General features: G+C 72.2%; 106 protein-coding genes and 1 pseudogene (2 of these 107 only partly in view). 55 read left to right on the top strand and 52 right to left on the bottom strand.

Annotated features, from left to right (window positions below):
- From O7542_RS30285 to mshB, 3 genes are all read right to left on the bottom strand, one after another.
- Positions 1–70, bottom strand: the 5' end (the start) of a protein-coding gene (locus tag O7542_RS30285) for a hypothetical protein (protein WP_104115157.1). Its footprint begins 395 nt before the window's first position; 70 of the gene's 465 nt are visible here — the first part of the coding sequence; it begins with the start codon at positions 68–70; its stop codon lies off the left edge, out of view.
- An 85-nt stretch (positions 71–155) separates the two neighbouring features.
- The gene (locus tag O7542_RS30280; protein WP_166457217.1) at positions 156–650 is read right to left on the bottom strand and encodes a hypothetical protein; all 495 of its coding nucleotides are present in this window, start codon (positions 648–650) and stop codon (positions 156–158) included.
- Positions 647–1,570 carry an N-acetyl-1-D-myo-inositol-2-amino-2-deoxy-alpha-D-glucopyranoside deacetylase gene (gene mshB / locus O7542_RS30275; RefSeq protein ID WP_281605528.1) on the bottom strand — a complete coding sequence of 308 codons (924 nt, stop codon included), beginning with the start codon at positions 1,568–1,570 and terminating at the stop codon, positions 647–649. The genes O7542_RS30280 and mshB overlap by 4 nt, the downstream gene beginning before the upstream one ends.
- Before the next feature lie 85 nt (positions 1,571–1,655).
- Between mshB and O7542_RS30270 the strand changes: the two genes are divergently transcribed.
- Positions 1,656–3,800, top strand: a complete 2,145-nt coding sequence (locus O7542_RS30270; protein WP_043328429.1) for a prolyl oligopeptidase family serine peptidase — start codon at positions 1,656–1,658, stop codon at positions 3,798–3,800.
- Positions 3,801–3,884: 84 nt separating this feature from the next.
- Here O7542_RS30270 and O7542_RS30265 read toward each other — a convergent pair whose 3' ends face one another.
- The 5 genes from O7542_RS30265 to O7542_RS30245 form a co-directional block, all read right to left on the bottom strand.
- Positions 3,885–5,630: an ABC transporter substrate-binding protein gene (locus tag O7542_RS30265; protein ID WP_166457219.1), complete on the bottom strand. Its 1,746-nt coding sequence runs from the start codon at positions 5,628–5,630 to the stop codon at positions 3,885–3,887.
- 107 nt (positions 5,631–5,737) lie between these two features.
- On the bottom strand, positions 5,738–6,724 hold the full coding sequence (locus tag O7542_RS30260) for an ABC transporter permease (RefSeq protein WP_043328426.1): 987 nt from the start codon (positions 6,722–6,724) through the stop codon (positions 5,738–5,740).
- Positions 6,725–6,737: 13 nt separating this feature from the next.
- Complete coding sequence (locus O7542_RS30255; protein WP_064447917.1) at positions 6,738–7,742, bottom strand: ABC transporter permease; 1,005 nt, start codon at positions 7,740–7,742, stop codon at positions 6,738–6,740.
- Complete coding sequence (locus O7542_RS30250; RefSeq protein ID WP_166457220.1) at positions 7,739–8,761, bottom strand: dipeptide ABC transporter ATP-binding protein; 1,023 nt, start codon at positions 8,759–8,761, stop codon at positions 7,739–7,741. Before O7542_RS30250 ends, O7542_RS30255 begins: the two co-directional genes overlap by 4 nt.
- The gene (locus O7542_RS30245; protein WP_281605527.1) at positions 8,758–9,861 is read right to left on the bottom strand and encodes an ABC transporter ATP-binding protein; all 1,104 of its coding nucleotides are present in this window, start codon (positions 9,859–9,861) and stop codon (positions 8,758–8,760) included. The genes O7542_RS30250 and O7542_RS30245 overlap by 4 nt, the downstream gene beginning before the upstream one ends.
- A 240-nt stretch (positions 9,862–10,101) precedes the next feature.
- Here O7542_RS30245 and O7542_RS30240 point away from each other — a divergent pair, with 240 nt between their 5' ends.
- The 6 genes from O7542_RS30240 (at position 10,102) to O7542_RS30215 (ending at position 17,802) form a co-directional block, all read left to right on the top strand.
- Positions 10,102–10,650 (top strand): Uma2 family endonuclease, encoded by a 549-nt coding sequence (locus tag O7542_RS30240; protein WP_043330945.1) that lies wholly within the window; start codon positions 10,102–10,104, stop codon positions 10,648–10,650.
- 147 nt (positions 10,651–10,797) lie between these two features.
- A complete protein-coding gene (locus tag O7542_RS30235) occupies positions 10,798–12,234 on the top strand; it encodes a TldD/PmbA family protein (protein WP_043328418.1) in 1,437 nt (478 codons plus the stop codon).
- Positions 12,235–12,310: 76 nt separating this feature from the next.
- A complete protein-coding gene (locus O7542_RS30230; protein ID WP_281605526.1) occupies positions 12,311–13,720 on the top strand; it encodes a metallopeptidase TldD-related protein in 1,410 nt (469 codons plus the stop codon).
- 228 nt (positions 13,721–13,948) lie between these two features.
- Positions 13,949–14,770, top strand: a complete 822-nt coding sequence (locus O7542_RS30225) for a hypothetical protein (RefSeq protein WP_043328416.1) — start codon at positions 13,949–13,951, stop codon at positions 14,768–14,770.
- A gap of 10 nt (positions 14,771–14,780) precedes the next feature.
- The gene (locus O7542_RS30220) at positions 14,781–16,703 is read left to right on the top strand and encodes a fumarate reductase/succinate dehydrogenase flavoprotein subunit (RefSeq protein WP_043328415.1); all 1,923 of its coding nucleotides are present in this window, start codon (positions 14,781–14,783) and stop codon (positions 16,701–16,703) included.
- On the top strand, positions 16,693–17,802 hold the full coding sequence (locus tag O7542_RS30215; protein WP_043328414.1) for a succinate dehydrogenase/fumarate reductase iron-sulfur subunit: 1,110 nt from the start codon (positions 16,693–16,695) through the stop codon (positions 17,800–17,802). Before O7542_RS30220 ends, O7542_RS30215 begins: the two co-directional genes overlap by 11 nt.
- 80 nt (positions 17,803–17,882) lie before the next feature.
- Here the strand turns inward: O7542_RS30215 and O7542_RS30210 are convergent, their stop codons facing one another.
- Positions 17,883–18,326 (bottom strand): (deoxy)nucleoside triphosphate pyrophosphohydrolase, encoded by a 444-nt coding sequence (locus tag O7542_RS30210; protein ID WP_197494946.1) that lies wholly within the window; start codon positions 18,324–18,326, stop codon positions 17,883–17,885.
- A gap of 184 nt (positions 18,327–18,510) precedes the next feature.
- Between O7542_RS30210 and O7542_RS30205 the strand changes: the two genes are divergently transcribed.
- The 10 genes from O7542_RS30205 (at position 18,511) to O7542_RS30160 (ending at position 25,209) form a co-directional block, all read left to right on the top strand.
- Positions 18,511–18,819 (top strand): 4a-hydroxytetrahydrobiopterin dehydratase, encoded by a 309-nt coding sequence (locus O7542_RS30205; protein WP_018784696.1) that lies wholly within the window; start codon positions 18,511–18,513, stop codon positions 18,817–18,819.
- A 31-nt stretch (positions 18,820–18,850) separates the two neighbouring features.
- On the top strand, positions 18,851–19,213 hold the full coding sequence (locus O7542_RS30200) for a PH domain-containing protein (protein WP_018784695.1): 363 nt from the start codon (positions 18,851–18,853) through the stop codon (positions 19,211–19,213).
- A 23-nt stretch (positions 19,214–19,236) separates the two neighbouring features.
- A complete protein-coding gene (locus O7542_RS30195) occupies positions 19,237–19,950 on the top strand; it encodes an ElyC/SanA/YdcF family protein (RefSeq protein WP_281605525.1) in 714 nt (237 codons plus the stop codon).
- 206 nt (positions 19,951–20,156) lie between these two features.
- Positions 20,157–20,888 (top strand): class I SAM-dependent methyltransferase, encoded by a 732-nt coding sequence (locus O7542_RS30190; protein WP_104115168.1) that lies wholly within the window; start codon positions 20,157–20,159, stop codon positions 20,886–20,888.
- Positions 20,889–20,972: 84 nt separating this feature from the next.
- Complete coding sequence (locus O7542_RS30185) at positions 20,973–21,467, top strand: GNAT family N-acetyltransferase (RefSeq protein WP_281605524.1); 495 nt, start codon at positions 20,973–20,975, stop codon at positions 21,465–21,467.
- Between the two features lie 496 nt (positions 21,468–21,963).
- Positions 21,964–22,323: a GntR family transcriptional regulator gene (locus O7542_RS30180; protein ID WP_043328406.1), complete on the top strand. Its 360-nt coding sequence runs from the start codon at positions 21,964–21,966 to the stop codon at positions 22,321–22,323.
- Positions 22,320–23,198, top strand: coding sequence for an ABC transporter ATP-binding protein (locus O7542_RS30175; RefSeq protein ID WP_043328404.1), 879 nt, complete (start codon positions 22,320–22,322; stop codon positions 23,196–23,198). Before O7542_RS30180 ends, O7542_RS30175 begins: the two co-directional genes overlap by 4 nt.
- Positions 23,195–23,890, top strand: a complete 696-nt coding sequence (locus O7542_RS30170) for a hypothetical protein (RefSeq protein ID WP_064447924.1) — start codon at positions 23,195–23,197, stop codon at positions 23,888–23,890. Before O7542_RS30175 ends, O7542_RS30170 begins: the two co-directional genes overlap by 4 nt.
- 143 nt (positions 23,891–24,033) lie before the next feature.
- The gene (locus tag O7542_RS30165; protein WP_281605523.1) at positions 24,034–24,753 is read left to right on the top strand and encodes a DinB family protein; all 720 of its coding nucleotides are present in this window, start codon (positions 24,034–24,036) and stop codon (positions 24,751–24,753) included.
- Positions 24,754–24,759: 6 nt separating this feature from the next.
- Positions 24,760–25,209, top strand: a complete 450-nt coding sequence (locus tag O7542_RS30160; RefSeq protein ID WP_281605522.1) for an NUDIX domain-containing protein — start codon at positions 24,760–24,762, stop codon at positions 25,207–25,209.
- Positions 25,210–25,234: 25 nt separating this feature from the next.
- Here O7542_RS30160 and O7542_RS30155 read toward each other — a convergent pair whose 3' ends face one another.
- A complete protein-coding gene (locus O7542_RS30155) occupies positions 25,235–25,570 on the bottom strand; it encodes a hypothetical protein (RefSeq protein ID WP_210883697.1) in 336 nt (111 codons plus the stop codon).
- Positions 25,560–25,805, bottom strand: a complete 246-nt coding sequence (locus tag O7542_RS30150; RefSeq protein WP_210883699.1) for a hypothetical protein — start codon at positions 25,803–25,805, stop codon at positions 25,560–25,562. The genes O7542_RS30155 and O7542_RS30150 overlap by 11 nt, the downstream gene beginning before the upstream one ends.
- 189 nt (positions 25,806–25,994) lie before the next feature.
- On the opposite strand from O7542_RS30150, the gene O7542_RS30145 reads away from it, so the two are divergent.
- Positions 25,995–26,522, top strand: a complete 528-nt coding sequence (locus O7542_RS30145; RefSeq protein ID WP_210883701.1) for a hypothetical protein — start codon at positions 25,995–25,997, stop codon at positions 26,520–26,522.
- Between the two features lie 193 nt (positions 26,523–26,715).
- On the opposite strand, the gene O7542_RS30140 is transcribed toward O7542_RS30145, so the two are convergent.
- Positions 26,716–27,039, bottom strand: a complete 324-nt coding sequence (locus tag O7542_RS30140) for a hypothetical protein (RefSeq protein ID WP_247677212.1) — start codon at positions 27,037–27,039, stop codon at positions 26,716–26,718.
- Between the two features lie 187 nt (positions 27,040–27,226).
- On the opposite strand from O7542_RS30140, the gene O7542_RS30135 reads away from it, so the two are divergent.
- The gene (locus tag O7542_RS30135) at positions 27,227–27,583 is read left to right on the top strand and encodes a helix-turn-helix transcriptional regulator (protein ID WP_210883703.1); all 357 of its coding nucleotides are present in this window, start codon (positions 27,227–27,229) and stop codon (positions 27,581–27,583) included.
- Positions 27,580–28,581: a hypothetical protein gene (locus O7542_RS30130; protein WP_210883710.1), complete on the top strand. Its 1,002-nt coding sequence runs from the start codon at positions 27,580–27,582 to the stop codon at positions 28,579–28,581. Before O7542_RS30135 ends, O7542_RS30130 begins: the two co-directional genes overlap by 4 nt.
- Positions 28,582–28,684: 103 nt before the next feature.
- On the opposite strand, the gene ychF is transcribed toward O7542_RS30130, so the two are convergent.
- Genes ychF through O7542_RS30115 form a run of 3 tightly spaced genes read right to left on the bottom strand, consistent with a single transcriptional unit; the run spans position 28,685 to position 31,103 of the window.
- The gene (gene ychF / locus O7542_RS30125; protein WP_281605521.1) at positions 28,685–29,770 is read right to left on the bottom strand and encodes a redox-regulated ATPase YchF; all 1,086 of its coding nucleotides are present in this window, start codon (positions 29,768–29,770) and stop codon (positions 28,685–28,687) included.
- A 58-nt stretch (positions 29,771–29,828) separates the two neighbouring features.
- A complete protein-coding gene (locus O7542_RS30120; protein WP_187693375.1) occupies positions 29,829–30,566 on the bottom strand; it encodes a peptidase E in 738 nt (245 codons plus the stop codon).
- A 30-nt stretch (positions 30,567–30,596) separates the two neighbouring features.
- Positions 30,597–31,103 carry a MarR family transcriptional regulator gene (locus O7542_RS30115; protein WP_166456919.1) on the bottom strand — a complete coding sequence of 169 codons (507 nt, stop codon included), beginning with the start codon at positions 31,101–31,103 and terminating at the stop codon, positions 30,597–30,599.
- An 89-nt stretch (positions 31,104–31,192) separates the two neighbouring features.
- Between O7542_RS30115 and O7542_RS30110 the strand changes: the two are divergent.
- Positions 31,193–32,014 (top strand): annotated as a pseudogene (locus tag O7542_RS30110) (EamA family transporter); the annotation flags it as partial.
- 128 nt (positions 32,015–32,142) lie between these two features.
- Here the strand turns inward: O7542_RS30110 and O7542_RS30105 are convergent.
- A complete protein-coding gene (locus tag O7542_RS30105) occupies positions 32,143–32,607 on the bottom strand; it encodes a hypothetical protein (RefSeq protein WP_240925835.1) in 465 nt (154 codons plus the stop codon).
- 243 nt (positions 32,608–32,850) lie between these two features.
- On the opposite strand from O7542_RS30105, the gene O7542_RS30100 reads away from it, so the two are divergent.
- From O7542_RS30100 to valS, 5 genes are all read left to right on the top strand, one after another.
- Entirely contained in the window at positions 32,851–34,302 is a 1,452-nt protein-coding gene (locus O7542_RS30100; RefSeq protein WP_166456921.1) for an AlkA N-terminal domain-containing protein, read from the top strand.
- Complete coding sequence (locus O7542_RS30095) at positions 34,299–34,811, top strand: methylated-DNA--[protein]-cysteine S-methyltransferase (protein WP_166456922.1); 513 nt, start codon at positions 34,299–34,301, stop codon at positions 34,809–34,811. The genes O7542_RS30100 and O7542_RS30095 overlap by 4 nt, the downstream gene beginning before the upstream one ends.
- Positions 34,812–34,848: 37 nt before the next feature.
- Complete coding sequence (locus tag O7542_RS30090) at positions 34,849–36,669, top strand: ABC transporter ATP-binding protein (protein WP_166456923.1); 1,821 nt, start codon at positions 34,849–34,851, stop codon at positions 36,667–36,669.
- Positions 36,670–36,806: 137 nt separating this feature from the next.
- Positions 36,807–38,639 carry an ABC transporter ATP-binding protein gene (locus O7542_RS30085; protein ID WP_205797832.1) on the top strand — a complete coding sequence of 611 codons (1,833 nt, stop codon included), beginning with the start codon at positions 36,807–36,809 and terminating at the stop codon, positions 38,637–38,639.
- 152 nt (positions 38,640–38,791) lie between these two features.
- Positions 38,792–41,356 (top strand): valine--tRNA ligase, encoded by a 2,565-nt coding sequence (gene valS, locus O7542_RS30080; RefSeq protein ID WP_281605520.1) that lies wholly within the window; start codon positions 38,792–38,794, stop codon positions 41,354–41,356.
- A 109-nt stretch (positions 41,357–41,465) separates the two neighbouring features.
- On the opposite strand, the gene O7542_RS30075 is transcribed toward valS, so the two are convergent.
- The 5 genes from O7542_RS30075 to O7542_RS30055 form a co-directional block, all read right to left on the bottom strand.
- The gene (locus O7542_RS30075) at positions 41,466–41,903 is read right to left on the bottom strand and encodes a hypothetical protein (RefSeq protein ID WP_176722806.1); all 438 of its coding nucleotides are present in this window, start codon (positions 41,901–41,903) and stop codon (positions 41,466–41,468) included.
- Between the two features lie 152 nt (positions 41,904–42,055).
- Complete coding sequence (locus O7542_RS30070) at positions 42,056–42,766, bottom strand: ABC transporter permease (RefSeq protein ID WP_064448849.1); 711 nt, start codon at positions 42,764–42,766, stop codon at positions 42,056–42,058.
- Positions 42,766–43,725, bottom strand: a complete 960-nt coding sequence (locus tag O7542_RS30065) for an ABC transporter ATP-binding protein (RefSeq protein WP_069088263.1) — start codon at positions 43,723–43,725, stop codon at positions 42,766–42,768. Before O7542_RS30065 ends, O7542_RS30070 begins: the two co-directional genes overlap by 1 nt.
- Positions 43,722–44,600: an ABC transporter permease subunit gene (locus O7542_RS30060; protein WP_043328381.1), complete on the bottom strand. Its 879-nt coding sequence runs from the start codon at positions 44,598–44,600 to the stop codon at positions 43,722–43,724. Before O7542_RS30060 ends, O7542_RS30065 begins: the two co-directional genes overlap by 4 nt.
- Positions 44,593–45,507, bottom strand: coding sequence for an ABC transporter ATP-binding protein (locus tag O7542_RS30055; protein WP_064448851.1), 915 nt, complete (start codon positions 45,505–45,507; stop codon positions 44,593–44,595). The genes O7542_RS30060 and O7542_RS30055 overlap by 8 nt, the downstream gene beginning before the upstream one ends.
- A 152-nt stretch (positions 45,508–45,659) precedes the next feature.
- Between O7542_RS30055 and O7542_RS30050 the strand changes: the two genes are divergently transcribed.
- The 4 genes from O7542_RS30050 to galT all read left to right on the top strand — a co-directional run bounded on the left by O7542_RS30050 (position 45,660) and on the right by galT (position 50,896).
- Positions 45,660–47,207, top strand: a complete 1,548-nt coding sequence (locus O7542_RS30050; protein ID WP_069088265.1) for a glycosyltransferase family 2 protein — start codon at positions 45,660–45,662, stop codon at positions 47,205–47,207.
- A gap of 130 nt (positions 47,208–47,337) precedes the next feature.
- Positions 47,338–48,867, top strand: coding sequence for an adenylyl-sulfate kinase (cysC, locus tag O7542_RS30045; protein WP_281605519.1), 1,530 nt, complete (start codon positions 47,338–47,340; stop codon positions 48,865–48,867).
- A gap of 170 nt (positions 48,868–49,037) precedes the next feature.
- A complete protein-coding gene (locus O7542_RS30040) occupies positions 49,038–49,826 on the top strand; it encodes a DeoR/GlpR family DNA-binding transcription regulator (RefSeq protein ID WP_043328376.1) in 789 nt (262 codons plus the stop codon).
- On the top strand, positions 49,823–50,896 hold the full coding sequence (galT, locus tag O7542_RS30035) for a galactose-1-phosphate uridylyltransferase (protein ID WP_043328374.1): 1,074 nt from the start codon (positions 49,823–49,825) through the stop codon (positions 50,894–50,896). Before O7542_RS30040 ends, galT begins: the two co-directional genes overlap by 4 nt.
- Before the next feature lie 313 nt (positions 50,897–51,209).
- Here galT and O7542_RS30030 read toward each other — a convergent pair whose 3' ends face one another.
- Positions 51,210–52,427, bottom strand: coding sequence for an NADP-dependent isocitrate dehydrogenase (locus O7542_RS30030; protein WP_043328372.1), 1,218 nt, complete (start codon positions 52,425–52,427; stop codon positions 51,210–51,212).
- A 139-nt stretch (positions 52,428–52,566) separates the two neighbouring features.
- Between O7542_RS30030 and O7542_RS30025 the strand changes: the two genes are divergently transcribed.
- Positions 52,567–53,364, top strand: a complete 798-nt coding sequence (locus O7542_RS30025) for an MBL fold metallo-hydrolase (RefSeq protein WP_064446554.1) — start codon at positions 52,567–52,569, stop codon at positions 53,362–53,364.
- 133 nt (positions 53,365–53,497) lie between these two features.
- On the opposite strand, the gene O7542_RS30020 is transcribed toward O7542_RS30025, so the two are convergent.
- Together O7542_RS30020 and O7542_RS30015 are read right to left on the bottom strand one after the other, a co-directional pair.
- On the bottom strand, positions 53,498–54,448 hold the full coding sequence (locus tag O7542_RS30020) for a malate dehydrogenase (protein ID WP_043328370.1): 951 nt from the start codon (positions 54,446–54,448) through the stop codon (positions 53,498–53,500).
- 98 nt (positions 54,449–54,546) lie between these two features.
- Complete coding sequence (locus O7542_RS30015) at positions 54,547–55,410, bottom strand: bifunctional methylenetetrahydrofolate dehydrogenase/methenyltetrahydrofolate cyclohydrolase (RefSeq protein ID WP_043328369.1); 864 nt, start codon at positions 55,408–55,410, stop codon at positions 54,547–54,549.
- Between the two features lie 390 nt (positions 55,411–55,800).
- On the opposite strand from O7542_RS30015, the gene O7542_RS30010 reads away from it, so the two are divergent.
- The 5 genes from O7542_RS30010 to O7542_RS29990 all read left to right on the top strand — a co-directional run bounded on the left by O7542_RS30010 (position 55,801) and on the right by O7542_RS29990 (position 61,432).
- On the top strand, positions 55,801–57,399 hold the full coding sequence (locus O7542_RS30010) for an ABC transporter substrate-binding protein (protein ID WP_064446556.1): 1,599 nt from the start codon (positions 55,801–55,803) through the stop codon (positions 57,397–57,399).
- Positions 57,400–57,488: 89 nt separating this feature from the next.
- Positions 57,489–58,427 carry an ABC transporter permease gene (locus O7542_RS30005; RefSeq protein WP_043328367.1) on the top strand — a complete coding sequence of 313 codons (939 nt, stop codon included), beginning with the start codon at positions 57,489–57,491 and terminating at the stop codon, positions 58,425–58,427.
- Positions 58,420–59,376 (top strand): ABC transporter permease, encoded by a 957-nt coding sequence (locus O7542_RS30000; protein WP_030501500.1) that lies wholly within the window; start codon positions 58,420–58,422, stop codon positions 59,374–59,376. The genes O7542_RS30005 and O7542_RS30000 overlap by 8 nt, the downstream gene beginning before the upstream one ends.
- A gap of 6 nt (positions 59,377–59,382) precedes the next feature.
- Positions 59,383–60,420, top strand: coding sequence for an ABC transporter ATP-binding protein (locus tag O7542_RS29995; protein WP_064446559.1), 1,038 nt, complete (start codon positions 59,383–59,385; stop codon positions 60,418–60,420).
- Entirely contained in the window at positions 60,404–61,432 is a 1,029-nt protein-coding gene (locus tag O7542_RS29990; protein WP_104114344.1) for a dipeptide ABC transporter ATP-binding protein, read from the top strand. The genes O7542_RS29995 and O7542_RS29990 overlap by 17 nt, the downstream gene beginning before the upstream one ends.
- 207 nt (positions 61,433–61,639) lie before the next feature.
- Here the strand turns inward: O7542_RS29990 and O7542_RS29985 are convergent, their stop codons facing one another.
- The 3 genes from O7542_RS29985 to purN all read right to left on the bottom strand — a co-directional run bounded on the left by O7542_RS29985 (position 61,640) and on the right by purN (position 64,419).
- Positions 61,640–62,080, bottom strand: a complete 441-nt coding sequence (locus O7542_RS29985) for a hypothetical protein (protein ID WP_281605518.1) — start codon at positions 62,078–62,080, stop codon at positions 61,640–61,642.
- A gap of 147 nt (positions 62,081–62,227) precedes the next feature.
- The gene (purH, locus tag O7542_RS29980; RefSeq protein WP_281605517.1) at positions 62,228–63,802 is read right to left on the bottom strand and encodes a bifunctional phosphoribosylaminoimidazolecarboxamide formyltransferase/IMP cyclohydrolase; all 1,575 of its coding nucleotides are present in this window, start codon (positions 63,800–63,802) and stop codon (positions 62,228–62,230) included.
- Positions 63,799–64,419, bottom strand: coding sequence for a phosphoribosylglycinamide formyltransferase (gene purN / locus O7542_RS29975; protein WP_069088272.1), 621 nt, complete (start codon positions 64,417–64,419; stop codon positions 63,799–63,801). Before purN ends, purH begins: the two co-directional genes overlap by 4 nt.
- Before the next feature lie 180 nt (positions 64,420–64,599).
- Here purN and O7542_RS29970 point away from each other — a divergent pair, with 180 nt between their 5' ends.
- Together O7542_RS29970 and O7542_RS29965 are read left to right on the top strand one after the other, a co-directional pair.
- Positions 64,600–64,896: a CD225/dispanin family protein gene (locus O7542_RS29970; protein WP_043328361.1), complete on the top strand. Its 297-nt coding sequence runs from the start codon at positions 64,600–64,602 to the stop codon at positions 64,894–64,896.
- Between the two features lie 35 nt (positions 64,897–64,931).
- Positions 64,932–65,477: a hypothetical protein gene (locus tag O7542_RS29965; RefSeq protein ID WP_281605516.1), complete on the top strand. Its 546-nt coding sequence runs from the start codon at positions 64,932–64,934 to the stop codon at positions 65,475–65,477.
- A gap of 78 nt (positions 65,478–65,555) precedes the next feature.
- Here the strand turns inward: O7542_RS29965 and O7542_RS29960 are convergent, their stop codons facing one another.
- Entirely contained in the window at positions 65,556–66,881 is a 1,326-nt protein-coding gene (locus O7542_RS29960; RefSeq protein ID WP_043328359.1) for a DUF6350 family protein, read from the bottom strand.
- A 159-nt stretch (positions 66,882–67,040) separates the two neighbouring features.
- Between O7542_RS29960 and O7542_RS29955 the strand changes: the two genes are divergently transcribed.
- A complete protein-coding gene (locus O7542_RS29955) occupies positions 67,041–67,310 on the top strand; it encodes a hypothetical protein (RefSeq protein ID WP_043328358.1) in 270 nt (89 codons plus the stop codon).
- Between the two features lie 56 nt (positions 67,311–67,366).
- Here the strand turns inward: O7542_RS29955 and sucD are convergent, their stop codons facing one another.
- The 3 genes from sucD to O7542_RS29940 form a co-directional block, all read right to left on the bottom strand.
- Positions 67,367–68,254 carry a succinate--CoA ligase subunit alpha gene (gene sucD, locus O7542_RS29950; protein WP_030501510.1) on the bottom strand — a complete coding sequence of 296 codons (888 nt, stop codon included), beginning with the start codon at positions 68,252–68,254 and terminating at the stop codon, positions 67,367–67,369.
- Between the two features lie 2 nt (positions 68,255–68,256).
- Positions 68,257–69,435 carry an ADP-forming succinate--CoA ligase subunit beta gene (gene sucC, locus O7542_RS29945; protein ID WP_043328357.1) on the bottom strand — a complete coding sequence of 393 codons (1,179 nt, stop codon included), beginning with the start codon at positions 69,433–69,435 and terminating at the stop codon, positions 68,257–68,259.
- Positions 69,436–69,869: 434 nt separating this feature from the next.
- Positions 69,870–70,274 carry a cobalamin B12-binding domain-containing protein gene (locus O7542_RS29940; protein ID WP_030501512.1) on the bottom strand — a complete coding sequence of 135 codons (405 nt, stop codon included), beginning with the start codon at positions 70,272–70,274 and terminating at the stop codon, positions 69,870–69,872.
- Between the two features lie 402 nt (positions 70,275–70,676).
- On the opposite strand from O7542_RS29940, the gene O7542_RS29935 reads away from it, so the two are divergent.
- Both O7542_RS29935 and O7542_RS29930 read left to right on the top strand, forming a co-directional pair.
- Positions 70,677–71,387 (top strand): M23 family metallopeptidase, encoded by a 711-nt coding sequence (locus O7542_RS29935; protein WP_043328356.1) that lies wholly within the window; start codon positions 70,677–70,679, stop codon positions 71,385–71,387.
- A 259-nt stretch (positions 71,388–71,646) separates the two neighbouring features.
- The gene (locus O7542_RS29930; RefSeq protein ID WP_176722804.1) at positions 71,647–72,408 is read left to right on the top strand and encodes a M23 family metallopeptidase; all 762 of its coding nucleotides are present in this window, start codon (positions 71,647–71,649) and stop codon (positions 72,406–72,408) included.
- 60 nt (positions 72,409–72,468) lie between these two features.
- Here O7542_RS29930 and pcrA read toward each other — a convergent pair whose 3' ends face one another.
- Complete coding sequence (pcrA, locus tag O7542_RS29925) at positions 72,469–74,862, bottom strand: DNA helicase PcrA (protein ID WP_281605515.1); 2,394 nt, start codon at positions 74,860–74,862, stop codon at positions 72,469–72,471.
- Positions 74,863–75,150: 288 nt separating this feature from the next.
- Here pcrA and O7542_RS29920 point away from each other — a divergent pair, with 288 nt between their 5' ends.
- A complete protein-coding gene (locus tag O7542_RS29920) occupies positions 75,151–75,504 on the top strand; it encodes a chorismate mutase (RefSeq protein WP_043328352.1) in 354 nt (117 codons plus the stop codon).
- Between the two features lie 73 nt (positions 75,505–75,577).
- On the opposite strand, the gene O7542_RS29915 is transcribed toward O7542_RS29920, so the two are convergent.
- The 7 genes from O7542_RS29915 to O7542_RS29885 form a co-directional block, all read right to left on the bottom strand.
- Positions 75,578–76,594, bottom strand: coding sequence for a dipeptide ABC transporter ATP-binding protein (locus O7542_RS29915; protein ID WP_043328351.1), 1,017 nt, complete (start codon positions 76,592–76,594; stop codon positions 75,578–75,580).
- Positions 76,587–77,615 carry an ABC transporter ATP-binding protein gene (locus O7542_RS29910; protein WP_043328350.1) on the bottom strand — a complete coding sequence of 343 codons (1,029 nt, stop codon included), beginning with the start codon at positions 77,613–77,615 and terminating at the stop codon, positions 76,587–76,589. Before O7542_RS29910 ends, O7542_RS29915 begins: the two co-directional genes overlap by 8 nt.
- A gap of 25 nt (positions 77,616–77,640) precedes the next feature.
- Positions 77,641–78,624: an ABC transporter permease gene (locus O7542_RS29905; RefSeq protein ID WP_043328349.1), complete on the bottom strand. Its 984-nt coding sequence runs from the start codon at positions 78,622–78,624 to the stop codon at positions 77,641–77,643.
- 75 nt (positions 78,625–78,699) lie between these two features.
- Positions 78,700–79,626, bottom strand: a complete 927-nt coding sequence (locus O7542_RS29900; RefSeq protein WP_013288523.1) for an ABC transporter permease — start codon at positions 79,624–79,626, stop codon at positions 78,700–78,702.
- A gap of 146 nt (positions 79,627–79,772) precedes the next feature.
- Complete coding sequence (locus O7542_RS29895; protein WP_043328348.1) at positions 79,773–81,416, bottom strand: ABC transporter substrate-binding protein; 1,644 nt, start codon at positions 81,414–81,416, stop codon at positions 79,773–79,775.
- A gap of 584 nt (positions 81,417–82,000) precedes the next feature.
- Positions 82,001–82,678: a response regulator transcription factor gene (locus tag O7542_RS29890; protein ID WP_030501521.1), complete on the bottom strand. Its 678-nt coding sequence runs from the start codon at positions 82,676–82,678 to the stop codon at positions 82,001–82,003.
- Between the two features lies 1 nt (position 82,679).
- Positions 82,680–83,861, bottom strand: coding sequence for an ATP-binding protein (locus O7542_RS29885; RefSeq protein WP_043328347.1), 1,182 nt, complete (start codon positions 83,859–83,861; stop codon positions 82,680–82,682).
- Between the two features lie 245 nt (positions 83,862–84,106).
- On the opposite strand from O7542_RS29885, the gene O7542_RS29880 reads away from it, so the two are divergent.
- The 3 genes from O7542_RS29880 (at position 84,107) to O7542_RS29870 (ending at position 87,759) form a co-directional block, all read left to right on the top strand.
- Positions 84,107–85,954, top strand: coding sequence for a PspC domain-containing protein (locus tag O7542_RS29880; RefSeq protein ID WP_069087930.1), 1,848 nt, complete (start codon positions 84,107–84,109; stop codon positions 85,952–85,954).
- Entirely contained in the window at positions 85,951–86,352 is a 402-nt protein-coding gene (locus tag O7542_RS29875) for a hypothetical protein (protein ID WP_043328346.1), read from the top strand. The genes O7542_RS29880 and O7542_RS29875 overlap by 4 nt, the downstream gene beginning before the upstream one ends.
- A gap of 159 nt (positions 86,353–86,511) precedes the next feature.
- Positions 86,512–87,759, top strand: a complete 1,248-nt coding sequence (locus O7542_RS29870; RefSeq protein WP_069087963.1) for a phosphatidylserine decarboxylase — start codon at positions 86,512–86,514, stop codon at positions 87,757–87,759.
- A gap of 57 nt (positions 87,760–87,816) precedes the next feature.
- Here the strand turns inward: O7542_RS29870 and O7542_RS29865 are convergent, their stop codons facing one another.
- The 3 genes from O7542_RS29865 to O7542_RS29855 form a co-directional block, all read right to left on the bottom strand.
- Entirely contained in the window at positions 87,817–88,731 is a 915-nt protein-coding gene (locus O7542_RS29865; protein ID WP_113974759.1) for a CDP-alcohol phosphatidyltransferase family protein, read from the bottom strand.
- Positions 88,732–89,077: 346 nt separating this feature from the next.
- Positions 89,078–89,989: an NUDIX domain-containing protein gene (locus O7542_RS29860; RefSeq protein ID WP_281605514.1), complete on the bottom strand. Its 912-nt coding sequence runs from the start codon at positions 89,987–89,989 to the stop codon at positions 89,078–89,080.
- Positions 89,990–90,120: 131 nt separating this feature from the next.
- Positions 90,121–91,068, bottom strand: a complete 948-nt coding sequence (locus O7542_RS29855; RefSeq protein WP_043328344.1) for an NUDIX domain-containing protein — start codon at positions 91,066–91,068, stop codon at positions 90,121–90,123.
- A gap of 144 nt (positions 91,069–91,212) precedes the next feature.
- Here O7542_RS29855 and O7542_RS29850 point away from each other — a divergent pair, with 144 nt between their 5' ends.
- A complete protein-coding gene (locus O7542_RS29850; protein ID WP_043328343.1) occupies positions 91,213–91,524 on the top strand; it encodes a PspC domain-containing protein in 312 nt (103 codons plus the stop codon).
- Positions 91,525–91,530: 6 nt separating this feature from the next.
- On the opposite strand, the gene guaA is transcribed toward O7542_RS29850, so the two are convergent.
- Positions 91,531–93,087, bottom strand: coding sequence for a glutamine-hydrolyzing GMP synthase (gene guaA / locus O7542_RS29845; RefSeq protein WP_043328342.1), 1,557 nt, complete (start codon positions 93,085–93,087; stop codon positions 91,531–91,533).
- A gap of 119 nt (positions 93,088–93,206) precedes the next feature.
- A complete protein-coding gene (locus O7542_RS29840; RefSeq protein WP_064446571.1) occupies positions 93,207–94,889 on the bottom strand; it encodes a GMC family oxidoreductase in 1,683 nt (560 codons plus the stop codon).
- A 140-nt stretch (positions 94,890–95,029) separates the two neighbouring features.
- Here O7542_RS29840 and O7542_RS29835 point away from each other — a divergent pair, with 140 nt between their 5' ends.
- Positions 95,030–96,130, top strand: a complete 1,101-nt coding sequence (locus O7542_RS29835) for an LCP family protein (protein ID WP_281605513.1) — start codon at positions 95,030–95,032, stop codon at positions 96,128–96,130.
- 4 nt (positions 96,131–96,134) lie between these two features.
- Here O7542_RS29835 and O7542_RS29830 read toward each other — a convergent pair whose 3' ends face one another.
- The 4 genes from O7542_RS29830 to guaB form a co-directional block, all read right to left on the bottom strand.
- Positions 96,135–97,592 (bottom strand): M1 family metallopeptidase, encoded by a 1,458-nt coding sequence (locus tag O7542_RS29830; protein ID WP_210869196.1) that lies wholly within the window; start codon positions 97,590–97,592, stop codon positions 96,135–96,137.
- An 89-nt stretch (positions 97,593–97,681) separates the two neighbouring features.
- Positions 97,682–99,073, bottom strand: a complete 1,392-nt coding sequence (locus O7542_RS29825) for a M1 family metallopeptidase (protein WP_281605512.1) — start codon at positions 99,071–99,073, stop codon at positions 97,682–97,684.
- 98 nt (positions 99,074–99,171) lie between these two features.
- Complete coding sequence (locus tag O7542_RS29820; RefSeq protein WP_043328337.1) at positions 99,172–100,290, bottom strand: GuaB3 family IMP dehydrogenase-related protein; 1,119 nt, start codon at positions 100,288–100,290, stop codon at positions 99,172–99,174.
- 30 nt (positions 100,291–100,320) lie between these two features.
- On the bottom strand, positions 100,321–101,883 hold the full coding sequence (gene guaB / locus O7542_RS29815; RefSeq protein ID WP_064446576.1) for an IMP dehydrogenase: 1,563 nt from the start codon (positions 101,881–101,883) through the stop codon (positions 100,321–100,323).
- Between the two features lie 197 nt (positions 101,884–102,080).
- Here guaB and O7542_RS29810 point away from each other — a divergent pair, with 197 nt between their 5' ends.
- Positions 102,081–102,485, top strand: a complete 405-nt coding sequence (locus tag O7542_RS29810; protein WP_043328334.1) for a DUF5319 domain-containing protein — start codon at positions 102,081–102,083, stop codon at positions 102,483–102,485.
- A 12-nt stretch (positions 102,486–102,497) separates the two neighbouring features.
- On the opposite strand, the gene O7542_RS29805 is transcribed toward O7542_RS29810, so the two are convergent.
- Complete coding sequence (locus O7542_RS29805) at positions 102,498–103,310, bottom strand: response regulator transcription factor (protein WP_166456937.1); 813 nt, start codon at positions 103,308–103,310, stop codon at positions 102,498–102,500.
- 252 nt (positions 103,311–103,562) lie between these two features.
- On the opposite strand from O7542_RS29805, the gene O7542_RS29800 reads away from it, so the two are divergent.
- On the top strand, positions 103,563–103,946 hold the full coding sequence (locus tag O7542_RS29800; RefSeq protein WP_013288543.1) for a WhiB family transcriptional regulator: 384 nt from the start codon (positions 103,563–103,565) through the stop codon (positions 103,944–103,946).
- Positions 103,947–104,293: 347 nt separating this feature from the next.
- Here O7542_RS29800 and O7542_RS29795 read toward each other — a convergent pair whose 3' ends face one another.
- From O7542_RS29795 to groES, 3 genes are all read right to left on the bottom strand, one after another.
- Positions 104,294–106,012 (bottom strand): molybdopterin-dependent oxidoreductase, encoded by a 1,719-nt coding sequence (locus O7542_RS29795; RefSeq protein WP_281605511.1) that lies wholly within the window; start codon positions 106,010–106,012, stop codon positions 104,294–104,296.
- Positions 106,013–106,135: 123 nt separating this feature from the next.
- The gene (gene groL / locus O7542_RS29790; protein WP_281605510.1) at positions 106,136–107,779 is read right to left on the bottom strand and encodes a chaperonin GroEL; all 1,644 of its coding nucleotides are present in this window, start codon (positions 107,777–107,779) and stop codon (positions 106,136–106,138) included.
- Positions 107,780–107,849: 70 nt separating this feature from the next.
- A complete protein-coding gene (gene groES, locus O7542_RS29785; RefSeq protein ID WP_018222648.1) occupies positions 107,850–108,164 on the bottom strand; it encodes a co-chaperone GroES in 315 nt (104 codons plus the stop codon).
- A 256-nt stretch (positions 108,165–108,420) separates the two neighbouring features.
- Between groES and O7542_RS29780 the strand changes: the two genes are divergently transcribed.
- From O7542_RS29780 to O7542_RS29755, 6 genes are all read left to right on the top strand, one after another.
- The gene (locus tag O7542_RS29780; RefSeq protein WP_281605509.1) at positions 108,421–109,653 is read left to right on the top strand and encodes a methyltransferase domain-containing protein; all 1,233 of its coding nucleotides are present in this window, start codon (positions 108,421–108,423) and stop codon (positions 109,651–109,653) included.
- 54 nt (positions 109,654–109,707) lie between these two features.
- A complete protein-coding gene (gene ybaK, locus O7542_RS29775; RefSeq protein WP_281605508.1) occupies positions 109,708–110,187 on the top strand; it encodes a Cys-tRNA(Pro) deacylase in 480 nt (159 codons plus the stop codon).
- 204 nt (positions 110,188–110,391) lie between these two features.
- Positions 110,392–111,495 carry a substrate-binding domain-containing protein gene (locus tag O7542_RS29770; protein ID WP_043328325.1) on the top strand — a complete coding sequence of 368 codons (1,104 nt, stop codon included), beginning with the start codon at positions 110,392–110,394 and terminating at the stop codon, positions 111,493–111,495.
- A gap of 103 nt (positions 111,496–111,598) precedes the next feature.
- Positions 111,599–112,411, top strand: coding sequence for an ATP-binding cassette domain-containing protein (locus tag O7542_RS29765; RefSeq protein WP_043328323.1), 813 nt, complete (start codon positions 111,599–111,601; stop codon positions 112,409–112,411).
- Positions 112,408–113,667 carry an ABC transporter permease gene (locus tag O7542_RS29760; protein ID WP_043328321.1) on the top strand — a complete coding sequence of 420 codons (1,260 nt, stop codon included), beginning with the start codon at positions 112,408–112,410 and terminating at the stop codon, positions 113,665–113,667. Before O7542_RS29765 ends, O7542_RS29760 begins: the two co-directional genes overlap by 4 nt.
- Before the next feature lie 31 nt (positions 113,668–113,698).
- On the top strand, positions 113,699–113,843 hold the beginning of the coding sequence (locus O7542_RS29755; RefSeq protein WP_030501547.1) for an ROK family protein. 1,031 nt of this gene lie beyond the right edge of the window; only the first 145 of its 1,176 coding nucleotides appear in the window; the start codon lies at positions 113,699–113,701; its stop codon lies off the right edge, out of view.

Raw genomic sequence — 113,843 nt, 5'->3', positions numbered from 1 at the left:
GCCGGGCCACCACGTTCACCGCGAACAACGCGGCCGCCAGCACTCCGACCGCACGCCACCGCTGACCCATCGCACGCCTCCCGCCGTACCGCCCGCTCCCTCGGCGGGCCTCTGGCAGGAATGTCTACCACCGTCGCCTGTGTGGCGTCAGCACCTCACCGGACAGGGGGCGGCGTCACCAGGTGCCGGAAACCGACCACCGCGAACGTGACCGCGCCGGCCACGATCAGCGCCAGGCCGAGCACGTTGTCGCCGACCAGCGCGAGATCACCCTCGACGGTCCGGACACCGCCCGCCACGATCACCACGAACCACGGCAGCGCGGCCAGCACGACCGCCCAGCGGCCCCCCGTCGACCGGTGCCCGAACGAGCCCAGCAGCACCGTCGCCGCCACCACCACCGGCACGCCGACGACCACCGCGCCCACCCCGACCAGCGCCTGCGCCGCGCCGGAACGGCCCTGCACCAGCTCCCAGGCCCAGGTCGAGAAGATCAGTTCGAGCAGCGCGAGCAGCACGCCGCCCCAGACCGTCAGCACGCCGCCGGTCACCCGCAGCGCGCGGTCGAGCGTCCGCTCCGCCCGGCTCGGCGGCGCGCCCTCCGGTGGCGGCTCGGCAACTGTCGACACGGGTACGGCCGGCAGCGTCACCGGACACCGGCCGCCGCGACCGGGGACCGATCCGCGGCGTCCGGGGCGATCCCGGCGAAGAGGTCGTCCTCCCAGCCGTACGGGCCATGGCCCGGCCCCTTCTCGCCCACCGCGAGCGTGAAGTACTCGACGCCCATGAACTCGCCGCCGAAGTTGCCGGCGATCGAGTAGAGCCACGAGTTGGCCGGGATCTGGGTGGCGTGGGCCCGCATCGCCGCCTCCTTGGCGGCGTGCTGCTCGGTGCCGTCGATCCGGGCGGCGATCTCCGCGTCCGGCGTGCCGAACGGCAGCTCGTCGGCGCTCTCGATGCCGGCGAACGGGTTGTCCGAGGACTCGGTGAACGTCTCCAGCCCGGCGTCGAGCACGCTGCGCGGCATGGCCGTCCAGTAGACCTTCGCCGGGGCGATCCCCTCGGCCGCGGCCAGCTCCACGCCGCGCATCGCCACCCGGTGCGCCTGGATGTGGTCCGGGTGGCCGTAGAAGCCGTTCGGGTCGTACGTGACGAGCACCTGGGGACGGACCTCGCGGATGACCTCCAGCAGGTGCCCGGCGGCGACGTCCAGGTCGGCCTGCCAGAACGCCCGCGGGTGCTCGTTGGTGGCCATGCCCATCATGCCCGAGTCGCGGTAGCGGCCCGCCCCGCCGAGGAACCGGTGATCGGTGACGCCGAGCGCGGCGCAGGCGTCGGCCAGCTCGCCGATCCGGTAGCCGCCGAGCTGGTCCGCCTCGGCCGCGCAGAGCTGGGCCAGCGCCGGGACGTGGATCTCGCCCTCCTCGCCCAGCGTGCAGGTGACGAGCGTGACGTGGGCGCCGGTGGCGGTGTAGTGCGCCATCGTCGCGCCGGTGCCGATCGACTCGTCGTCGGGATGCGCGTGGACCAGCAGAAGGCGTCGGTCGGGCAGCGTCGTCACGCCCGTCACTCTAACCGGCGGTCCTGCCCGCTCGACGGTGATGCGTCCGCTCAGGTCGGCCACATCACCTCCGGCGCGCGCCTACGCTGCAGGCGTGGACTTTCCCGAGCTGGCCGCCCGTACCCGTCGGTTCAGCCACGGGGCGCCGCGCGCCGTCACCGTCTCCGGCGACGGCGCCCGGGTCGTCTTCCTGCGCTCCGCGGGACCGGAGGACCCGGCCGACGCGCTCTGGCTGCTCGACATCGACAGCGGCGAGGAACGCCTGGTCGCCGATCCGGCGGTGCTGCTGGGCGCGGACGCCGATCCGGCCCGCCTGTCCCCGGGTGAGCGGGCGCTGCGCGAGCGGCTGCGGCTCAGCTCCGGCGGCATCGGCTCGTACGCCCTGGACGCGGCCGGCCGGGTGGCCGCGTTCGCGCTGGCCGGGCGGCTGTTCCGGGCCGACCTGGTGCACGGCGACGTGGTCGAGGTGGCTACCGGCGGGCCGGTGATCGACCCCCGGCCCGACCCGACCGGCGAGCGGCTGGCCTACGTCACCGACGCCGCCGAGGGCGTACGCCGGGGCCAGCTGCGGGTGGTGGAGCCGGACGGTACCGACAACCTGCTCGCCGGTGAGGACAGCGGCGTGACCTGGGGGCTGGCCGAGCACATCGCCGCCGAGGAGTTCGACCGCTACCGCGGCTACTGGTGGGCGCCGGACGGGCGCAGCGTGCTGGCCGCCCGGGTCGACGAGTCCCGGCTGGAACGCTGGTACCTGCACGACCCGGCCGACCCGGCGAGCCCGCCGACGTCGCTGGCGTACCCCGTAGCGGGTGGCCCGAACGCGGAGGTCAGCCTGCACCTGCTCGACCTCGACGGCGGCTGGGTCGACGTGCACTGGGACCGGGAGACCTACCCCTACCTGAGCTCGGCGGACTGGTCCGACGGCGGGCCGCTGATCACCGTGCTGCGCCGCTCGCAGCAGCACGGCCTGGTGCTGGCGGTGGACCCGCGCACCGGGGAGACACAGGTGCACGCCGAGCTGGCCGACCCGCGCTGGGTGGAACCGATCCCCGGCACCCCCGCCCACCTGCCCGACGGGCGGGTGCTGGTCGGCGGCGAGCTGGCCCACGACGGGTACGACGCACGCTGCCTGTTCGCCGACGGCACGCTGCTCACCCCGCCCTCGCTGTACGTGCGGCGGGTGGTCGGGCGGCTGCCGAACGGCCCGGGCACGACCGCGGACCTGCTGGTCGAGGCGAGTGAGGGTGAGCCGAGCCAGCGCCACCTCTACCGGGTGCGGACCACCATCGGCGGCGGCATGGACGCCCGCCGGATGGGCAGCGACCCCGGCTGGCACACCGCCTCGATCGGCGGCTCCACGCTGGCGGTGGGCATCGCGTCGCTGGAGCACCCCGGCGTGCGCTGGCGGGTCTGGCACGGCGACCGCGAGGTGGGTGAGCTGCGCTCGCTGGCCGCCACCTGCTCGTACGCGCCGCGGCCGACGATGGTCCGGGTCACCGACCGGCGGCTACCAAGCGCGGTGCTCTACCCGGCCGAGCACGTCAAAGGCACCCGGCTGCCGGTGCTGCTGGACATCTACGGCGGCCCCGGCCACCAGGAGGTGGTGGCGGCCCGCAGCGTCTGGCTGGAGCGGCAGTGGTGGGCCGAGCAGGGCTTCGCGGTGGTCACCATCGACAACCGGGGCACCCCCGGCATCGCGCCTTCGTTCGAGAAGGCGATCCACCGCCGGGTCGCCGACGTGATCCTCACCGACCAGGTGGACGCGCTCACCGCGCTCGCCGACAAGCACCCCGACCTGGACCTGGAACGGGTGGCGGTGCGCGGCTGGTCGTTCGGCGGCTGGCTGGCCGGGCTGGCGGTGCTGCGCCATCCGGAGTTGTTCAAGTGCGCGATCGTCGGCGCGCCGGTCACCGACTGGGCGCTGTACGACACCGCGTACAGCGAGCGCTACCTCGGCATGCCCGACGACGGCATGGACGTCTACGCCCACCACTCGCTGGTCGAGCTGGCCGCCGAGCCGCTCGGCGACCCGGCGCAGGCCCGGCCGATGCTGCTGGTGCACGGCCTGGCCGACGACAACGTGCTGGCCGCGCACACGCTGCGGCTGTCCGCGGCGCTGCTGGCGACGGGCCGCCCGCACGCGGTGCTGCCGCTGACCGGGGCGAGCCACCTGGCCGCGGGCGGGGTGTCCGAGCGCCTGCTCCGGCTGGAGCTGGACTTCCTCCGCCGCTACTTGTAAGGAAGGGCCCCCTTTTAACGCCTGCGGTAGAGGAAGGGCCCCTTCTTAACGCCAGGCGTTAAGAAGGGGCCCTTCCTTGCAGAGCTACTGCTTGACGTACGCGTTGACGAAGCTGGGCCAGCCGAAGATGCTGCCGATGAAGATGCCGCCGGCCTTCTCGCCGTGCGCCACGGAGACCACCTCGTTGTAGAGCGGCACCGCCGGCGCGGACTCCTTCATCAGCTTCTCGTCCAGCTTGCTCCACTCCTCGGCCTGCTTGGCCGGGTCGAGGGCCAGCACCCGGTCGAACTCGGCGTTGATCGCCTCGTTGTTGAGCTGGGACGTGTTGCTGTTGCCCTCGGCCTTGAGGCTGCGGCCGTCGAAGAGCACCGGCAGGATCGAGGCGCCGCTGGGCCAGTCGGCCGCCCACGAGTCGACCCACAGGTCCCAGGGGTTGCTCTTCTTCTTCACGAAGTCGAGGTAGCCGTCCTCGGGGATCGGCTTGACGGTGACCGTGAAGCCGGCCTTCTCCAGCGCGTTCTTGACCTGGGTGGCGGTCTCCTGCGAGGCGGTGTCGTCGGAGGTGCCGAGCACCAGGTTCACCGACTTGCCGCCCAGCGTCTCCTTCGCCTTCGCCGGGTCGCCGCTCTCACCGGCCGGGTACGCGTCGTACTTCTTGTACCCGAGCGTGGTCGGGGGCAGCAGCGTGGTCAGCGGCACCGCGCCGTACGGGCCGCCGAGGTTCTTGGTGATGCTGCTGCGGTCGATCGCGTAGTTGATCGCCTGCCGCACGGACAGGTCGGTGACCCGGGTGGTGTTGATGCTCAGCCGGTAGGCGTTGGGCGTCGCCGCGACGATCATCCGCGCCTTGAGCGCCGGGTCGCCGGTCACCTTCGCGATCAGCTCGGGCGGCACGCCGCCGGTGGCGACCGCCGCTGCGTCGTTGCCGGTGCCGGCGAGGACGCGGTTGGTCTGGGTGGTGTTGTCCGAGCCGAGCGACCAGACGAACTTGTCCGGGTACGCGTGCCGCACCGGGTCGGTGGCCGGATCCCAGTTCGTGTTGCGCTCCAGCACCATCTCCACGCCGGGCTGGATCTTGGTGAACCGGTACGGCCCGGACGAGAACGGCATGTTGTCCAGGTTGACGCCGGTGTCCTTGTCCGGCGGCAGCGGCGCGGTGGCCGGCAGCGACACCGCGAACGGCAGGTCGCAGCGGGGCTTGTTGAACTCGAAGCGCAGCGTGCGCGGGTCCGGCGTGGTCAGGCCGGGCGGCAGCGAGGTCTTGTTCTTCTTGAAGTCCCACTTGGTGTCGTACTGCGGGCTGTCGGCCAGCCACTCCTGCAGGTAGGTGGGGCCGCCGGTCAGGTCCGGGTCGAACGAGCGGGCGATGCCGTACGCGATCTCCTTGGAGGTGATCGGGCGGCCGTCCTCGAACTTGACGCCCTCCTTGATCGTGAACTCCCAGACCTTGCAGTCGTTGTTCACGTTCTTGCCGGGCGTCTCGGCGAGGTCGCCGACCAGCGTGACGTTGCCCTTGCCGTCGTCCTTGAAGGTGGTGAGGAACCGGGCGTAGAGCTGGCTGCCCATCAGGCCGGCGAACGAGTAGACCCGCTGCGGGTCCAGGTGGGAGATCTTGCTCTCGCGCAGGATGTAGAAGGTTCCGCCCTTGGCCGCGCCGGGCACCTCGGCCGCCGGGCCGAGCGAGTCCTTCGGGTCGGTCGCGATGGCGCCGCTGCGGGGCTTGTTCGTGTCCGCGGTGTCGCCGTTGTCGCCGGTGTTCTTGCTGCACGCACTGAGGGCGACCACCAGTGCCATCGCACCGCCCACGGCGGTGGCGAGTCTTGCTCGCATACTCAACTCCTCGGGTCCGATGAAGGAAAGCTTCGCCTAGCTTTCACTCGCGGTAAATTTCGAGCAGATAACGGGGGCACAACGATCGACCACCGGCGACGCCCGGATCAGCCCAGACGCACCCGTGGATCGATGAACGCGTACAGCAGGTCGACCACGATGTTCGCCACCACCACGAACAGCGCCGACACCAGGACGGTGGCCATGATGGTCGGCAGGTCGCCCTGGCGTACCGCCTCCACCGCCGTACGCCCCAGCCCCTGGATGCCGAACGTCGTCTCGGTGATGACGGTGCCGCCCAGTGCCGCGCCCACGTCGAGCCCGGCGATCGTCACGATCGGCGTGATCGCGGCGCGCAGCGCGTGCCGTCCGTACACATTGCGTTTCGCCACGCCCTTGGCCCGCGCGGTCCGCACGAAGTCCTCGGAGAGCGTCTCCAGCATCTGCGCCCGGGACAGCCGCGCGTAGATCGCGGAGAAGAGCAGCGCGAGCGTCACCCACGCCAGCACCAGGCCGCGCGCCCATTCGATCGGGTTCTCCAGGAACGGCACGTAGCGGGGTGTCGGCAGGATCTTCAGCGAGTACACGAAGACCAGCAGCAGCACGGCGCCGACGAAGTAGAGCTGCAGCGAGGCGAACGTCAGCGTCAACCCGATCGAGATGCGGTCGAGCAGCGACCCCCGCCGCAGCGCGGAGATCATCCCGAGCCCCACGCCGAGCGCCAGCCAGAGCACCGCCGCCGGGAGCACGATGTTCAGCGTCACCGGCAGCACCCGGGCGAACGTGTCGGTCACCGCCTCGCTGTTGACGTACGAGTAGCCGAGGCAGGGCGCCTCGCACTTGCCGCCCTGCGCGCTGCCCAGGTCACGGCCGACGAAGATGCCCTTCATGTAGTTGACGTACTGCGTCGGCTTCGGGTCGTTGAGCCCCAGCTCCGTGCGTACCCGCTCCAGCCGCTCGGCGTTGCAGTTCTTCGGGCACATGCCGGTCACCGGGTCGCGGGGCAGCGCGAAGAACATGAGGAAACTGACGATGCTCACCGCGAGCAGCACCGAGACCGCGAGCAGCAGCCGCTTCAGCAGAAACCGCACCATGTCGTCGAACCCCCTACCGTGACGACTTCGGGTCGAGCGCGTCGCGCAGCGCGTCGCCGAAGAGGTTGAACGCCAGCACGAGCGCGAAGATGGTGATGCCGGGGAAGAAGACGTACGCCGGGTCGGTCTGCAGGTAGTCGATGCTGCGGTAGATCATCCGGCCGAAGCTCGGCACCGACTCGGGCAGCCCGACGCCGAGGAAGGACAGCGCCGCCTCGCCCGTGACGTACGACGGCACGGCGAGCGAGAACGCCACCAGGATCGGGGCCCAGATGTTCGGCAGCAACTGCCGGAACAGCATGTGCCCGAGCCCGGCGCCGCTGGCCCGCGCCGCCTCCACGAACTCCCGTTCGCGCAGCGACACCACCTGGCCCCGGACGAGCCGGGCCGTGCCGGTCCAGCCGAACGCGGCGAAGACCACGATCAGCGTGGTCACCGCGAACCACGTCGGCACCGCGTCCCGGGGGCCGTAGAAGCGCAGCGAGAACGTCGGCACCACGGCCAGCGCGAAGATGAGGAACGGCAACGCCAGCGCGACGTCGGTGATCCAGCTGATCACCGAGTCGACCACGCCGCCCAGGAAGCCGGCGACGATCCCGAGCACCACGCCGATGGTCGTGGTGACCAGCGCGGCGCCGAGCGCGATCAGCAGCGACGTCCGGATGCCGTAGATCATCCGGATGAAGATGTCCCGGCCCAGGCCCGGTTCCAGCCCGAACCAGTGGTCACCGCTGACGCCGCCCACGTAGCCCAGCGGCATGCCGGTGGCGTCCAGCAGGTCACCGAACTGCTGGTTCGGCGACACGCCGTACAGCCGCTGGATCAGCGGCGCGGCCACCGCCGCCAGGATGAACAGGGCCAGCACGACACCGCTGACCATTGCGGTACGGTCGCGCCGCAGCCGGGCCCAGACGAGCTGGCCCGGTGAGCGGCCGACCAGCCGCTTCTTCTCGTCCGGCTCCTGATCGGAGGACTCGATCTCGGCGAGCGCCGCGCCCTCGACCGGCGACAGGCTCATTTCGACACCTCCACGGGTTCGCCGGTCGGCATGCCGACCGGTCCGCTCTCCGGGTAGTGGCAGGCGGTGAGCTGCCTGCCGCCGTCCCGGGTGGTCAGCGCCGGTTCTTCGGTGGCGCAGTGGTCGGTGGCTTTCCAGCAGCGGGTACGGAAGCGGCAGCCCGATGGCGGGTTCAACGGGGTGGGGACGTCGCCGGTGAGGCGGATCCGGCCGGCGGGCCCGAGCGTGGAGACGTCCGGAATCGCCGACAGCAGGGCTCGGGTGTAGGGGTGCTGGGGCCGGGTGTAGATGTCGTCGCGATCGCCGATCTCGACGATCTTGCCGAGATACATGACAGCGACGCGGTGGCAGAAGTGGCGGATGACGGCGAGGTCGTGGGCGATGAACACGAACGCCAGGTCCAGGTCGCGTTGCAGGTCGCGCAGCAGGTTGATGACCTGCGCCTGGATCGACACGTCCAGCGCCGAGACGGGTTCGTCGGCGACGATCAGCTTCGGTTTCAACGCCAGGGCGCGGGCGATGCCGATGCGCTGGCGCTGCCCGCCGGAGAACTCGTGCGGGTACCTGTTGTAGTGCTCCGGATTCAACCCGACGAGTTCCAGCAGCTCCTGGACGCGCTTCTTGACGCCGCCCGGTGGGGTGATCCGGTTGACCTGCAACGGCATCGCCACGATCCGCCCGACCGTGTGACGGGGGTTCAGCGAGGCGTACGGGTCCTGAAAGATGATCTGCAGGTCCTGCCGCAACGCGCGCAGCTCACGCCGCCCGCCGTGGGTGATGTCCCGTCCCGCGAACTCGATCGTCCCGGCCGTGGGTTCCAGCAGACGCACCAGCATCCGCCCGGTCGTGGTCTTCCCACACCCGGACTCCCCCACCAGGCCGAGCGTCTCGCCCGGCCGCACATCGAAGTCCAACCCGTCGACAGCACGCACCGCACCCCGCGCGCGCAGCCCCTGCCGCACCGGGAAGTGCTTGGTCAGTCCTCGCACCGACAGCAGCGGTTCGGTCTCGGCGCTCATCGGGCCACCCCCACCTGCGCGACCTCGTTGCGGTAGATCCGCTCCCGGTCACCCGCCGGCAGGTGACAGGCGACCAGGTGACCCGGCACGCCGGCCTCCCGCAGCTCGGGCACCTCGGTGCGGGACCGGTCGCCGTTCACGCCGGCCCACCGGCACCGCGGATGGAACGCGCACCCCGACGGCAGATTGATCAAGCTGGGTGGGTTGCCGGGGATCGGCACCAGGTCCGCGTCCGCGTCACCGTGCAACGACGGCACACTCGACAACAACCCCCACGTGTACGGATGCTGCGGCGCCCGCAACACCCGCTCCACACTCCCGTGCTCCACCGCCCGACCCGCGTACATCACCAACACGTCATCAGCCACCTGACTGACCACACCCAGGTCATGCGTGATCAGGATGATCGCCGACCGGAACTCCTCCTGCAGATCGGCCAGGAGGTCCAGGATCTGCGCCTGCACCGTCACATCCAACGCCGTCGTCGGCTCATCGGCGATCAACAGATCCGGATCGTTCACCAGCGCCATCGCGATCATCGCCCGCTGCCGCATCCCACCCGAGAACTCGTGCGGAAACTGATCGAACCGCTTCCCCGGCTGCGGAATCCCCACCCGGCCCAGCATGTCCACCGCCCGCGTCCGGGCCTCCCGTTTTCCGGCCCTCGGGTGGTGCACCCGGTACGCCTCCGCGATCTGCCTGCCCACCGAGTAGTACGGATGCAACGCCGACAACGGATCCTGAAAGATCATCGCCATGTCCCGGCCCCGCAACCGGCGGATCTCCTCCTCACGCAGACCCACCAACTGACGCCCACCGACCGAGATCTCCCCCGAGATGGTCGTCCGCTTCGCGTTGTGCAAACCGAGAATCGCCAGCGACGTCACGCTCTTGCCGGACCCGGACTCCCCCACGATCCCCAGCGTGCGACCCCGCTCGACGGCGAACGACACCCCGTCCACGGCCCGCACCACACCGTCCTCGGTGTCGAACCGCACCCGCAGATCCCGGACCTGGAGATAGGGCCCGTCGCCGGAGCGCTGCTCCGGCACCTCCGGGCGGTCCGGCTCCCCGGACGGCACCGCCTCCGACCTGCCCATTGACCGCCTCCCCTTCGGTGATGAAGAGAACCTACAGGAAAACCCAGGAGGCGAAAATAAGCTACATCGAGCGGTCTGTCAGCGGCCTGAGCGTAACGACTGGGTTTCCGTCTCGCACGCCCGTCACCTGGGACATCCACACTCGCGACTGGCCGTCGCGGCCTCATCGCCGCACCCGGAGTGCGACGATGGTGCCGGCGACGAAGGGACGATTCCCGTCGGCACGAGGTGGAGGCGACCATGACCGCGGCGGTGTTCGGCCACGACGGCCCGTGGACCGAAGAGGAGTACCTCGCCCTCGGCGAGACGCGGCAACGCGTCGAACTCTTCGACGGGAGCCTGCACGTGACACCGGCACCGACTCCACGGCACCAGCGAATCCAGCGGAACCTCGGCAACCTGCTGGAGGCCGCGGCCCGGCACGTCGGCCTGGAACTGCTGGAGACGGTGAACGTCCGGCTCCGGCCAGGCCGCATACCGATTCCCGACCTGGTCGTCACCGAGCCGATCGACTTCGACCAGCCGATGATCGAGGCGCGGGACGTTCGGCTCGTGTGCGAGGTCATCTCACCTGGTAACGCGGCAACCGACAAGGTGCTCAAGATGCACTACTACGCCGCCGCGGGCATCGAGTGGTACCTGCTGGTGGAGCAGGAGACAGGCACGCTGCACCTCCACCGGCGGCAGGGTCGGCACTACCGGGAGGTGTCGGTGACAAAGCCCGGTTCCCTGCTGGAGCTGACCGAGCCCGTCCGCGCCACGATCCGGCCGGAGGATCTCGTCCCCTGACGGATGTCGGTGGGCTCGCCTAGGGTCGGCGCATGAGCGAGCGTCAGCGAGCGAATCATCGGGGCAGCGCAAAGGTGCCTCATGCCGGCACGCAGCGCAGCGGAGTGCCGGCATGAGCGAGCGTCAGCAGGGCAACGGAGTGCCAGCATGAGCGAGTTCGACGCGGCGACCGCCGCCGTCCAAGCCGCCCTCGACGCGGGCGCCCGCTACGCCGACGCCCGGGTCATGCACCGCCGCTACGAGTCGATGTCTGCGCGCAACGGCGACATCGAGGAGCTGAGCCAGGACGAGAGCATCGGGCTGGGCGTACGCGCGCTCGTCGGATCGGGGTGGGGCTTCCACGCCGTACCCGATCTGTCCGACGCGGCGGCCCGCGACGCCGGCCGGCGCGCCGCGGCGATCGCCACCGCGAGCGCGCGGGTTCCCGGCCCGCCGATCGACCTGGTGCCTTCCGAGGCGGCGGTGGCGAGCTGGGCCTCGGAGTGCGCCGTCGACCCGCTCGGGGTGCCGCTGTCGGACAAGGGCGACCTGCTGGTCCGCGCCACCGCGACGATGCGCGAGCACGGCGCCGACCTGGCCGAGGGGCTCTACCAGATCTGGGACACCACGAAATGGTTCGTCTCCAGCGAGGGCCACCGGATCGACCAGCACATCCGGGAGTGCGGCGGCGGCATCTCGGCCACGTCGATCGGCGACGGCGAGACGCAGCGCCGGTCCTACCCGAGCTACCGCGGGCAGTACGGCACGACCGGCTGGGAGCTGGTCACCTCGCTGGACCTGGCCGCGCACGCCGCCCGGATCGCCGAGGAGTCCCGCGAGCTGCTGACCGCGCCGCTCTGCCCGGCCGGCGAGACCGACCTGATCCTCGGCGGCGAGCAGCTCGCGCTGCAGATCCACGAGTCGGTCGGGCACGCCATCGAGCTGGACCGCATCCTCGGCTGGGAGGCGGCTTTCGCCGGCACGTCCTGGCTCGACCTGGCCCGCCTCGGCTCGCTGCGCTACGGCTCCGAGCTGATGAACGTGACCATCGACCCGACCATCCCCGGGGCGCTGGGCAGCTTCGGCTACGACGACGAGGGCTCCCCGGCCGTGGCCCGGGACGCGGTCCGCGAGGGGCGGTGGGTCGGGGTGCTCGCCGGCCGGGACTCGGCCGCCGTCGCCGGCCTGGACTACGGCGGCAGCGTACGGGCCGACGGCTGGGCCCGGCTGCCGATGGTGCGGATGACGAACGTGGGCCTGGAGCCCGGCCCGCACACGCTGGACGAGATCATCGCGGCCACCGACGACGGGGTGCTGATGGACATCAACAGGTCCTGGTCGATCGACGACAAGCGGCTCAACTTCCAGTTCGGCTGCGAGGTCGGCTGGGAGGTCAAGAACGGCCGCCGGGGGCGGATGCTGCGCAACCCGACGTACACCGGCATCGGGCCGGTCTTCTGGCGCTCGATGGACATGCTCTCCTCGGAGACGGTCGCCTGGGGCACGCCCAACTGCGGGAAGGGGCAGCCCGGCCAGGTCGGGCACACCGGCCATCCGGCCGCGCCGGCCCGGTTCCGCGGCGTCCGGGTGGGGGTGCGGGCATGAGCGAGCGCAGCGAGCGAATCAGCAGGCTCAGGGCGACAGTGCCTCATGACGGCACGGAGCGAAGCGGAGTGCCGGCATGAGCGCCGAACTGGGGATCGCGGCGGGAGTGGTGGACCTGGTCCGGCGTACGGCCGGTCCCGGTGCCGAGGCCGAGGTACTGGTGACCCGCACCGACCTGGCCCTGACCCGGTTCGCCAACTCCTTCATCCATCAGAACGTGTCCGAGACCGGTGTCTCCGTACACCTGCGGTTGCACGTGGACGGGCGGACCGCGACCGGCAGCGGCAGCCGGGTCGACGCCAACGGGCTGGCCGCCCTGGTCGAGCGGACCCGGGCCGCGGCCCGGCTCGCGCCGCCCGACCCGGCCTGGCCGGGACTGACCGCGCCGACGCCCGTGCCGTCCGGCCCGGCCACCGACGAGGCCACCGCGTTCGCCTCGCCCGGCGAGCGGGCCGAGCGGGTACGCGCGTTCGTGGACGCGGTCGACGGGCTGGAGGCGGCCGGCTACTGCCGCACCGCGTACCGGTCGGGGGCGTTCGCCAACTCGGCCGGGCACACGGCGGCCGGAAGCGCGGCCGAGGCGGCCATGGACGGCATCGCCCGCGCCGGCGCCGCGGACGGGGTGGCGCGGCTCTGCGCCGACCGGCTCGCCGACCTCGACGGCGCGGCGCTCGGCGCGCACGCGGCGGCGAAGGCACGGGCCGCGGCCGACCCGGTCGAGCTGCCGCCCGGGCACTACGAGGTGGTGCTCGAACCGGCTGCCGTCGCCGACCTGCTGCAGAACCTCGCCTGGTTCGGCTTCAACGGCAAGCGGTACGCCGAACGGCAGTCGTTCGCCGAGCCGGGCACCGCCCAGTTCGACCCGCTGGTGACGCTGGTGGACGACCCGCTGCACGCCGGTACTCTGCCGTTCGACCTGGAGGGCACGCCGCGGCGGGCGTTGCCGCTGGTCGAGGGCGGCATCACCGGGGCGGTGGCGTACGACAGGCGCGGCGGCGCGGAGGCGGGCAGCGGGTCGACCGGCCACGGCATGCCGGGTAGCGCGACGTTCGGGCCGATCCCGCACAACATCCGCCTGCTGGCGGATCCGGGCGTCGCCGATGCGGGCACGACAGTCGCGGCCGGGCCGGTGAGCGCGGGCGTCACCGGAGCGGTGGGCGACCCGGACACCGCCGCGCTGGTGGCCGGGATGCGGCGCGGGCTGCTGGTGAGCGACTTCTGGTACACGCGGGTGCTGGACCCGAAGCAGCTGGTGGTCACCGGGCTGACGCGCAACGGGGTGTGGCTGGTCGAGGACGGCGTGCCGACCCGGGCGGTGCGCGACTTCCGGTTCACCGAGTCGTACCCGCGGGCGCTGGGGCCAGGGCGGGTGCTGGGCCTGGGCCGGGCGCCGGTCCGGCAGCCGGGCCGGGTCGACGGGTCCTGGTACGAGGCGCCGACGCTGCGGCTGTCCTCCTGGCACTTCACCGGCGGCGCGTCCGGGTGATCCGGCGCGTCGCCGGGCGCACCCGCGGCGCCGGTCGGCGCACCGTTCGACCGACCCGCCACATTGATCATGAACTGACTCTTTCCAAGCTGCGGGACACACGGGACACTGCGTTGCGCGGCCGGGCCGTGAAGATCGGCGTAACGTGTGTCACTTAGCCGCACCGGTTCGCCGGTGTGGCCTCGTGCGTGCGCAAGACGTGACAGTGACGTCAGGGAGATGACTCGAATGACAACTACGTCGGCCAAGACGCCGAGATCGCAGCCGCGGGGAGGGCGGGCGCGCGCCGCCATCGCGGCGAAGACGTTGCGGACCGACCGGTGGTGGTTCGCTCCGCTGATCACCGTGGTCGGGCTCAGCGCGTGGGTCATCTACGCGACGGTCCGGGTCTTCATGCACAAGTGGTACTGGGTGGAGCAGTACCACTACCTGACACCGTTCTACTCCCCCTGCGTCACCGACCGCTGCGTCGAGGGCTCCTCGCACTTCGGCCAGTTCCTGCCCGGCTGGTGGATCATCCCGGACGCGGCGCTCACCCTGCCGTTCCTGCTGCTGTTCCGGCTGACCTGCTACTACTACCGCAAGGCGTACTACCGGTCGTTCTGGCTGTCGCCGCCGGCCTGCGCGGTGCCGGACGGTCACCAGTCGTACAGCGGTGAGACGCGGTTCCCGCTGCTCGGGCAGAACCTGCACCGCTACTTCTTCTACGCCGCCGCGATCATCTCGCTGATCAACACCTGGGACGCGATCCTGGCCTTCCACTCCCCCGACGGCTTCGGCTTCGGCCTGGGCAACATCATCCTGGTCGGCAACGTGGTGATGCTGTGGGCGTACACGATCTCCTGCCACTCCTGCCGCCACATCATCGGCGGGCGGCTCAAGCACTTCTCCAAGCACCCGATGCGCTACAAGGCGTGGACCGGGGTGTCCTGGTTGAACGTCCGGCACATGCAGCTCGCCTGGATCACCCTGGGCACCCTGGCGCTCACCGACTTCTACGTGATGGCGGTCGCCGCCGGCTGGATCAACGACCTGCGGTTCATCAACTGAGAGCCTGGACATGACTGAGACGCGAATCGAACGACACCACTACGACGTCGTCGTGATCGGGGCCGGCGGCGCCGGCCTGCGCGCGGCGATCGAGGCCCGGCTGGCCGGCAAGAAGACCGCGATCATCTCGAAGTCGCTGTTCGGCAAGGCGCACACGGTGATGGCCGAGGGTGGCGCCGCCGCCGCGATGGGCAACGTGAACTCGCGGGACAACTGGCAGGTGCACTTCCGGGACACCATGCGCGGCGGCAAGTTCCTGAACAACTTCCGGATGGCCGAGCTGCACGCCAAGGAGGCGCCGCAGCGGATCTGGGAGCTGGAGACGTACGGCGCGCTGTTCGACCGCACCAAGGACGGGAAGATCTCGCAGCGCAACTTCGGCGGCCACGAGTACCCGCGCCTGGCGCACGTCGGCGACCGGACCGGCCTGGAGCTGATCCGTACGCTCCAGCAGAAGATCGTCTCGCTACAGCAGGAGGACAAGCAGGAGTTCGGCAGCTACGACGCGCGGATCCGGGTCTTCTCCGAGACCACGATCACCGAGTTGCTGCTCGACGGCGACCGCGTCGCCGGCGCGTTCGGCTACTACCGCGAGTCCGGCGAGTTCATCCTCTTCGAGGCGCCCGCCGTGGTGCTCGCCACCGGCGGCGTCGGACGGTCCTACAAGGTCACCTCGAACTCCTGGGAGTACACCGGGGACGGCCACGCGCTGGCGCTGCGCGCCGGGGCGACGCTGATCAACATGGAGTTCCTCCAGTTCCACCCGACCGGCATGGTCTGGCCGCCCTCGGTGAAGGGCATCCTGGTCACCGAGTCGGTGCGCGGCGACGGCGGGGTGCTGAAGAACTCCGAGGGCAAGCGGTTCATGTTCGACTACGTCCCGGACGTGTTCCGCAAGCAGTACGCGGAGACCGAGGAGGAGGCGGACCGCTGGTACACCGACCCGGACAACAACCGGCGTCCGCCGGAGCTGCTGCCCCGTGACGAGGTCGCCCGCGCGATCAACAGCGAGGTCAAGGAGGGCCGGGGTACGCCGGCCGGCGGCGTCTACCTGGACATCGCCTCCCGCAAGTCGGCCGAGGAGATCCGCCGCCGCCTCCCGTCGATGTACCACCAGTTCAAGGAGCTGGCCGACGTCGACATCACCAAGGAGCCGATGGAGGTCGGCCCGACCTGTCACTACGTGATGGGCGGCGTCGAGGTCGACCCGGACTCCGGCGCGGCGTACGGCACGGTGCGCGGGCTCTACGCCGCCGGTGAGGTGTCCGGCGGCATGCACGGCTCCAACCGGCTCGGCGGCAACTCCCTGTCCGACCTGCTGGTCTTCGGCAAGCGCGCGGGCGGGCACGCGGCCACGTACACCGATCAGCTCACCAGCCGCCCGGCGGTGTCGGTGGCGGCGGTGGAGGCCGCCGTGGAGACGGCGCTGGCGCCGTTGCAGCGCGACACCGGCGAGAGCCCGTACCAGCTCCAGCAGGACCTCCAAGCGGTGATGGGCGACCTGGTCGGCATCATCCGGCGCGAGGGCGAGCTCGCGGACGCCATGCGCCGGCTGGCCGAGCTGCGGGAGCGGGTGGCGAAGGTGAGCGCGGTCGGCGGCCGGCGCTACAACCCGGGCTGGCACCTGGCGCTGGACCTGCGCAACATGCTCGTGGTCTCGGAGTGCACCGCGATGGCGGCGCTGGAGCGGCAGGAGTCGCGCGGCGGGCACACCCGGGAGGACTACCCGGCGATGGACCCGAAGTGGCGGCGGGTCAACCTGGTCTGCTCGCTGGACGGGGACGCGGTCCGGCTGACCCACAAGCCGCTGCCGAAGATGCGGCCGGAGCTGATCGGGCTGTTCGACCGGGCCGAGCTGGCCAAGTACCTGACCGACGAGGAACTCGCCGAGTTCGACGCCCTCACCGAGGAGGCGAACACTGATGGGAAGTAAGCGCCAGTTCCGCATCTGGCGGGGCGACGAGACCGGCGGCGACCTGAAGGACTACACGGTCGAGGTGAACGAGGGCGAGGTGGTCCTCGACGTGATCCACCGGCTGCAGGCCACCGAAGCGCCGGACCTGGCGTGCCGGTGGAACTGCAAGGCCGGCAAGTGCGGCTCCTGCTCCATGGAGATCAACGGCAAGCCGCGGCTGGGCTGCATGACCCGGATGTCGACGTTCGAGGAGTCCGAGACCGTCACGGTCACCCCGCTGCGCACGTTCCCGGTGATCCGGGACCTGGTCACCGACGTCTCGTTCAACTACGAGAAGGCCCGGGAGACCCCGGCGTTCGCGCCGCCGGCCGACGTGGCGCCCGGCGACTACCGGATGCAGCAGGTCGACGTGGAGCGCTCGCAGGAGTTCCGCAAGTGCATCGAGTGCTTCCTGTGCCAGAACGTCTGCCACGTGATCCGGGACCACGAGGAGAACAAGCCGGCGTTCTCCGGCCCCCGGTTCTTCATCCGGGCGGCCGAGCTGGACATGCACCCGCTGGACGCGCGTACCGACCGCCGGGAGTACGCGCAGTCCGACATGGGACTCGGCTTCTGCAACATCACCAAGTGCTGCACCGAGGTCTGCCCCGAGCACATCAAGATCACCGACAACGGGATCATCCCCATGAAGGAACGGGTCGTCGACCGCAGGTACGATCCCCTTGTGTGGCTCGGTAACAAGATCTTCCGGAGGGGTCAGGTGCCTCAGACCAGCGCGACCAGCGGGCATTCCAGCGGTGCCGTCACGTCCGGAGGGGCGCACGGCGGGGCGCACGCGCACTCCGGCGGAACGCACTCGCACGGCGGGGTGCACTCGCACGCGGGCGGCTCGCACGACAGCGCCGCCGAGCGTCAGGCCCAGCAGGGCGTCAACTGGCACCGCGAGGTGCCGCACCCGACCGCCCCGGCGGTGGACGCCAACGGCAAGCTGCCGCTGACCGAACTGACGTTCAACCGGGCCGCCGCGCCGTCGCCGTTCGGCGACGACGTGACGTTCCCGCTGCCCCCGGAGCACCTCAACTTCGCCCACCCGCAGCAGGACGAGCCGAAGCACTGAACGACAGCACGACGACGGGGGCCAGCGGCACACGCCGCCGGCCCCCGTCCCGTTCCGGCCCGGTTGTCCGGTCCGGAGCCTCAGTCGGACGTGGCGAGCAGCGGGCGCAGCGCGGCCACGATCGGCACGTCGGCCGGAAGCCAGTCGACGCTGTCCAGCTCGGCGGCGGAGAGCCAGCGCAGCTCCGCGTGCTCCAGGGCCTTCGGCTGGTCGCCGTGCAGCAGGCGGGCGGCGTAGACGCGCAGCACGGACCGGCCGTGCGCCATCCGTACGTCACGGCCGACGCGGGCGCCGACAGCCACCCGTACGCCCAGCTCCTCGGCGCACTCGCGGGCCAGCGCGTCGGTCTCGGCCTCACCCGGCTCGACCTTCCCGCCGGGGAACTCCCACCGGCCCGCCACCTCGGGGGGCGCGGAGCGCTCGCACGCCAGCACCCGGCCGCCCTCGATGATCGCGGCCCCGACGACCACCCTCGGCTCCCGCCGGTCGGCGTGTCCGCCCCCGCTAATCCGTTCGGTCCGCACGGGCCACCAGCGTGCCAGATCAATCGGCGGTTTGGGTAGCTGCGTCGGCCGTCAGGTCAGCAGAACACGGAAGTGTGGGCGTGGACACACCATCTGAGTGGCGAGAGACTAGAGAGCGTCGACTGGGACACGGGATGGCGACGATTTGGCCACAAGCCGGCAACGACGCCTGGGAGGTGCGGTGATGCGCGTGCTGTTCAGCGGCCGTGCGAAGCACGACTACCTCAGCGACGCACTGGCCCTGCTGTCGGGATGGACGCGCGAGGGCGAACAGATCCGCCGCACGATCGTCCTCGACGACACCCAGCACGCCGCGCTCACCGAACGGGTGGCGGTGGTCGCCGACGCGCTGCGGCTGCGCCCGGAGATCAGCCGCCGGGCCGATCGTACCCAGATCCGGCTGGGCCACGGCGACGGCGAGCCACTCACCGAGGGTGAGGTGCTGCTCGCGGCGCGCATCGAGGACGCGGTCCGCGCGGTCACCGAGCCCTGAGCGCTGGCGCGCCCCGCCTACCCTCAGATGCATGTCTGGCCCCACGTACGACCGCAAGGAACAGTTCCAGCAGATCCAGAGCGGGCTGCTGCCCGGTGAGCAGATCATCGCCGTCTACGACGCGGTGGGCACCGGCACCGGCTTCATCGGCCTGACCGACCGGCGGGTGATCATCCAGGACCGCTCCTTCGTCGGCAAGCGGTACGCCATCACCAGCATCCCGTACTCGAAGATCACCAGCGTGAGCGTGGTGAGCAACAAGTCCTGGGGTGGCTCGTTCTTCTCCACCGGGTCGATCGCCGTGCACGTCGGCACGCACACCTACGAGGTCGAGTTCCGGGGCGCGGAGAAGAGCCACCACGTGCACAACGTGATCCTGCACCACATCTCCTGACCCGCACTGGCACAATCGCCGCCATGCGAGGGCTGACGGCACGCTGGCGGGCCTGGCGGGGCGACCACCGCCGGGCCGTACGCCTGGTCAGCCGGCTCCTGGTGCTCGCCACGGCCGCCGTGGTGCTGCTGGGCGCCGCCACGATCGCCAGCGTGACCTGGGTCCGCGGCGCCGCCGAGGGTCGCCTGTTCGGCGCCGCGGACGTGCCCGAGACGCCGGTCGCGCTGGTGCTGGGCACCAAGGTGGACCCGGACGGCACCCCGGCGCCGTTCCTCGCCGGCCGGCTGGAGATCGCCCGCCAGTTGTACGCCGCCGGCAAGGTCAAGGTGCTTCTGCTCTCCGGCGACCACATGGACTGGGACTACGACGAGCCGGACGCGATGCGGCGCTGGCTCGTCGAGCGGGGCGTCCCGGCGGAGAAGACGGTGCTGGACCATGCCGGCTTCGACACGTACGACTCGTGCGTGCGCGCGCATCGCGTCTTCGGGGTCCGGCGGGCCACTGTGGTCACCCAGTCGTTCCACCTGCCGCGCGCGGTGGCGCTCTGCCGGGACGCCGGCATCGACACCGTCGGCGTCGGCGACGACACCGCCCGCCGGTACGCCGGCCAGTGGCGGATCAGCTCCACCCGGGAGCACGCCGCCTGCGTCAAGGCCGCCGCGGACGTGCTCAGCGGGCGCGACCCGGTGCACCTCGGCCGCCGGGAGACCGCTGTGGACGACGCGCTGCGGGCGTAATCCGGTTGTCGCCCCGGTCGGCTGCTGGTCTGCTGGACCCCTCGAAGCCGACCGGAGGGAGCACCGCCATGCCACACGCTGCGAAGCCCAACCGACCCGTCGTCACCCTTGCCGAAACGAGGCTTCGTGTTTCCGTACCCCATTCCGGCGGAGGTCGCTGACCTCGCGCCGCGTCCTGTCCCTTCCGCCCGGCGGGAGGGCGTGTGATGTCCGTCTTCGACGATCCCGGCTTGTTCGGCCGGCTCTGGGCCGACACCTACGACGGCCCCGGCAATCCCGACCCGGCCCCGGCCGTCGACTTCCTCGCACCGCTGGCCGAGGGCGGCCCGGTGCTCGAACTGGCGGTCGGCACCGGCCGGGTGGCCCTGCCGCTGGCCGCCCGCGGTCTGACCGTGGAGGGCGTCGAGGCGTCCCCGGAGATGGTCGCGCACCTGCGCGCCAAGCCGGGCGGCGCGGACCTGCCCGTGACCATCGGCGACATGGCGGACGTCCCGGTCGCCGGGCCGTACCGTCTGGTCTTCCTGGTGTTCAACACGCTGTTCAACCTGGTCTCCGAGGAACGCCAGGCGGCGTGCTTCCGCAACGTCGCCCGGGTGCTCGCGCCCGGCGGGGCGTTCGTCATCGAGACGTTCGTGCCCGACCCGGCGGACTTCGACCGGGACGAGCAGGTCCAGGTGCGGGAGGTGACCGAGGACTCGGCCACCATCCGCGTGCACCGGTACGACCGCGCGGCGCAGACGTTCGTGCGGCAGACCGTCACGTTCGACGCCTCCGGCGTGCACCTGAAGCCGTTCGCCATGCGCTACGCCTGGCCGGAGCAGGTCGACGAGCTGGCGGAGCGGGCCGGGCTGCGGCTCACCGAGCGGTACGCCGACTGGGACCGGTCGCCGTTCGACGCGGACAGCCGCTCGCACATCTCCGTCTACCGGCGGCGGTAGCGCTCACGTCGAGGGGCCGGGCGTCGTACCGGCCCCTCGACGCGCGACTACGCTGACGACCGCCGGTCCGGACAGGGGGAACCGATGACTGTCACCGTCGTCGCGATGGACGACTCGCACGCCGACGCCGTACTGGAGATCTACCGTCTGGGCATCGCCGAGGGCAACGCCACGTTCGAGACCGAGCCGCCGGACTGGACGAGGTTCACCGCCACCCGGCTGCCCGGCCACCGCTGGGTGGCGCTCGACGAGGCAGGCGACGTGCTCGGCTGGGTGGCCTGCTCCGCTGTCTCCGACCGCTGCGTCTACGCCGGCGTGGTCGAGCACTCCGTCTACGTGCACCCGCGGGGGCGCGGGCGCGGGGTCGGCCGGGCGCTGCTGGAGGCGCTGATCGCCTCGACCGAGGCGGCCGGGATCTGGACCATCCAGTCCGGCGTGTTCCCGGAGAACACGGCGAGTCTCGCGCTGCACGCGACGTGCGGCTTCCGCGTCGTCGGCACCCGCGAGCGGGTGGGCCGCCACTACGGCACCTGGCGCGACGTGACCCTGATCGAACGCCGCAGCCCGCACGTCACCTGACGCTCCCCCGCCCCGCCCGCCCCGCCCCGGTCCCGCCCCGGCCCGCCCGGTGATCAAGGAGTTTGTGTCCGGTCGGCGCGGTCCGGGAGACGTAAACCCCTTGATCACCGGGTGAGGTCGCGGCAGGACACGCTCCAGGATCAGGTCAACCATCTGCCGGAACTCGGGGAGCTTGCGGCCGAAGATCGGGCTGTCCCCCGCGACCTCACCGCCGTTGACGAGCGTCGCGGCCGGCCCCGGCGAGCCGGCCACCGGCCCGACCCGGCAGCCGAAGGTGACGCGTCGTCGGCATGGATGTCGGCCCAGGTCCGCTCCGCGGCGGTGTCGCAACAGCCGCAGACGGACTGCCGTACCTGGCGGGTGCTCTCGTCGATCGTCAGTGTCACGGCGCGAACTCGATCGAGCCGTAATCGGCCACGCGTACCCGAAGAAGACTTGACGCCCCGGCCCGCGAGCGCCAAGGTTAGTTACATGAGTAATGAACCAAAGAACCAGGATGGATGACGGCCGGCCGATCTTCGTCCAGATCGCGGAGATGATCGAAAACTCGATCATCGACGGGACGTACGCGGAGGAGACCCAGGTGCCGTCGACGAACGAGCTTGCGGCGTTCCACCGGATCAACCCGGCGACCGCCGCCAAGGGGATCAACCGCCTGGTCGATGACGGGCTTCTCTACAAGCGCAGGGGGATCGGAATGTTCGTGGCAACGGGCGCCGTCGAAACACTCCGGGAACGCCGCCGGCGCGAGTTCTCCGACCAGTACGTGCGGCCCCTCATCGAGGAGGCACGCAAGTTGGGCATCGGCACCGAGGAGCTGAAGAAGCTCATCGACACAGGGGAGGAACAGCGATGAGCGTCGTGGCGGCAGCCGGGCTCACGAAGCGGTTCGGCGAGGTGACCGCTCTCGATGACGTCACCTTCACGTTGACGGGCGACAAGATCTATGGGCTTCTCGGCCGCAACGGCGCCGGCAAGACGACGCTGATGCAGCTGATCACCGGCCAGAACAGCGGCACCAGCGGCGACCTCATGCTCTTCGGTGAGCGGCCGTACGAGAACGAGCGGGTGCTGTCGCGGGTGGTCTTCATCAAGGAGAGTCAGACGTACCCGACCGCGTACCAGGTCCGGCACGTGCTGAGCCTGGCCAAGCGGCTGTTCCCCAACTGGGACGAGGACTTCGCGCAGTCCCTGGTGGACGACTTCGACCTGCCGCGCAAGCGCAAGGTACGCAAACTGTCCCGCGGCATGCTGTCCGCGCTGGGCGTGACGATCGGCCTGGCCGCACGCGCGCCGCTGACCTTCTTCGACGAGCCGTACCTCGGTCTCGACGCGGTCGCCCGGCAACTCTTCTACGACCGGCTGCTCGCCGACTACGCCGAGAATCCGCGCACCGTCGTGCTCTCCACACACCTCATCGACGAGGTGGCCGACCTGATCGAGCACGTACTGCTGCTCGACCGCGGAAAGCTGCTGCTCGACGCGCCCAGCGACGAGCTGCGCGGCGAGGTGGTGGAGGCGTCCGGCCCGGCCGCTGCGGTGGACGAGTTCGCCGCCGCGCACCAGGCGCTGCATCGTGAGCAACTCGGCGGCGCGGTCCGCGCGTCGCTGCGCGGGTCGTTCGACGACGCCGAACGGACGCGCGCCAAGAAGCTCGGCATCGACCTGGCACCGGTGTCGCTCCAACAGGCCGTGGTGCGCCTGACGACGGAAAGGACGAACGCGCGATGACTCGTATCCTCGACGTCGCCCGGATGCACACCATCGCCTGGGTCAGCCAGTTGGCCTGGCCATGGGGCATCATGGCCATCTCGCTCGGCGTCAACCTGCTGATCTTCGCCTCGATCGACGAGGCCGCGCCGGGCAAGAACACCACGGGCGGTCTGGTCAGTATCTACATCGTCTGCTCGATCGTCGCCGCCACCTCGATCAGCCAGGTGTTCCCGTTCGCGCTCGGCATGGGCGTCACCCGGCGCACCTTCTACCTCGCCACGGTGCTCGTCAACGTGGTGCAGGCGGTCGTCTACGGCGTCCTGCTCTACCTGCTCAACCTGATCGAGGGCGCCACCGGCGGCTTCGGGATCCAGCTGCGGTTCTTCCGAATCCCGTACGTCGACGTCGACAACGGGCTGTTGCAGATCGCCGTCTACGCGGTGCCGTTCCTGTTCCTGAACTTCGTCTCCGTCTTCGTCGCCGTCTGGTACGTCCGGTTCGGCATGAACGGCCTGTTCGGGGCCGGCGCGGCCCTGATCCTGGTGACCGGCCTGCTCGTCGCGTTGATCACCTGGCAGGGATGGTTCGGTGACATCTGGCAGTGGCTGAGCAGCCAGCACCAGGTCAGCCTGCTGGTGGGGTGGCCCGCCCTGATCGCCGCGGTGGCCGCCCTCGGGGGGATGGCGGCCATCCGCCGGGCCAACGCCTGACGGCGGGCACGGATGGTCGGCCGACGATCCGCGCGATGCGGGTCGTCGGCCGCCACCCGCAGCTCCCCGGTTCGGTCGCATCGACAGCTGTTGTCGGACCCGCTCGCTAGCATTGCCGCGATCGCCGACGAGAGGGGTGCGCCGTGGACCAGAGCGACCTCACGACGTTCGTGGACCGGGACCTGCAAGGCGCGCGCTTCACCAGGTCGACGCTGGCCGGCGCGGTGATGCGCGGCGTCGACGTGCGCGGGCTCGACATCGACGCGCCGTGGCTCACCGACGGCGCGCTGCTGGTCAACGGTGTCGACGTCGTGCCGCTCGTCGAGGCCGAACTCAACCGGCGGTTCCCCGGGCGCGAGCTGAGGCGTGCCGAGGATCCCGACGGCCTGCGCGCGGCGTGGGCGGCGCTCGAACGAGCCTGGGCGGCCGCGGTCGACCGGGTCGTGTCCATGCCCGACGGCGCCGCCGACATCTCGATCGACGGCGAGTGGTCGTTCGCGCAGACCCTGCGCCACCTCGCGTTCGCCACCGACGCCTGGCTCGGCAAGGCGATCCTGCGCCTGCCGCAGCCCTTCCATCCGCTCGGGCAGCCGCACGCCGAGTACGAGACGGACGGACTCGACATGTCGATCTTCCCCGCGGCGCGGCCGAGTCTCGCCCAGGTGCTCGATCTGCGCGCCGAGCGGCAGGCCATGGTGCGGGACTTCCTCACGGGCGTCACTCCGGAGCTGCTCGCCGAGCCTCGGCCGTCAGCCTGGTCACCCGAACACGAGGAGCCGGTCCTGCACTGCCTTCACGTCATCTTCGACGAGGAGTGGGAACACCTCCGCTTCGCAGTGCGCGACCTGGACGCGCAGGCGTAGCGTCCGGTGTCCACGTGGACCGGCCCCGCATCGGAGGCCTCGGCGGACGGATCTCCCAAGGCGCGCATCGTCACCGGGTTGCTGTGCGACGGCAACCGGATACTCCTGTGCCACCGCTCTCCCCTGCGTCGTGTGCTGCCCGACGTCTGGGACCTGCCCGGCGGGCACGTCGAGCCCGGGGAACCGCCCCGTGTCGCACTTGCCCGTGAGCTTCGAGAGGAACTGGGCGTCGACGTGGCGGTGCCGTCGGGTCCGCCCGTGCACGAGATTCACGCCGACACGTTCTCCATGCGGATCTGGCTGGTCGAAGCGTGGACGGGGTATCCGGCCAACCTCGCGCCGGAGGAACACGAAGCCATCGGCTGGTTCACCGAAGACGCGCTCGGAGCGCTACCGCTGGCTCATGCCGACTACCCCGCCCTGTTCCGCAGGGTCCTTGCCGAGCGTCGCGCCTGACCACCAGGGAGAACGGCGGCGGTGGTCAGTGACGTCGTAGCCAGTCCGGCGTCGGCGGCGACGAGACCCGCATCGGTCCGCGACGATCGCGGATGTACGTCGCGTAGTCCGCGATGTGGCGGCGGCTCAGGTAGTGCGGGTAGTGGTCGAAGTGCCACCGGCAGTCCTCGATGAACCCGGTGTGGTCGTCGAGCCCGAGGCGGGCACAGGTGCGAGCGAACTCGTCCAGACCGTCCAGCATCTCGGCGCACTGTGCGGGTGTCGCGCCGTCGGCGCCCCACAGCACCCCGGCCGGAAGCTCGTGCACCGCGTGTTCGAGCCACCGGCGGTCATGCCGGTAACGGTCCTGGTCAGCGCTCACGCCGCTCCTCGCGCCACAACTCGTGGCCGCGCATCAGCCAGCCGACCCAGAACACCGCGAACATGATCAGGAAGCACGCGAACAGCACCACGGCGAGCACTGCCGCGATCGGCTGGAACCGCCCTGCGTCGCCGTTCCATCCGCTCGCCGCAAGGGTCCCGAGGCCGCCACAGACGATCATGGAGATGAGCAGGACCGGCCGGTCAACCGGGTGGGGCTCACGGGGCAGACGCACATCGACTCCTCGGTCGGTGAGACACGAGACGTCCGCACACGGCCGCCTCCGACGGCCTGCATCGTCGCAGTGCCGGCCAAGAGATCAAAGACCCGGAATCCGGCGTACGGGCGTACGACAGGTCGGATGGTCGTCCCGCTCCCAGCGCTCCTGGTCAGATCTGGTTCACGGTGGCAGTGTCCTGCCGTGATGCAACGAGACCTGGTGACCTGGCGGGAGGATCTGCGGAAGGCGGTCGCTTCCGCGGTGCTCGACTTCGAGGACCGCTACGGATACCCGCCCGGCGAGAATGCCGTCAGTGAGCCCACGACGACCTCTGCCGCGCTGATCGCCGCCGCCCGTCCCGCCGTCCCCGCTGTCCTTGCCGACCTGTACGCGGTAGTGGACGCCGTCGACCTGGCCGACATCGACAACGGGTTCTTCCTGCACAGCGCCTCCCACGTGGTCCACGTCCACGAGGCACGGGACCTCTGGCGCGTACGTGGCCGCCACGACGCCGATGTAATCGTGTTCGCCAGCGACGGCGGCGGCACGCAGTACGCGCTGGCGACGCCGGACGGGTGGCCCGTCTACCGGCTCCCTCCGGACCTCGTCCTCGACGGCATCTACACCTCGGAGGATCCGCGCTTCGACGTGGCCGCCCCGGACCTGGCCACCTTCCTGGACCTCCTGCTTCAGGACGTGAAGACGTTCGCTGCGTCGAGCTCTCGTCGGTAGCCTCGCGCAGTGACCGCACGGGTCCCGGCCTTGTGCACAGGAACGCCTGCACGACCGGGTCCTGGCGACTGCGGCGGGACCAGTGCGCGAGGAGCTGCTCGACGCTCTGCGCCGAGGTGCCCAGATCAAGCTGTGGATCAACGGCCCTAATCGTCGGCACGCTTGACCTGCGGCAACGGCCGACTTGAGGGCGTCACCCGGCTGGTCGCTCGGCGCCGCCTTCGACGTCGGCCGACCGTAGCCTCACCTGCCAATTGTGAACGGTATGGTCGGCCACGACCGCCTCGAAGCAGACGCCGAGAGCGGGCAGCTCGCCGCCGCGGGATAGCGCGGTTGTCTCCAGCAGACCGAGCGCATCCGGCTGGCCCTCTATCTCGACGAATACGCCGAACGGCATCGCCGCGAGCACTCGTACCCGGACTTGTTCACCAACAGGCAGTGCCGCCCTGGTCGCCGACCACGAGCGCCTCGCCCGCTCGGCTCTGCCGTCGATCAAGCTCCAGGCGTCGGCGTTCATCGCCGCTGATCTTCGCACGGCCAGCTTGGGAGTCGGTCTGATCGTCGTCGTCACTCCCCGACCAGCCATCTGCTGATCGGCGGCACGGCCCCTGCCACACCTTGCCGGCGACGCCCTTCCCCTTGTGCTTCAGGCGAACCCTTATATCGCCCCCCGATATATGCTCGCGTCCGATATATTGCTGCTCATGGACACACCGCTGCGCGAACCCACCTTCTTGATCCTGACCGCGCTGGCCAAGGAGCCGATGCACGGCTACGGGTTGATCGGCGACGTCGCCGCTCTCTCCGACGGCAGAGTCACCCTTCGCCCGGGCACGCTTTACGGCGCGCTCGACCGGCTGGTCGACGCCGGCCTGGTCGAGGTCGACAGGGAAGAGATCGTCAACGGTCGAGCGCGCCGCTACTACCGCCTCTCACCCGCCGGTGACGCCACGTTGACCGAGGAGACGGAACGGCTGCGACGCAACGTCGAGGTGGCCACGATCCGGCTCCGCGCACGAGGCCGCACCTTCCGCCCGCGTACCGCTGGAGGACTCGCGTGACGACCCTGGAACGCCGCTACCTGCGCCTGCTGAGCGCGTACCCCTCGGACTATCGCCGCTCGCGTGGCGCGGAGATCGTCGGGACGTATCTTGACCTGGCCAAGCCCGGCCAGCGCTGGCCCTCACCCGGAGATGTCGCGGATCTGATGCGCGGGGGCCTTCGTCAGCGGCTGCGCGCCGCCGGCCTCCTCGACCTGATTCACGGGGTGCGTCTCGCCTCGGTCGTGGCACTACTGGTCGCCACCACGCTTGCGGCCATCTGGTGGGTGGCCGAACTGCGCCCTGCCCCGCCTGAGTGGAACATCCCGCATGTCGGCCCGCTCGCCTCACCGGGGTTCATCGCGTGGACCGCCTGGCTCGTCGCCGCAATCGCCGTGGCTCTCTCACCGGGACGGGCAACCCGGGCCGCAGTAGGCGTCGCTCTTGTGCTCACGATCGCGACTGTGCCGGCGGGCGCGATGACCGGCCTGCCCAGGCCACCACTGTTCATCCTGCTGCCCCAGGCCACTCTCGGCGCGCTGGCGCTCCTGCTACCGGAGCGGCTGTCCCCCAGCATCCGGATTGGAACACCACTCGCGGCGGTAGGCGCCGGCGGGACAACCGCATACCTGGCCGCACACCATGCGCTTGACGGGTACTACGCCGCCAGTACCGCCCGGTTCCTACCGACCGCCGCCGGGCTCCTGATGGCTGTCGCTCTGCTGCTGGCCCTCGGGCTCGCCCTCCACCGCGACAACCGCGGCATCTGGGCCCTACTCGTGCTGCTCGCACCGGTCGGGCAACTCGCGCTGCACAAGCTCGCTGGAACCGTGAGCCCGTATCGGGGCTCCCCAAGCGTGGAGTTCGGCACCCTGGCTGCCTACGCGATCCTCGTGAGCCTGCTCGGCCCGGCGCTGCTCATGCTGGGAATCGCCGGCCGCCGACGGGCGATCACTAACGGGAGGGGCGAACGACGTCCAACTCGCCGAAGCCTCCGCAGGCACATGTTCCGGCTGTAGCCCACCACTGTGAGCCGCCCGATCGCGTCGTCACAACGGGGGTGAGCGAAGCGACCGGGCGGCCGGCCACATTAAGCCTGAGGCGCGGGGGATGCGCCCGATTTCAGACGTTGAAGCGGAACTCCACCACGTCGCCGTCCTGCATGACGTACTCCTTGCCTTCGATCCGGACCTTGCCGGCGGCCTTGGCCGCCGCCATCGATCCGGCCTCGACCAGGTCGGCGTAGGAGACCACCTCGGCCTTGATGAAGCCGCGCTGGAAGTCGCTGTGGATCACCCCGGCGGCCTCCGGCGCGGTCGCGCCGACCGGGACGGTCCAGGCCCGCGCCTCCTTGGGGCCGGCCGTCAGGTACGTCTGGAGCCCGAGCGTGCGGAAGCCGACCCGGACGAGCTGGTTCAGGCCGGGCTCGGACTGCCCGATCGACTCCAGCAGCTCGCGGGCCTCGTCCTCGGGCAGGTCGACCAGCTCGGACTCGATCTTGGCGTCCATGAAGATCGCCTCGGCGGGCGCGACCAGGCCGCGCAGCTCGTCGAGGAACTCGGCGTTGCCCAGCTCGGCCTCGTCGACGTTGAAGACGTAGAGGAACGGCTTGGTGGTGAGCAGGTGCAGCTCACGCAGGTGCTCCAGCTCGACCTTCGCGGCGGCGGCGCCCGCGTACAGGGTCACACCGTTGTCGAGGACCTCGACCGCCTTCTTTGCGGCCTCGACGGCGGCGGCCCGGTCCTTGCGGAGCTTGGCCTCCTTCTCCAGCCGGGGCAGCGCCTTCTCCAGCGTCTGGATGTCGGCCAGGATCAGCTCGGTGTTGATCGTCTCGATGTCGTCGGCCGGGGAGACCTTGCCGTCGACGTGCACCACGTTCGGGTCGGAGAAGGCGCGCACCACCTGGCAGATCGCCGAGGCGTCGCGGATGTTGGCGAGGAACGCATTGCCCCGGCCCTGCCCCTTGGACGCGCCGCGGACCAGGCCGGCGATGTCGACGAAGGAGACGGGCGCCGGCAGCACCTTCTGCGAGGAGAAGATCTCGGCCAGCTTGGCCAGCCGCTCGTCGGGCAGCCCGACCACGCCGACGTTCGGCTCGATGGTGGCGAACGGGTAGTTCGCGGCGAGCACGTCGTTCTTGGTCAGCGCGTTGAACAGGGTGCTCTTGCCCACGTTGGGCAGGCCGACGATGCCGATGGTGAGACTCACGACGAACCAGCTTACGCGGTTCGCCGCCCGCGCCGGGCAGGCAGGTCCGCGAAGCCTGTCACTCCGACAGCAGGCGCGGCTCGATCCGGGTCTCCCGGGCGGTGCCGTCCTCGGCGCGGACCAGCTCGTACGCGGCCACGCCCGGCCGGTCGGCCACCGCCTCGGCCAGCCGGGTGCCCCGGTAGATCAACCCGACGCCGTCGTCGGTGCAGTGGCTGGCCGGGAGCGTGCCGTCGGCGACCAGCTGGTGCATCAGCGGTCGCCGCTGTTCCTCGCTGTCGTAGTGCACACCGTTGCCGTACGGGAGCCAGCCCAGCCCTTCGGTGAAGGGCCGCAGCGTCGGACCGTAGCTGTCGGTGGCGCCGCCGGTGTGCCAGCAGATCGAGCCGGCGGAGACACCGCCGAGCACCACGCCTGCCTGCCAGCACTCGTGCAGGATCTCCGGCAGGCCGTGCACCCGCCAGACCGCGCAGAGGTTGGCCACGCTGCCGCCGCCGACCCAGATGACGTCCTGCGCGAGCAGGTGGGCGCGGATGTCCTCGACGTTCGGCATCGGGTAGAGCGCCAGGTGGGAGGCTCGGAACCGGGTGCCGGCGAAGGCGCCGTAGAAGACGGTGAACCCGGTCGGCTGGTCCCCGGTGGCCTGGCCGAGGTAGCAGACGCGCGGCGCGTCACCGGCCCCGGCCAGGTCGGCCATCAGGTCGAACAGGGCGCTGGGCCGGGCGTCCCAGGGGCCACGACGACGGCTGGCGAAACCCATGCTGGTGGCGACGATCGTCGGTTCAGTGGCGGGCACGGGCGTCCTTCCGGCCGATGACAGTGACGATCATTGTGCCGGACCGGAGGTGTCGGCCGCGGCGAGCAGCGTACGCAGCAGGTCGGCCAGCCGCTCCTGGTCGGCCGGGGGCAGCGCGTCGAGGATCCGCCGCTGCACCGCGAGCCCGGCCTCGGCGGACTCCTCGACCACCCGGCGACCGGTGTCGGTGAGTATGACCCGCAGCGCCCGCCGGTCGGCCGGGTCCGGCGAGCGCCGTACCAGGCCGGCCCGTTCGAGGCGGTCGAGCCGCCCGGTCATGCCGCCCGAGGTGAGCATCAGCGAGGCGGCGAGCGCCTTCGGCGCCAGCGTGTACGGCTCACCGGAGCGGCGCAGCGCGGCGAGCACGTCGAACTCACCTCGGCCGATGCCCCAGGCCGCGTACACCTTCTCCTGGCCGTCGCCGACCAGCCGGGCGAGCCGGTAGATGCGGCCGAACACGGCCATCGGCTCGGGCCGCATGCCGGGTCGTTCCCGCCGCCACTGCTCGACGATCGCGTCCACCTCGTCGCCTGTCACGGCTGCCGATTGTGCCCCACGTCCCACTTCCCTTTTCGCTCGGGCCTGAGTAGCTTAGCCCTAAGATACTTAGAGCTGAGGAAGCTGCTGTGAACTCTCGCTGGACCGACGTCGCGCTCACCGCCGCCGCCCCCGTCACCTGGGGCACCACCTACCTGGTCACCGCCGAACTCCTGCCCCCGGACCGGCCGCTCTGGGCCGGCGCGATCCGCGCCCTCCCGGCCGGTCTGCTGCTGCTCGCGCTGACCCGAAGGCGACCACACGGCCGCTGGTGGGGGCGGGCCGCCGCGCTCGGCGCGCTCAACATCGGGGTGTTCTTCCCGCTGCTCTTCCTCGCCGCGTACCGGCTGCCCGGTGGCACCGCCGCCGTGCTCGGCGCCGCCCAGCCGCTGCTGGTGGCGGTGCTGACGGTCGCGCTGCTCCGCGACCGCCCCACCCGGCCGGCGCTGGTCGCCGCCGTGGCCGCCCCGCTCGGCGTCGCCCTCGTGGTGCTGCGCCCCGGCGCCGGCCTCGACCCGCTCGGCGTCGCCGCCGGGCTCGCCGGGGCCGTGGCGATGGCCACCGGGCTGGTGCTCACCCGCCACTGGGGCCGGCCACCCGGAGTGGGCGTCCTGGCCGCGACGAGCTGGCAACTCGTCGCCGGTGGCCTGATGATCGTGCCGGTCGCCGCCGCCGTCGAGGGCGCGCCGCCCGTGCCCGACGGGCCGGCCCTCCTCGGGTACGCGTGGCTCGGGCTGGCCGGCACCGCGCTGGCGTACGTGCTGTGGTTCCGGGGCGCGGCGCGACTGCCGGTGTCCCGCGTGTCGGTGCTCGGCGCGTTGAGCCCGCTGACTGCGGCGACGCTCGGCTGGGCGGTGCTCGGTGAGGCGCTGGACCCGGTCCAGCTCGCCGGTTTCGCGGTGGCCGTGGCGGCGATGGTGCTCGCCCAGATGCCGGACCGGCCTCCTCGCCCGCGGCTGGGTGGCGACGCGGACCACCCGGCGATGGCGCTGGTCGGCGTTCGGGCGGGCGGCGGAGCGGTGGGCTGGTGGCGGCGCCGTCAGCCGGCCCGCAGCCGGCGCCAGTCGTCCGGCCACGCCTCGGCGGCGACACCCTCGGGCAGCGCACCGGCCGGCAGTTGCGCCGCGGCGGCCAGCGGCAGCGTGAACCGGTGCGCGGCGGCGGGCCCGGCCTCGTACGACCGGTCGAGCAGCCACCGCACCTCGTCGGCGGTCCAGCCCAGGCCGGACCGGGCGGCGATCTCCCGGACCAGCCGCAGGCCGACGCGGGTGTCGTCGTCGTAGAAGCGCATGCACCAGTGGTGCGCCCACATGCCGAGCGCGCGCAGCCCGTCCGGGTCGAGCGAGCCGACCAGCCGGCCGCAGGCGGTGTCGGGGAAGGGGCGCCCGGGGTCACCGGCCCGGTCGCGCTCGATCGCGCCGTAGGCGGCCGGCGCCACCAACCTCATCCGCTCGTAGAAGCCCTGCACCACCGCGGCGTCCAACGGTGCCCGCCCCGATCGCATCAGCGGACACCCCGCCCGGCCACGCTCGCCATGCCCCGCACCTTTTCTTGAGTTGGTGGCGGGACCGTACCGACCACTTACGACACTTTCTCGGGTCCGCCGGGCATGATCCACACCATTCCGCCGAGGTGGCGGCATCCGGGAACCGGCGATACCGCCACCTCCCCGAGCTGGCGCGACTGCCACACGTCATGTCCGAATACCGCCAGCCACGGCCGGGGACGGCGAGGCAGGATCGGGGGCATGGAGCTGGACTTTGAGCGGTGTTACCGGGCCGTCGACAGCCGCGATCCGCGGTTCGACGGCTGGTTCTACACCGGCGTGACGTCGACCGGGATCTACTGCCGGCCGTCCTGTCCGGCGATGACACCCAAGCGGCAGAATGTCCGCTTCTTCCCGTCGGCCGCCGCCGCGCAGGGGGCCGGGCTGCGGGCGTGCCGCCGGTGCCGGCCGGACGCGGCGCCGGGCTCCCCGCAGTGGGACGTCCGGGCCGACCTGGTCGGCCGCGCCATGCGGCTGATCGCCGACGGCGTGGTCGACCGCGACGGGGTGCCCGGGCTGGCCGGCCGGCTGGGCTACACCGAGCGGCACCTGCACCGGATGCTCCAGGCCGAGCTGGGCGCCGGCCCGCTGGCGCTGGCCCGGGCACAGCGCGCGCAGACCGCCCGGATCCTGATCGAGACCACCGGCCTCGGCCTGGCCGAGGTGGCCTTCGCCGCCGGGTTCGGCAGCGTCCGGCAGTTCAACGAGACGGTCCGTGAGGTCTACGGCGGCACCCCGTCCGAGCTGCGCGCCGGGCGACGCGGTCCGGCCTCGGCCACCGGCGCGGGCACGCTCTCGCTGCGGCTGGCATACCGGCCACCGCTGCACGCGGGCGCGCTGCTGGACTTCCTCGCGCTGCGCGCGCTGCCCGGCGTCGAGGTGGTCCGCGACGGCACCTACCACCGGGGGCTGCGCCTGCCGCACGGTCCCGGCACGGTGGCGCTGACCCCGTCCGACGGCCACATCGACGCCACGTTGCGGCTGGCCGACATGCGTGACCTGGCTCCCGCGGTGGCCCGCTGCCGCCGCCTGCTCGACCTGGACGCCGACCCGGTCGCGGTGGACGCCACCCTGGCCGCCGACCCGGCGCTGGCCCCGGCGGTCGTCGCCGAGCCGGGCGTCCGGCTTCCGCACGCGGTCGACGGCTTCGAGCTGGCCGTCCGCGCCGTCGTGACCCAGCAGGTCTCGCTGACCTCGGCGCGGACCACGCTCACCCGCCTGCTCTCCGCCGTCCCGTCGGCGAGCGGTTCGGGCACCGACGACCCGGCCGACGGCCTGGTGGCGTTCCCGGGTCCCGCCGACGTGCTCGCGGCGCCGGACCCGGCGTTCCGGATGCCGGCCGCCCGCCGGGAGACGATCCGGGCGCTGGCCCGCGCCGTCACCGACGGGACGCTGGACCTGGAACCCGGGGGCGACCGGGAGGAGACGGTCCGGCTCCTGGCCGCGGTGCCCGGCGTCGGCCCGTGGACCACCGGCTACCTGGCCATGCGCGCACTCGGCGACCCCGATGTCGCCCTCACCACCGACCTGGGCGTACGCCGCGGCGCAACCGCGCTCGGCCTGCCCGACACCCCCAAGACCCTGCTCGCGTACGCCGAACGCTGGCGCCCCTGGCGGTCCTACGCGACGATCCGACTCTGGAGAGCAGCATGAGCACTGTGGACAGCACCGTCATCGACACACCGGTCGGCCCGTTGAGCGTGCTCGCCGGCCCCGACGGCGCGGTACGTGCGGCCGGATTCACGCCCGACCCGGCGGCCCTGGCGCCGTTGACCCACCCGAGCCTGCGTGGTGACCTGCGGGAGCGGGCCGACCTCGGTCCGGTCACTGCCGCCGTCCGGGCCTACCTGGACGGAGACCTCGCCGCGATCGACGCGGTCCCGGTGGAGCAGCACAGCGGCGGGCTCTTCCTGACGCATGCCTGGCAGGTGCTGCGCGACGTCAAGCCCGGCGACCCGGTCACCTACACCGGGTTCGCCGCGCTGGCCGGACGCCCCGCCGCGGTCCGCGCCGCCGCGGCGGCATGCGCGCGCAACGCGGCAGCGCTCTTCGTGCCCTGTCACCGCGTGCTGCGCACCGACGGCACGCTCGGCGGCTACCGCTGGGGCCTGCCCGTGAAGAAGTGGCTTCTCGGGCATGAGGGACGGGTGACGGCTAGCTGACAGCGGAAACGTCACCCCCGGCGGCTACCGTCGGGTAGTGCCCGCGCCCAGCGACGGCAACCCCGCGGCGCAGAACGACGCCCGGTCCAAGCCGCTGCGCAACCTCTGGCGGCTGCGGCCCTACCTGCGCCCGTACGCGACGGAGTTCGCCTGGCTGCTGGTGGCGGCGCTCGCGGCCACCGCGGCGAGCCTCGCCGTTCCGCTCGTGGTGCAGCGGGTGGTCGACGGGCCGGTGGCCCGGCACGACGAGGCCGGGCTGCTGCGGCTCGGCGCCCTGGCGCTGCTGCTCGGGCTGGCCGAGGCGGTTCTCATCTTCATCCGCCGCTGGACCCAGTCGTCGTCCTCGGTGGGCATGGAGGCGGCCATCCGCGCCGACATCTACGCCCACCTGCAACGGCTCCCGGCCGGCTTCCACGACCGCTGGCAGTCCGGCCAGCTGCTGTCCCGGATCACCAGCGACCTCTCGGTGATCCGGCGGTTCCTCTCCTTCGGGCTGCTGTTCCTGGTCCTCAACCTGATCACCTACGTCGCCGTGGTGGTGCTGCTGATCCGGCTGCACCCCTGGCTGGGTTCGCTGGTCGCGGCCAGCGCCGTACCGCTGTTCCTGATCAGCCGCCGCTTCGCCCGGCACTACCACGCGGCGTCGCGCCGGATGCAGGACCAGCAGGGCGACGTGGCCACGCTCGTCGAGGAGACCGCGCAGGGGCTGCGCACCATGCGGGCGTACGGGCGGGGGCCGGAACTGGCCGCACGGTTCGCCGTCGGCGCGCGCCGGTTGCACGACACCGGGATCGGCAAGGCGCGGCTGCTGGCCCGCACCTCGGCGCTGTTCGACCTGGTGCCCAACCTGACCCTCGGCGCGGTCCTGGTGACCGGCGCGGCGGCCGTCGCCGAGGGCGCGCTGTCCATCGGGGAGCTGGTCGCGTTCGTCAGCCTCCAGCTCATGCTGATCTGGCCGGTGCAGTCGCTCGGCTGGATCATCGCCAACGGCCAGGAGGCCGCCACCGCCGCCGACCGGATCCAGGAGGTCCTCGACACCCGCCCGACGATCGTGGACGCGCCGCACGCCCGGTCGCTGGAGCGCGCCGACGTACGCGGCCGGCTCCGCTTCGAGGGGGTCACCTTTCGCTACCCGGGCACCTCGGCGCCGGTGCTGCACGACCTGGACCTGACCGTCGAGCCGGGCGAGACGATGGCGCTCGTCGGCGTCACCGGCTGCGGCAAGAGCACGCTGCTGTCGCTCGTCCCCCGGCTGCACGAGGTGACCGGCGGCCGGATCACCGTCGACGGGCGCGACGTGCGTGACCTGCGGCTCGGCTCGCTGCGACGGCTGGTCGGGGTGGCGTTCGAGGAGCCGACCCTGTTCTCCATGTCGGTCTGGGAGAACCTGACGCTGGGGCGGCCGGAGGCGGGCGAGGAGGAGGTCCGGGCGGCGCTGGCGCTGGCGCAGGCGGACTTCGCGTACGAGCTGCCCTGGGGGCTGGCCACCCGGGTCGGTGAACAGGGGCTGTCGCTGTCCGGCGGGCAGCGGCAGCGCCTCGCGCTGGCCCGCGCGGTGCTCGGGCGGCCCGCACTGCTGGTGCTCGACGATCCGCTCTCCGCGCTCGACGTGCACACCGAGGCGCTCGTGGAGGCGGCGCTGCGCCGGGTGCTGCGGGAGAGCCGCACCACGGCCCTGCTGGTGGCGCACCGCCCCTCGACAGTGGCGCTGGCGGACCGGGTGGCGCTGCTGGACGGCGGCCGGATCGTCGCCGTCGGCACCCACTCGGAGCTGCTGGCCCGGGTGCCGGCGTACCGGGCGGTGCTCTCCGCCGAGCCGGAGCGCCGTTCCGGCGGCGTCGGTCTGGTGCGCTCGTGACCGGCGGCGCGCCGCGGGTGCCCCGGCCCCGCGACGCGCCGCGCGACACCGGCGCGCGCACCGCCGGGCACGGGCAGGCGCACGGCGCAGCCGGCCCACGCCACGACGACGCGAACCGCACCGGCGGACGCGACGACCTGTCCCGCTGGCGCGGCCGGGCCACCGACCCGGACGCCGACCGCAGCCGCGCCGAGGACTCCTCCCCGGCGGCGGTGGCCCGGCTCCGCGCCCGCAGCCGGCTCCTGCTGCGGCAACTGCTGCGCCCGCACCGGCGTGCGCTCGGGCTGGCGGTGGCGCTTCTGCTGGCCCAGAACGCCGCCGCGATGTCCGGCCCGTACCTGGTCATGCTCGGCATCGACCGGGGCATCGGGCCACTGCGGGCCGGTGATCCCGGCCCGCTGATCGCTGTCGCCGCCGCGTTCGTGGTGGCGACAGCCGTCGAGTACGCGGCCCGGCGCGCGTTCCTCACCCTCGCCGCCCGGATCGGCCAGGCCGTCCTGCTGGACCTGCGCCGACGGGTGTACGGGCACTTCCTCCGCCTCGACGTCGGTTTCCACGAGCGCTACACCTCCGGGCGGATGGTGTCCCGGCTGACGAGCGACCTGGAGTCGATCGCCGAACTGGTCGACGGCGGCATCGACAAGCTGGTGATGGCCGGGCTGTCGGTGCTGTCGGTGGCGGGCATCCTGCTCTGGCTGGACCTGCCGCTGGCGGCGGTGACGCTGCTCGCGTTCCCGTTCCTGTTCCTGCTGTCACGCTGGTTCGCGCGCGCGTCGGCGGGCGCGTACCGGCGTACCCGGGAGGCGGTGGCGCTGGTCATCGTGCACTTCGTGGAGTCGCTGCGCGGGATCCGGGCGGTGCAGGCGTACCGGCGGGAGGAGCGCAACGAGCGCATCTTCGCCGCCGTGAACGACGACTACCGGCGCTCCAGCCTGCGCGCGTTCCGGCTGATCGCGATCTACTCGCCGGGCATCCGGCTGATCGGCAACCTGACCACGGCGGTGGTGCTCGGGTACGGCGGCTGGCGGGTGCTGGGCGGCGGCGTGGAGGTGGGCGTGCTCGCCGCGTTCCTGCTCTACCTGCGCCGGTTCTTCGAGCCGATGGAGGAGCTGAGCCAGTTCTACAACGCGCTCCAGTCGGCGACCGCCGCGTTGGAGAAGCTGGCCGGGGTGCTGGACGAGCGTCCGGCGGTGGCCGAACCGGCGGATCCGGTCCCGCTGCCGGCCGGGCCGCCGCGCGGGGCGGTGACGTTCCGCGCCGTCGACTTCGGCTACCGACGGCAGACGCCGATCCTGTCCGGCCTGGACCTGACCGTGCCGCCCGGGCAGACAGTGGCGCTGATCGGGCCGACCGGCGCCGGCAAGTCCACAGTCGCGAAGCTGCTGGCCCGGTTCCACGACCCGGACGCGGGCGCTGTCGACCTGGACGGGGTGAACCTGCGTGACCTGGCCGACGCCGAACTGCGCCGGGCGGTGGTGCTGGTGACCCAGGAGACCCACCTGTTCAGCGGCTCCGTGGCCGACAACATCAGGTTCGGGCGGCCGGACGCGGACGACGAGGCGGTGGTCGCGGCGGCGCGGGCGATCGGCGCGCACGACTTCATCGCCGCGCTGCCCGACGGGTACGCCACGGACGTACACCGGCGCGGCGGCCGGCTCTCCGCCGGGCAGCGGCAGCTCGTCGCGTTCGCCCGGGCGTTCCTCGCCGACCCGCGGGTGCTGATCCTGGACGAGGCGACCTCGTCGCTGGACGTGCCGACCGAGCGGTTGGTGCAGCGGGCCCTGCACAACGTGCTGCGCGACCGCACCGCCTTGGTGATCGCCCATCGTCTCTCCACCGTGGAGACGGCGGACCGGGTGCTGGTGCTCGACGACGGCCGGATCGTGGAGGACGGCCCACCGGCCGAGCTGATCGCCGCCGACGGCCGCTACGCCGCCCTGCACCGCCAGTGGCGCGACTCGCTCCTCTAGCTCGCTCCTCCGACCCTCGTTGATCTTGCACTTGCGGCCCGAGGGATGCCCGAAAAGCGGCTTGTGCCGGGGCGGCAAGCGCAAGATCGGCGAGGACGCGCGGGGTGGGGAAAGTCGTGGAGTGCGGCAACCGGGCTGCCTACCATCGGCTGATGACCGACACGACGATCAGCGCCCGCGGCGGCGTCCCCGAGCGTCCGAGCCTGGACGGCCTCGAGGAGACCTGGGCCCGCCGCTGGCAGTCCGACGGCACGTACGCGTTCGACCGTACGAAGGAGCGGTCGGACGTATACGCGATCGACACTCCCCCGCCGACCGTGTCGGGCGAACTGCACATGGGGCACGTCTTCTCGTACACGCACACCGACACGGTGGCCCGGTTCCAGCGGATGCGCGGGCGCACGGTCTTCTACCCGATGGGCTGGGACGACAACGGGCTGCCCACCGAACGCCGGGTGCAGAACGTGTACGGCGTGCGTCCCGACCCGGCGCTGCCGTACGACAGCAACTGGCGGCCGCCGTCCGCGCCGGTGGACGACGCGGCCCGGAAGAACCCGACGGCGATCTCCCGGCGTAACTTCATCGAGCTGTGCGAACTGCTCACCGTGGAGGACGAGAAGGCGTTCGAGGCGCTGTGGCGGCGGCTCGGGCTGTCCGTGGACTGGTCGCTGACGTACACCACGATCGGGTCGGCGGCCCGCGCCGCGAGCCAGCGTGCGTTCCTGCGGAACCTGGCTCGGGGTGAGGCGTACCAGGCGGAGGCGCCGACGCTGTGGGACGTCGGGTACGGCACCGCCGTGGCGCAGGCGGAGCTGGAGGACCGGGAGCGGCCCGGCGCGTACCACCGGCTGCGGTTCACCGGCCCGGACGGCCGCGAGGTGCTGATCGACACCACCCGGCCGGAGCTGCTGCCGGCGTGCGTGGCGCTGGTCTGCCACCCCGACGACGAGCGGTACGCGGACCTGGTCGGCGCGTCCGCGCGTACCCCGGTGTTCGGGGTCGAGGTGCCGGTGCGCGCGCATCCGCTGGCGGACCCGGCCAAGGGCACGGGCATCGCGATGGTCTGCACGTTCGGTGACCTGACCGACGTGACCTGGTGGCGTGAGCTGCGGCTGGACACCCGCGTGGTGATCGGCCGGGACGGGCGGCTGCTGCCGGAGCCGCCGGCCGGCGTGCCGGCGGCGCCCTACGCGGCGCTGGCCGGGCAGACGGTGAACGGCGCCCGGCGGACGCTGGTGGAGCTGCTGGCCGACGCGGGTGATCTGGTCGGCGAGCCGCGCCCGATCACGCACCCGGTGAAGTTCTACGAGCGCGGCGACCGGCCGCTGGAGATCGTCTCGACCCGGCAGTGGTATCTGCGCAACGGCGGCCGGGACGCCGGCCTGCGCGAGGAGCTGCTGGCCCGGGGTCGGGAGCTGCGCTGGGTGCCGGAGCACATGCGGCACCGCTACGAACACTGGGTGGGCGGCCTCACCGGTGACTGGCTGGTCAGCCGGCAGCGGTTCTTCGGCGTGCCGGTGCCGGTGTGGTACCGGCTCGACGACACTGGCGAGCCGGACTGGACCCACCCTCTCACACCGGACGAGGCGACGCTCCCGATCGACCCGAGCAGCGAACCGCCGCCCGGATACGAGGAGTCGCAGCGCGGCGTGCCGGGCGGTTTCACCGGCGACCCGGACGTGCTGGACACCTGGGCCACCTCGTCGCTGACCCCGCAGATCGTCGGCGGCTGGGAGACCGACCCGGACCTGTTCGCCAGGGTCTTCCCGATGGACCTGCGCCCGCAGGGGCACGACATCATCCGGACCTGGCTGTTCGCCACCGTCGCCCGGTCCCACCTGGAGCACGGTGCGCTGCCCTGGCACACCGCTGTGCTCTCCGGCTGGATCCTCGACCCGGACCGCAAGAAGATGTCGAAGTCCAAGGGCAACGTGGTCACGCCGATGGCGCTGCTGGAACAGAACGGCTCCGACGCGGTCCGCTACTGGGCCGCCAACGGCAAGCCGGGCATGGACCTCGCCTTCGACCCGGCCCAGGTCAAGGTGGGCCGGCGGCTGGCCACCAAGCTGCTCAACGCGTCGCGGTTCGCGCTCGGGCTGGGCGCCGCCGACGCGCTGCGGGCCGCGGCGACCCAACCGCTGGACACCGCGATGCTCGCCGAACTGTCCGGCGTGGTCGCGACCGCGACCACCGCCTTCGACGGGTACGACCACACGGCCGCCCTGATGGCCACGGAGGCGTTCTTCTGGCGGTTCTGCGACGACTACATCGAGTTGGTGAAGGAGCGCGCCTACGGCACCGGGCCGGCGGCCGACTCGGCCCGGGCGGCGCTGGCGACCGCGTTGTCGGTGCAGTTGCGGCTGTTCGCGCCGGTGCTGCCGTTCGTCACCGAGGAGGTCTGGTCATGGTGGCGGTACGGGTCGGTGCACCGCGCGCCCTGGCCGACCACGTACGAGGTGGGCCGCGCGACGCAGGCGCCGGGCGACCCGGAGCTGCTGCGGCTGGCCGCGGACGCGCTGGGTCAGGTGCGCCGCGCCAAGTCGGAACGCAAGCTGTCGATGAAGGCGGACGTGCCGCTGGCCGAGGCGCTCGGACCGGCGGCGGTGCTGGACCAGCTCGGCACGGTCGCCGACGACCTGCGCGCGGCGGGCCGGATCGCGAAGCTGGACCTGCTGCCGGATCGCACCACCGAACTGGTCATCGCCTGCGCGTTCTGAGCGCCGCCGGCGATGTAAGGAAGGGCCCCTTCTTAACGCCTGGCGTTGTAGAAGCGGCCCTTCTTAACACCCGAAGGGCCGGCCGGACCGGCCCGCGGCGGTGCATGCCTCAGTCGGCCGCGCAGGCCGCCTTGAGCTTGTCCCGGGCGGCGGTGAGATCCGCCCTGCTCGGCGCCTTGCCCGGCGCCTTGGCCCAGGCGTCGGCGAGGTCGCTCATCTCGGTCGCGACGCCCTTCACCGCGCTGTTCACCTCGTCGCTGTTGGTGAAGGCGTGCGTGTAGAGCGTGGCCGCGCCCGCCGAGTACTGCGCGCTGACCGCCGAGTGACCGGCCGGCGGGCCGATCTTCTCCGCCTCGGCCACCTCCTTCAGGGCGGCCGTGATGTCCTTCTCCGCCGTCGTGCAGGTCTTCCGGGTGGCCTCGTCGAGGCCCACCGGGGCCGGCGTCACCGGCGGCACGGACGTGGCGGCCGGGGCGGAGGGCGCCGCCGACCCGGCCGAGGGGGTGTCCTCGTCGTCGCCGCAGCCGGACATGACGATCATCGCCACCGCGGCCGGAGCGAGCAGGGCGAAGCGAGCTGAACGCACAGTGTTCTCCCCGTGTCGGTGTTCGTAGCCGCCGCAAACTAGCAGACCGGACACGGCAGGGCGGAACCCGTTTTCCGTCGCGAACGCCGGAAAACGGGTCCCGCCCTGCGGGCTCAGCTCGTCTCGCCGGCCACGCTGAACGAGCGCAGGCGGTCGATCGCCAGCACGGTGAACCCGACCGCCACCAGCGCGGTGAGCACCGCCGCGACCGGCACCGAGACACTGGTGCCGAGCAGCGGCGTCGGCGCCATCCGGTCGGCCAGGGCGATCACCCACTGCTGGATCGACAGCACCCGGGTGCCGCTGACGAACCGGCCCAGCAGGCCTTCCCAGATCAGCACGTAGACCAGGCCGAGCAGCACCGGCCGCCGGGTCACCAGGCTCAGCGCCAGGAACAGCGCCGAGTACGCCAGCGCGCCCGCCGCCGAGGCGGCGACCAGGGCGAGTCCGAGGCGTACCGAATCGGCGAGCACGCCCGCGACGTAGATCGGGACACCGACGGTGACCGCCGTGACGCCGGCCGCGACCGCCAGCTTCGGCAGCACGATCTGCCAGCGCGGCAGCGGCTTGGTGAGGATGTGCACGACGGTGCCGTCGTCGATCTCCGCGCCGAGCACGCCGGTGCCCACGATCAGCGCCACCACCGGCAGCACCACCGCCAGGCCGAGGCCGACGAGCACCGGCGGGCCCCACTGGCCGGGGTCGACGCCGAGCGACCGGCAGAGCACCGCCAGGCCGATCAGGATCAGCGGCAACGGCAGCAGCATGAGGAACCGGCTCCGGCCGAACAGGCCGCGCGCGGTGATCCAGGTGACTGTCGACATCATGCCTCCACCAGATACGAGAAGACGCTCTCCAGCGACTCGTCCTCCGGCAGGAGCTGCCGGACCCGGATGCCGTGCCGGAGCGCGATCCGGGGCAGGGCCCGGGTGAACGCGCCATAGTCGCCGGCCTTGACGGTCAGGCCGGTGCGGCCCAGCTCGACGCCGGAGACCGACGCCTCGGCCATCAGCGCCACCGCCAGGGCGCGGTCGTCGGTCGAGCGGACCGCGAACACGTGCGGCCGGTTGGTCATCAGGCGGCGGATGGTCCGGTAGTCGCCGGAGGCGGCCAGCCGGCCGGCGACCATCACCTGGACGGTGCCGGAGACCTGCTCGACCTCCTCCAGGATGTGCGAGCTGAACAGGATGGTCCGTCCCGCGTCGCCGAGCCGGTGCAGCAGCGCCATCATGTGCAGCCGCTGGCGCGGGTCCATCCCGTTGAACGGCTCGTCGAGCAGCAGCACCTGCGGGTCGTGCACCAGCGCGGCGGCGACCCGGGTGCGCTGCCGCATGCCCTTGGAGTAGGTGCCGATCCGGCGGGTCTGCGCGTCCTCCATCTCGACCAGCTCGATCGCCCGCTTCGTGGCGGCCTCCGGGTCGGGCAGCCGGTGCAGCTTCGCGCTGGCCAGCACGAACTCGTACGCGCTGAGGAACGTGTGCACCGCCTCGCGCTCGCTGACCAGGCCGAGCCGCCGGTAGACGCCGGGGTTGCGCCAGGTCGGCTCCCCGTCCAGCGTCACGGTGCCGCGCGACGGCGACAGGAAGCCCGCCATCATGTGCAGCAGCGTGGTCTTGCCGGCGCCGTTGGGGCCGAGCAGGCCGGTCACGCCGGGGCCGAGCCGCATGGTGACGTCGTTGACCGCCACCACGTTGCCGTACCAGCGGGAGACACCGGCCAGGTCGAGCGTGCTCGTCGCGGTGGCGGGCGCGCCGGCCGTCGACTGGGTGCTGATCGCCGTCATCGGGCGGCCACCTTCCGGTATCGCAGGAGCAGCAGGCTGACGCAGGCGGCGACCAGCAGCACGGCGACCGCGGCGTAGACCGGCCCGAAGTCGCCGATCGGCATGCCGCCCCGTCCCTGGGTCAGCCGGTCGCCGAGCGCCCAGTTGCCCACGCCGCCGACGAGCGTCGGCGGGGAGGCGACGAAGGCCAGCTCGTTGATCGTCCGCGAGGGCAGGATGGACAGCACGCCGACGACCGGCGTGGTCATCAGGAAGACCGCCACGATGCCGCCGGCCGCGAACGCGCGCTTGCCGGTCAGCGAGGCGACGAGCAGCGCGATCGAGGCGAACACCACCGCCCAGAGCCCGGCGTAGAGCAGCCCGGGCAGCAGGTCGAGCAGTTCGTCCCACACCCCGCGTACGCCCCGGTTCGTGGTGAACGCGGCGCCGAGGAACATCACCAGCTGCGGGCCGCCGAGCAGCAGCCACAGCGCGGTGACAAGCGCCAGCAGCTTGGACAGCGCGTAGTCGCCGCGCGGCAGCGGCCGGGAGAAGTACAGCGGCAGCACGCCGCTGCGCAGGTCGCGGGAGACCAGCTCGGGCGCGGCCACCGCGGCGAAGAAGATGACCAGCCAGCTCATCGCGTCGGCGAACTGGGCGTACGTCATCACCACCTCGCCGATCTGGCTGCGCACCGCGGTGACCCCGGCGGCCACCACGGTCACCACGGAGACGACCAGCCACGGGAAGATCTTGGCCTTGGCGCTGCGGCCCAGCCCGAAGACGGTACGCACGCCGTGCAGGTAGAGCGCGCCGAAGACCTGCCGGCGGCCGAGCCGCGGGCCGGTGTAGCGCTGGTAGCCGATGTCGTGGATGACCCCGGTCGCGTCAGACATGGCTGGGCTCCCTCGCGGCGAAGAGTTCGGCCACCCGGTGCCGCCGCTGGTCCAGCCGGTGCAGCGGCAGGTCCAGCTCGGCGACCGCGCCGAGGATCTGGTCGTAGGTGGCGTCGTCGGCGAGCGGGACGAGCAGCAGCCGCCCGTCGCGGGTCACCGGCAGGTCGAGCGCGGCGAGCCGGGCGGCCAGGTCGTCGGTGCCCTCGCTCACCTCGACGGCGAGCACGTCGGTGGCGGTGGTCATGGCGGACACCCGGTCGGCGCGCAGCAGCCGGCCGCCGTCGATGGCGACGAGCGTGTCGCAGATCCGCTCCACCTCGCCGAGCAGGTGCGAGCAGACCACCACCGAGATGCCGAACTCGGTGCCGATCCGGTGGATCAGCGCGAGCATGGCGTCCCGGCCGGCCGGGTCGAGGCCGTTCGTCGGCTCGTCGAGCAGCAGCAGATCGGGATCGTGTACGAGCGCCTGGGCGAGCTTGACCCGCTGCTTCATACCGGTGGAGTAGCCACCGACGGCCCGGTGCCGCTCCTCGTGCAGACCGACGTGGCGCAGCGCCTCGGAGGCCCGTTCCCGGGCGACGGTGCGCGGCAGTCCGCTGATCCGGCCCAGGTGGGTGACCAGCTCGGCGGCGGACAGGTCGGGCGGGAGGGCGTCGTGCTCGGGCATGTATCCGACCCGGGCGCGGACCGCGGCCGGGTCGGTGGTCGGGTCGAGGCCGAGCACCTGTACCCGGCCGCTGGTCGGCGGGAGCAGACCCAGCAGGATCTTGATCAGAGTGGACTTGCCGGCGCCGTTCGCGCCCACCAGCCCGATGATCCCCGGCTCGACCGATACGGTGAGGTCGGTCAACGCGGTGACCCGGCCTCCGTACGTCTTGGTCAGCGACTCGGTCGCGAGCAGTGTCACGCCGTTCAGCGTAGAACTCCGGGGCCGCGCCGGAGCCCGTCCTGACCCGGGCGATCCCCTGATCCCTCGGCTCCGGGCCCCCTAGGTGACCGACGGGGTAGCGGCGTCGCGGGGAAGCTGCCACCGTGTGAGGCGACTCGACGGGGGGCGTCATGAGCGACGGTACGGACCGGCCGGCGGTGAGCGTGGTGGTGCCCACGTACAACTGCGGTGCCCACCTCGATCCGCTCGTCGCGTCGCTGTCGCGGCAGGGGCTGCCGCCCGGCGGATACGAGGTGATCTTCGCCGACGACGGGTCGACCGACGGGACGCCGCAGCGCCTGGACGAGCTGGCCGCTGCCGACCCGCACGTGCGGGTGCTGCGCCTGCCGCACTCGGGCTGGCCGTCGCGCCCGCGCAACCAGGGGCTGGAGCAGGCACGCGGCGAGTACGTCTTCTTCGCCGACGACGACGACTGGTTCGGCGACGAGGCGCTGGCCCGCCTGCACTCCTGCGCCCGGGCACACGACGCGGACATCGTCGTCGGACGGATGATCGGGCACCGGCGGGGCGTACCGCGGGAGCTGTTCCGGGAGAACCGGTTCGACGCCACCCTGGCGAACGCGCCGCTGGCCGACAGCATGACCTGTCACAAGCTGTTCCGGCGGTCCTTCCTCGACCGGCACGGGCTGCGCTTCCCGGAGGGCCACCCGCGACGCCTGGAGGACCACCGGCTGATGGCGGCGGCCTACCTGCTCGCCGAGCGGATCTGCGTGCTGGCCGACCACCCCTGCTACCACCACGCCCGCCGCGAGGACGCGGGCAACGTCACCGCCACCCGGATGGACCCGGCGGAGTACTACGCGGCGCTGCGGGCCGCGATGGACATCGTGGACGCCCACCGCCCACCGGCCGCGGCCCGCCTGCGGCTGCACCGGCGCTGGCTGCGCAAGGAGATGCTGAACCGGCTGCGCGGGCAGGCGCTGCTGAGCGCGCCGGAGCCCTGGGCCGGGCAGGTGGCGGACGAGGTGGGACAGCTCGTGAAGGAGCGTGTCGCACCCGAGGCGATCGCCGGGGTGCCGCCGATGTACCAGGTGATCGCGCATCTCGCCGCGCAGGGGCGGATGGCCGACCTGCGCCGGCTGGCGGAGTGGGACGTGAGCGTCCGGGCGCACGCCGCCGTCGACCGGTGGCAGGTGGAGGGACGGACGCTGACCGTCGCCGTCTCCGCCCACCTGCGCGCCGGGGACGAGCCGCTGCGCTTCGACGACCGAGGGCTGCCGGTGCTCCCGGTGGCCGGGGCCGCGCCGGACGGTGTCGTGATGCGGGCCGGCGGGGCGAGGACCGACGTGGTGATCCGCCGCCGGGAGACCCGGGAGGAGTTCTTCCTGCCGGTCGACGCCACCACCGAGCCGGCCGCCGACGGCCGGGTCTGTCACCGCAGCACCGCCACCGTCGACTTCGCGGCGCTCGACGGCGGCCGGACCCGGGGCACCTGGGAGGTCCGGGCCCGGGTGATTCAGGCCGGGTGGGCGCTGGACGCGAACCTGCCGCTCGTGGTGCGCTGCGCGGCCGACGGCGGGCCGCCCCGGGTGGAGGATCCGCGCCGGCTCCGCGCCCGGATCCGGCGGGCGGTCCGGCGGATCCGGGATCGCGCGCTCGGCCGGACGGCGCGCGCCGGCAGCCGTTCGCACGATCGACCGGCGGCGGCCCGGCGGTAAGGATTCGAAGACCCCGGTTCGTCCTCGGCACGATCGCCGGAACGCGCGATTACCGGGAGGCCGGGTGGCGCTCTCGACCGATCGCCGGTGGGCTGCGAAACTGTGTGCCGGCCGGTGAGTTGGGGGTTCGATGAGCAACGGGTGGCTGCTGCCCGAGGACGTTCTGCGGGATGCGCCGTCGTACGCGCCCAGACCCGCTGAGCTGGCCGATCTCCAGTTGTTGCTGAGCGGGGCGTACGCGCCGCTCACCGGTTTCATGAGCCGGGCCGACCTGACCTCGCTGAGCCGGCGCGGCCGGCTGGCCGACGGCACCCCGTGGCCGGTGCCGGTGACGCTCCAGGTGCCGGCCGCGCTGGCCGACGGGCTCGACCCGGCGGACCCGGCCCACCGGGCGGTGGTGCTCACCGACGGCGAGGGCGCGCCGGTCGCGGCGATGGACGTGACGGACGTCTGGCCGGGCCGCGAGGGCCTGGTGGGCGTCGGTGGCACGGTGCGCCGCCTGGGCGACGGCGGCCACGGACCGTTCCAGCGCCTGCGGCGCGGCCCCGACGAGGTACGCGGCCTGCTGCCGCCGGGCCGGGTGCTCGGGGTCTTCGCCGACCGTCCGCTGCACCGCCCGCAACTGGCGCAGATCGCGCACGCGGCCCGCACGCTCGGCGCGCACCTGCTGGTGCTGATCCCGGTGGGCGAGGGGTCGACCGGTGGCCTGCCGTCCGAGGCGCTGGTGCGTACCGTGTTCGCCGCCCGCGACCGGATGCCCCCGGCGACGCTGGTGGCGGTGCCGCTGGCCCGCCGGCGTGACGAGATCAGCGACGCGCTGCTGCGGGCCCGGGTCGCCGCCGCGTACGGCGTGACCCACCTGCTCTCCACCGAGGGCATGCTCTCCGGCGCCGGCCTGCGTGTGCTGGTGCCCCGCGAGCTGGCCTACGACAACCGGGACGGGCAGTGGCGCTGGCGGGAGGACATCCCGCCGCGCAACCGCCGGCTGGCGCTGAGCGTGGAGGAGATCGACGACCTGCTGGACCGGGGCTTCCCGCTGCCCGAGTGGCACACCCCGCCGGCGGTGGCGAAGGAACTGGTCCGGGCCCGCCCGCCGCGGCGGTACCGGGGACTGGTGATCTTCCTGACCGGGCTGTCCGGCTCGGGCAAGTCGACGATCGCCCGGGGCCTGGCCGACGTGCTCCGTGAGCAGGGCGACCGCACGATCACGCTGCTCGACGGCGACGTGGTGCGGCGGGAGCTGTCCGCCGGGCTCGGGTTCAGCAAGTCCGACCGCGATCTCAACGTGCGCCGGATCGGCTGGGTGGCCGCCGAGATCGCCCGGCACCGCGGGGTCGGCATCTGCTGCCCGATCGCGCCGTACGCGGCGGCCCGCGCCACCGCGCGGGAGATGGCCGAGGCGGCCGGCGCGGGCTTCCTGCTGGTCCACGTGGCGACGCCGCTTGAGGTCTGTGAGCAGCGCGACCGCAAGGGCCTGTACGCCCGCGCCCGGGCCGGCCTGCTCACCGGGATGACCGGCATCGACGACCCGTACGAGGAGCCCACCGACGCCGATCTCGTGGTGGACACCTCGGACATCAGCGTCGAGGAGGCCATCGGGAAGGTGATGGAACACCTCACCGAGACCGGCTGGGTGGAGCCCCGCCTCCAGCCCGCCTGACCTTTCGGCCGCCGGACGCGTCCGGCCTGCGAGCACCTCGCCGCCGTCGTCCGGCCTTACGGACGACGGCGGTTTCGCATCGCCCCTCGCTGCGCGGTAGTGTTCGCCTTTGTTGGAACACGTTCGACCGCGTGAGCATCGCGGTCGGTGACGCTCGGAGGTGGGCCGGGATGCTGGCGCGGCAGCGGCAGACGGCGATCCTGGAACGACTGCGTCTCGCCGGCGGCGTCCGGGTCACCGAACTGGCCGCCGAGTTCGGCGTGTCCGACATGACCATCCGCCGCGACCTGGACACGCTGCACGAGCAGGGCCTGCTCGCCAAGGTGCACGGCGGCGCGACGCCCGCCGGTCCCGGCTCGACCGACGAGCCCGGCTTCCGCGCCAAGGCCGACCGCCAGTCCGCCGAGAAGGCGGCGATCGCCGACCACGCCGCAGGGCTGGTCCGGCCCGGCGCCGCCATCGCGCTCTCCGCCGGCACCACCACCGCCGAGCTGGCCCGGCGACTTGTCGACGTGCCCGGCCTCACGGTGGTCACCAACTCGCTGCCGGTGGCGGAGGCGCTGCACGTCGGCGGCCGGCCCGACCAGACAGTGGTGCTCACCGGCGGGGTACGCACGCCGTCGGACGCGCTCGTCGGGCCGCTCGCCGTGGCCGCGATCGCCGCGCTCCACCTGGACGTGCTCTTTCTCGGCGTGCACGGCATCAGCGAACGGGCCGGGTTCACCACGCCCAATCTGATGGAGGCGGACACGAACCGGGCGCTCGTGGCCGCCGCGGACCGGCTCGTGGTGCTGGCCGACCACACCAAGTGGGGCACCGTCGGCATCTCGTCGATAGTGCCGCTGGACGCGGCGGACGTGCTGGTCACCGACGACCGGTTGGCGCCCGAGGCACGACGGGTACTCGACGACAGGGTGGGCGAGCTGGTGACGGTGCCCGCGCAGAGGGGGGCGCAGTGAAGCGTACGCAGATCGCGCTGGCCGACGGCCGCGAGCTGATCTACTTCGACGAGCGGGACGACGCGGTCCGGGACCAGCCGGACCGGCGGGACCTGCCCCCTCCCCCGCCCGCCTCGCAGCTGCGGTACGACCCGCTGACCGACGAGTGGGTGGCGGTCGCGGTGCACCGGCAGACCCGCACGTTCCTGCCCCCGGCCGACCAGTGCCCGCTGTGCCCGTCCCGGGGCGACCGGCACAGCGAGATCCCGGCGCCCGACTACGACGTCGTCGTGTTCGAGAACCGGTTCCCGTCACTGAGCCAGCGGGTCGCCGACGAACCGGCCGAGATCACGCCGTTCACCCCGGTACGGCCCGGCCTCGGCAGGTGCGAGGTGGTCTGCTTCACCGACGACCACAACGCCTCGTTCGCCCGGCTCCCCCCGCACCGGGTGCGGACCGTGCTGGACGCGCTCGCCGACCGCACCGAAGCGCTGAGCGCGCTGCCCGGCGTGGAGCAGGTCTTCCCGTTCGAGAACCGGGGCGTGGAGATCGGGGTGACGCTGCACCACCCGCACGGGCAGATCTACGCGTACCCGTTCGTCACGCCGCGCACCCGCGACATGCTGGCCGCCGCCCGGCGGCACGCCGAGCGCACCGGCGGCAACCTGTACGCCGACGTGCTGGCCGCCGAACGCGCCTCCGGGGAACGGGTGGTGACGAGCAACGAGCACTGGACCGCGTACGTCCCGGCGGCGGCGCGCTGGCCGTTCGAGGTGCACGTGGCGCCGCACCGGCCGGTGCCGGACATCCCGGCGCTCGACGACGCCGAGCGGGACGCGTTCGGGCCGCTATACCTGGACCTGCTGCGTCGCTTCGACGGGCTGTTCGACCTGCCGATGCCGTACATCGCGGCCTGGCACCAGGCGCCGGTACGGATCGACAGGGAGCTGGGCCACCTGCACCTGCAGCTGTTCAGCATCCGGCGGGCCAAGGACAAGCTGAAGTACCTGGCCGGGTCGGAGTCCGGCATGGGGGTGTTCATCAACGACATCGCCCCCGAGCGAGCCGCCGAGCTGCTGCGCGCCGCATGAAAGGAAGGGCCCCTTGTTAACGCCTGCGGTAGAGAAAGGGCCCCTTCTTAACAACCGCGGCCCGGGCGCGGGGGCGCGGGGGGCCCGGGACAGGACCCCCCGCAGGGAAGGGACGGCTGGCTGCGCTCAGCAGCCTCGAAGGTCGGCCGGCCGGCGCGCGGCGACGGCCCACCTTCACGGACGCGACTGGCATCTCGTCCACCCTGTCAACGAGAACGCACCGAGCGAGGTCACGCCGCCCCGACAGCCCTGAGGTGTTAAAAAGGGCCCCTTCTACAACGCGAGGCGTTAAGAAGGGGCCCTTCCTTACACGTCAGGCGGCGAGCCGGCGCGCCAGGTTCTCGTCGAGCGCGTTCATGAACTCGTCGGTGGTCAGCCACGGGGCGTCCCGCGAGATGAGCAGCGCGAGGTCCTTGGTCATCTGGCCGCCCTCGACGGTGTCCACGATGACCTTCTCCAGCGTGTTCGCGAACTCGGTGACCGCCGGGGTGCCGTCCAGCTTGCCCCGGTGGGCCAGGCCCCGGGTCCAGGCGTAGATCGAGGCGATCGGGTTGGTCGAGGTCTTCTCGCCCTTCTGGTACTGCCGGTAGTGCCGGGTGACGGTGCCGTGGGCGGCCTCGGCCTCGACGGTGCGGCCGTCCGGGGAGAGCAGCACCGAGGTCATCAGGCCGAGCGAGCCGAAGCCCTGCGCGACGGTGTCGGACTGCACGTCACCGTCGTAGTTCTTGCAGGCCCAGACGTACCCGCCCTCCCACTTGAGCGCGGCGGCGACCATGTCGTCGATCAGCCGGTGCTCGTAGGTGAGGCCGGCGGCCTCGAACTCGGCCTTGAACTCGTTCTCGAACACCTCGGCGAAGATGTCCTTGAACCGGCCGTCGTACGCCTTGAGGATGGTGTTCTTGGTGGACATGTAGACCGGGTAGTTGCGGTCCAGGCCGTACCGGAACGAGGCGCGGGCGAAGTCCCGGATCGACTCGTCGTAGTTGTACATGCCCATGGCGATGCCGCCGCCGGGGAAGTTGGCGACCTCCATCTCCATCGGGGTGCCGCCGTCGGCCGGGGTGTAGGTGATGGTCACCGTGCCCGGGCCGGGGACGACGAAGTCGGTGGCCTTGTACTGGTCGCCGTGCGCGTGCCGGCCGATGATGATCGGCTTGGTCCAGCCCGGGACGAGCCGCGGCACGTTCGACATGATGATCGGCTCGCGGAAGACCACGCCGCCGAGGATGTTGCGGATGGTGCCGTTCGGCGACCGCCACATCTTCTTCAGGCCGAACTCCTCCACCCGGGCCTCGTCCGGGGTGATGGTGGCGCACTTGACGCCGACGCCGTGCTCCTTGATGGCGTTGGCGGCGTCGACGGTGACCTGGTCGTCGGTGGCGTCACGGTGCTGGATCGACAGGTCGTAGTAGTGCAGGTCGACGTCGAGGTAGGGCAGGATCAGCTGCTCCCGGATCTGCTTCCAGATGATCCGGGTCATCTCGTCGCCGTCGATCTCCACGACCGGGTTGTTTACCTTGATCTTCGCCATCGGCCGGCGCTCCTCTCGGGGGACACGTGCTCAAGCAGTACGAGCGTACTGGAAACTGGCCGGCAGTCCCCAGGCGGCCCGGGTGGGCCGCCGGAAAAGCGGGCTGCGCCGTACCGCGACCCGCTGGCATCATCGTGCGATGCCGCGCAGCCGCACCCTCGGGTCTATCACGGTCACCGCGCTGTCCGACGGCGAGGGGCCCTTCTTCCAGCCCCGCGGCGAGGCGTTTCCCGGCGCCACCCAGGCGCACTGGGCGGCTGCCGACCGGCTCGACCCGGGCGCCGTCACCGCCGACGGCCGGTGGTGGCTGCGGTTCCGCGCGTTCGCGGTGCGGACCGGCGACGGGCCGGTCACGCTCGTCGACGCCGGCATCGGCCCGGCCGACTCGCTCGCCGCGAGCTGGGCGCCGGTCCCCGGCCGGCTGCCGGCCGAGCTGGCCGCCGCCGGGATCGATCCGGCCGACGTCCGCACCGTGGTCCTCACCCACCTGCACACCGACCACGTGGGCTGGGCCGGCGCGCTGTTCCCGAACGCGGACCACCTGGTACAGCGCGCCGAGCTGGACGCGCTGGAGCTGTTCCACCCGGAACTGCCGGCCCGGCTCCTGGGGCCGTTGCGCGCCGCCGGCCGCCTGCGGGTGGTCGACGGCGAGACGCCCCTCACCCCGGGGGTACGGCTGCTGCACACCCCAGGCCACACGCCGGGTCACCAGTCGGTGCTCATCGAGGCGGACGACGAGCGCCTCCTGATCACCGGCGACCTGCTCGTGCACGCGATCCAGTTGGTCGCCCCGGAGCTGGCGTACGCCCACGAGGTGGACCCGGACGAAGCCCGCCACTCCCGCACGACCCTGCTGGCAACCCTCTCCCCCGCCACCCTGGCCACCCCCCACCTGACCGCTCCCTTCACCCCCCACCCCCGACCGGCTCGATCATGAGGTTGGCGGCGGAATTGGAGATCGAATACGCCGTCAACTTCATGATCGACGGGGAGGGCGGGAAGAGACGCGGGCGGGACAGCGGAAGGCCCGCCGGCGGAAGCCGGCGGGCCTTCTGCGCGGTTGGTCGGGCTCACATGCTGGCGACGTCGCCCTGCTTGGCGCGGACGGCCTCGGCGGCCTCCTTCAGGGCGGCCAGCTCGTCGGCGTCCAGGTCGGTCTCGACGACCCGCTTCACGCCCTCGGCGCCGATCTCGGCCTCGACGCCCAGGTAGACGCCGGAGATGCCGTACTCGCCGTCGACCCAGGCGCAGACCGGCATGACCTCGCCGGAGTCCTCGGCCACTGCCTTCGCCATCCGGGCCGCGGCGGCGGACGGGGCGTAGTACGCCGAACCGGTCTTGAGCAGCGCGACGACCTCGGCGCCACCGTTGCGGGTCTTGACGACCAGCTCCTCGATCTGCTCGGCCGGCATGACGTCACGCAGCGGCTTGCCGTTCACGGTGCTCTTGGACGGCACCGGGACCATCGTGTCGCCGTGCGAGCCGAGCGTCAGGGTCCGTACCGACTTCACCGGTACGCTCAGCGCCTCGGCGACGAAGTTGGTGAAGCGGGCGGTGTCCAGCATGCCGGCCTGGCCGAGCACCCGGTTGCGCGGGAACTGGGTGGCGAGCTGGGCCAGCGCGGTCATCTCGTCGAGCGGGTTGGACACCACGATGACGACGGCGTTCGGCGCGTACTTGGCGACGTTCTCGGAGACCTGCCGGACGATCTTGGCGTTGGTCTCCAGCAGGTCCATCCGGCTCATGCCGGGCTTGCGCGGCAGGCCGGCGGTGATGACGACCACGTCCGAGCCCTCGATGGCGTCGTAGCCCTCGCCGTTCGGGCCGGTGGTGACGCCGACAACCTTGGTCTCGAAGCCCTCGACCGCGCGGGACTGGTTGAGGTCGAGCGCGAGACCCGCCGGCTTGCCCTCCACGATGTCGGTGATCACGACGGTGTCGAAGACGTCGTACTCGGCCAGGCGCTGTGCGGTGGTCGAGCCGTAGAAGCCGGCGCCGACGACAGTGACCTTCTTACCCATGGTCGTCCCACTCCCTGATCCCAGTCGGTTTTCCGGACCGTATCAGCCATCCTGGCACCGATCGGGCCAGGGGCGGACGGTTATGACCTGGGTGGGTGTCAGCCCGCCCGCTCGGCCCGTTCGACCACGTTGGTGAGCAGCATCGCCCGGGTCATCGGACCGACGCCGCCGGGCATCGGCACGAGCTTGCCGGCGACCTCGGCGACCTCCGGGTCGACGTCGCCGGTGTAGCGGCCCTTGCCGTCGTCGCCGATCACGCGCGTGATGCCGACGTCGACCACTGTCGCGCCCGGGTTGACCATGTCGGCGGTGAGCAAACCCGGTACGCCGGCGGCGACGATGACGACGTCGGCGGCGCGGGTGTGCGCGGCGAGGTCGAGCGTGCCGGTGTGGCAGAGCGTCACCGTGGCGTTCTCGCTGCGCCGGGTCAGCAGCAGGCCCAGCGGACGGCCGACCGTGTTGCCCCGGCCGACGACGGCCACGTTCGCGCCGCGCAGCGGCACGTCGTGGCGGCGCAGCAGCTCCACGATGCCGCGCGGGGTGCAGGGCAGCGGAGCGTCGTACCCGAGGACGAGCCGGCCCAGGTTGACCGGGTGCAGCCCGTCGGCGTCCTTGTCCGGGTCGATCGACTCCAGCGCGCGCTGGGTGTCGAGGTGCCCGGGGAGCGGGAGCTGGACGATGTAGCCGTGGCAGGCCGGGTCGGCGTTCAGCTCGGCCAGAGCCGCGTCGAGCTGCTCCTGGGTGGCGTCCGCGGGCAGCGTGACCCGCAGCGAGGCGATGCCGACCTCGGCGCAGTCGCGGTGCTTGCCGTTGACGTACGCCTGGGAGCCGGGGTCCTCCCCGACCAGCACCGTGCCGAGGCCGGGGGTGATGCCGCGTTCCGCGAGCGCCTTGACCCGGGCCCGTAGCTCGTCCTTGATCTCCGCCGCGGTGGCCTTGCCGTCCAGGATCGTCGCCGTCACGTCGTGATCGTCTCACGCCCGCTGGCGGGCCCGGACGACGACGGCCGACGATCACGCTGCGCAACGTGCGCTAAGTCACGGAGAGTCACCAATCACGGTGACGCCGCAGCCCGGTCACACCCGGACGGGCAGGGACCGGACAGCGGGAACAGCCGTCGCAGACCGCCCGGCCACGCGCGGACCGGAACAGAGGCAACCAGGAAAGAACCAGGCAGGAGCGAGGTTTAGCACGCGCGAGCGGCAACGACAAGACAGGGCGAACACGATCCGTCATCGATCAACCACGCGCCAGTTGTCGATGGGCCGAACCGCGACCTACCGTTACCGCTCGTTGCGCAGAGTCACCCAACGTCGGGACGACCGCGCAGCGTGAGGAGATGAGGAGACCCCATGCGTGTTCGTAGGCTCGCGGCCTGGGCCGCGCTCCCGCTCGCGGTGACGCTCGGCCTGACGGCCTGCGGCTCGGGCGGCGGCAGCGGCGGTGCCGGCAACCCCGACGCGGCCGTGCGGATCGAGATCGCCGAGCCGCAGCACCTGGTGCCCACAAACACCAACGAGACGAGCGGCTCCCAGGTCCTGTCGGCCCTGTTCAGCCCGCTCGTCGACTACGACGAGGCGAACAAGCCGCACGAGGTGGCGGCGGACTCGGTGACGACGTCGGACAACAAGGTCTGGACGATCAAGCTGAAGCCCGGCTACACGTTCCACAACGGCGAGAAGGTCACCGCCGACAACTACATCGACGCCTGGAACTACGGCGCGTACGCCCCGAACGGCCAGAACTCCAGCTACTTCTTCGAGAAGGTGGCCGGCTACGACGACCTCCAGGGCGAGACGCCGAAGGCGAAGACGCTCAGCGGCCTGCAGAAGGTCGACGACCTGACCTTCACCGTGACGCTCAACGAGCCGTACGTGGACTTCAAGTCGATGCTCGGCTACACCGCCTTCTACCCGCTGCCCAAGGCGGCCTTCTCCGCGCCGGGCGTACTGGCCGAGGGCTACGAGCAGGCCCCGATCGGTCAGGGCCCGTTCAAGATGAAGGGCAGCTGGCAGCACGACGCCAAGGTCGAGGTGGAGCGCTACGACGCCTTCCCGGGCCAGCAGCCCAAGGTCGCCGGTGTCGAGTTCCGCATCTACCAGCAGCCGACCGCCGCGTACGCGGACGTGCTGTCGGACAACCTCGACGTGATCAAGACGATCCCGACCGAGAACCTGTCCACCGCCGCGACCGACCTGGGCGACCGCTACCAGGAGAGCCCGGCCTCGTCGCTGCAGGTGCTGGCCTTCCCGACGTTCCAGGAGGAGTTCAGCAAGCCCGAGGTGCGCAAGGCCATCTCGATGGCGATCGACCGGGACGAGATCACCAAGTCGATCTTCAAGGACTCGCAGCGGCCGGCCCGCTCGTTCGTCTCGCCGGTGGTCGCCGGCTACCGGGAGAACACCATCGGCACCGCGGGCGCGTTCGACCCGGTCAAGGCCAAGGCCATGTACGAGGCCGCGGGCGGCCCGAAGAAGATCGAGCTGTCCTACAACGGCGACGGCGGCCACAAGGACTGGATCGACGCCACCTGCAACCAGCTCAAGGCCAACCTGGGCGTGGACTGCGTCGGCACCGCCGAGCCGAAGTTCGCGGACCTGCTGACCAAGGTCAAGAAGAAGCAGCCGGTCGGCCTGTTCCGGATGGGCTGGGTCATGGACTACCCGTCCATGGAGAACTACCTCGGCCCGCTGTACAGCAGCACCGGCTCGTCGAACTACTACGGCTACAGCAACCCGGAGTTCGACAAGCTGCTCGCCGAGGGCGCCCGCGCGGCGACCGAGGACGAGGCGATCAAGAAGTACCAGGCGGCTGAGGACCTGCTCGCGCAGGACATGCCGGTGATCCCGCTGCGGTACGGGCAGAACAACTTCGGCCACTCGACCAAGGTCAAGAACGTGCACGTGGACCTCTTCGACCGGGTGGACCTGCTGAAGATCGAACTCGCCTGACACCCTGCTGACGGGCCGGGCCACCCCCACCGGGTGGCCCGGCCTTGGCATTGGCCCGCATTTGCGCCGTTTTCGGCAGACTTGCCAGCATGCTCCGCTTCATCCTGCGGCGACTCCTGCAGATGGTCCTCGCCTTCTTCGGGACCACTCTGATCGTCTACGCGCTGATGTTCGCCGGGCAGGGCGACCCGATCCAGGCCCTCGCCGGGGAGCGGCCGGTGACCCCCGCGCAGCGGGCCTACCTGACCGAGAAGTACCACCTGGACGCGACAGGGGTCGGCGGCTTCTTCTACCGCTACTTCAACTACCTCGGCGGCCTGGTCCAGGGTGACCTCGGGCAGTCGCTGACCGGGCGGCAGATCAGCGACATCCTCGCCGCCGCCTGGCCGGTCACCCTCAAGCTGGCGGTGATCGCGATGGCGGTCACGGTGATCTTCGGAGTCACCGCCGGCGTGATCGCGGCCATCCGCCGCTCCGGCGTGTTCGACCACGCCACGCTCGTGCTCACGCTGCTGGTGCTCGGCATACCCACCATCGTGCTCGCGCCGCTGGCGCAGTACTTCCTCGGCGTACGCTGGCCGATCTTCCCGCCCACCGCCGGAGCGCAACCCTCCTTCTACGCGCTGCTGCTGCCCGGCATCGTGCTCGGCTCGCTGTCCCTGGCCACCGCGCTGCGGCTGACCCGTACCTCGGTGACCGAGAACCTGCGCGCCGACTACGTCCGCACCGCCCGCTCGAAGGGCCTGCGGCGACGCCGCATCGTCGGCGTGCACGTGCTGCGCAACTCGCTCATCCCGGTGATCACCTTCCTCGGCGTCGAGCTGGGCAACCTGATGGGCGGCGCGATCATCACCGAGGGCGTGTTCAACGTGCCCGGCGTCGGCTTCAACCTGTTCCGCGGCATCCGCACCGAGGACGGCCCCCTGGTGGTCGGCATCGTCAGCGTGCTCGTCGTGGTCTACCTGCTCTCCAACCTGGTGGTGGACGTGCTCTACGCCGTCCTCGACCCGAGGATCCGCTATGAGTGACTTCGAGACGGTGGCGGCCACCGAGAACCAGGCGGCGCGGCGCGGCGTCTCCGGCGAACCGGGCACGCCCGGCCGGGCCGGGCGCCCCGACCGGGCCCGCAGCCTGGCCGGGGACGCGTGGCGGGACCTGCGCCGCAACCCGGTCTTCTGGATCAGCCTGCTCCTGGTGGTGCTCGTCGCCGCGATGGCGGTGGCCCCCGGGCTGTTCGCCGCGAACGACCCGCGCGACTGCGTGCTCTCCCGCCAGCACGCCGGGCCGTCCGGCGGGGCCATCTTCGGGTACGACTTCCAGGGCTGCGACACGTTCGCCCGCGCGGTCTACGGCGCCCGCGCCTCACTGCTGGTGGGGGCGCTCTCCGCGCTGATCACCGGCGTGATCGCGCTCGTCGTCGGGATGCTCGCCGGCTACTTCGGCGGCTGGGTCGACGCGGTGCTCTCCCGGGTGATCGACATCGTGCTCGGCATCCCGCTGCTGCTCGCCGCGATCGTGCTGCTCAAGCGGGTCAGCACCAGCGGCGACACGGTACGGCTGTTCGCGGTGATCTTCGTGCTGGCGCTGCTCGGGTGGACCACAGCGGCCCGGGTGGTCCGCTCCTCGGTGATCACCGCCCGGGAGCAGGACTACGTTGCCGCAGCCCGGATGCTGGGGGCCGGCAACGGTCGGATCATGTGGCGGCACATCCTGCCGAACGCGCTCGCCCCGGCCATCGTGGTGCTCACCATCGCGCTCGGCTCGTTCATCGCGGCCGAGGCGACGCTGAGCTTCCTCGGCATCGGCCTGAAGGCGCCGACCATCTCCTGGGGCATCGACATCGACGCCGGGCGGGTGCACATGCGCGAGTCGGCGACGCCGCTGATCGTACCGTCGGCCTTCCTCGCCCTGACCGTGCTCGCCTTCATCATGCTCGGCGACGCGATCCGCGACGCCTTCGACCCGAAGCTGCGGTGACAACCCATGACCCAGTCGTCGGCCCGGCCCACGCCGGCCTCGCCCACCCCGCCGGGCGGGCACCTGCTGGAGGTACGGGACCTGCACGTCGAGTTCCGCACCCGCGAGGGCGTGGCCCGGGTCATCAACGGGGTGACGTACCACCTGGACGCCGGGGAGACGCTCGCGGTGCTCGGCGAGTCCGGCTCCGGCAAGTCCGTCACCGCCCAGGCGATCATGGGCATCCTGGACACCCCGCCCGCGTACGTGCGCGGCGGGCAGATCCTCTACCAGGGGCGGGACCTGCTGACCCGGCCGGAGGAGGAACGCCGTCAGATCCGGGGCACCGAGATCGCGATGATCTTCCAGGACGCGCTGTCGGCGTTGAACCCGGTCTTCCCGGTCGGCTGGCAGATCGGCGAGTCGCTGCGCGAACGGGCCGGGATGTCCCGGGCCGACGCGCGCAGGCGCACGATCGAGCTGATGGACCTGGTCCGGATCCCGGCCGCGGCGAAGCGGCTCGGCGACTACCCGCACCAGTTCTCCGGCGGCATGCGCCAGCGGGTCATGATCGCCATGGCGCTGGCTCTCGACCCGAAGGTGCTGATCGCCGACGAGCCGACCACCGCGCTGGACGTGACGGTGCAGGCGCAGATCATGGACCTCCTGGCCGACCTGCGCCGCGACCTCGGCACGGCGCTCATCCTGATCACCCACGACCTGGGCGTGGTCGCCGGTGTCGCGGACCGGATCGCGGTCATGTACGCGGGCCGCATCGTCGAGCACGCCGACGTGCACGCGCTGTACCGGGCGCCGGCCCACCCGTACACGAAGGGGTTGCTGGAGTCGATCCCGCGCCTGGACGTGCGCGGCCAGGAGCTGTCGAGCATCCGCGGCCTGCCGCCGAACCTGATGGCGATCCCCTCCGGCTGCCCGTTCCACCCCCGGTGCCCGTACGTCCAGCAGGTCTGTGTGGACGAGGTGCCGCACGACCTGGTGCTCGGCGACGGGCGGACCAGCGCGTGCCACTTCGCGCAGGAGGTGCACGATGACAGCGCCGGCTGACGCCACGAAGGTGCGCGGCGAGACCATCCTCTCCGTCGACCACCTGGTCAAGCACTTCCCGATCAGCCAGGGCGTGCTGTTCAAGAAGACCATCGGCCAGGTCAAGGCGGTCGACGGCGTCTCCTTCGAGCTGCGGCGCGGTGAGACGCTCGGCGTGGTCGGCGAGTCCGGCTGCGGCAAGTCCACGCTGGCCCGGCTGCTGATGCGCCTGGAGACGCCCACCGCCGGGCGGGTCACGCTGGAGGGCCGCGACCTGCTCCGGGCCGGCGGGGCGGACCTGCGCCGGCTGCGCCGCAACATGCAGATGGTGATGCAGGACCCGTACACCTCGCTCAACCCGCGGATGACTGTCGGCGACATCGTCGGCGAGCCGTTCGAGATCCACCCGGAGGTGGCGCCGAAGCGCAGCCGGCGGCAGCGGGTGCAGGAGCTGCTGGACGTGGTCGGGCTCAACCCGGAACACGTCAACCGGTACCCGCACCAGTTCTCCGGCGGCCAGCGGCAACGCATCGGCATCGCCCGGGCGCTCGCGCTGCGGCCCGAGATCATCGTCTGCGACGAGCCGGTGTCGGCGCTCGACGTCTCCATCCAGGCCCAGGTGATCAACCTGTTGGAGCAGCTCCAGGACGAGTTCGGGCTGTCGTACATCTTCATCGCCCACGACCTGTCGGTGGTGCGGCACATCTCCGACCGGGTCGCGGTGATGTACCTGGGCCGGATCGTCGAGATCGGCACCGAGGAGCAGATCTACCAGCGGGCCACCCACCCGTACACCCAGGCGCTGCTGTCGGCGGTCCCGGTGCCCGATCCGGAGGCCCGCGACCGGCAGACCATCATCCGGCTCAGCGGCGACGTGCCCAGCCCGGCCGACCCGCCGTCCGGCTGCCACTTCCGGACCCGCTGCTGGAAGGCCGAGGAGGTCTGCGCGGTCCAGGACCCGCAGACCGTGCCCCGGGCGGCGGACCCGCACCCCAGCGCCTGCCACTTCGCCGAGGTCCGCACCGACGTGTGAGCGCGACGAAGGCCCCGTCCCCCGGAGGAAGAGGGGGCGGGGCCTCCGCTGCGGCGGGTTGGGCGTGGACCCGGGGCGATCCCGGCGGCGTTGAGGCGCGCCGCCGTACGTGATCGGTGTCCCGCGACGGAACCGCCGGGTCGACGCGGCGGTCCGGTGCGGCTCGGGTGAGGTGTCCCGGCGTGCGGGTCCCGGGTCCGGCGTGGCTCAGGCGGCCGGCGGGGCGCGCGCGGCGAGCGGGCCGCGCGGCGGCAGCGGCACGACCGGCGGCCGGGGCGCGGGCACGACGGGTTCCGGCACGGCCGGACCGGCCACGCGCGGGAGCGCGGCCGGGGCCAGGTCGTCCGGTCCGTCGGCGTAGCCGAGGCCGCCGCCGTGGTCGTGCCACGGCCCGGCGGCAAGCTCCGACCAGGAGATTCCGGGGTACGCGGTACGCAGCGCGACCGGGCTCGTTCCGGCGGCCGGCGCGGCGGCGAGCGTTCCGGCAGGTGGCGCGGCGGCGGGCGTATCGGCGGGCGGCGCGGCGGCGAGCGCGGCAACGATCGGGGCGGGGGCCGGTGCGACGGCGGGCGCGGCGGCCGATCCCAGTCCGGCCAGGACGAAGGCCAGCGTGACGACGACGGCGGTCAACCGGTCGCGAACGCGCATGGCACACCTGCCGGTCTCACGGGCGGCGGAGACGGTCGATCGTCGCCGCGCACACGCTAGCAACCGGTTCCGGCGGCGGGCAACGGCCCGGCGTCCGGGTGCGTCCGTCGGGTGGACGACCGACGCACCCGGGCGATTACGGCCTGGTCAGTGGAAGAAGTGCCGCGTCCCGGTCAGGTACATGGTGACGCCGGCCGCCTTGCAGGCCGCGATGGTCTCCTCGTCCCGGATCGAGCCGCCCGGCTGGACGATCGCCCGTACCCCGGCGTCGATGAGGATCTGCGGGCCGTCGGCGAACGGGAAGAACGCGTCGGAGGCGCAGACCGAGCCGCGGGCCCGCTCGTCGCCGGCGCGGCTGACCGCCAGCCGCGCCGAGTCCACCCGGTTGACCTGACCCATGCCGACGCCGACGGTGGCGCCGTCGCGGGCCAGCAGGATCGCGTTGCTCTTGACCGCGCGGACCGCCCGCCAGGCGAACGCCAGGTCGCGCAGCGTCGCGGAGTCGGCCGGGTCGCCGGTGGCCAGCGTCCAGCCGGACGGGTCGTCGCCGGGCGCGTCGACGGCGTCCCGCGACTGCACCAGCACGCCGCCGCTGACCTGCCGCCACTCGGCGGGCCGCACGGCGAACTCGGGCGCCCGCAGCAGGCGGAGGTTCTTCTTGGCCCGCAGCAGCTCCAGCGCGTCCTCGTCGAAGCCGGGCGCCACCAGCACCTCGGTGAAGATCTCCGCGACCTGGCCGGCCATCGCCGCGTCGACCGGCCGGTTCACCGCGATCACCCCGCCGAACGCGGAGACCGGATCGCAGGCGTGCGCCTTGCGGTGCGCCTCGGCCACGTCCGCGCCGACCGCGATGCCGCACGGGTTGGCGTGCTTGATGATCGCCACCGCCGGCTGGTCCGGGAAGTCGTTGGCGGCCCGCCAGGCGGCGTCCGCGTCGACGTAGTTGTTGTAGGACATCTCCTTGCCGTGCAGCTGCTCGGCCTGGGCCAGCCCGGCCGGCGCGCCCGGATCGGTGTAGAGCGCCGCCGCCTGGTGCGGGTTCTCGCCGTACCGCAGCACGGCCTGGCGGCGCAGCGCCAGCCCGGCGAACTGCGGCCAGCCGTCCTCGGCCGGCGCCACGGTGGTGGCGAACCAGTCGGCCACCGCCACGTCGTAGTCGGCGATGTCGGCGAAGGCCCGGGCAGCGAGCGCCCGGCGCTGGGTCAGCGTGAAACCGCCGTCGGCGAGCGCGGCCCGCACCGCCGGGTACGCGGCCGGGTCGGTCACCACCGCGACCGAGGCGTGGTTCTTCGCCGCGGCCCGCACCATCGCCGGGCCGCCGATGTCGATCTGCTCGACACACTCTTCGGTGTCGGCGCCGGAGGCGACGGTGGCCTGGAACGGGTAGAGGTTGGAGACCAGCAGGTCGATGCCGGCGATGCCGTGCTCGTCGAGCTGGGCGGCGTGCGCGTCCTTGCGTAGGTCGGCGAGGAGACCACCGTGGATCTTCGGGTGCAGCGTCTTGACCCGCCCGTCGAGGATCTCCGGGAAGCCGGTGACCTGCTCGACCGGCGTGACCGGCACCCCGGCGCCGGAGATCGTCGACGCGGTGCTCCCGGTCGACACGATCTCCACGCCGGCCCCGTGCAGGGCGCGGGCCAGCTCGGCCAGGCCGGTCTTGTCGTAGACGCTGACCAGCGCGCGCCGGATCGGGCGGCGGCCGGCGTCCTCAGTGGCGTTCACGGGATGGTGACCTTTCTTCCGGTGATCGTCCAGCCTTCACGGACCAGGCGGCCGACCTGCTCGACGAGCTGGCGCCGCTCGGCGGACTTGATGCGCTCGGTGAGCGTGTCCTCGTCGTCGCCGTCGAGCACCGGCACGGCGACCTGGGCCACGATCGGCCCGGTGTCCATCCCGGCGTCGACGAAGAACAGCGTGGCCCCGGTGACCTTCACGCCGTACGCCAGCGCGTCACGGGGGCCGTGGATGCCGGGGAACGCCGGCAGCAGCGTGTTGTGCGTGTTGAGGTAGCGGTCGCCGAACGCGGCCAGGAACTCCGGCCCGACCAGCTTGAGGAACCCGGCGCTGATGACCAGGTCCGGCCGGTGCTCGGCGACCCGCGCGGTGAGCGCCTTGTCCCAGTCGGCGCGGGTGGGGTGGTCCTTGACACGCTCGACGAAGGACGGCACGCCGGCGGCGGCGGCCCGGTCCAGGCCGGCGATCCCGTCCCGGTCGGCGCCGACGGCGACGACCCGGGCGCCGAAGCCGGGGTCGGCGGTGGCGTCCAGCAGCGCCTGGAGGTTGCTGCCGGAACCGGAGACGAGGACGACGAGGCGGGCGACGGACGCGGGCTCGGTCACGCGGCAACCCTATCGGGCAGGTCAGGCGGCCCGGCCTCGGGGCGGCGGCTCAACGGTTGACCTCTCGGGTGGCGTGCTCGCGGTACGCTGCCGGTCGCCCGGTGTCCGGCCTCGCGCCCGGCCCGCACCCCCACGAAGAATCCGGCACGCCGCGTGCCGTCGGACCGAGGAGTACGTCGCATGCAGCCCGGATACCCCCCGCAGCAGCCACAGCAGATCGACAACAACATGACGATGTCCATCGTCGCGATCTTCCTGTTCTGGCCGCTCGCGATCCCGGCCATCATCAACGCGTCGAAGGTCAACCCGCTGATCCAGCAGGGCGACTACGCCGGCGCCCAGGCTGCCGCCGCCGAGTCCAAGAAGTGGTCCAAGTGGGCCCTCATCGCCGGCCTGGCCTGGATCGCCATCATCGTGGTGGGATGTTGCCTCCTCGGCGGCCTGGCTGGTATCGCCGGCAACAGCGGCAGCAACTGACGCACAACCGAACCGAACCTGAGGAGCACCCAGACATGCAGCCCGGTTACCCCGGCCAGGACCCGTACGGCCAGCAGCCGAACCAGGACCCGACCGCTCAGCCGAACGACCCGTACGCCCAGCCGCCGCAGGCCCCGCAGTACGGCCAGCAGCCGCAGTACGGCCAGCAGCCGACGTCGGGCCAGCCGTACGGCCAGCCCACCTCGGGTCAGCCCGCCTACGGCCAGGACCCGTACGCGCAGCAGCAGCAGCCGTACGGTGCCGCGCCGCAGTACCCGACCGCCGGCTACCCGGCCGGCCCGGCGCAGGGTCAGGGCCAGAACAACACCATGGGCCTGGCCGGCATGATCGTCGGCATCGCCTCGATCGTGCTCGGCCTGTGCTGCCCGCTGCTGGGTGTCCCGGCCGGCATCGTGGCGGTCGTCCTCGGCGTGCTCGGCCAGAAGAAGGTCCAGGCGGGCGAGGCCAGCAACGCCGGCCAGGCGCGGGCCGCCCTGATCTGCGGCGCCGTCGGCGTGGTCGTCGGCATCGTCAGCGCCATCGCGGGCGCTGCGATCAACATGAACAACTTCGGCGCCTGACCGTCGTTCGAACGAGGGGCGTCCGGCAACCGCCGGGCGCCCCTCGCGCGTCTCTCTCCCCGCGCGGCGCCGGACGGATCAGCGGGGCGCCGGGGTGGCGCGGGGCGGGGGTGCCGGACGCGCCGGGCGGGTCAGGGTGCGGGTGGCGGCCGCGCCGAGTACCGCGCCCACCGCGATCACCAGGGTGGCCACCACCGCCACCGGCCAGGGCGACGGGCCGACCTCGGCCAGCCGTCCGCCGCCGAGCGGCCCGCCGGAGACCGCCGCGACCAGCCCCAGCAGCACGCCGGCCACCGGTCCGGCGAGCGCGGCCGGCCCGAGCAGCGCCGGCCAGGCCACATCGGCCCGTTCCTCGGCGGCCGCCCGGATCAGCCGCCGGGCCAGGAGCCAGCCGGCCGCCATCGCGGCCAGCACCGGCACCGCGAGCAGCGCGGCGCCGAGCCCGTCCATCGGGCCGCGCGGCAGGCCGGCCAGCAACGGTACGGCCGGCAGCGCGCCGACCGACACCTCACTCGTGCGGACGGCGGTGTCGGTGCCGACGGCGAACCCGGGACCGAGCAGGTAGCTGGCCGACCAGGCGATGGCGTTCGGCGCGTACGCGAGGCTGACCAGGGTGATGCCGGCCTGACCGGCCACCCCGGTCCGGTAGGCACCGATCATGTCGGCCGCGTCGCCGCCGCCGGTGGCCACCGCCAGTCCGGCCGCCCCCGCGCCCGCGCCGAGCAGCAGCAGCGCCGCGACCAGGCCGGTACGCAGGCCGTCGCGCAGCGGCGGTGGGCAGCGCGCGGTCAGCAGCGCCCAGACGCCTGTGGTGCGCAGCGCCCCGACCAGGGCGGCCGGCACGCCGAACGCGGCGAACGTGAGCGCGGCGGTGACCGGGGAGACCCGCAGCCCGCCCGCGTCGACGGCGAACGCGGCGAGCGCGCCGAGCAGCGCGTACGCGATCCCGACGGCGGCCGCGACGGTGAGCGCCTGGCGGGGCGAGCCGGCCCCGCGCGCGCCGACGGCTCGGCTGACGTGCACGCCGGCGCGGGTGAGCCGCCAGACGGCGAGCGCGCTCAGCGCGAGCGGGATCAGGCCCAGCGGCCCGGCTGTGGTCTGCAGCGGCACGCCGTGCCCGAGCAGCCAGCCGGCCAGGCCGGCGCGCAGCGCGCCACCGAGCGAGCCGGCGTCCTCGCTGAGCTGGGCCAGGCCCAGCACGACGGAGACCGGCAGCCACGAGGTCAGCGCGGCCCAGAGCGCCGCCACCCCGGCCGCGACGGGCAACGGCGCCCGGCTGCGCGGCTCCTCGCCCGAGCGCGGCGCGGGCACCCGCGCGGCCGGGCGGGCGCGGCCGGGTGGCCGTTCCCCGGCGCGGGGACCGGAAGCCGGACGGCGTGGCTGGTCAGGGGTGACACGTGACATCGGGTCTACTCTGGCACGCCGCGGGAAGGACGGCAGTCCGATACCGGGTCGGCAGCGCGGCGAGTTCGCCGAACCCCCGCCTCAGCGGTGGTGATCCGGTCTAGCCTCGGCCTCAGACGCGACCATTCCCGTCGCGGCGCCTACCGTTCGGAGGAAGCCGTGCACGCTCCGTATCCGCCACCACCGCCGCCGCCGGCCGTCGGCCGGGACCGGACCACGCTCTGGGGCGTCCTCGGCATCGTCTTCGGCCTGTTCTGCTGCGGCATCCTGGGCATCGTCTTCGGCGCGCTGTCGATCCGCGACGCGCGGCGCAACGGCAAGTCGCAGCTGCTCGGCTGGCTGGCCATCGCGTTCGGTGTGATCAACATCGTCGCCAGCGCCATCGTGCGGGCCCGGGGCAACTCGTACTACCCGTACTGGTACCGCTGAACGCGAGGGGGCCGGCCGGTTCCCCGGTCGGCCCCCTCGGCGCGTGGTACGGCCGCTCAGCGGCCGGACATGAGCTCCCGCATCAGGTTGGCGGTCTCGGTCGGGGTCTTGCCGACCTTGACGCCCACCGCCTCCAGCGCCGCCTTCTTGGCGTCGGCGGTGCCCGCCGAGCCCGAGATGATCGCGCCGGCGTGACCCATGGTCTTGCCGGGCGGGGCGGTGAAGCCGGCGATGTAGCCGACCACCGGCTTGGTGACGTTGGCCTTGATGAACTCGGCCGCCCGCTCCTCGGCGTCGCCGCCGATCTCACCGATCATGACGATCGCGTCGGTCTCCGGGTCCGCCTCGAAGGCGGCCAGGGCGTCGATGTGGGTGGTGCCGATGATCGGGTCACCGCCGATGCCGACGCAGGTGGAGAAGCCGATGTCGCGCAGCTCGTACATCATCTGGTAGGTCAGCGTGCCGCTCTTGCTGACCAGGCCGATGCGGCCGGAGCCGGTGATGTCGGCCGGGATGATGCCGGCGTTGGACGCGCCCGGCGAGGCGATGCCCGGGCAGTTCGGGCCGATGATCCGGGTGCGCTCGCCCTTGGACTTGTTGTACGCCCAGAACGCGGCGGTGTCGTGCACCGGCACGCCCTCGGTGATCACCACGGCCAGGTCGATGCCGGCGTCGATCGCCTCGACCACGGCGGCCTTGGTGAACTGCGGCGGCACGAAGATGACTGTGACGTCCGCGCCGGTGGACTTCATCGCGTCCGCGACGGACGCGAAGACGGGCAGCTCGGTGCCGTCGAAGTCGACGGTGGTGCCGGCCTTGCGCGGGTTCACGCCGCCGACCACGTTGGTGCCGGCGGCGAGCATCCGCCGGGTGTGCTTGGAACCCTCGGAACCGGTCATCCCCTGCACGATGACCTTGGAGTCCTTGGTCAGCCAGATAGCCATTGTCAGACCCCCGCAGCTGCCAGCTCGGCGGCCCGCTCGGCCGCGCCGTCCATGGTGTCGACCCGCTGGATCAGCGGGTTGGCCGCGCCGTCGAGGATCGCCCGACCGGCCTCGGCGTTGTTGCCGTCGAGACGGACGACGAGCGGCTTGGTGGCCTTCTCGCCGCGCTGCTCCAGCAGCGCCAGGGCCTGCACGATGCCGTTGGCGACCGCGTCGCACGCGGTGATGCCGCCGAAGACGTTGACGAAGACGCTCTTGACCGACGGGTCGGACAGGACGATCTCCAGGCCGTTCGCCATCACCTCGGCGCTCGCGCCGCCGCCGATGTCGAGGAAGTTGGCTGGCTTGACGCCGCCGTGCCGCTCGCCCGCGTACGCGACCACGTCGAGCGTGGACATGACCAGGCCCGCGCCGTTGCCGATGATGCCGACCTCGCCGTCGAGCTTGACGTAGTTGAGGTCCTTGGCCTTGGCGGCCTGCTCCAGCGGGTCCACCGACGCCTGGTCGACCAGGGCCTCGTGGTCCGGGTGCCGGAACGCGGCGTTCTCGTCCAGCGTGACCTTGGCGTCCAGGAGCAGCAGCTTGCCGTCCTTGGTGGTGGCCAGCGGGTTCACCTCGACGAGCGTGGCGTCCTCGGCGACGAACGCCTGCCACAGCTTCACCGCGACGTCGACGACCTGGTCGGCGACCTCGGCCGGGAAGCCGGCCGCGGTGACGATCTCCCGGGCCTTCGCCTCGTCGACGCCGGTGTTGGCGTCGATCGGAGCCTTGACGACCTTCTCGGGCGTCTCGGCGGCGACCTGCTCGATGTCCATGCCGCCGGCCACGCTGGCGATGCAGAGGAAGGTGCGGTTCGCCCGGTCGAGCAGGTAAGAGAAGTAGTACTCCTCGGCCACGTCCGCGGTCACGGTGATCATGACCTTGTGGACGGTGTGACCCTTGATGTCCATGCCGAGGATGTCGGTGGCCCGGGCCACCGTCTCCTCCGCGCCCTCGGCCAGCTTCACGCCGCCGGCCTTGCCGCGGCCACCGACCTTCACCTGCGCCTTGACGACCACCCGACCGCCGAGGCGTTCGGCGATCGCGCGGGCCTCCTCCGGGGTAGTGGCGACGCCGCCGGCGAGCACGGGCAAGCCGTGCCGCTCGAACAGGTCCCGCCCCTGGTACTCGTACAGGTCCACGTTTGCGCGTCCCGTCCCGTCTCCGCGGCGCGCCGTCGCGCCGCCACCAGCGTTGGAAAATCAGTTTGACGCCTGTCATCAGAAGAGACAGGCCATTTGCCGCAGCCTAACGAGATGGGAACCGGCGGCAACCGAGCGGGTGCGGGGTGTGCGGTAATGCACAGCCCTCTTCGGCCGGCACCGGTTTCCGGCGGCGCCGGCACGCGGCGGCGGCCGCGGTTGTCAGCCGTCCGGGGGATGTGCCGGACCGGGCGTAACCGCCGGTCGGGGGCGTCGTTGAGTGTGATGTCGGAGCGCTGGTCAAGCGCGACGACGGGAGCGGCCGATGCCCTGTCGGTCGAGGGGTGGCGGCGGGGCATCGTGCATAGAGGGGCCGGGCGTGTGAGGGGTGCGTCCGGCCCCTCCCCCGTGCCCGGAGCCGCAGATGCGGCGGGTCAGCCGACCGGCTGGGCCACGTTCTCCCGCACCCATTCGACGATCGACCCGGTGGTCGCGCCGGGGGTGAAGATCTTCGCGACGCCGAGCCGCTCCAGCTCCGGCAGGTCGGCCTCGGGGATGATCCCGCCGCCGAACACCACGATGTCGGTGGCCTCGCGCTCGGCGAGCAGTTCGAGTACGCGCTTGAACAGCGTCATGTGCGCGCCGGAGAGCACGGACAGGCCGACCGCGTCCGCGTCCTCCTGGATGGCGGTCTCCACGATCTGCTCTGGCGTCTGGTGCAGGCCGGTGTAGATGACCTCCATGCCCGCGTCGCGCAGGGCACGCGCGACGACCTTCGCGCCCCGGTCGTGGCCGTCCAGGCCGGGCTTCGCGACGACGACCCGGATACGAGAGCTCATCTGCGCACACCTTTCACCAGGACACTGACCTGAACGAACGGTAACCCGGCGGAGCGGGGGGCGGAAAGCGGGGCCTGGACCGTCCCACGCCCGGGCTACTCTCCTACCGCTCAGGCGCGGACGCGGAAAGCCGGACACCTCCGCCGATCGGTCACTGTCCGCGACGAATGGACAGTCGGAGGCCCATCCGACCGGCGGCACGAGACATGACAAGCCAGGATGGAAACGGACATAACGAATCGCCAGTTCGGCGCTTCGGCTTGTGACAGGAGTGGCAGTTGGCTAACGTGTCCACGGTTGTCATCAGGTCCACGGACGGGTGACGACGCGACACCGGAGGTTCCACCGAGCTTCACCGAACGGTCCGGAGTCGCATCGGATCCCCGACAACGGAGGGTGTGCGTGCGCCAGCGCCTGTCGTCTGAGCCCGATCGCTATCGCGGCCGCCGTCGCGTACCCACCCCCCCGCGGAGCCGCTACGCGGCGGTGGTCACCACCGCGTTCGTCGGCGCCGGCATCGTCGCCATCGGCGCGAACGCCCTTCCTGACGCCAAGAGCGTCAACCCCTCGGTCCTCGACGAGCTCCGGCAGGCCTCGGTCGCCAGCCAGGATGCGGCGGCCCGTGCCGACAGCGCCGACCGCGCGTCCCGGTCCGACCGCACCGACAGCAAGATCACCGAGCAGGACCCGTGGCTCCTGCCGCTGCACGGCTACGACTTCAAGTCCCCCTACGGCATGCGCTGGGGCAAGCTGCACACCGGCATCGACCTGGTTGCGCCGGAGGGCACGCCGTACAAGGCGGTCCACGCCGGGACGGTCACCAAGGCGGGCTGGTTCGGCGGCTACGGCTACGCGGTGATCGTGAAGCACTCCGACGGCACCGAGGCCATCTACGGCCACTCCTCCGCCGTGTCGGTCAAGGAGGGCCAGGAGGTGAAGGCCGGCGACCAGCTCGGCCTGGTCGGCAACACCGGCCACTCCTACGGCTCCCACCTGCACCTGGAGATCCATGTCAAGGGCCAGCCGCAGGACCCGGTGGCGTTCCTCAAGGAGCGCGGAGTGGACATCCAGCTCGAAATCGAAGCGATTTACGGCGACGTAGCCGCCTCCTGACGCTCAGTACGCCCCGTCACCGCCCGGATCACACGATCCGGGCGGTTTCGTTTGGCGGAAGTCTGCCACGTCACACCCGCCAGTGTGAGCGGGACCACATCGGTAGGTGATCGTCTTCGCCGATGAACCGCCCGTCCGGTCCGCAACCGGGCACGGCGCGACGGCCCGCAGCCACCGCTCCGGCCACCCGATACCCGCCACCACCTGCGCCGACACCAGTATTTCGTGGTCACGTGCCCCTCGACTGGTGAAGGATCCCGTGCAGCACAGCAGCCCCACCCCGGACAACGCTCCCGCCCGGCACCGGCGTCCGCGTCGCGCCCGGCGCACCGCATACGTGGTCACCGGCGCGGTGGCCCTGCTCGGCCTCGGCATCGGCGGCGTGGTCACCGTCGCCGACCGGTCCGCGCCGACGCCGGCCGCCGTCGACCTCGGCGTACAGGCCCGCGTCGACGACGCGGCCCGCGCCGACCGCTCGGCCCGCGAACCGATCACCCCGTCCGCCGTCCCGGCCAGCCCCGCGCCGAGCCCGAGCGCGACCACCCCGGCGCCGAAGAAGACGGCCACCGCCAAGCCCAAGCCGAAGAAGACCGTGGCGAAGAAGGCGGTGGCGAAGAAGCCGACCTGGGTCATCCCGATGAAGGGCGCGGACATCACGTCCTGCTACGGGCCCCGCTGGGGCACCCAGCACGCCGGCATCGACTTCGCCATGCCGGCCGGCACCCCGATCCACGCCGCCGCGGCGGGCACTGTGGTCAAGGCCGGCGACGTGGGCGACGGCTACGGCATCTCGGTCTTCATCGACCACCACAACGGCTACCTGACCCACTACGCCCACCAGAGCCGGCTCGCCGTCGCCGTGGGCGACAAGGTCACCGCCGGTCAGGTCATCGGCTACGAAGGCTCCACCGGCGACTCCACCGGCCCGCACCTGCACTTCGAGGTGCACCAGGGCGCCATGTGGAACCAGATCGACCCGGCGCCGTTCCTGCGCGCGCGGGGCATCGACGTGGCCTGCTGACCGCGCCACGACAGGGGCAGGGCCCGGTCCGGCCACGAGCCGGGCCGGGCCCGCTCACGCTCAGAGCTTGTCGATCGGGGCGTGCCGCAGCACCAGCCACATCGTCTGGTCGCCGAAGTCGATCTGCGCCCGGGCACCCGGCCCGGCCCCCTCCACCGCCAGCACCCGGCCCAGGCCGTACCGCTGGTGGTTGACCCGGTCCCCGGCCGAGACCTTCGGGGCCTGCTTCAGCTCACTCGCCGTGGACAGCCGGCTGGCGTCCACGCCCAGCCGCTTCGCCAGCTCGGTCGCCTTCGGCGTGCCGCCGGCGAAGCCGCCGCGGCCCAGGCGGTCCGCCCGGCCGCCGACGCCGCCGCCCCCGCCACCCCACGAGGTGTACGACCCCTCGGTGCGCTCCCAGCGGACCAGCTCCGGCGGCAGCTCCTCCAGGAACCGCGACGGCGGGTTGTACGCGGGCGCGCCCCACGCCGACCGGGTCACCGCGCGGGACAGGTAGAGACGCTGGCGGGCCCGGGTGATGCCCACGTACGCCAGCCGCCGCTCCTCCTCCAGCTCCCGGGTGTCGCCGAGCGAGCGCAGGTGCGGGAAGACGCCGTCCTCCAGGCCGGTCAGGAAGACCACCGGGAACTCCAGGCCCTTGGCCGTGTGCAGCGTCATCAGTGTGACCACGCCCTGGTGGTCCGGGTCGTCGGAGGGGATCTGGTCGGCGTCGGCGACGAGCGCCACCTGCTCCAGGAACCCGGCCAGGGTGGCCCGCTCGTCCTCGGCGCCGAGCGCCTCGATCCGTTCGGTGTACTCCCGGGCGACGCTCACCAGCTCCTGGAGGTTGTCCACCCGGCCGGCGTCCTGCGGGTCGAGGCTCTCCTCCAGCTCGGCCAGGTAGCCCGAGCGGGTCAGCACCGCCTCCAGCACCTCCTCCGGCGTGCCGGTGGCGGCCAGCTCCCGCGCCGCGTCGAGCAGCGCGACGAACTCGGCGATGCCGTTCGCGGCCCGGGTGGAGATGCCTGGTGCGTCCTTGGCCCGGCGCAGCGCGGCGCCGAAGGAGATGCGGTCGCGCGCGGCCAGCGCCTCCACGCACGCCTCGGCCCGCTCGCCGATGCCCCGGCGCGGGGTGTTCAGGATCCGCCGCAGGCTGACCGTGTCGTCGTCGTTCACCACCGCGCGCAGGTACGCGAGCGCGTCGCGGACCTCCTTGCGCTCGTAGAAGCGCACCCCGCCGACCACCTTGTAGGGCAGGCCGACCCGGATGAACACCTCCTCGAACACGCGGGACATGGCGTTGGTGCGGTAGAAGACGGCCACGTCGCCCGGGCGGGTGTCGCCGTCGTCGACCAGCCGGTCGATCTCGCGGGCGACCCAGTCGGCCTCGGCGTGCTCGGTGTCGGCGACGTACCCGACGATCTGCTCCCCGGCCCCGGCGTCGCTCCACAGCCGCTTCGGCTTGCGGGAGGTGTTGCGGTCGATGACCGCGTTCGCCGCGTTGAGGATGGTCTGGGTCGAGCGGTAGTTCTGCTCCAGCAGGATCGTGCGGGCGTCGGTGAAGTCCCGCTCGAACTCCAGGATGTTGCGGATGGTCGCGCCGCGGAACGCGTAGATCGACTGGTCGGCGTCGCCGACCACGCACAGCTCGGCCGGCGGGATCCCCTCGGTGCCGGAGACCAGCTCCTTGATCAGCACGTACTGGGCGTGGTTGGTGTCCTGGTATTCGTCGACCAGCACGTGCCGGAACCGCCGCCGGTAGCTCTCCGCCACGTGCGGGTGCGACTGGAGCAGGTGCACCGTGGTCATGATCAGGTCGTCGAAGTCCAGCGCGTGCGCCTCGCGCAGCCGCCGCTGGTAGAGCGTGTACGCCTCGGCCAGCGCCCGCTCGTTCGGCCCCTTGGCCCGGCCGGCGAACTCCTCCGGGTCGACCAGCTCGTTCTTCAGGTTCGACACCTGGGCGGCCAGACCCCGGGCCGGGTAGCGCTTCGGGTCCAGGTCCAGCTCGCGGGCGACCATCTGCATCAGCCGGCGCGAGTCGTCCGCGTCGTAGATCGAGAACGTCGACTTCAGGCCGGCGTGCTCGTGCTCGGCCCGCAGGATGCGTACGCACGCGGAGTGGAACGTCGACACCCACATCATCCGGGCGCGCGGGCCGACGAGCGCGGCCACCCGCTCCTTCATCTCGCCGGCGGCCTTGTTGGTGAAGGTGATCGCGATGATCTCGCCGGGATGCACGTCCTGGGCGGCGAGCAGGTAGGCGATCCGGTTGGTCAGCACCCGGGTCTTGCCGGAGCCGGCGCCGGCCACGATGAGCAGCGGGGAGCCGGCGTGGGTCACCGCGTCCCGCTGGGGGCCGTTCAGGCCGTCGAGGAGGGCCTGCGGGTCCGACCCGGGGGCCCCGGGGCGGCGCGGCGGGGTCGGCCGGGACTCCGGCGCAGGCGGGGACGCGGGGATGTCGAAGAGAGGATGCATCGCAGTCCGAGTCTATGCCGTCGGCCGGACACTTCCCCGCCCGCGCGGCCGGTCGGCGCCCGGCGGCACGTCTCACCTGTTGGTGCGTCTTCTTGCGCGCCCGCCCGGGTGGTCGGCATACTCGACGACGTGTTCGATCAGCGCTTCTACTTTTACTACGGCACCGGGAGTCCGGCAGCCGTGGGTCGCGCCTGATCACAGACCTACGAAACGCCCCGGGCTCGGAGAGCCCGGGGCGTTTCCGTCCCGGGATCCGGGTACCGGGCCCGAGCCCCGAGAGGGACGACGATGATGACTGACGTGGTGGAGTCCAGCGGCAGCCCGGCGCGCAACGGCCGGCCGGCCGACGCCGACCCGAGCGGCGCCGCGGCGTCCCGGACCGGCACCGACGACGCGACGGCCGCCGAGCGGATCGGTGAGATCCGGCGGCGGATCGACGAGATCGACAGCACGCTCATCGCGCTCTGGCAGGAGCGGGCCGCGCTCTCCCAGGAGGTCGGCGCGACCCGGATGGCCTCCGGTGGGACCCGGCTCGTGCTCTCCCGCGAACGGGAGATCCTGGAGCGGTTCCGGGCCGAGCTCGGCGCGGACGGCACCCAGCTCGCGCTCCTGCTGCTGCGCGCCGGTCGCGGCCCGCTGTGACGCCGTGACGCCCCCGGATACGACGAACCGCCTGCCGGCGTCGAGTTGACGCCGGCAGGCGGTCCGGTTCGGGTCAGGCCGCGTCGTGGGTGACGACGATCTCCCGCTTCTCCGCGAAGTGGCAGGCGCTCGGGTGGTCCGAGCCCGGCCGGATCTGGAGCAGCGGCACCTCCTGGGCGCAGACGTCCTGCGCCTTCCAGCACCGGGTCCGGAACCGGCAGCCCGAGGGCGGGCTGACCGGCGAGGGGACGTCGCCCTGGAGCCGGATGATCGCCTTGCTCTCGCGCACCGTCGGGTCGGGCACCGGCACCGCCGACAGCAGCGCCTGGGTGTACGGGTGGGTCGGACGCTCGTAGATCTCGTCCTCGGTGCCGATCTCCACCATCTTGCCCAGGTACATCACCGCGACCCGGTCGGAGAGGTGCCGCACCACCGACAGGTCGTGGGCGATGAAGACGTACGACAGGCCGAACTCACCCTGGAGCTTCTCCAACAGGTTCATCACCTGCGCCTGGATGGAGACGTCCAGCGCCGACACCGGCTCGTCGCAGACGATCACCTCGGGCCGCAGCGCCAGCGCCCGGGCGATGCCGATGCGCTGCCGCTGGCCGCCGGAGAACTGGTGCGGGTACCGGTTGATGTGCTCCGGGTTGAGGCCGACCAGGTCGAGCAGCTCCTTGACCTTGGTGCGCCGGCTGCCGCGCGGAGCCACCTCGGGGTGGATCTCGAACGGCTCGCCGATCAGGTCACCCACCGTCATCCGGGGGTTGAGCGAGGTGTACGGGTCCTGCATCACCAGCTGGATCTGCCGGCGCAGCCGACGCAGCGCGCCACCGGAGAGCTTGGAGATGTCCTGGCCCTTGTAGAGCACCTGGCCGCCGGTCGGCTTCTCCAGGTTCATCAGCACCCGGGCCAGCGTGGACTTGCCACAGCCGGACTCGCCGACCACGCCGAGCGTCTCGCCGGCCTTGAGGTCGAAGGAGACGCCGTCGACCGCCTTGACGTGGCCGATGGTCTTCTTGAACACCACGCCCCGGGTCACGGGGTAGTGCTTGACCAGGTCACGAACCTCGATGATGTTCTCAGTCACGGTTCACCAGTTCCTCGGCGAAGTGGCAGGCGCTGGCCCGGCCGTTGCCCAGTTGCAGCAGCGGCGGGACCTTCTCCCGGCACACCGGCTGCGCCATCGGGCAGCGCGGGTTGAACGCGCAGCCCGGCGGGATGTTCATCAGGTTCGGCGGGAGGCCCTTGATCGTGCGGAGCTCCTGGCCCTTCTCGTCCATCCGCGGGATCGAGTTGAGCAGGCCGAGCGTGTACGGGTGTGCCGGCTTGCGGTACAGGTCGTAGACGTCGGCTTCCTCGACGATCCGGCCGGCGTACATGACCGCGATCCGGTCCGCGACGTCGGCGACCACGCCGAGGTCGTGGGTGATCAGGATCATGCCCATCTGCCGTTCCCGCTGGAGCTCACCGAGCAGGTCCATGATCTGGGCCTGCACGGTCACGTCCAGGGCGGTGGTCGGCTCGTCGGCGATCAGCACCTCGGGGTCCAGCGCCAGCGACATGGCGATCATGGCGCGCTGCCGCATACCGCCGGAGAACTGGTGCGGGTAGTTGCTGAACCGGCCCTTGGCGTTGGGGATCTTCACCTGGTCGAGCATCTCGATCGCGCGCTTCTTGGCGTCCGAGCGGCTCATGCCGCGCCGGATGCGGAACTGCTCGGCGATCTGGAAGCCGACTGTGAAAACCGGGTTGAGGGCCGAGAGCGAGTCCTGGAAGATCATGGCGATGCCCTCGCCCCGGATCCGCCGCCGCTGTTCGGGGGACATGGTGAGCATGTCCTTGCCGTGGAAGCGGACCTGGCCGCCGGTGACGAACCCGGGCGGGGTGTCCAGGATGCCCATGATGGTCTGCGCGGTGACGCTCTTGCCGGAGCCCGATTCGCCGAGCACGGCGAGGGTCTCCCCCGCGTCGACGTGGTACGTGACTCCGTTGATGACCTTGGCGACGCCGTCCCGGGTACGGAACTCCACCCGAAGGTCGTCGACCTCGAGCAGCCGGCCCGAGGGGCGACCGGATCCGTCGGCGCCCGGCGCGGACTGCTCGGACACGAGAATGTCGGACAACTCAGTTCCCCTATCGAAGCTTCGGGTCGAGGGCCTCGCGGACCGCCTCGCCGAGCATGACGAAGCTCAGCACTGCGGCGACGAGGAACGCGGAGGGGAAGAACAGCAGGTACGGCGAGACCCGGATGTAGTTCTGCGCCTCGCTGATCATGATGCCCCAGGAGACGACCGGGCTCTTCAGGCCGATGCCAAGGAACGAGAGCGTGGCCTCCGCGCCGATGAACGAGCCGACCATGATCGTGCCGTAGACCAGAAGCGGGGCCAGGCAGTTCGGCAGCAGGTGCTTGAGGATGATCCGGCCGGTGCTGGCGCCGAGCGCGCGGGCCGCGACGATGTAGTCGGCCTCCTTGGTGGCGAGCACCGAGGAGCGCATCAGCCGCATCACCACCGGCCAGCTCAGCACGCTCAGGGACAGGATGACCAGGCCCATGATCGTCCACTCGCCGTTGTCGGTGCCGGACCCGTTGAACGTGGTCAGGATGACGATCGAGCCGAGCACGAACGGCAGGCCGAAGAAGATGTCCGCGACACGGGACAGCAGCGCGTCCACCCAGCCGCCGCGGTAGCCGGCGATGATGCCCATCGTGCCGCCGACGAGCAGCGTCAGGACGGTGGAGACCACTGCCACCACGATCGAGGCGCGGGCGCCGTAGATGACCCGGGCGTAGACGTCGCGGCCCTGCACGTCGTAGCCGAACCAGGCGGCCGACGACGGCTCGACCCGGCTGCGGTCCAGCGAGCCGTTGACCGCGTCGCCGGAGGTGAACAGCCACGGGAAGGCCGCCATCACGAGGAAGATCAGGATGATCGTCGCCGAGATCCAGAACAGCGGCTTGCGGCGCAGGTCGATCCAGGCGTCACCGAGCAGGCCACGCGGCTTGTTCTGCTTCGCGCTCTCCGGCAGGCCCGCGTTGGTGGGCGCGCCCGACCCCGCCTCGGTGGGCATGGTCGCGGGCGGCGTCGACACGATCGACGCGGTATTCGGGTCACTCATGCCCGTACCTCGCTGCGCTCGGCGCGGGCGTGGTTACCCGCGCAGACTGCTGGGACGTTTCGTACGCTGCGGCGGTCACTCATAGCGGATCCTCGGGTCGAGGGCGGCGTAGAGCAGGTCCACCACCAGGTTCATGATGAGATAGACGAGCACCAACACCACGACGATGCCGACAACGGTAGCGCTCTCCTTGGTGACGATCGAGCGGAGCACCTGACGGCCGATGCCGTTGATGCCGAAGATGCCCTCCGTCACGATCGCGCCACCCATCAGCGCGCCGAGGTCGGTGCCGAGCAGGGTGACCACCGGGATGAGCGAGTTGCGCAGCAGGTGCACGCCGACCACGCGGCGCATCGGGAGGCCCTTGGCGATCGCGGTGCGGACGTAGTCGGCACGCCGGTTCTCGGCGATGCTCGTACGCGCCACCCGGGCGATGTACGCCATCGATGCGCTTCCGAGCACGAAGCCCGGCACGATCAGTTCACTGAACCGCATCTCGTTGGACACGGTCGGGTTGATGATGCCCCACTTCACACCGAGCAGCCACTGCAGCACGAAGCCGATGACGAAGACCGGGAGGGCGATCAGGAAGAGGGTGGAGACCAGGACCAGGTTGTCCAGGAAGCCGTTGCGCCGCAGGCCGGTGAGGATGCCGGCGCCGAGACCGATCACGGCCTCGATGGCGAGGGCGACCACCGCCAGCTTCAGGGTGTTCGGGTACGACGTGGCGATGATGTCGCTGATCTCGCGACCGCCGAACGTGATACCGAAGTCACCCTGCAGAAGGTTCTTCATGTAGCTGGCGTACTGCACCCAGATCGACTCGTCGAGGTTGTACTTCTCGGTCATCATGGCGCGGTAGTTCGGCGGGCAACCGCGGTCGCCGCACTTGCCGGCGAAGGGGTCACCGGGCACTGACCAGACGAGCCAGTAGATCAGGAACGTCGTACCGATGAACACCGGCACGAGTTGCAGCAGCCGTCTCAAGAGATAACGGCCCATGGGGTGGTCCTCCAGACAGGGAGCGCCGGGGCGGGCCGGCGCGGCGGCGACAACGTTGCGAGGGGTTCGTTGTACACCCCCTCGCGGAACGGCCCCGGGTCGGGCTCACCGGTAGGCGAGCCCGACCCGGGGTCAGAGCGTTCGGATCAGAGCTCGACCGAGGTGATGTCGAGCTCGCCGACGTTGGTCAGCTCGAGCTTCTTGATCTTCTCCGAGTGGCCGGACTGCTGGCCACCGAAGTAGATCGGCATCGACGGAACGTCCTGGTCGATCAGCTTGACGGCCTCAGCGAACTTCTTGTGGGCCTCCTCGATGCTGGGGGCCGCGGTGGCCTCCTTCGAGAGGGCGTCCACCTGCGGGTTGCTGTACTTGCCGTCGTTCGAGGAACCACCGGTGACGTAGAGCGGGTTGATCCAGTTCTCCACGTCCGGGTAGTCCTGCTGCCAGCCGGCCCGGTACGCGCCGGTCATCTTGTAGGCGTTGATGTTGGCGCGGAAGACCGCGAAGGTCGGCACGCCGACGGCGACCGCGTCGATGCCCAGGTTGGTCTTGATCTGCTGGGCGACGGCCTCCATCCACTCCTTGTGGCTGGCGTCCGCGTTGTACGACAGGGTCAGCTTGCCCTGGAAGCCACCGGACTCGGCGTAGAGCTTCTTGGCCTCGGCCACGTCGAACTTGCAGGCGGTGCAGTTGCCCGGCTCGGCGCCCGGGGTCAGCGGGTTGGCCCAGCTGTCGGCCGGCTTACGGGTACCGAAGAAGATCTTGTCGGTGATCGCCTGCCGGTCGATGGACAGCGAGATCGCCTTGCGCAGCTTCGGGTTCTGGAAGCGCTTGTCGTAGATCGGGAAGGCGATGATGCCGGTCGACGGGGTGGTCGAGGACATGGCCCGCTCGGCCAGGTCGGTCTTCCACTTGTCACCGGCCAGCGCGGAGACCGGAACCTGCTGCTGGAAGTCCAGGTTGCCGGCGAGCAGGTCGTTGTAGGCCGCCGTGTCGTCCTGGTAGATCTTGACGGTGACGTCCTTGATCTTCATCTTGTCGCGCAGGCTGTAGTCGTCGAAGCGGGTCAGCTTGATCTCGACGTCGTCCTGCCAGGAGACGAGCTTGACCGGGCCGTTACCGATCGGCTTCTTGCCGAACTCCGCCGGGGTGGTGGAGAAGAAGGCGTCCGGCAGCGGCACGAAGGCGCTGTAGCCGAGCTTGGTCGGGAACACGGCGGTCGGCGCGTTCAGCGTGACCTCGAAGTTCCAGTCGTCGACGACCTTGAGGCCGGACATGTCCTTGGCCTTGGGCTCCGGGGCCTTCTGCGGGCCGTCCGGGCCGTCCGGGTCCTCGGTGTAGACCTCGTCGAAGCCCTGGATGTCGGAGAAGAAGGAGGCGTTCTGCGCGCCGTTCGGGCCGTACGCCGCCCAGTTCCAGGCCTTGACGAAGCTCTCGGCCTTGACGGTGGTGCCGTCGTGGAACTTGGTGTTCTGCTTGATCTTGATCTTGAAGACCTTCGAGTCGCTCGTCTCGATCGACTCGGCGAGCAGGTTCTGCGGCGCCCCACCGTTGTTGGGGTACTCGACCAGACCGCTCCACATCCAGTCGATGATCGCGCCGCCACCGGTCTCGGTGGTGTTCGCCGGAACCAGGGGGTTCTCCGGCTGGGTACCGTCGATGACGATCGCGCCGTCCGAGCTGGCGCCGGCGTCGCCACCGTCGTTGTTCCCGCTGGAGCAGCCGGACGCGACGAGCGCGAATGCCGCGCCCACCGCGAGCGCGCCGCTCGCCCGCTTCGAGACTCTCATTCCGAGGGGCCTCCTCTTTCTTAACCTGGTTCCGTCGTGGGTTTCACGCACGTTTGGGGGTGACACCACCGGCGACCCGGACAAGCCGGACGTCGGTTTACCGCAGAGGATTTCGGGACACCCCAGGGGTACCGATCCGCCGGGCGCCACACCTTGGACGTGGGCACCGCGCAGGGTCGACAACCACGCGGCGACGCTGGTGGCGGCGTCCACGTGGTCGGCAGGCCCGACGAGATGCCTCACACCGGGGGGTGAGGTGCTGCCACTGTGACACCCACCGGCCCTTTCCGTGAAGGTGCCGTTATCAAGACGTTAGTTGCCCGCCACGTTGCCGATACTTGAGAAAAGATCACAAAGCGTACGGACGATAGGGCCCTGAACAGGCAAGACGGGCACATGGAGGTTGACGGGCATCCCTGCCGCCCGCAAGCGCTGTGACGTGGACGGCGCCCGCTCCCGGCCCGTCAACGGGCGCACGGCTGCGGCTTTTTTGTCCGTCCGGAGGATACCGACGTCGACTGTGCGGACAACAACGACCCCCCGGGGGGACGATGCCTCCCAGGGGGTCGCCGAGCGACGTGGGCTCAGACCAGGCGGCGGTCGGCAGCCCAGCGGGACAGCTCGTACCGGTTCGACATCTGGAGCTTGCGCAGGACGTTGGAGACGTGCGTCTCGACCGTCTTGATCGAGATGTACAGCTCCTTGGCGATTTCCTTGTAGGCGTACCCGCGGGCGAGCAGCCGGAGCACCTCGCGCTCCCGGTTGGTGAGCTGGTCCAGCTCGGGGTCGGCCACCGGCGCGTCCGGCCGGGACGCGAACGCGTCAAGCACGAACCCGGCCAGCCGGGGGCTGAACACGGCGTCGCCGTCGGCCACCCGGCGGATCGCGTCGGTCAGCTCCTCCGGGGAGATCGTCTTGGTGACGTAGCCCCGCGCGCCGGCCCGGATCAGCCCGATCACGTCCTCGGCGGCGTCGGACACGCTCAGCGCGAGGAACCGCACCTGCGGGTGGGTACGCCGCATCGCCTCCAGCACCGCGCGGCCGCCGCCGTCGGGCATGTGCACGTCGAGCAGCACCACGTCCGGCGCGGTGGCCGCGATCCGGGTCACCGCCTCGGCCACCGAGCTGGCCTCGCCGACCACCTCGACCCGCGCGCCCAGCTCGGCGCGCACGCCGGCCCGGAACATCGCGTGGTCGTCGACGAGGAAGACCCGCAGCGGCCCGCGCGGCGCCGTGCCCTCGACCGGTTCCTGCTCGGACATGTCACCTGTCCCTTTCCGCCGTGGAGCCGGAGCCGCTGATCGGCAGGATCAGCCGGACCTCGGTCCCTTCTCCCGGCTCGGACCGGATCTCCGCCCGGCCGCCGTGCCGCTTCATCCGCCCGATGATCGATCCTCGGACGCCGTGCCGGTGATTCTCCACCGTATCCGGGTCGAAGCCCTTGCCCCGGTCCCGGACGAAGACGCTCACCTGCTCCGGCTCCACCTCGGCGTAGAGCGACACGGTCTGCACACCGGCGTGCCGGGCCGCGTTGACCAGGGCCTCCCGGGCGGCGGCCACGAGCGCGCCGACCCGCTCGTCGGTCTCCCGGTCGCCGACGACCACCGCCTCGACAGTGATGGCGAACGTGTCCTCCACCTCGGCGGCGGCCTGCTCCAGCGCGGCCGCGAACCGCTCGGTCGGCGAGGCGGTCGGCTTGTAGAGCCAGTTGCGCAGCGAGCGCTCCTGGCCACGGGCCAGCCGCTGCACCGTCTTGACGTCGCTGGCGTTGCGCTGGATCAGGGCCAGCGTGTGCAGCACCTGGTCGTGGACCATGGCGGCCAGCTCGGCCCGCTCCTGCTCGCGGATGCGTCCCTCCCGCTCCGAGCGGAGCTGGTTCCAGGTCCGCCAGAGCACTGGGCCGGTCACCACGCCGACGCCGGCCAGCCCGACCAGCGCGAAGATCACGCCGTTGAGCACCGCGTCGAAGTTCTGCGCCGGCGAGTAGACGGCCGCCACGCCGATGATGCCGACCGCGACGAGCACGCCGCCGCCGATGAAGCGCAGCACGAACGCGCGCCGGTCGGTCTCCTCCACCACCGCGCCCAGCCAGGGCACCGCCGCGTCGCCCCACTGCCGGCGCCGCTCCGGCCCGGACTGGTGCCAGATGACGCCCGCGCCGACCGCGATGATCGCCACCAGCCAGCCGGCGGTGCCGGCCGCGCCCACCGAGTTGAAGGCGAAGACCTGCAACAGCAGTACGCCCAGCCCGATCGCCACGAACGGCAGCAGCTGGGTCAGGTCACGGCGCGGCGGGACGGCGGTGTCGCCGGGGCGGGGTGGCACCACCGCCCAGAAGGCGGCGTACAGCAGCAGCCCGAGGCCGCTGAGCCCGAGCAGGACCATGAACGCCATCCGCACCCGCAGCACCGGGATGCCCAGGTGCTCGGCGATGCCCGCGGCCACCCCGGCGGCCAGCCGGTGCTCGGTGGCCCGGTAGAGGCGCGGGGCGTGCGGGGCAGGGGTGCTGCTGATCGGAAACTCCCAGGTCGAGATGGAGAGGGCGGCGGCGCCGACGCTCAGATCGTCACACGGCGGCGACGTCCCGGACCACGGGGACGCCCCGGACTTTCGCCACCGGCGGATCTCAGGGTGGGGTCAGGGTCGGGTCCTGAGGCAGTCCGGGCGGCCGGGCAAGCAGTATCGGAGGCATGACCGAGGACGCTGCCCGTCCGCCCCGCCCCTGGGCGGCAGCACAGGACGCCCCGCCGCCGCCCCCACCGGGGTCGGCGCCCCCCACCGACCACGCGACCACGCCGCCCGGCGGCGAGCCGTTCACCGGCCCGCCACCCGGGGGGTACGCCCCGCCGCCGGGTGCCGCCGGCTTCACCACCCGGTACGGGCTGGTGCGCCCTCGCGAAGGCCGCTACCTGGCCGGGGTGTGCGCCGCCATCGGCCGGGCCACGAACACCGACCCGGTGCTGTGGCGCGTGCTGCTGGCCGTGCTCGGCTTCTTCGGTGGCATCGGCATCATCGTGTACGTCGCCGGCTGGCTGATCATCCCCGGCGAGGGCGACACCGCTTCCCCGGTGGAGGCCATGCTCGGCCGCGGCCGGTCCAGCATGTCCCCGATCACCGTGATCGTGCTCGGCATCGTGGTGGCGCTCGGCTTCGCCTACGTCGTCACCGACGGGTTCCGGGCCATCCTGCTGGGCGCGGTGATCCTGATCGGCGGCGCGCTGCTGCTCAACCGCGAGCAGCGCGGCCCGGGGCAGCGGCCGGCTCAGCCGGCTCAGCCGGCACCGCCGCCCGGCCCGGTGCCGGGTCCGGTGCCGCCGGTGGCCTGGCCCGCGCCGCCGGCCCCCGGCACGTGGACCGCGGGGGCCGCCGGGCCGCCGTGGACCGCCGCGCCGCCGGTCGGTACCACGCCACCGGTACGCCCCGAAGCAGCGTCGTACGCCGCCCACGCCGAGCCCGGCTACCCGCCGGCCGGCCGCACCGAGCCGGGCTATCCCCCGGCGCCCGCCTCCGAGCCCGGCTACCAACCGGCGTCCCCGTCCGGCCCGGGCCACCCGGCGACGCCGGGACGCGAGCCGGGCCTGCCGGAGGCCGGGACGAGCTACCCGACGCTCCCGGCGCCGGGCTGGCCCGCCGCGGCCGGCACCCGGCCGGGCTGGTCCGAGCCGACGACCGCCGCGATGCCCCCGGTGAGCGGTCCGGTCGCGGACACCGCCACCTGGCCGGCCTACGGCGCGGCGCCCTCCTGGCCGGGTGCGCCGGGCACCGGCGCCCCGCTGGGTGAGCCGGCCGCCGTGCCGCCCCCCGCGCCGGTGGGCGCGCCGCTGCCGCCCGGCGGATACCGCCCGCCGTTCGCCCCGCACGGCCCGTACGCCGGGTCGCCGCCCTCGCCACCGCCGGGCCGGCCGCCGCGACCGCCGAAGCGGCCCAAGGAGCGGTCCCCGCTCGGCGCGATCACGTTCTCGCTGATCTTCCTGGCGCTGGGCGTGGTGGCCATGCTCGACCTGCTCGACGTCTTCCCGGTCGGCGCCGCCGGCTACTTCGCCGCGGTGCTCGCCACCATCGGCCTCGGCCTGCTCGTGGGCACCTGGTTCGGCCGGGCCCGCTGGCTCATCGCCCTCGGCCTGGTGACCGCGGCGGCGCTCGGCATCGCCACCGTCGCCGAGTCCTACGACCGGGTGCGCGGCATCGACGGCAACGTCACCTGGGCGCCGACCGACCTGCGCGACCTGGCCGACCGGTACGAGAACAACCTCGGTGACGCCGTACTCGACCTGCGTGGGATCAACTTCGACAAGCAGGACGTGCAGGTGACCCTCGACGTGAACCTCGGCAACGCCACAGTGGTCGTACCGCCGGACGTGGACGTGACAACCGTCGCCGAGGTGAACGCCGGTGACGCCTCGGTCTTCGGCAAGCGCAGCGGCGGGCTCGGCAACCGCCAGTGGGAGAGCACCGACACCGGCGCCGACGGCCCCGGCGGGGGCAAGCTGCGCCTCTACATCCACGTGAACGCCGGCAAGCTGGAGGTGACCCGATGAAGGCGCACCGCACCGACATCGTGTCGTTCGCTTTCGGACTCGTCTTCCTCGGCCTGTCCGTCTGGTGGCTGCTGGCCCGCATCCTCGGGCTGTCCGTACCTCCGGTCGGCTGGTTCCTGGCCGGCGGCCTGGTCCTGATCGGGTTGCTCGGGCTGATCGGCGCGCTGCGCTCGGGGCGGGCCGCGGAGCAGCCCGCGCCGCCGGAGGCGACGGTCTCCGCGCCGTACCGGGACGACAGCCCGGCCGGCGACGGCGAGACGACGTCCGACGTGGCCGACGAGTGGGCCACCGAGGCGACGACCGACGACGCGGGGCCCGCCACCCGCGAGATGCCGGCGGTGGACCCGCCGGCGGACGAGACACGCGAGGAACGGCGTACGCCGGGCGACCCGGCCTGACCGCGCCACTGCGGGGCCCTCGGAACGCGGCCTATGCTGGTCGGCGGAGATCTCGCCTCCGCCGGCCGGCCCGCGCACCCGACCACGCCGGAGCCGCCGGTCGGGACGCCGGAGAGCCGCCGCCCGTCCGTCCGCTACCTCGTCAGGAGCCCGCCCGACATGACCCAGTCCCCCGCCGTGCGCGTCACCGGTCCCTCCGGTGCGGTCCGCATCGGCGAGCGCGCCGCCCGCACGCTCGTCAGCGAGTTCGCCCGGCGTAACGACCCGAAGGCCGGCCTGCTGGTCGGCGCGACTCCGGAGTCCGCGGTGCTGGCCGCGGCGATCGAGGCGCTGCTACCCGGCGACCGGCTCACAGTGGTGCCGGCGGAGGGCGCCGCGGCGGCCGCGCTGCGGGAGCACGTCACCGCGCAGGGCCGTTGGGTCGCCGACCGGGTACGGGTGGTCGACACCCTCGCCGAGGCGGACGCCGCCGCCGTGGTGGTCGTCGCCGAGCCGTTCACCGGCACCGCCGAGCAGGCGCGTGCCGCTGTGGACGGGCTGACGAAATACCTGGCCGACGGCGCGGTGCTGAGCGTCGCCGCGCCGCTGTTCCGCACCGAGGGCGCGGACGGCGAACTGGACCGGCAGGGCGTGCTGCACGGCGTACGCACCGACCTGGTGCTGCGCAACACCCCGCCGGTACGCGTGCACCACCTGCGGTTCACCCCGGCGCCGGTCGCGCTCGCGGCCTCGCTGTCCCCGGCGTACCGGCCGTCGAGCGTGCCGCTGACCCGGGGCATGCACATCGACTCGAACGGGGTGGCCGCCGCCGGCATCACGCTCGGCCTGGCCGCCCTGGCCCGGGCCGCCCGCCCGAAGTCGAAGCTCTGGCTGCTGCCGACGCTGGCCGCCGCGCCGGTGGCCGCGTTCTTCCGGGACCCGGAGCGGGACGTGCCGGAGGACCCGTCGGCAGTGGTCGCCTCGGCGGACGGCCAGGTGCTCTCCGTGCAGCGCCTGCAGGACGAGCGCTTCGGCGACGGCGAGTGGCTGCGGATCGCGGTGTTCCTGTCCGTGCTGGACGTGCACGTCAACCGCGCCCCGGTGGCCGGCAAGGTGGTCGACTACTTCGTCGCCGACGGCGGGTTCGTCAACGCCATGAAGCCTGATGCCGAGCACAACGTGGCGGCGTACACGGTGCTGGACACCGACCACGGCACCGTGGTCGTGGCGCAGCGCACCGGGCTGATCGCCCGCCGGATCGTGCAGCGGGCGCCGGTCGGTTCGCTGCTGGCCCGGGGTGAGCGCTTCGGCCTGATCCGGTTCGGTTCGCGTACCGACGTCTACCTGCCGGCCGACGCGGCGGACCCGCTGGTCGGTCCGGGCGACAAGGTGGTCGGCGGCGCGACGGTGATCGCCCGCTGGCGCTGAACGCCGGACACGAAGAAGGGGCGCCGCTGCGGCGGCGCCCCTTCTGTCGTTCTCGGATCAGGCGGTACGGCGCTGGTGCAGCCAGAGCAGCGGCCCGCTGACCAGGTAGCCCACCACCACGAGGGCGAACGTGAGCCGGATGTCGACGAGCGCGCCGATCACCGGGGCCAGCCAGAGCCACGGCGGCAGCTTCAGCAGCCGGGCGAGCTTGGCGTACGGGAAGCTCGACACCATGGCGAAGGCGAGCAGCGCCACGCCGGCCACCATCACCAGGCCGGGTACCGGCACGCCGATGGCCACGGTCAGGGCCAGCACTGCCGCCGCCATGGTGGTCGGCACGCCGCAGAAGAAGCGGCCGTCCTTCGGCGAGACGTTGAACCGGGCGAGCCGGATCGCCGCGCAGGCGGCGACGAGCGCGCAGGAGACCGCGGCGGCCGCCGGGGGCACCGAACCGGCCAGCGAGGCGTAGACCACCACCGGCGCGGCGAGGCCGAAGGAGCACATGTCGGCGAGCGAGTCCATCTGCGCGCCGAACGGGCTGGCCACGCCGAGCTTGCGGGCCAGCGCGCCGTCGAGGCCGTCGAACGCGACGCACGCGATCAGGCAGATCGCGGCGATCTGCACGTCACCGCGCATGGCCAGGAAGATGGCCAGCATGCCGAGCATGAGGCTGCTCAGCGTGCACGCGTTGACGAGCGCGAACTTGACCCGGCGGGCGGCGGTGCGCTCACCCGGCAGGAGCGGGATCGACATCGCCGATGACTCGTCGTCGACCGGGGCGACCGGGGCGAGCGCCGGGCTGACCGGGCGTACCACCTCGATGTCGGTGTCGAGCCGGCCGTAGCGGAGACGCTGGCGGTCTGCGTAACGGTGGTCGGGGGTGACCAGGTCGGTCCCCGGAACGGCCGCGCCGTCCCGGCGGCCCACCCGGACCAGCAGCACCTGGCGGGCGAACGTGCTGCTGCGGCGCAACCGGCCCGCCCAGCGACGCCCTGCGGGGCGCGGACTGTCAGTCGTACGACGCCGGCGCCATGGGGCTCTCGGCACGTTTCCTCCATCACCGGATCGGCTGGCCGCCCTCGACGGGGCGGGTGTCCGGCTGTCTCGTGCCGGACCTTTCGGGTCCGGCAGCCCTTTTGCGGAGTACACCATTGCACAGGGAACAGGGGCTTGGCGATAGCTGCCGGCGGTACTTATATCTCCCTTAACCGCACGAACCGCTCAATCATTCCCATCTCGGGCTTCAACGTCCGTTTTTGTCGGCCAACCCTTCCTTCCGACTGTACCGGAGGTCACCCAGGGCGGCTCGGCGAGCGATTCACCTCACCCGCTGCCCGGTGGCGCGGGCCGCCACATCGGTCATCGACAGGCCGCCGACCTGCTCCGGCGCGAACCAGGCCGCCCGGGCGGTGGAGCCACCGGCCAGCTCGGTCACCACCGCCTCGGTCGGCGCGTCCACGCGTACCCGGTAGATCACCCGGATGCCGTGCCAGTCCAGCGGCCGGCCCTCCGGGCCGAGCGCGGCCGGGTTGTGCAGGTTGTCCACCGCCATCAGGTCGACCACCCGGCCCAGCTGTCCGGCCTCCTCGACCAGCTCACGCAGCAGCCCGGTGGCCGGCTGCTCGCCGTGGTCGGTGCCGCCGCCGGGCAGGTGCCAGCGGCCCGCGCCCGGGTAGCCGTCGGCGATCATGGTGAGCAGCACCCGGTCGGCCGGATCGGTGACCAGCCCGTACGCGGCGAAGCGCTGCCGTCGGTCGACGGCCGGCCCGGCCGGGTCGACGGGCAGCCCGCGGGGCATGTCGGCCGGCAGCGGAGTCACCGGCAGGCCGAGCAGCTCGGCGGTGAACACCATCAGCGGGAGGCTCGCCGCCTCCTGCGGGGTGAACCAGCCCACCTCGTCGGTGCCGCCGGCGGGCTCGGGTCGCAGCCGCCCGCCGCGCGCCTCGACGTCGAAGATCAACCGGTCGGTGTGCATCGCGACGTTCTCGGCGCGGAACGCGGTCACGTCGGCGACGGCGGCCCGGATCGCGCCGGGCGCGACGGTCAGCCCGGTCTCCTCGGCGAACTCGCGGACCACCGCGTCGGCCGGGTGTTCCGCGTGCTCGACGCCGCCGCCGGGCAGCTGCCACACCCCCGGGTACGGGCACTTCGCCGAGCCACGCGCCAGCAGCACCCGCCCCTCGGAGTCCCGCAGCATCCCGTACGCCCCGACCCGCCGCTGCTGCTGCACCCGCACCACTCCCCCGCACCCGAGCGCCCCACTCCGTCGATCATGAGGTTAGCGGTACCGGGGCGGACATTTCCCGCCGTCAACTTCATGATCGCCGGAGTGGGGCGCGGGTGTGAGCGGGTCGGGTGGGTCTAGAGGAGATGGGCGGCCTGGACCGCCTCGGCGGTCACCTCGGTGAGGCGGTCGGTGGGCAGGGCGCCGAGTTCCTCGCGCCGGAACCAGCGGGCTTCGCAGGTGGAGCCGCCGACGTCGGCCACCGTGGGCGGCGCCGGCTGGTCGACCACAACCCGGTAGAAGGCGCGTACGCCGTGCCAGTCGATCGGGTAGCCCTCCGGGCCGAGCGAGGCGGCGTCCCGGTGGCTGGCCACGCCGAGCAGCTCGACCAGGCGGCCGGTCTGCCCGGTCTCCTCGACCAGCTCCCGGATCAGCGCCGCGCCCGGCTGCTCGCCGTAGTCGGTGCCGCCACCGGGCAGGTGCCAGCAACCGGCGCCCGGGTAGCCGTCGGACACCCGGGTCAGCAGCACGCGCTCCTCCGGGTCGGTCACCACCGCGTACGCGGCGAAGCGCTGCGCCCGGTGCAGCCCGTCCGGGCCGGGCACGGCGTAGAACGAGGGGAACTCGGGCACCTCCTCCGGCACGATGTCGTCGGTGGAGGTGGGCAGGCCCAGCGCACGCGCGGTGAACGACCGCAGCGGCAGCTCCCGGGCCTCGTCGAGGGTGAACCAGCGGGCCAGGTCGGTCGGGCGGTCGATCCGCTCGGTGAGCGTCCCGCCGCGTACCGAGACGGTGTAGAGGAGGCGGTCGGTGTGGATCGTGATGCGCCGCTCGGGCAGGGCCCGCATGTCGGCGAGCACGTCCTGGAGGCCGGCGACGGCGACCGAGAGCCCGGTCTCGGCCGCGGTCTCCCGGACGACTGTGTGCTTGGGGTCCTCACCGTGGTCGACCGCTCCTCCGGGGAGCGACCAGGTGCCGGGGGTGCCGGAGCGCTCCGATGCGCGGACCAGCAACACTCGGCCGTTTGAATCAGCACAAACTGCGTATGCCGCGATCCTGCGGAGCGGCTCCAGCGAGGTGGTCACGGGATCAAATTCTCCCCGGAGCGGGTTACCGGGATCGAAAAGAGTCAGATTCCTGACTCTTCGCTGGCGTCTCAGGGACGCATCAGGGTAGGGCTCCGGGCGGTCACCGAGGTCGCCCGCCGCGGCGCGCGGGACCGTGGAGACATGACCTCTCCGAATCCCTCCCACGCCCCGTACAAGCAGCTCCGCCGCCCGGTCAGCGACCGCATGATCGCCGGCGTGGCGAGCGGCCTCGGCCGCTACTTCGCCGCCGACCCCACACTGATCCGGGTGATCTTCGCGACCGCCACGGTGCTCACCGGCGGGCTCGCCGCGCTCGCGTACCCGATCATGTGGTTCCTGATGCCCGAGGAGCCGGCCGGCGCGCCCGCCTGGCCGCACCCGCCGGGCACCGCGCCCGGGTGGCCGCCGGTCCCGCCGACCGGGCCGGACGCCGGACCGCCGCCCGCGGCCTGAGCGGCGTCACTCCCACTCGATGGTGCCCGGCGGCTTGCTCGTCACGTCCAGGACCACGCGGTTGACCTCGGCGACCTCGTTCGTGATCCGGGTGGAGATCCGGGCCACCACGTCGTAGGGCAGCCGGGACCAGTCGGCGGTCATCGCGTCCTCGCTGGAGACCGGGCGCAGCACCACCGGGTGACCGTAGGTGCGCCCGTCACCCTGCACCCCGACGCTGCGGACGTCGGCCAGCAGCACCACCGGGAACTGCCAGACGCCCCGGTCCAGGCCGGCAGTGGTCAGCTCCTGCCGGGCGATCAGGTCGGCCTTGCGGAGCACGGCGAGACGCTCCTCGTCGACCGCGCCGATGATCCGGATGGCCAGGCCCGGGCCGGGGAACGGGTGCCGCCAGATCATCGCCTCGGGCAGGCCCAGCTCCAGGCCGATCGTGCGAACCTCGTCCTTGAACAGCGTGCGCAGCGGCTCGACCAGCGAGAACTTCAGGTCCTCGGGGAGGCCGCCGACGTTGTGGTGGCTCTTGATGTTGGCGGTGCCGGTGCCGCCGCCGGACTCCACCACGTCCGGGTAGAGCGTGCCCTGCACCAGGTATTCCACGTCGCCGTGCGCCGCGATCTCCCGGGCGGCGGCCTCGAAGACCCGGATGAACTCCCGGCCGATGATCTTGCGCTTCTGCTCCGGGTCGGTCACCCCGGCCAGCGCGCCGAGGAACCGCTCCCGGGCGTCGACCACCTTCAGCTTGATGCCGGTGGCGGCGACGTAGTCCTTCTCGACCTGCTCGGCCTCACCGGCCCGCAGCAGGCCGTGGTCCACGAACACGCAGGTGAGCTGGTCGCCCACGGCACGGTGCACGAGCGCCGCGGCGACCGCCGAGTCGACGCCGCCGGAGAGACCGCAGATGACCTCCTTGTCGCCGATCTGCTCGCGGATCCGGGCGACCTGCTCGTCGATGATGTTCGACGGCGTCCACGTCGGTTCGATGCCCGCGATGTCGTACAGGAAGCGGGTGAGCATCTCCTGGCCGTGCGCGGTGTGCCCGACCTCCGGGTGGAACTGCACGCCGGCGCGGCGGCCGGCCAGGTCCTCGAACGCGGCGACCGGGGCGCCCGCCGACTCGGCGGTGACGGTGAAGCCCTCCGGCGCCTCGGTGACGCAGTCGCCGTGGCTCATCCAGACCGGCAGGTCGGCCGGGAGGTCGCGCAGCAGCACGCCGGGCTCGGTCAGGCGCGGGCGCAGCGGGGTGCCGCCGTACTCGCGGTTGCCGGTGCGCGCGACGGTGCCACCGAGCGCCTGGGCCATGGCCTGGAAGCCGTAACAGATGCCGAAGACCGGCACGTCGGCGGTGAACACGCCGGCGTCGATCTGGGGCGCGTCCGGCGCGTACACGCTGGCCGGACCGCCGGACAGGATGATCGCGGCGGGGTTCTTCGCCAGCATCTCGGACACCGGCATGGAATGCGGGACGATCTCCGAGTAGACCTTCGCCTCGCGGACACGGCGCGCGATGAGCTGGGCGTACTGGGCTCCGAAGTCCACCACGAGGACGGGGCGAGGCGTGCTCATGTGCGCAAAGCCTACCGACAGTCACCGGGCGCGCGGACGCGCCCCGGCGGTGTGGCGGGGTGAATGTGTTAACAGGGGCCCCTTCCTCTACCGGAGGCGTTAAGAAGGGGCCCTTCCTTTCACCGCAGGGCGGCGGGGGCGTGCGCGGGGACGGCCGGCCGCCGCGGCGGGACCGGCGCGACCCGGGTGTACGGCGAGCCGAGCGCCGGACGCGGGTCCGCCTCGTCCTTGTTCGGCCAGTACGACATGGCCCGCTCGGCCTGCGCGGTGATCGTCAGCGACGGGTTGACGCCCAGGTTCGCCGAGACCGCCGCGCCGTCCACCACGTGCAGCCCCGGGTGGCCGTACACCCGGTGCCAGGGGTCGATGACGCCCTCGTCCGGGGAGGCGCCGATGACCGCGCCGCCGAGGATGTGCGCGGTGACCGGGATGTTGAACGGCTCGGTGACCGCCCCGCCCGGGGTGCCGCCGATCTCCTCGGCGAGCAGCCGGGCCGCCGTGTTGCCGGCCGGGATCCAGGTCGGGTTGGGCGCGCCGTGGCCGGGGCCGGAGACCAGCCGGCCCCGGCGGTAGCGGGTGGTCAGCGAGTTGTCGACCGACTGCATGACGAGCGCGATCACGGTGCGCTCGGACCAGCGGCGTACGGACAGCATCCGCGCCGCCAGCAGGGGCTGCCGGACGATGCTGCCCAGCCAGCGCCGGGCGCGGCGGGGACCGCCGTCGACGAGCAGCGACTGGAGCAGGCCCATCGCGTTGGAGCCCTTGCCGTACCGGACCGGCTCGATGTGGGTCTGCGGGTCGGGGTGGAACGAGCTGGTGATCGCCACCCCCTCGGTGAAGTCGAGGCCGCGCTTCCGGGCCGCGCCGGGCGCCACCGAGGCGCCGAGGATGGCCTCGGAGTTGGTGCGGGTCAGCTCGCCGAGGCGGGGCGAGAGCGCCGGCAGCGCGCCGGTCGCCTTCATCTCGTGCAGCAGCCGCTGGGTGCCGAGCGCGCCGGCCGCGAAGACGACCTGGTCGGCGTGGATCACCTCGCGCCGCTTGCGCAGCCAGGCGCCGGTGCGTTCGGTGTGCACCGCGTAGCCGCCGGCCGGGTCGGGGCGGACGGCGGTCACGGTGGTCAGCGGGTGCACCTGCACGCCGAGCCGCTCGGCCAGCCAGAGGTAGTTCTTCACGAGCGTGTTCTTGGCGCCGTGCCGGCAGCCGGTCATGCACGAACCGCAGTGGCTGCACCCGGTGCGGTCCGGGCCGGCCCCGCCGAAGTACGGGTCGGCCACCCGCTCGCCCGGCCGCCCGATGTGCACGCCGACCGGCGTCGGGTGGTAGGTGTGCGCCACCCCCATCCGCTCGGCCACCGCGCGGACGGCCCGGTCCGCGCGGGTGTCGATCGGGTACGTGGTGACGCCGAGCATCCGCTTCGCCTGGTCGTAGTGGCGGGCCAGTTCGTCGCGCCAGTCGGTGATGTCGCGCCACTGCGGGTCGGCGTAGAACGCGTCGAGCGGCTCGTAGAGCGTGTTCGCGTAGACGAGCGAGCCGCCGCCCACCCCGGCGCCGGAGAGCACGAGCACGCCGCCGCCGGCCTTGCGGTCGGCCGAGCGCAGCAGCGTGATCCGCTGGAGCCCGAAGCAGCCGAGCCGGGGCGCCCAGAGGAACCGTCGCGCCCGCCAGGACGTACGCGGGAACTCGTCGTCGGCGAAGCGCCGCCCGGCCTCCAGGACGCCGACCGAGTAACCCTTCTCGGCCAGCCGCAGCGCGGTGACGCTGCCGCCGAACCCGGACCCGATGACGACCACGTCGTAGCGCATGGACGCATCATTACCGACGAGTAGCTATAGCGCCAACGAGACCTTTTCGCACATCATGCAGAGCGCTCGATCGCCGGGATTCCCACCACTGCAACCTCTGGGCCCTCCTGGCGCGTCGAATCACACGGGGAGGCACGAACGTGACGAGACGACGCCTGCTGGGCCTGGCCGCGCTGGTGGCCGCGCTGCTGGTCGCCACCGGAGCGGTGGTGACCACCCGGCTGGTGGCGAACCGTCCGGCCGCCCCGGCCGCCGGCCCGAGCACCACGCCACCGGCCTCGCCGACGCCCGCCCCGACCACCGCCAGCCCGACGCCGCCGCCCGGCGCCGACCTGAAAGGCCCGCTCAACCTGCTGCTCGTCGGCGTCGACACCCGGGTCAGCATCCCCGGCTGGGAGCCGCACGCCGACGCGGTGCTGCTGCTGCACGTACCCGCCGGGCTGGACCGGGCGTACCTGTTCTCGCTCCCCCGCGACCTGGTGGTGGACATCCCCGCCTACCCGAAGGCGCGCTACCCGGGCGGCCGGACCAAGCTCACCCACGCGATGAGCTACGGCAGCCGGGTGCCGGGCGACAAGGCCAACCCCAGCACCGCCCAGGGGTACGAGCTGCTGCGCACCACCGTCTCCCGCTACACCGGGCTGCGCATCGACGCCGGCGCGGTGATCACGTTCGGCGGCTTCGACAAGCTGGTGGACACGCTCGGCGGGGTCGACCTCTACGTGGACCAGCGGGTCGCCTCCCGGCACCGCCGCCCGGACGGCACCATGCGGACGCTGACCGGCGGCGGCTACACCGGGCCGCAGATGGTCTACGAGAAGGGCACCCGGCACCTGACCGGCTGGCAGGCGCTGGACTACGCGCGGCAGCGCTACACCGCGGGCGGCGACTACACCCGGCAGCGGCACCAGCAGCAACTGCTCCGGGCGCTGGCCCGCAAGATCGTCGACCAGGGCACCGCGCGCGACCCGCAGCGGGTCGAGCAGGTGGTCGCCGCGCTCGGCAAGACCCTGGTGTACGCCGGAGGCGGCCGCGACCTGGTCGACTTCGCGTACGCCCTCGGTGGCCTGCCCGCCGACCGGCTCACGCTCGTCGTGCTGCCCGGCGCCGGAGTGAGCAGCGGCGGCGCGTACCGGGGCGAGCAGCTCAAACCGCTGGGCCGCGACTTCCTCACCGCGCTGCGCGACGGGCGGGCCGACGCCTTCCTGACCGCCCACCCGTCGCTGCGCGTCAAGAACTGAGGACCTACAGCGGCTTCGGGGCGGGCGGGCGCTCGGTGCCGTACAGCCACGGGTCGAAGACCTTCGCCAGCTTCTTGCCCGAGACCCGCTCGGCCAGCGCGACGAAGTCGGCGGTGGTGGCGTTGCCGTTCTTCCGCTCCGCCGCCCAGGTACGCAGGACGGTGAAGAACGCGGTGTCGCCCACCGCCACCCGCAGCGCGTGCACAGTCATCCCGCCCCGGTCGTAGACCGAGCGGCTGAACAGGTTCTCCACCCCCGGCTTGCCCGGCGGCGTCCGCCACACCTGCGAGCCGGCGTTCGCGTACTTCTGCTCGAACGTGCGCTGCACGGTGGTCGAGCCGCTGTGCTCGGCCCACAGCCACTCGGCGTACGTGGCCAGCCCCTCGTTGAGCCAGATGTCCTGCCAGCGCTGGATCGACACGCTGTTGCCGTACCACTGGTGGGCCAGCTCGTGCGCGACCACGCCGGTGTTGTCGCCCTGCCGGAAGAAGCTGGCCGAGTAGACCGGACGGCTCTGCGTCTCCAGCGCGTACCGGATCCGGTCGTCGTCGATCACCACGCCGCCGTACGAGTCGAACGGGTACGGCCCGAAGACGCTCTCCAGGTAGTCGGCGACCTCGACGGTACGCGCGATCGACCGGTCCGGGGCGCCCTGGGGTAGCTGCGTGGTGACCGCGCTGTACACCGGCCGCCCCTTGTGCTCACCGGTGGTGACCCGGAACTTCCCGATCGCCACGGTGGTCAGGTAGCTGGCCGCCGGCGCGCCCTCCGACCATTTCCAGGTGGTCCAGTCGCCGCTTGTCGACTTCCCCTTCGGCACGCCGTTGGAGACCGCCGTCAGTCCCTTCGGGACGGTGATCTCGAAGTCGTAGGTCGCCTTGTCCGACGGGTGGTCGTTCACCGGGAACCAGGTGCTCGCCGACTCCGGCTGACCGAGCGCGATCGCCCCGTCCGAGGTGTGCAGCCAGCCGCCCTCGCCCAGCGACTCGGTACGCAGCGGCTCCGGCCGCCCGTCGTACCGGATCTCGGCGGTGAACCCGTTGCCGGAGGTCAGCCCGGTGGCCGGGGTGACCACCAGTTCGTTGCCGGTACGGCTGTGCCGGGCGGCGGCGCCGTCCACAGTCACCGAGCGGACGGTCAGCCCGGCCAGGTCCAGGTTGAACGCGGACAGGTCGGCGGTCGCGGTGGCCCGCATCGTGGTGGTGCCGCTGAGCTTGTCCGTCTCCGGGTCGTAGCGCACCTTCACCGTGTAGTGCGCGACGTCGTAGCCACCGTTGCCGTAGCTCGGGAAGTAGGGGTCGCCCGCGCCGGCCGCGCCCGCCGCGAAGCTGCGCGTGGCCGCCGGGGCGGCAGTGGTGGGAGACGCCGGTCCCGGGTCCGGCTCGGCCGAGCCGCAGCCGGCCACCAGCAGCGTCGTGCAGGCCAGCAGCCCGAGCCGTCGTCGTCCGCCGCGCCGCGTCATCGCCTCGATCCCTCCGGGGTCCCGAACAGCGGCCCCGCCCACGGGCCGCTCCGCCCGCGGCAGCCTACCCAGCGGCGGTCACGCCCACGTCACGGCAGTCCCGGTGGCGTCGCGCCGACCAGCCAGGCGTCCAGCAGCGTCCGCAACGGCCGCCCCGACGTGCGTTCGGCGTACCCGACGAAGTCGGCGGTGGTGACGTTGCCGTTGCGGTGCTGCGCCAGCCAGCCGCGCAGCACCCGGTAGAACGTCTCGTCGCCGACCGCGCGGCGCAGCGCGTGCACCGCGAGCGCGCCCCGCTGGTAGACCGCGTCGCCGAACATCCCGGACCGGCCCGGGTCGACAGTGGGCTTCGACCAGTCGGTGTCCGCGTACCGCTCGGCGACCGTCTGCGCCACCGTCCGGCCGCCGTCGTGCTCGGCCCAGAGCCATTCGGCGTACGTGGCGAAGCCCTCGTTGAGCCAGATGTCGCTCCACCGGGCCACCGAGACGCTGTCGCCGAACCACTGGTGGGCCAGCTCGTGCGCGACCACCTCGGTGTTCGGGCGGTCGCCCCGGAAGAAGCCCGGCCCGTAGACCGGCCGGCTCTGCGTCTCCAGCGCGTACCGGATGCGCTCGTCGGCCACCACGATCCCGCCGTACGCCTCGAACGGGTACGGACCGAACCGCTCGGCCAGGAAGTCGGCGATCTCACCGGTGCGGGCCACCGACGCGGCGGCCGGCCCGTCCGCGGGCAGCGCCTCGGCGACGGCGGTGACCAGCGGCTTGCCCGCGTGCGTGCCGGTGCTGACCCGGTAGTCGCCGATCACCAGCGTGCTCAGGTAGCTGGCCATCGGTGCGCGCTCCGACCAGCGCCAGGTGGTCCAGCCGCCGCTTGAGGTCTTGCCCTGCGGCACGCCGTTCGCGAGCGCGGCGAGCCCGTCCGGCACGGTGATCGTGAAGTCGTAGGTCGCCTTGTCCGACGGGTGGTCGTTGACCGGGTACCAGGTGCTCGCCGACTCCGGCTGGCCGAGCGCGATCGCGCCGTCCGGTGTGGCGTGGAAGCCGCCGTCGCCGAGTTCGGCGTTCGGCAGCGGTTGCGGCACCCCGCCGTACGTCACCTCGACGGTGAGCCGCTTCCCCGACGGCAGCCCGCGCGGCGGGGTGACGATCAGCTCGGCGCCGTCGTGGCGGTGCTTCACCGCCTCCCCGTCCACCCGGACCCGCTCGACGTCCAGCCCGGCCAGGTCGAGCTGGAACCGGGACAGCGCACGGGTGGTGGTGGCGGTCAGCGTGGCGGTGCCGGCGAGCCTGTCGCCGGCCGGGTCGTAGCGCACGTCGAGCGCGTAGTGGCCCACGTCGTAGCCGCCGTTGCCGGCCCCCGGCACGTACGGGTCACCGGCGTCCGCCGCGCCCGGCCGGAACCCGTTGTCGTCGCCGCCCGTGCATCCGCTCACCGCCAGCGCCGCCACCAGCCCTGCCGCCCAGATCCGCCCCCGTCTCACCCGGCGAGCCTAGACGCGCGACGGCGCGGGCGGGGCCGGAACACGTCCGGGCCGCCGCCCGCGCCGTCATGCGGTGCTCAGCCGGTGCTCAGCGGTGCTCAGCGGTCGAGGACCAGCCCGACCTTCTGGAACTCCTTCAGGTCGCGGTAGCCGCACTTGGCCATCGCGCGGCGCAGGCCGCCGAAGAGGTTGAGCTGGCCGTCCGGCTCGTCGGCCGGGCCGAACAGCAGCTTCTCCATCGAGCCGAGCGGCTCGCCGGCCACCTCGAACGCGCCCCGGGGCAGCGACGGGTGGCTGGCCGCGGAGTGCCACCAGGCGCCACCGGCCGGCGCCTCCTCGCAGAGCGACAGCGGCTCGCCGAGCATCACCGCGTCCGCGCCGCAGCCGAGTGCCTTGGCGATGTCGCCGGAGGTCTGCATGTCGCCGTCGGCGATCAGGTGCACGTACCGGCCGCCGGTCTCGTCCAGGTAGTCGCGGCGGGCAGCGGCGGCGTCGGCGATCGCGGTGGCCATCGGCACCCGGATGCCGAGCACCGACTCGGTGGTCGACCAGTCGTCGCCGCCGATGCCCACGATCACGCCGGCCGCGCCGGTACGCATCAGGTGCAGCGCGGTCTTGTAGTCGGTGCAGCCGCCGACGATGACCGGCAGGTCGAGGTCGGCGATGAACTCCTTGAGGTTCAGCGGCTCGTCGGTGGTGGAGACGTGCTCGGCCGAGACGAGCGTGCCCTGGATGACCAGGATGTCCACGCCGGCGTCGAGGATCACCGGGGCCAGCGCGAGGGTGTGCTGCGGCGATACCCGCACCGCCACCGTGCCGCCGCCCTCGCGCAGCTCGCGTACCCGCTCGGCGATCAGGTCGGGCCGGATCGGCTCGGCGTAGACCTCCTGGAGGCGCTTGGTCGCCCGCGCGTCCTCGCCGAGACCGGCCAGTTCCTCCAGCACCTTGGCCGGGTTCTCGTACCGGGTCCAGAGGCCCTCGACGTTGAGCACGCCGAGGCCGCCGAGCTGGCCCAGCCGGACCGCCGAGGCGGGGCTCATGGTCGCGTCCGAGGGGTGGCCGACGCAGGGGATGCCGAACTGGTACGCGTCGAGCTGCCACGCCGTGGAGACGTCGTCGACGTCCCGGGTGCGGCGGCTCGGCACGATGGCGATGTCGTCCAGGTGGTAGCCGCGCTGCGCGGTCTTGCCCAGCCCGATCTCGACCACGTCACGCATGAGGGACTCCAGGTGGTTGGGGGTGGTGGGTCAGCGGGAGTGGTAGTTGGGCGCCTCGACCGTCATCTGGATGTCGTGCGGGTGGCTCTCCTTGAGCCCGGCCGCGGTGATCCGGATGAGCTGGCCACGCCGGTGCAGCTCCGGGATGCTCTCCGCGCCCACGTACCCCATGGCGGCGCGGAGGCCGCCGATGAGCTGGTGGGCGACGGCGGACAGCGGACCCCGGTAGGGCACCTGGCCCTCGACGCCCTCCGGGACCAGCTTGTCCTCGGCGAGCACGTCCTGCTGGAAGTAACGGTCCTTGGAGTAGGACTTGCCCTGGCCACGCGACTGCATCGCGCCGAGCGAGCCCATTCCCCGGTACGCCTTGTACTGCTTGCCGTTGATGAAGATCAGCTCGCCGGGGCTCTCCTCGCAGCCGGCCAGCAGGCTGCCGAGCATCACCGTGTCGGCGCCCGCGACGAGCGCCTTGGCGATGTCGCCGGAGTATTGGATGCCGCCGTCGCCGATCACCGGCACGCCGGCCGGGCGGGCGGCCCGGGCCGCCTCCATGATCGCGGTGATCTGCGGTACGCCGACCCCGGCCACGATCCGGGTGGTGCAGATGGCGCCCGGGCCGACGCCCACCTTCACGCCGTCCGCGCCGGCCTCGACGAGCGCCTTCGCGCCCGCGTACGTGGCGATGTTGCCGCCCACGATGTCGATGCTGACGTCCCGCTTGAGCCGGGCCACCATCTCCAGCACGGCCCGCTGGTGGCCGTGCGCGGTGTCCACGATGACCACGTCCACGCCGGCGTCGACGAGGGCACGGGCCCGCTTGTAGCCGTCCTCGCCCACGCCCACCGCGGCGGCGACCCGGAGCCGGCCCGCGTCGTCCTTGGTCGCGTTCGGGTACTGCTCGCTCTTGGTGAAGTCCTTCACCGTGATCAGGCCGCGCAGCTTGCCGCCCGCGTCCACGATCGGCAGCTTCTCGATCTTGTGCTGGCGCAGCAGGCCGAGCGCGTCGTCCTTGCTCACGCCGACCGGGGCGGTGATCAGCGGGGTACGCGTCATGATCTCGCGGACCGGCGTGGCCGGGTCGGAGACGAAGCGCATGTCGCGGTTGGTGACGATGCCGACCAGCTGGCCCTGCCCGTCGATCACCGGCACGCCGGAGATGCGGTAGCGACCGCAGAGCGCGTCGACCTCGCGCAGCGTGTCGTCCGGGCTGGCGGTCACCGGGTTGGTGATCATGCCGGACTCGGAGCGCTTCACCAGGTCGACCTGGAGCGCCTGGTCCTCCACCGACAGGTTGCGGTGCAGCACGCCGATGCCGCCCTGGCGGGCCATGGCGATCGCCATCCGCCCCTCGGTGACCGTGTCCATCGCGCTGGACAGCAGCGGCACGGTCAGCTCGATGTTGCGGGTCAGGCGGGTACGGGTGTTCACCCGGCTGGGTACGACGTCCGACTCGCCCGGCTGCAGGAGCACGTCGTCGAAGGTCAACCCGAGCGGTACCACCCGGGCCGAACCGGCCGGCAGCTCGGGCAGATGGCCACCCAGCTCCCCGCCGTCGGTGCCGGCCGGGATCTCGGTGCTGGGCGAATTCTCCACGATTGCTCCCCTGAGCTGGTCGATCGGGCTGCAGCGAGGCGGCGCGCGGGGGCACCGGCAGGCGCCTGGTGACGGCGCGTCGCCTCATCGTACCCACTGGCCCGTTCCCGTCCGGGCAGCGGCGGGCCCGGGGGTAGGCCGGGCCACAGCGCGGCCTGGGGCGGGCTTTCCGGCGGCCCGGGGACTACGGTGAGGGGGTGCACGACGAGCCCATCGACCCGTTCAACGGCGACCCTGCCGATCCGGCTGCCGGTCTGCACGATCCCGGCGACGACGACGCGCTCGACCCGCTGACCGACGTCGAACGCCAGGACGTGCTGGAGGACCTCGCCGATCTGGAGATCTACCAGGCGCTGCTCCAGCCGATCGGGGTGCGCGGCCTGGTGATCGAGTGCGAGGACTGCCGCGAGCCGCACTACTTCGACTGGGACCTGCTGCGCGGCAACCTGCGCCACCTGCTCAACTCGGGGCGCCCCCGGGTGCACGAACCGGCCTACGACCCGGACCCGGACCATTACGTGAGCTGGGACTACGCCCGTGGCTACGCCGACGGCGTGCACGACACGCTCACCGAGGGCACCGACGACTCCGCGTCGGAGTGACTCCGGCCCGGGTCAGGCGACCAGGCCGGCCCGGAAGCCGGCCGCCACGGCGTGTGCCCGGTCCCGCGCCCCGAGCTTGCGGAACAACCGTCGGGCGTGCGTCTTGACCGTGTCCTCGGAGACGAACAACTCCCGCCCGATCTCCGCGTTGCTCTTGCCCTCGGCCATGCCGAGCAGCACCTGAAGCTCCCGCTCGGTCAGCCCGATGGCGCCGCGCGGCGTCCGGGCCGGCCGCTGACCGGCGCCCGGGCGGGCCGCCTCCGCCGCGTCGGCCGCCGCCGGATCCTCCGCGTCCTCACCCCGCTGCACCGGCACCACCGTGGGCAGGCCGGCCGCGTCCACCGGCGCCACCGCCGGCCAGCCGGGCCCACCCGGGGTACGCCCCGCCGACCGGGCCGGACCGCCGACCGCTGCCGCGTCCCGGGCGGTGTCCGCCACCCGGTGCCTGTTGCTCCGGCCGGGAGCGGACAGCAGCAGCAGCGCCTTGGCGACCGCGCTGGTCAGATCGTGGTCCGCGTTCTGGATCAGGCCACGCGCTCCGGCGCTGATGGTGGCCGCCGCCGACTCCGACTCCTCGGCCCCGAGCAGCAGCACCGCCGCCTGCGGCGCGCGGGCCAGCACCCGGCGCACGAAACCGGCGCTGTCCGGCCGGGTCAGCGCGGTGTCGGCGAGCACCACGTCCACCGGGCGCTCCGCGAGCCGCAACATCACCTCCGGATCGGAGACGGCCGTCCGGACGACGCCGGACAGCCCGAGCCGCGCCGCCGCGGAGGTCAGATGCTGGGCCGCCAATGGTGTCCGAACGCACACAAGAACACTACGCACAGTGGTCTCCTCTCCGACTCAGAGCAGACCATGCGGAGGTGGGCTCGGGAGGGGGTTCCGGGCAATCATCCGAACTTTTCCGACAGATGGGGCATATGCCACCGACTGTCCGAGGTTTTCGATCACAGATGTGTGAGGCGCGGACCGCTCGGGTACCGAGGGGTTCATCCGGAACCGGCATCCCGCGCGGACCGCCGCCCGGTAGCTGGCCACGAACATTCTCCGCGGTGCCGCGCGGGAGGAGGGGTGCTGATGTCGAACGTACGTAGGCTGCCTGGACCGATCGACGAGCTCTGGGACTGGCAGCGGCTCGGGGCCTGCCGTGGCCGCGACAGCGCGCAGTTCTTCCACCCGGACGGCGAGCGCGGCTCCTCCCGGCTGCGCCGCGAGATGGGCGCCAAGTCCGTCTGCCGCGCCTGCCCGGTACGCGCCGAGTGCGCCGCCCACGCGCTCTCCGTACGCGAGCCGTACGGCGTCTGGGGCGGGTTCAGCGAGTCCGAGCGGCTGCGTCTGCTCGCGCTCGGCTGGGAGGACCTGGCCGACCGCCGCCAGACCAAGGTGGACATCGCCCGGCTGGAGGCGCGCCTCGGCCGCCCGCACAACACCGCCGTGCCGGACCAGCGCAAGGTCGCCTGACCGGCTTCACGACCCCCGACGCCGCGCCCCGGATCCCGGGGCGCGGCGTCGTGTCGTGGCCCGGGGCATCCGCTGGCCCCCGCACCCCGGCGCGGCGAAGGCCGCCGCTGGGCGACTCGCCTACCGTTTCGAATACCAGGATCGGCGTTCCAGAGGCTAGGACACCACATAGATCTTGGTATGAAACGGCCCTTATAGGGGCCGTTTCATACCAAGATCTCTCTCGTGAGCGCTCGGGAGTCTGGACTCAGGCCGGAGCCAAGCGGCGCGCACCCGATCGGCAGGCACCCGCCAGTGGCACGGGCAGGCCATCTCCCCACCGAGAGCGGTCCTCGCGACGGTGCGGGTCAGGTGACTGTGACCCTTACCGTGTGCCATCCCGTCGCGCCGTCGGGGGCGACCGGGGCGCGCTGTTCCGTCTGGGTCTCGCCGGTGCTGTCGGTCGCCCGGACCTGGAGCGTGTGCTCGCCCGGCGTGGCGTCCCACCGCCAGGACCACTGCACCCACGTGTCCGCCGACACCGCCGGGGCCAGCGTCGCCTCCTGCCAGGGGCCGCCGTCGACGCGTACCTCGACGCGCCGCACGCCCCTGTGCTGCGCCCACGCCACACCGGCGACGGTCACCGGACCGGCGGCGGGACGGCTGCGGGGCCGGGGCGTGTCGATCCGCGACTGCGTCTTGACCGGACCCTGCGCTGACCAGCCGCGCGGCACCCAGTACGCGTCGAAGTCGGCGAAGCTGGTCAGCTCCAGCTCGGTGATCCACTTGCACGCGGAGACGTACCCGTAGAGGCCTGGCACCACCATCCGCACCGGGAAGCCGTGCTGGATCGGCAGCGGCTCGCCGTTCATGCCGACCGCGAGCAGCGCGTCCCGCCCGTCGCGCAGCACCGAGGTGGGCGTGCCGCACGTCCAGCCGTCGACGGCGCGCCCGACCACCTGGTCCGCGCCGTCCTCCGGGTCGGCCTCGTCCAGCAGGTCCTTGATCGGTACGCCGAGCCAGCGCGCGTTGCCGATCAGGTCGCCGCCCACCTCGTTGGAGACGCAGGCGAGCGTCACGTAGCGCTCGACCAGCGGGCGGGCGAGCAGGTTGTCGAAGCTCAGCTCGATCGGGTTGCGGACCCGCCCGTGGATGCGCAGCCGCCAGGTGACCGGGTCCACCTGCGGCACCACCAGCGCGGTGTCGATCCGGTAGAACTCCCGGTTCGGCGTGACGTACGGCGCGAGCCGGGACAGCGACAGGTCCGCTCCGGCCGGCACCGGTGGGGCGGGCGCGACCGGGGCGGGCAGCGTCACCGCGTCCCGGGCCGCCGATACGCCGCGCCGGCCGGCCAGCCAGTGCCCGCCCAGCCCGGCCACCGCCGCCGCGCCGGTGAGCAGCCCGGCGCCACGCAGGAACCGCCGCCGCGACTCCGCGTCGTCGTGCCGGACCGGCTCCCAGCCGCCCGGCGTCTCCCCCTCCCGGGCCAGCGCGGCGACCGCCGGAGGCGGGACGGATGGCGGGGGCGACGCGGACGGCGGCTCGCTGTCCGCCGAAGCGGCCCCGTCGCGCTCCGCCGGACCGGTCCCGGCCCGGTCGCGTCGCACGGCGTCGGACCGGTCACGCCCCGGTCGCTTCCGATGCGCCAGGTCGGCGCTCAGCGGGCCGGCCACGAACGCCCACAGCGTCAGCGCGCCCAGTCCGCCGCCGACCAGGGAGGGCAGCGCGTCGAAGGCGTCCGCGCCGGCCCGGGTCAGCGCGGCGGCGACACCGAGCGCGGCGAACGCGGCGATGCCGGCCAGGCCGATCACCAGCCGCCGGGCCGCTGCCAGGCCCAGCAGCGCGCCGAAGACGGCCAGCAGCAGCGCCGTCCCGATCAGCAGCGCGATCTTGTCGTACGTGCCGAAGACGTCGATGGCGAACTGCTTGAGCGGCTCGGGCACCAGGTCGACCACGAGTCCGCCGACGGCGACGAGCGGAGCGGACCGGGGGCCGGTCAGGACCGCCACGGGTTCGGCGGCGCCGAGCGCCACCACGGCGGCGACGACACCGGCCGGCGCCGCCCGGCGGGGGGAGAGGGTGCTCACGGGCTCCAGTCTGGTCGCCCCGCGGGCCCGGCTGCCAATCTCGTCAGCGATCCGTAAGGACATATGCGTCAGGGCACACCACCGGGTCGGCGGTGTGCCCTGACGTCGGGCGTACTCCTCGGGTCAGAAGCCCGGGCCGTGCTGGTGGCCGTGCCCGTGCGAGTGGCCGTGGCCACCGGCGGCCGGCTCCGGCTCGGCCGGCTTCTCCACCACGAGGCTCTCGGTGGTGAGCAGCAGGCCGGCGATCGAGGCGGCGTTGCTGACCGCGTTGCGGGTCACCTTCACCGGGTCGATGATGCCGGACTTGGCCAGGTCGACGTACTCGCCGGTGGCGGCGTCGAGGCCGTGGCCCCAGTCCTTGCCGACGACCTTCTGCACCACCACGTAGCCGTCGTGGCCGGCGTTCTGGGCGATCCAGCGCAGCGGCTCGACGAGCGACTTGCGCACGATCGAGACGCCGACCTTCTCGTCACCGGTGAAGCCCAGGTCGTCGTCGAGCGCCGGCAGGATCTGGGCCAGGGCGGCGCCGCCACCCGGGACCGTGCCCTCCTCGACCGCGGCCTTGGTCGCGGCGATGGCGTCCTCGATGCGGTGCTTGCGCTCCTTCATCTCGACCTCGGTGGCCGCGCCGACCTTGATCACGGCGATGCCGCCGGAGAGCTTCGCCAGCCGCTCGGCCAGCTTCTCCCGGTCCCACTCCGAGTCGGAGGCCTCGATCTCCTTGCGGATCTGGGCGACCCGGTCGGCGACCTCGGAGGCCTGCCCGCCACCGTCGACGACAGTGGTGTTCTCCTTGTCGACCACGACGCGGCGGGCGGTGCCGAGCACCTCCAGGCCGACCTGGTCGAGCTTGTAGCCCAGCTCCGGGGCGACCAGCTCGGCGCCGGTCAGGATCGCCATGTCCTGGAGCATCGCCTTGCGGCGGTCGCCGAAGCCGGGGGCCTTGACCGCGCAGACCTTGACGGTCTTGCGCAGCGCGTTGACCACGAGCGTCGACAGGGCCTGACCCTCGACGTCCTCGGCGACGATGAGCAGCGGCTTGTTGTTCTGGAGAACCTTCTCCAGCAGCGGCAGCAGCTCCTCGATCGCCGAGATCTTCTGCGTGGTGATCAGGATGTACGGGTCCTCCAGGACCGCCTCCTGCGCCTCCAGGTCGGTGACGAAGTTCGGCGAGATGAAGCCCTTGTCGAACTGCAGCCCCTCGGTCACCTCCAGCTCGGTGACGAGCGCGGAGCCCTCCTCGACGGTGATGACGCCGTCGCGGCCGACCTTCTCCATCGCCTCGGCGATCAGCTCACCGATCGCGGAGTCCTGCGCGGAGACGGTCGCGACGTGCGCGATCGACTCCTTGCCGGCGACCTCGACGGCCTTGCCGAGCAGCGCCTCGGAGACCTTGGCGGCCGCCGCGTCGATGCCCCGCTTCAGGCCGGTCGGGTTGGCGCCGGCGGCCACGTTGCGCAGGCCCTCGCGGACCATGGCCTGGGCCAGCACGGTGGCGGTGGTGGTCCCGTCGCCGGCGACGTCGTTCGTCTTGGTCGCCACCTCCTTGACCAGCTGCGCGCCGAGGTTCTCGTACGGGTTGGTGAGCTCGATCTCCTTGGCGATGGTCACGCCGTCGTTGGTGATCGTGGGCGCACCGAACTTCTTGTCCAGGACGACGTTGCGCCCGCGCGGGCCGAGGGTGACCTTGACCGCGTCCGCGAGGGCGTTGACACCGTGCTCGAGCAGGTGCCGGGCGTCGTCCGAGAAGCTGAGGATCTTCGCCATCAGTATCCCTTCGAAGCGACGTTGCCCCGGCCCGGCGAGCCGGACCGGGGCAACGACACTGATCGGTTGCTTACTTCTCGATGACCGCGAGGACGTCGCGGGCGGAGAGCACCAGGTACTCCTCGCCGGCGTACTTGACCTCGGTGCCGCCGTACTTCGAGTAGAGGACGGTGTCGCCGACCTTCACGTCGATCGGCACGCGGTTGCCCTTGTCGTCGATCCGGCCCGGGCCGACAGCGAGGACGGTGCCCTCCTGCGGCTTCTCCTTGGCGGTGTCGGGGATCACGATGCCCGAGGCGGTGGTGGTCTCGGCCTCGTTCGCCTGGACCACGATGCGGTCCTCGAGCGGCTTGATCGCAACCTTGGTCGCGGTAGTCACGGGCATACCCTCCCGGGTACTTGGTGTCGTTGCCGGCCGGCGTGCCGACCAGCGTCAATCTGCCACATGCCACCGGGCGGGGCCGTCGTCGCGGGTGCCGGTCCGCCTGGCGCTCAACCCCCGGGCACGAGGCTCGGGCGTTGGCACCCTCAGGGTGAGAGTGCTAATCGCAGGTTATTCCTCGGCTAGCACTCCGTCAAGGAGAGTGCCAACGCGCGTCGCCCTCCGTGTCGCGCCGGAACCGGCCCGGGAGAATGGGCGCGTGGATCTCGACCTGCTCGCCGTGCTGCGTACCCCCGAGGGGTCGGCGGCGCTCGCCGCGGCCGGGCGGGTGGCCGGCGGCGACCCGCTGGCGGCGGCGGCCGCGCTGCGCTCGGCCGGGATTCCGGGCGACCTCGCCGCCGCCGCGCTGACCCAGGCCGAGCTGCGCCGCCGGGCGGCAGGCAAGTTCGGCGCGACGGCGGCCGGGATGTTCCTCACCCGGCCCGGGCTGGAGCAGGCCACCCGCGGGGTGGTCGCCGGCCGCCGGGCCGCACGGCTGCGCGCCGCGGGCGTGACCACGCTGGCCGACCTGGGTTGCGGCCTGGGCGCCGACGCGCTCGCCGCCGCCCGCGCCGGCATCCGGGTGTACGCGGTGGAGGCCGACCCGCTGACCGCCGCGATGGCCGCCGCGAACGCCGAGGCGGCCGGGCTCGCCGATCTGGTGACAGTCGAGTGCGGCGACGCCACGGAGTTCGACGTGAGCCGCGTCGACGGCGCGTTCTGCGATCCGGCGCGGCGACGGGCCGGCACCGGGCGGCGCGTCTTCGACCCGAACTCCTACTCCCCGCCGTGGGACTTCGTCACCGGTCTCGCCGCGCGGGTGCCGCGCACAGTGGTGAAGGTCGCGCCGGGGCTGGACCACGCGCTGATCCCGGCGGGCGCCGAGGCGGAGTGGGTGAGCGTGGACGGCGACCTGGTCGAGGCCGCGCTCTGGTGCGGCGAGCTGGCCGGCGTACCGCGCCGCGCCACCCTGCTGCGCGAGAAGGAAGGGCCCCTTCTTAACGCCTCCGGTAGTAAAAGGGTCCCTTCCTATCACCTCACCGGCACGGGCGCGCAGGAAGCGGAGGTGGGGCCGGTCCGGCGCTTCCTCTACGACCCGGACCCGGCGGTGGTGCGCGCGCACCTGGTCGCCGAGCTGGCCGCCGACCTCGACGCCACGCTCGCCGACCCGTCGATCGCCTACCTGTACGCCGACGTGGCCCGGCCCACCCCGTTCGCCCGCTGCCTGGAGATCACCGACGTGCTGCCGTTCTCGCTGAAGCGGCTGCGCGCCCTGCTGCGGGAACGCCGGGTCGGCCGGGTGGAGATCCGCAAGCGCGGGTCGGCGCTGGAGCCGGAGAAGCTGCGCCGTGACCTGCGGCTGTCCGGCGAGGCGGCGGCCGACCTGGTGCTGACCCGGGTGGCGGGCGACCCCACGGTGCTCGTGTGCCGGCCGGTTCCGGTCGGCGGCTGACCCGGCTCACGTTTCCAGCTCGCGGTGTCGCGGCGCGCGGGTTAGCTTGAGCCCGTGGCGGGCCCTGGCACTCCGGCGATCGCGTTGCTGAGCAAGCGGAAGATCGCCCACAGCATCCACCCGTACGACGTCTCGCCGGACGCGCCGAACTACGGCGCGCTCGTGGCCGCGGCGCTCGGGGTGGCACCGGACCGGGTGTTCAAGTCGCTGGTCACCGAGGTCGACGGCGGGCTGACGGTGGCGGTGGTGCCGGTGACCGGCGAGCTGGACCTGAAGGCGCTGGCCGCCGCGATGGGCGGCAAGCGCGCGGTGATGGCGGACCGGGCGGTGGCCGAGCGGGCGACCGGGTACGTGCGGGGCGGCATCAGTCCGCTCGGCCAACGTAAGCGGCTACCGACAGTCGTCGACTCCTCGGCGCTGGCGCACCCGACCGTGTACGTGTCGGCGGGCCGCCGGGGATTGCAGGTGCAGCTCACGCCGACGGATCTGGTGGCGCTCACCGGGGCGGCCACGGCATCGATCGCCGCCACCTGAGCGGGCTCGTGACGGTACGTGTGGGAGCGTTCCCGGAGCACGCTCTCCCAGCGGTGTCTCGCGGGTGACAACCGCGTTGCTGAATTGTTACCGCCGCCAACAAACTTCTGACCTCGGCAGTCTTGCGGCGCATGGGAGGCGGGGAATACATTGCCGGACACAACAAAACATCACCACTCCCCCACCTCCGAAAGGACCCTGCACATGCGCAAGGGCTTCCTCACCTTCGCGGCCGTCGGTCTCCTCGCGACCGGCAGCATGGCCGCCTGCGGTGACAACGGCGGTTCTTCCGACGAGGCCGGCGGCTCCAACGCCAAGAAGCCGAAGATCGGCGTGATCCTGCCGGACAGCAAGTCCTCCGCCCGCTGGGAGGGCGCGGACCGCAAGTACCTCAAGGCGGCGTTCGACGCGGCCGGCGTCGACTCCGACATCCAGAACGCGCAGAACGACAAGACCGCGTTCCAGACCATCGCCGACCAGATGATCACCAGCGGCGTCAACGTCCTGATGATCGTCAACCTGGACTCCGGCACCGGCAAGGCCGTGCTCGACAAGGCCAAGTCGCAGGGCGTCGCGACCATCGACTACGACCGGCTGACCCTGGGCGGCTCCGCCCAGTACTACGTCAGCTTCGACAACGAGGCCGTCGGCAAGCTCCAGGGCGAAGGCCTGAGCAAGTGCCTGACCGACAAGGGCGTCAAGAACCCGTCGATCGCGTACCTCAACGGCTCGCCGACCGACAACAACGCCACCCTGTTCAAGAACGGGTACGACTCGGTGCTCAAGCCGAAGTTCGACTCGAAGGAGTACACCAAGGTCGCCGACGACCCGGTGCCGGCCTGGGACAACGCGCAGGCCGCCACGATCTTCGAGCAGCAGATGACCAAGGCCGGCGGCAAGATCGACGGCGTGCTCGCCGCCAACGACGGTCTCGGCAACGCGGCCATCTCGGTGCTGAAGAAGAACAAGCTCAACGGCAAGGTCCCGGTGACCGGTCAGGACGCCACCAAGGAGGGCCTGCAGAACATCCTCGCCGGTGACCAGTGCATGACCGTCTACAAGGCGGTCAAGAAGGAGGCGGACGCCGCCGCCGAGCTGGCCATCGCGCTCGCCAAGGGTGAGCGGAAGGACACCGGCCAGACGGTCAAGGACCCGGAGGGCAACCGGGACGTGCCGGCCGTGCTGCTGGAGCCCAAGGCCATCTTCAAGGACAACGTCAAGGACGTCGTGGCCGACGGCTACGTCACCAAGGAAGAACTCTGCACCGGTGCCTTCGCGAAGCTCTGCACCGACGCCGGCGTGAGCTGACCCACCCGCCTCAGGCGGCGCCGCCCGGCACGGGTTCTCCCGTGCCGGGCGGCGCCCGCGCCGGACGGGATCCGAGACCTCCCTCCGCCCAAAGGAGAACCCCGTGTCCGCAACCCCCCTGCTGGAGCTACGCGGGATCGACAAGAGCTTCGGTCCCGTCCAGGTGCTGCGCGACGTCGCCTTCGCCGCGCACCCCGGCGAGGTGACCGCGCTCGTCGGTGACAACGGCGCCGGCAAGTCGACCCTGGTCAAGTGCATCAGCGGCATCCACCCCACCGACGCCGGCGAGTTCCTCTTCGACGGCCGGCCGGTGACCATCAACAGCCCCCGGGACGCCGCCGCGCTCGGGATCGAGGTCGTCTACCAGGATCTCGCGCTCTGCGACAACCTCGACATCGTGCAGAACATGTTCCTCGGCCGGGAGAAGCGCAGCGGCATCGTGCTCGACGAGCCGACCATGGAGCAGATGGCCGCCGAGACGCTCGCCGGCCTGAGCGTGCGCACCGTGAAGTCGCTGCGCCAGCACGTGGCCAGCCTCTCCGGCGGCCAGCGGCAGACCGTCGCCATCGCCAAGGCCGTGCTCTGGAACAGCCGGCTGGTCATCCTGGACGAGCCGACCGCCGCGCTCGGCGTCGCGCAGACCGCCCAGGTGCTGGAGCTGGTGCGCCGGCTGGCCGACAACGGCCTGGCCGTGGTGCTCATCTCGCACAACATGAACGACGTCTTCGCCGTCTCCGACCGGATCGCCGCGCTCTACCTCGGCCAGATGGTCGCCCAGGTGAAGACCACCGACATCACCCACTCGCAGGTGGTCGAGCTGATCACCGCCGGCCGATCCGGCGGCCTCGGCCTCACCGGCGAGCCGGGCGGCAACGGCGCCGCGCCCGCCGACACCACCCCAGGAGCCATCCGATGACCGCCATCGTCGTGAAGAAGGAAGGCCCGGCCGGCGTCGCGCCGACACCGACCCTGAACAGCCACGTGAACAACTACTGGCGCCGGGTACGCGGCGGCGACATCGGCGCGCTCCCCGCGGTGGTCATGCTCGTGGCGCTGGCGGTGGGCTTCTCGATCGCCCGCCCGTCGTTCTTCACCGCCGGCAACCTGGCGAACCTGTTCACCCAGGGCGCGGCGGTCACGCTCATCGCCATGGGCCTGGTCTTCGTCCTGCTGCTCGGCGAGATCGACCTCTCCGCCGGCTTCGCCAGCGGCGTCTGCGCCGCGATCCTGGCCAACGTGGTCACCGTGCTCGGCTACCCCTGGTACGTGGCGGTGCTCGCCGCCGTCGTCACCGGTCTGGTGATCGGCACCGTGCTGGGCCTGCTGGTCGCCAAGGTCGGCATCCCGTCCTTCGTGGTGACGCTCGCCGGCTTCCTCGCCTTCCAGGGTGTCGTGCTGACGCTGATGGACGAGGGCGCCAACATCGCGATCCGCGACGACGTGCTCGTCGCGATCGCCAACCGCAACCTCTCCCCGGCGCTGGGCTGGGCGCTCGCCGCGGTGGCCGTCGCCGGGTACGCGGCAGTGCAGTTGCTCCGGTACCGCAACCGGGCCGCCCGTGGACTGCTCACCGACCCGCTCACGGTGGTCGGCGCGCGGATCGCCGGCCTGGCCGTGATCCTCGGCGTGGCGGTCTACGTCCTCAACCTGGAGCGCAGCCGCAACGTGCTGATCACCTCGCTCAAGGGCGTGCCGATCGTGGTGCCGATCATCGCGGTGCTGCTGATCGTCTGGACGTTCGTGCTCCAGCGCACCAGCTACGGGCGGCACATCTACGCGGTCGGCGGCAACGCCGAGGCGGCCCGCCGGGCCGGCATCAACGTCGACCGGATCCGTATCTCCGTCTTCGTCATCTGCTCCTCGATGGCCGCCATCGGTGGCATCGTGGCCGCCAGCAGGGGCAACTCGGTCGACCCCAACACCGGGGGCAGTAACGTACTGCTCTACGCCGTCGGCGCGGCGGTGATCGGCGGCACCAGCCTCTTCGGCGGCAAGGGCCGGGTCCTCGACGCCGTGCTCGGAGGCGCGGTGGTCGCGGTCATCGACAACGGTATGGGACTGATGGGATACAGCTCGGGCGTCAAGTACGTGGTCACCGGCGTGGTGCTGCTCGCCGCGGCGACCATCGACGCGCTCTCGCGTCGGCGGGCCGCCGCGACCGGCAACCGCTGAGCAGGGGTACGGAAACACCATGGCAGTGGCAATGCGCGCGGGCCCCAGTCAGGACGAGATCCGTCGGCAGAACCTGGGCGCATTGCTCCGATACGTGCACGTCCACGGGGCCACCACCCGCGCCGAGCTGACCACCGCGCTCGGCCTCAACCGCAGCACCATCGGCGCGCTGACCG

It is taken from the genome of Micromonospora sp. WMMC264, from assembly GCF_027497275.1.
Lineage (GTDB): Bacteria > Actinomycetota > Actinomycetes > Mycobacteriales > Micromonosporaceae > Micromonospora > Micromonospora chalcea.
This window is presented reverse-complemented; position numbering and strand designations above follow the sequence as displayed.

Excerpts from the sequence above, each read along its gene's own strand:
- groL (WP_281605510.1), bottom strand. The coding sequence starts at position 107,779 with ATGGCGAAGATCCTCAGCTTCTCGGACGACGCCCGGCACCTGCTCGAG.
- O7542_RS29890 (WP_030501521.1), bottom strand. The coding sequence starts at position 82,678 with ATGTCCGAGCAGGAACCGGTCGAGGGCACGGCGCCGCGCGGGCCGCTG.
- O7542_RS29920 (WP_043328352.1), top strand. The coding sequence starts at position 75,151 with ATGATGACTGACGTGGTGGAGTCCAGCGGCAGCCCGGCGCGCAACGGC.
- O7542_RS29850 (WP_043328343.1), top strand. The coding sequence starts at position 91,213 with ATGACCTCTCCGAATCCCTCCCACGCCCCGTACAAGCAGCTCCGCCGC.
- O7542_RS29965 (WP_281605516.1), top strand. The coding sequence starts at position 64,932 with ATGCAGCCCGGTTACCCCGGCCAGGACCCGTACGGCCAGCAGCCGAAC.
- O7542_RS29830 (WP_210869196.1), bottom strand. The coding sequence starts at position 97,592 with ATGACGCGGCGCGGCGGACGACGACGGCTCGGGCTGCTGGCCTGCACG.
- O7542_RS30000 (WP_030501500.1), top strand. The coding sequence starts at position 58,420 with ATGAGTGACTTCGAGACGGTGGCGGCCACCGAGAACCAGGCGGCGCGG.
- O7542_RS30260 (WP_043328426.1), bottom strand. The coding sequence starts at position 6,724 with ATGGTGCGGTTTCTGCTGAAGCGGCTGCTGCTCGCGGTCTCGGTGCTG.
- O7542_RS30240 (WP_043330945.1), top strand. The coding sequence starts at position 10,102 with ATGACCGCGGCGGTGTTCGGCCACGACGGCCCGTGGACCGAAGAGGAG.
- O7542_RS30020 (WP_043328370.1), bottom strand. The coding sequence starts at position 54,448 with ATGGGTAAGAAGGTCACTGTCGTCGGCGCCGGCTTCTACGGCTCGACC.
- O7542_RS30255 (WP_064447917.1), bottom strand. The coding sequence starts at position 7,742 with ATGAGCCTGTCGCCGGTCGAGGGCGCGGCGCTCGCCGAGATCGAGTCC.
- O7542_RS30235 (WP_043328418.1), top strand. The coding sequence starts at position 10,798 with ATGAGCGAGTTCGACGCGGCGACCGCCGCCGTCCAAGCCGCCCTCGAC.
- O7542_RS30025 (WP_064446554.1), top strand. The coding sequence starts at position 52,567 with ATGCCGCGCAGCCGCACCCTCGGGTCTATCACGGTCACCGCGCTGTCC.
- O7542_RS30265 (WP_166457219.1), bottom strand. The coding sequence starts at position 5,630 with ATGCGAGCAAGACTCGCCACCGCCGTGGGCGGTGCGATGGCACTGGTG.
- O7542_RS30175 (WP_043328404.1), top strand. The coding sequence starts at position 22,320 with ATGAGCGTCGTGGCGGCAGCCGGGCTCACGAAGCGGTTCGGCGAGGTG.
- O7542_RS30030 (WP_043328372.1), bottom strand. The coding sequence starts at position 52,427 with ATGGCGAAGATCAAGGTAAACAACCCGGTCGTGGAGATCGACGGCGAC.
- O7542_RS29940 (WP_030501512.1), bottom strand. The coding sequence starts at position 70,274 with ATGAGCTCTCGTATCCGGGTCGTCGTCGCGAAGCCCGGCCTGGACGGC.
- O7542_RS30245 (WP_281605527.1), bottom strand. The coding sequence starts at position 9,861 with ATGGGCAGGTCGGAGGCGGTGCCGTCCGGGGAGCCGGACCGCCCGGAG.
- O7542_RS29985 (WP_281605518.1), bottom strand. The coding sequence starts at position 62,080 with ATGCGCGTTCGCGACCGGTTGACCGCCGTCGTCGTCACGCTGGCCTTC.
- O7542_RS29800 (WP_013288543.1), top strand. The coding sequence starts at position 103,563 with ATGTCGAACGTACGTAGGCTGCCTGGACCGATCGACGAGCTCTGGGAC.
- O7542_RS30145 (WP_210883701.1), top strand. The coding sequence starts at position 25,995 with ATGCAACGAGACCTGGTGACCTGGCGGGAGGATCTGCGGAAGGCGGTC.
- O7542_RS30200 (WP_018784695.1), top strand. The coding sequence starts at position 18,851 with ATGTCTGGCCCCACGTACGACCGCAAGGAACAGTTCCAGCAGATCCAG.
- O7542_RS29990 (WP_104114344.1), top strand. The coding sequence starts at position 60,404 with ATGACAGCGCCGGCTGACGCCACGAAGGTGCGCGGCGAGACCATCCTC.
- cysC (WP_281605519.1), top strand. The coding sequence starts at position 47,338 with ATGAGCAACGGGTGGCTGCTGCCCGAGGACGTTCTGCGGGATGCGCCG.
- O7542_RS30230 (WP_281605526.1), top strand. The coding sequence starts at position 12,311 with ATGAGCGCCGAACTGGGGATCGCGGCGGGAGTGGTGGACCTGGTCCGG.
- O7542_RS29900 (WP_013288523.1), bottom strand. The coding sequence starts at position 79,626 with ATGGGCCGTTATCTCTTGAGACGGCTGCTGCAACTCGTGCCGGTGTTC.
- O7542_RS30010 (WP_064446556.1), top strand. The coding sequence starts at position 55,801 with ATGCGTGTTCGTAGGCTCGCGGCCTGGGCCGCGCTCCCGCTCGCGGTG.
- O7542_RS30190 (WP_104115168.1), top strand. The coding sequence starts at position 20,157 with ATGTCCGTCTTCGACGATCCCGGCTTGTTCGGCCGGCTCTGGGCCGAC.
- pcrA (WP_281605515.1), bottom strand. The coding sequence starts at position 74,862 with ATGCATCCTCTCTTCGACATCCCCGCGTCCCCGCCTGCGCCGGAGTCC.
- O7542_RS30050 (WP_069088265.1), top strand. The coding sequence starts at position 45,660 with ATGAGCGACGGTACGGACCGGCCGGCGGTGAGCGTGGTGGTGCCCACG.
- O7542_RS30135 (WP_210883703.1), top strand. The coding sequence starts at position 27,227 with ATGGACACACCGCTGCGCGAACCCACCTTCTTGATCCTGACCGCGCTG.
- O7542_RS29770 (WP_043328325.1), top strand. The coding sequence starts at position 110,392 with ATGCGCAAGGGCTTCCTCACCTTCGCGGCCGTCGGTCTCCTCGCGACC.
- O7542_RS30005 (WP_043328367.1), top strand. The coding sequence starts at position 57,489 with ATGCTCCGCTTCATCCTGCGGCGACTCCTGCAGATGGTCCTCGCCTTC.
- O7542_RS30195 (WP_281605525.1), top strand. The coding sequence starts at position 19,237 with ATGCGAGGGCTGACGGCACGCTGGCGGGCCTGGCGGGGCGACCACCGC.
- O7542_RS30095 (WP_166456922.1), top strand. The coding sequence starts at position 34,299 with ATGAGCACTGTGGACAGCACCGTCATCGACACACCGGTCGGCCCGTTG.
- O7542_RS30065 (WP_069088263.1), bottom strand. The coding sequence starts at position 43,725 with ATGACGGCGATCAGCACCCAGTCGACGGCCGGCGCGCCCGCCACCGCG.
- O7542_RS29995 (WP_064446559.1), top strand. The coding sequence starts at position 59,383 with ATGACCCAGTCGTCGGCCCGGCCCACGCCGGCCTCGCCCACCCCGCCG.
- O7542_RS30170 (WP_064447924.1), top strand. The coding sequence starts at position 23,195 with ATGACTCGTATCCTCGACGTCGCCCGGATGCACACCATCGCCTGGGTC.
- O7542_RS30185 (WP_281605524.1), top strand. The coding sequence starts at position 20,973 with ATGACTGTCACCGTCGTCGCGATGGACGACTCGCACGCCGACGCCGTA.
- O7542_RS29905 (WP_043328349.1), bottom strand. The coding sequence starts at position 78,624 with ATGAGTGACCCGAATACCGCGTCGATCGTGTCGACGCCGCCCGCGACC.
- O7542_RS30140 (WP_247677212.1), bottom strand. The coding sequence starts at position 27,039 with ATGAACGCCGACGCCTGGAGCTTGATCGACGGCAGAGCCGAGCGGGCG.
- O7542_RS30105 (WP_240925835.1), bottom strand. The coding sequence starts at position 32,607 with ATGCGATCGGGGCGGGCACCGTTGGACGCCGCGGTGGTGCAGGGCTTC.
- O7542_RS29840 (WP_064446571.1), bottom strand. The coding sequence starts at position 94,889 with ATGCGCTACGACGTGGTCGTCATCGGGTCCGGGTTCGGCGGCAGCGTC.
- O7542_RS29870 (WP_069087963.1), top strand. The coding sequence starts at position 86,512 with ATGACCCAGTCCCCCGCCGTGCGCGTCACCGGTCCCTCCGGTGCGGTC.
- guaA (WP_043328342.1), bottom strand. The coding sequence starts at position 93,087 with ATGAGCACGCCTCGCCCCGTCCTCGTGGTGGACTTCGGAGCCCAGTAC.
- O7542_RS30040 (WP_043328376.1), top strand. The coding sequence starts at position 49,038 with ATGCTGGCGCGGCAGCGGCAGACGGCGATCCTGGAACGACTGCGTCTC.
- groES (WP_018222648.1), bottom strand. The coding sequence starts at position 108,164 with ATGCCCGTGACTACCGCGACCAAGGTTGCGATCAAGCCGCTCGAGGAC.
- O7542_RS29880 (WP_069087930.1), top strand. The coding sequence starts at position 84,107 with ATGACCGAGGACGCTGCCCGTCCGCCCCGCCCCTGGGCGGCAGCACAG.
- O7542_RS29970 (WP_043328361.1), top strand. The coding sequence starts at position 64,600 with ATGCAGCCCGGATACCCCCCGCAGCAGCCACAGCAGATCGACAACAAC.
- O7542_RS29960 (WP_043328359.1), bottom strand. The coding sequence starts at position 66,881 with ATGTCACGTGTCACCCCTGACCAGCCACGCCGTCCGGCTTCCGGTCCC.
- O7542_RS30060 (WP_043328381.1), bottom strand. The coding sequence starts at position 44,600 with ATGTCTGACGCGACCGGGGTCATCCACGACATCGGCTACCAGCGCTAC.
- O7542_RS30100 (WP_166456921.1), top strand. The coding sequence starts at position 32,851 with ATGGAGCTGGACTTTGAGCGGTGTTACCGGGCCGTCGACAGCCGCGAT.
- O7542_RS29875 (WP_043328346.1), top strand. The coding sequence starts at position 85,951 with ATGAAGGCGCACCGCACCGACATCGTGTCGTTCGCTTTCGGACTCGTC.
- O7542_RS30070 (WP_064448849.1), bottom strand. The coding sequence starts at position 42,766 with ATGTCGACAGTCACCTGGATCACCGCGCGCGGCCTGTTCGGCCGGAGC.
- valS (WP_281605520.1), top strand. The coding sequence starts at position 38,792 with ATGACCGACACGACGATCAGCGCCCGCGGCGGCGTCCCCGAGCGTCCG.
- O7542_RS30250 (WP_166457220.1), bottom strand. The coding sequence starts at position 8,761 with ATGAGCGCCGAGACCGAACCGCTGCTGTCGGTGCGAGGACTGACCAAG.
- O7542_RS29895 (WP_043328348.1), bottom strand. The coding sequence starts at position 81,416 with ATGAGAGTCTCGAAGCGGGCGAGCGGCGCGCTCGCGGTGGGCGCGGCA.
- O7542_RS30205 (WP_018784696.1), top strand. The coding sequence starts at position 18,511 with ATGCGCGTGCTGTTCAGCGGCCGTGCGAAGCACGACTACCTCAGCGAC.
- O7542_RS30220 (WP_043328415.1), top strand. The coding sequence starts at position 14,781 with ATGACTGAGACGCGAATCGAACGACACCACTACGACGTCGTCGTGATC.
- O7542_RS30225 (WP_043328416.1), top strand. The coding sequence starts at position 13,949 with ATGACAACTACGTCGGCCAAGACGCCGAGATCGCAGCCGCGGGGAGGG.
- O7542_RS30215 (WP_043328414.1), top strand. The coding sequence starts at position 16,693 with ATGGGAAGTAAGCGCCAGTTCCGCATCTGGCGGGGCGACGAGACCGGC.
- O7542_RS29760 (WP_043328321.1), top strand. The coding sequence starts at position 112,408 with ATGACCGCCATCGTCGTGAAGAAGGAAGGCCCGGCCGGCGTCGCGCCG.
- O7542_RS30180 (WP_043328406.1), top strand. The coding sequence starts at position 21,964 with ATGGATGACGGCCGGCCGATCTTCGTCCAGATCGCGGAGATGATCGAA.
- sucD (WP_030501510.1), bottom strand. The coding sequence starts at position 68,254 with ATGGCTATCTGGCTGACCAAGGACTCCAAGGTCATCGTGCAGGGGATG.
- O7542_RS29820 (WP_043328337.1), bottom strand. The coding sequence starts at position 100,290 with ATGCGTGACGTGGTCGAGATCGGGCTGGGCAAGACCGCGCAGCGCGGC.